121 protein-coding genes, 4 tRNA genes and 4 pseudogenes (2 of these 129 cut by a window edge) are annotated in these 110,274 nt (G+C 57.3%); 89 read left to right on the forward strand and 40 right to left on the reverse strand.

What is annotated here, in order from left to right; genetic code table 11:
* The 17 genes from J3Q04_RS08650 to J3Q04_RS08730 all read left to right on the forward strand — a co-directional run.
* Positions 1-222, forward strand: the end of a protein-coding gene (locus J3Q04_RS08650) for a class I SAM-dependent methyltransferase (RefSeq protein ID WP_434606883.1). It extends 543 nt beyond the left edge of the window; only the last 222 of its 765 coding nucleotides appear in the window; its start codon lies off the left edge, out of view; it ends in the stop codon at positions 220-222.
* A 56-nt stretch (positions 223-278) separates the two neighbouring features.
* Positions 279-1,361 (forward strand): 3-isopropylmalate dehydrogenase, encoded by a 1,083-nt coding sequence (gene leuB, locus J3Q04_RS08655; RefSeq protein WP_063320312.1) that lies wholly within the window; start codon positions 279-281, stop codon positions 1,359-1,361.
* A gap of 54 nt (positions 1,362-1,415) precedes the next feature.
* On the forward strand, positions 1,416-2,528 hold the full coding sequence (asd, locus tag J3Q04_RS08660) for an aspartate-semialdehyde dehydrogenase (RefSeq protein ID WP_420765686.1): 1,113 nt from the start codon (positions 1,416-1,418) through the stop codon (positions 2,526-2,528).
* A gap of 253 nt (positions 2,529-2,781) precedes the next feature.
* A complete protein-coding gene (locus tag J3Q04_RS08665; protein WP_434606881.1) occupies positions 2,782-3,792 on the forward strand; it encodes an aspartate-semialdehyde dehydrogenase in 1,011 nt (336 codons plus the stop codon).
* A 207-nt stretch (positions 3,793-3,999) separates the two neighbouring features.
* Positions 4,000-6,573, forward strand: a complete 2,574-nt coding sequence (locus J3Q04_RS08670) for a FimV/HubP family polar landmark protein (protein ID WP_434606878.1) — start codon at positions 4,000-4,002, stop codon at positions 6,571-6,573.
* Between the two features lie 280 nt (positions 6,574-6,853).
* On the forward strand, positions 6,854-7,678 hold the full coding sequence (truA, locus tag J3Q04_RS08675; RefSeq protein ID WP_434611635.1) for a tRNA pseudouridine(38-40) synthase TruA: 825 nt from the start codon (positions 6,854-6,856) through the stop codon (positions 7,676-7,678).
* Between the two features lie 63 nt (positions 7,679-7,741).
* Positions 7,742-8,374, forward strand: coding sequence for a phosphoribosylanthranilate isomerase (locus J3Q04_RS08680; RefSeq protein WP_420765689.1), 633 nt, complete (start codon positions 7,742-7,744; stop codon positions 8,372-8,374).
* Between the two features lie 256 nt (positions 8,375-8,630).
* Positions 8,631-9,551, forward strand: coding sequence for an acetyl-CoA carboxylase, carboxyltransferase subunit beta (gene accD / locus J3Q04_RS08685; RefSeq protein ID WP_420765690.1), 921 nt, complete (start codon positions 8,631-8,633; stop codon positions 9,549-9,551).
* On the forward strand, positions 9,548-10,855 hold the full coding sequence (gene folC / locus J3Q04_RS08690; RefSeq protein WP_434606876.1) for a bifunctional tetrahydrofolate synthase/dihydrofolate synthase: 1,308 nt from the start codon (positions 9,548-9,550) through the stop codon (positions 10,853-10,855). The genes accD and folC overlap by 4 nt, the downstream gene beginning before the upstream one ends.
* Positions 10,839-11,528, forward strand: coding sequence for an SPOR domain-containing protein (locus tag J3Q04_RS08695; protein ID WP_434559811.1), 690 nt, complete (start codon positions 10,839-10,841; stop codon positions 11,526-11,528). The genes folC and J3Q04_RS08695 overlap by 17 nt, the downstream gene beginning before the upstream one ends.
* 89 nt (positions 11,529-11,617) lie before the next feature.
* Positions 11,618-12,178: a CvpA family protein gene (locus J3Q04_RS08700; protein WP_039593931.1), complete on the forward strand. Its 561-nt coding sequence runs from the start codon at positions 11,618-11,620 to the stop codon at positions 12,176-12,178.
* Between the two features lie 41 nt (positions 12,179-12,219).
* Positions 12,220-13,725: an amidophosphoribosyltransferase gene (gene purF, locus J3Q04_RS08705; protein ID WP_305495814.1), complete on the forward strand. Its 1,506-nt coding sequence runs from the start codon at positions 12,220-12,222 to the stop codon at positions 13,723-13,725.
* 57 nt (positions 13,726-13,782) lie between these two features.
* On the forward strand, positions 13,783-14,994 hold the full coding sequence (locus J3Q04_RS08710) for an O-succinylhomoserine sulfhydrylase (protein ID WP_434606873.1): 1,212 nt from the start codon (positions 13,783-13,785) through the stop codon (positions 14,992-14,994).
* Entirely contained in the window at positions 14,991-15,764 is a 774-nt protein-coding gene (locus tag J3Q04_RS08715) for an SDR family oxidoreductase (protein WP_434606870.1), read from the forward strand. Before J3Q04_RS08710 ends, J3Q04_RS08715 begins: the two co-directional genes overlap by 4 nt.
* Positions 15,765-15,933: 169 nt before the next feature.
* Positions 15,934-16,009: transfer RNA gene (locus J3Q04_RS08720), tRNA-Val, on the forward strand.
* Between the two features lie 58 nt (positions 16,010-16,067).
* Positions 16,068-16,144, forward strand: a tRNA-Asp gene (locus tag J3Q04_RS08725).
* Between the two features lie 89 nt (positions 16,145-16,233).
* Positions 16,234-16,310: transfer RNA gene (locus tag J3Q04_RS08730), tRNA-Asp, on the forward strand.
* 188 nt (positions 16,311-16,498) lie between these two features.
* Here the strand turns inward: J3Q04_RS08730 and J3Q04_RS08735 are convergent.
* Positions 16,499-17,782, reverse strand: a complete 1,284-nt coding sequence (locus J3Q04_RS08735; RefSeq protein WP_434606868.1) for an NAD(P)/FAD-dependent oxidoreductase — start codon at positions 17,780-17,782, stop codon at positions 16,499-16,501.
* A 183-nt stretch (positions 17,783-17,965) separates the two neighbouring features.
* Between J3Q04_RS08735 and J3Q04_RS08740 the strand changes: the two genes are divergently transcribed.
* Positions 17,966-18,042 (forward strand) — tRNA-Val (locus J3Q04_RS08740).
* Positions 18,043-18,150: 108 nt separating this feature from the next.
* Here J3Q04_RS08740 and J3Q04_RS08745 read toward each other — a convergent pair.
* From J3Q04_RS08745 to J3Q04_RS08755, 3 genes are all read right to left on the reverse strand, one after another.
* Positions 18,151-19,287, reverse strand: coding sequence for a tyrosine-type recombinase/integrase (locus J3Q04_RS08745; RefSeq protein WP_434606866.1), 1,137 nt, complete (start codon positions 19,285-19,287; stop codon positions 18,151-18,153).
* Positions 19,287-19,520 (reverse strand): hypothetical protein, encoded by a 234-nt coding sequence (locus J3Q04_RS08750; protein WP_434606865.1) that lies wholly within the window; start codon positions 19,518-19,520, stop codon positions 19,287-19,289. The genes J3Q04_RS08745 and J3Q04_RS08750 overlap by 1 nt, the downstream gene beginning before the upstream one ends.
* A gap of 308 nt (positions 19,521-19,828) precedes the next feature.
* Positions 19,829-20,845: a lipase family protein gene (locus J3Q04_RS08755; RefSeq protein WP_434606863.1), complete on the reverse strand. Its 1,017-nt coding sequence runs from the start codon at positions 20,843-20,845 to the stop codon at positions 19,829-19,831.
* Positions 20,846-21,545: 700 nt separating this feature from the next.
* Between J3Q04_RS08755 and J3Q04_RS08760 the strand changes: the two genes are divergently transcribed.
* The 5 genes from J3Q04_RS08760 to J3Q04_RS08780 all read left to right on the forward strand — a co-directional run bounded on the left by J3Q04_RS08760 (position 21,546) and on the right by J3Q04_RS08780 (position 23,636).
* Positions 21,546-22,280, forward strand: a complete 735-nt coding sequence (locus J3Q04_RS08760) for a DUF5677 domain-containing protein (RefSeq protein ID WP_434606860.1) — start codon at positions 21,546-21,548, stop codon at positions 22,278-22,280.
* Between the two features lie 130 nt (positions 22,281-22,410).
* Positions 22,411-22,641 carry a hypothetical protein gene (locus J3Q04_RS08765; RefSeq protein ID WP_434606857.1) on the forward strand — a complete coding sequence of 77 codons (231 nt, stop codon included), beginning with the start codon at positions 22,411-22,413 and terminating at the stop codon, positions 22,639-22,641.
* A 41-nt stretch (positions 22,642-22,682) separates the two neighbouring features.
* Positions 22,683-22,871 (forward strand): hypothetical protein, encoded by a 189-nt coding sequence (locus tag J3Q04_RS08770; protein WP_434606855.1) that lies wholly within the window; start codon positions 22,683-22,685, stop codon positions 22,869-22,871.
* 92 nt (positions 22,872-22,963) lie between these two features.
* Positions 22,964-23,368, forward strand: coding sequence for a hypothetical protein (locus J3Q04_RS08775; RefSeq protein ID WP_434606852.1), 405 nt, complete (start codon positions 22,964-22,966; stop codon positions 23,366-23,368).
* 13 nt (positions 23,369-23,381) lie between these two features.
* Positions 23,382-23,636, forward strand: a complete 255-nt coding sequence (locus J3Q04_RS08780; RefSeq protein WP_434606850.1) for a DUF7660 family protein — start codon at positions 23,382-23,384, stop codon at positions 23,634-23,636.
* A gap of 33 nt (positions 23,637-23,669) precedes the next feature.
* On the opposite strand, the gene J3Q04_RS08785 is transcribed toward J3Q04_RS08780, so the two are convergent.
* The 8 genes from J3Q04_RS08785 to J3Q04_RS08820 all read right to left on the reverse strand — a co-directional run bounded on the left by J3Q04_RS08785 (position 23,670) and on the right by J3Q04_RS08820 (position 29,049).
* Entirely contained in the window at positions 23,670-23,912 is a 243-nt protein-coding gene (locus J3Q04_RS08785) for a hypothetical protein (RefSeq protein WP_434606847.1), read from the reverse strand.
* Between the two features lie 599 nt (positions 23,913-24,511).
* Positions 24,512-24,973, reverse strand: a complete 462-nt coding sequence (locus J3Q04_RS08790) for a hypothetical protein (protein ID WP_434606844.1) — start codon at positions 24,971-24,973, stop codon at positions 24,512-24,514.
* A gap of 246 nt (positions 24,974-25,219) precedes the next feature.
* Positions 25,220-25,783 (reverse strand): siphovirus Gp157 family protein, encoded by a 564-nt coding sequence (locus J3Q04_RS08795; protein ID WP_434606841.1) that lies wholly within the window; start codon positions 25,781-25,783, stop codon positions 25,220-25,222.
* Positions 25,780-26,514 carry a hypothetical protein gene (locus J3Q04_RS08800; RefSeq protein ID WP_198795953.1) on the reverse strand — a complete coding sequence of 245 codons (735 nt, stop codon included), beginning with the start codon at positions 26,512-26,514 and terminating at the stop codon, positions 25,780-25,782. Before J3Q04_RS08800 ends, J3Q04_RS08795 begins: the two co-directional genes overlap by 4 nt.
* A 161-nt stretch (positions 26,515-26,675) precedes the next feature.
* Positions 26,676-26,873, reverse strand: coding sequence for a hypothetical protein (locus J3Q04_RS08805; protein ID WP_434606838.1), 198 nt, complete (start codon positions 26,871-26,873; stop codon positions 26,676-26,678).
* Positions 26,870-27,061 (reverse strand): hypothetical protein, encoded by a 192-nt coding sequence (locus tag J3Q04_RS08810; RefSeq protein ID WP_165887379.1) that lies wholly within the window; start codon positions 27,059-27,061, stop codon positions 26,870-26,872. The genes J3Q04_RS08805 and J3Q04_RS08810 overlap by 4 nt, the downstream gene beginning before the upstream one ends.
* On the reverse strand, positions 27,058-27,483 hold the full coding sequence (locus tag J3Q04_RS08815) for a hypothetical protein (RefSeq protein WP_434606835.1): 426 nt from the start codon (positions 27,481-27,483) through the stop codon (positions 27,058-27,060). The genes J3Q04_RS08810 and J3Q04_RS08815 overlap by 4 nt, the downstream gene beginning before the upstream one ends.
* Positions 27,484-28,233: 750 nt before the next feature.
* Complete coding sequence (locus J3Q04_RS08820) at positions 28,234-29,049, reverse strand: LexA family transcriptional regulator (protein WP_434606832.1); 816 nt, start codon at positions 29,047-29,049, stop codon at positions 28,234-28,236.
* A 109-nt stretch (positions 29,050-29,158) separates the two neighbouring features.
* Between J3Q04_RS08820 and J3Q04_RS08825 the strand changes: the two genes are divergently transcribed.
* The 39 genes from J3Q04_RS08825 (at position 29,159) to J3Q04_RS09015 (ending at position 60,677) form a co-directional block, all read left to right on the forward strand.
* Positions 29,159-29,353, forward strand: coding sequence for a Cro/CI family transcriptional regulator (locus J3Q04_RS08825; protein WP_434606829.1), 195 nt, complete (start codon positions 29,159-29,161; stop codon positions 29,351-29,353).
* Positions 29,354-29,383: 30 nt separating this feature from the next.
* On the forward strand, positions 29,384-29,590 hold the full coding sequence (locus J3Q04_RS08830; protein WP_030141993.1) for a hypothetical protein: 207 nt from the start codon (positions 29,384-29,386) through the stop codon (positions 29,588-29,590).
* A gap of 19 nt (positions 29,591-29,609) precedes the next feature.
* Positions 29,610-29,810, forward strand: coding sequence for a hypothetical protein (locus J3Q04_RS08835; RefSeq protein WP_434606826.1), 201 nt, complete (start codon positions 29,610-29,612; stop codon positions 29,808-29,810).
* A gap of 107 nt (positions 29,811-29,917) precedes the next feature.
* Positions 29,918-30,061, forward strand: a complete 144-nt coding sequence (locus tag J3Q04_RS08840; RefSeq protein WP_434606823.1) for a hypothetical protein — start codon at positions 29,918-29,920, stop codon at positions 30,059-30,061.
* Positions 30,058-30,963 (forward strand): helix-turn-helix domain-containing protein, encoded by a 906-nt coding sequence (locus J3Q04_RS08845; RefSeq protein ID WP_434606821.1) that lies wholly within the window; start codon positions 30,058-30,060, stop codon positions 30,961-30,963. The genes J3Q04_RS08840 and J3Q04_RS08845 overlap by 4 nt, the downstream gene beginning before the upstream one ends.
* The gene (locus tag J3Q04_RS08850; RefSeq protein ID WP_434606819.1) at positions 30,950-31,750 is read left to right on the forward strand and encodes a hypothetical protein; all 801 of its coding nucleotides are present in this window, start codon (positions 30,950-30,952) and stop codon (positions 31,748-31,750) included. The genes J3Q04_RS08845 and J3Q04_RS08850 overlap by 14 nt, the downstream gene beginning before the upstream one ends.
* Positions 31,747-32,217, forward strand: a complete 471-nt coding sequence (locus J3Q04_RS08855; protein WP_434606818.1) for a hypothetical protein — start codon at positions 31,747-31,749, stop codon at positions 32,215-32,217. The genes J3Q04_RS08850 and J3Q04_RS08855 overlap by 4 nt, the downstream gene beginning before the upstream one ends.
* Positions 32,214-32,435, forward strand: a complete 222-nt coding sequence (locus J3Q04_RS08860) for a hypothetical protein (protein ID WP_434606815.1) — start codon at positions 32,214-32,216, stop codon at positions 32,433-32,435. The genes J3Q04_RS08855 and J3Q04_RS08860 overlap by 4 nt, the downstream gene beginning before the upstream one ends.
* Positions 32,432-33,007 (forward strand): recombination protein NinG, encoded by a 576-nt coding sequence (locus J3Q04_RS08865; RefSeq protein WP_434606813.1) that lies wholly within the window; start codon positions 32,432-32,434, stop codon positions 33,005-33,007. The genes J3Q04_RS08860 and J3Q04_RS08865 overlap by 4 nt, the downstream gene beginning before the upstream one ends.
* A complete protein-coding gene (locus J3Q04_RS08870) occupies positions 33,004-33,549 on the forward strand; it encodes a hypothetical protein (protein ID WP_434606810.1) in 546 nt (181 codons plus the stop codon). Before J3Q04_RS08865 ends, J3Q04_RS08870 begins: the two co-directional genes overlap by 4 nt.
* A gap of 1,958 nt (positions 33,550-35,507) precedes the next feature.
* Positions 35,508-35,840, forward strand: a complete 333-nt coding sequence (locus J3Q04_RS08875) for a phage holin, lambda family (protein ID WP_434611633.1) — start codon at positions 35,508-35,510, stop codon at positions 35,838-35,840.
* 301 nt (positions 35,841-36,141) lie between these two features.
* The gene (locus J3Q04_RS08880; RefSeq protein ID WP_434606807.1) at positions 36,142-36,765 is read left to right on the forward strand and encodes a putative metallopeptidase; all 624 of its coding nucleotides are present in this window, start codon (positions 36,142-36,144) and stop codon (positions 36,763-36,765) included.
* Positions 36,766-36,797: 32 nt separating this feature from the next.
* Positions 36,798-37,259 carry a DUF2280 domain-containing protein gene (locus tag J3Q04_RS08885; protein WP_420765718.1) on the forward strand — a complete coding sequence of 154 codons (462 nt, stop codon included), beginning with the start codon at positions 36,798-36,800 and terminating at the stop codon, positions 37,257-37,259.
* Positions 37,246-38,547: a terminase large subunit domain-containing protein gene (locus J3Q04_RS08890; RefSeq protein WP_434606804.1), complete on the forward strand. Its 1,302-nt coding sequence runs from the start codon at positions 37,246-37,248 to the stop codon at positions 38,545-38,547. The genes J3Q04_RS08885 and J3Q04_RS08890 overlap by 14 nt, the downstream gene beginning before the upstream one ends.
* Positions 38,544-39,962, forward strand: a complete 1,419-nt coding sequence (locus tag J3Q04_RS08895) for a DUF4055 domain-containing protein (RefSeq protein WP_420765720.1) — start codon at positions 38,544-38,546, stop codon at positions 39,960-39,962. The genes J3Q04_RS08890 and J3Q04_RS08895 overlap by 4 nt, the downstream gene beginning before the upstream one ends.
* Positions 39,937-41,022, forward strand: coding sequence for a minor capsid protein (locus J3Q04_RS08900; protein WP_434606802.1), 1,086 nt, complete (start codon positions 39,937-39,939; stop codon positions 41,020-41,022). The genes J3Q04_RS08895 and J3Q04_RS08900 overlap by 26 nt, the downstream gene beginning before the upstream one ends.
* Positions 41,023-41,173: 151 nt before the next feature.
* Positions 41,174-41,902 carry a hypothetical protein gene (locus tag J3Q04_RS08905; RefSeq protein WP_434606799.1) on the forward strand — a complete coding sequence of 243 codons (729 nt, stop codon included), beginning with the start codon at positions 41,174-41,176 and terminating at the stop codon, positions 41,900-41,902.
* An 11-nt stretch (positions 41,903-41,913) separates the two neighbouring features.
* Entirely contained in the window at positions 41,914-42,861 is a 948-nt protein-coding gene (locus tag J3Q04_RS08910; protein WP_434606796.1) for a major capsid protein, read from the forward strand.
* Positions 42,862-42,913: 52 nt separating this feature from the next.
* On the forward strand, positions 42,914-43,222 hold the full coding sequence (locus tag J3Q04_RS08915; RefSeq protein ID WP_420765724.1) for a hypothetical protein: 309 nt from the start codon (positions 42,914-42,916) through the stop codon (positions 43,220-43,222).
* Positions 43,223-43,226: 4 nt separating this feature from the next.
* A complete protein-coding gene (locus tag J3Q04_RS08920) occupies positions 43,227-43,730 on the forward strand; it encodes a DnaT-like ssDNA-binding protein (protein ID WP_030141970.1) in 504 nt (167 codons plus the stop codon).
* Between the two features lie 3 nt (positions 43,731-43,733).
* A complete protein-coding gene (locus J3Q04_RS08925; protein ID WP_434606794.1) occupies positions 43,734-44,099 on the forward strand; it encodes a hypothetical protein in 366 nt (121 codons plus the stop codon).
* Positions 44,096-44,518, forward strand: coding sequence for an HK97 gp10 family phage protein (locus J3Q04_RS08930; RefSeq protein ID WP_434606792.1), 423 nt, complete (start codon positions 44,096-44,098; stop codon positions 44,516-44,518). The genes J3Q04_RS08925 and J3Q04_RS08930 overlap by 4 nt, the downstream gene beginning before the upstream one ends.
* Entirely contained in the window at positions 44,515-44,931 is a 417-nt protein-coding gene (locus J3Q04_RS08935) for a phage tail terminator-like protein (protein WP_434606789.1), read from the forward strand. The genes J3Q04_RS08930 and J3Q04_RS08935 overlap by 4 nt, the downstream gene beginning before the upstream one ends.
* A gap of 394 nt (positions 44,932-45,325) precedes the next feature.
* The gene (locus J3Q04_RS08940) at positions 45,326-45,979 is read left to right on the forward strand and encodes a phage tail protein (RefSeq protein WP_434606787.1); all 654 of its coding nucleotides are present in this window, start codon (positions 45,326-45,328) and stop codon (positions 45,977-45,979) included.
* Between the two features lie 3 nt (positions 45,980-45,982).
* Positions 45,983-46,366 (forward strand): phage tail assembly chaperone, encoded by a 384-nt coding sequence (locus tag J3Q04_RS08945; protein ID WP_434606785.1) that lies wholly within the window; start codon positions 45,983-45,985, stop codon positions 46,364-46,366.
* A gap of 62 nt (positions 46,367-46,428) precedes the next feature.
* On the forward strand, positions 46,429-46,677 hold the full coding sequence (locus J3Q04_RS08950) for a DUF1799 domain-containing protein (RefSeq protein ID WP_434606783.1): 249 nt from the start codon (positions 46,429-46,431) through the stop codon (positions 46,675-46,677).
* A 10-nt stretch (positions 46,678-46,687) separates the two neighbouring features.
* Entirely contained in the window at positions 46,688-49,654 is a 2,967-nt protein-coding gene (locus J3Q04_RS08955; RefSeq protein WP_434606781.1) for a phage tail tape measure protein, read from the forward strand.
* A gap of 39 nt (positions 49,655-49,693) precedes the next feature.
* On the forward strand, positions 49,694-50,026 hold the full coding sequence (locus J3Q04_RS08960; RefSeq protein ID WP_420765731.1) for a phage tail protein: 333 nt from the start codon (positions 49,694-49,696) through the stop codon (positions 50,024-50,026).
* The gene (locus J3Q04_RS08965; protein ID WP_434606779.1) at positions 50,023-51,378 is read left to right on the forward strand and encodes a pyocin knob domain-containing protein; all 1,356 of its coding nucleotides are present in this window, start codon (positions 50,023-50,025) and stop codon (positions 51,376-51,378) included. The genes J3Q04_RS08960 and J3Q04_RS08965 overlap by 4 nt, the downstream gene beginning before the upstream one ends.
* Complete coding sequence (locus tag J3Q04_RS08970; protein WP_420765733.1) at positions 51,375-51,749, forward strand: hypothetical protein; 375 nt, start codon at positions 51,375-51,377, stop codon at positions 51,747-51,749. Before J3Q04_RS08965 ends, J3Q04_RS08970 begins: the two co-directional genes overlap by 4 nt.
* Positions 51,750-51,789: 40 nt before the next feature.
* Positions 51,790-52,473: a phage minor tail protein L gene (locus J3Q04_RS08975; RefSeq protein ID WP_420765734.1), complete on the forward strand. Its 684-nt coding sequence runs from the start codon at positions 51,790-51,792 to the stop codon at positions 52,471-52,473.
* A gap of 3 nt (positions 52,474-52,476) precedes the next feature.
* Entirely contained in the window at positions 52,477-53,262 is a 786-nt protein-coding gene (locus J3Q04_RS08980) for a C40 family peptidase (RefSeq protein ID WP_434606777.1), read from the forward strand.
* 242 nt (positions 53,263-53,504) lie between these two features.
* On the forward strand, positions 53,505-54,398 hold the full coding sequence (locus tag J3Q04_RS08985; RefSeq protein WP_434606775.1) for a hypothetical protein: 894 nt from the start codon (positions 53,505-53,507) through the stop codon (positions 54,396-54,398).
* A 461-nt stretch (positions 54,399-54,859) separates the two neighbouring features.
* Positions 54,860-55,435, forward strand: a complete 576-nt coding sequence (locus J3Q04_RS08990) for a tail assembly protein (RefSeq protein ID WP_420765737.1) — start codon at positions 54,860-54,862, stop codon at positions 55,433-55,435.
* 60 nt (positions 55,436-55,495) lie between these two features.
* Positions 55,496-58,579, forward strand: a complete 3,084-nt coding sequence (locus J3Q04_RS08995; RefSeq protein WP_434606773.1) for a host specificity protein J — start codon at positions 55,496-55,498, stop codon at positions 58,577-58,579.
* 314 nt (positions 58,580-58,893) lie between these two features.
* Positions 58,894-59,556 carry a hypothetical protein gene (locus J3Q04_RS09000; RefSeq protein WP_434606771.1) on the forward strand — a complete coding sequence of 221 codons (663 nt, stop codon included), beginning with the start codon at positions 58,894-58,896 and terminating at the stop codon, positions 59,554-59,556.
* 70 nt (positions 59,557-59,626) lie between these two features.
* A complete protein-coding gene (locus J3Q04_RS09005; RefSeq protein WP_420765740.1) occupies positions 59,627-60,052 on the forward strand; it encodes a cell wall hydrolase in 426 nt (141 codons plus the stop codon).
* Positions 60,049-60,423: a hypothetical protein gene (locus J3Q04_RS09010; RefSeq protein WP_434606769.1), complete on the forward strand. Its 375-nt coding sequence runs from the start codon at positions 60,049-60,051 to the stop codon at positions 60,421-60,423. Before J3Q04_RS09005 ends, J3Q04_RS09010 begins: the two co-directional genes overlap by 4 nt.
* Positions 60,420-60,677, forward strand: coding sequence for a hypothetical protein (locus tag J3Q04_RS09015; RefSeq protein WP_434606767.1), 258 nt, complete (start codon positions 60,420-60,422; stop codon positions 60,675-60,677). The genes J3Q04_RS09010 and J3Q04_RS09015 overlap by 4 nt, the downstream gene beginning before the upstream one ends.
* Before the next feature lie 31 nt (positions 60,678-60,708).
* Here J3Q04_RS09015 and J3Q04_RS09020 read toward each other — a convergent pair whose 3' ends face one another.
* The 6 genes from J3Q04_RS09020 to J3Q04_RS09045 form a co-directional block, all read right to left on the reverse strand.
* A complete protein-coding gene (locus J3Q04_RS09020; RefSeq protein ID WP_434606764.1) occupies positions 60,709-61,086 on the reverse strand; it encodes a hypothetical protein in 378 nt (125 codons plus the stop codon).
* Between the two features lie 470 nt (positions 61,087-61,556).
* Positions 61,557-61,772: a hypothetical protein gene (locus J3Q04_RS09025; protein ID WP_434606762.1), complete on the reverse strand. Its 216-nt coding sequence runs from the start codon at positions 61,770-61,772 to the stop codon at positions 61,557-61,559.
* Between the two features lie 1,256 nt (positions 61,773-63,028).
* Positions 63,029-63,652, reverse strand: a complete 624-nt coding sequence (locus tag J3Q04_RS09030; RefSeq protein ID WP_434606760.1) for a hypothetical protein — start codon at positions 63,650-63,652, stop codon at positions 63,029-63,031.
* A 361-nt stretch (positions 63,653-64,013) separates the two neighbouring features.
* Positions 64,014-65,258: a tyrosine--tRNA ligase gene (gene tyrS / locus J3Q04_RS09035; protein ID WP_434611631.1), complete on the reverse strand. Its 1,245-nt coding sequence runs from the start codon at positions 65,256-65,258 to the stop codon at positions 64,014-64,016.
* 94 nt (positions 65,259-65,352) lie between these two features.
* Positions 65,353-65,961 carry a TetR/AcrR family transcriptional regulator gene (locus J3Q04_RS09040; RefSeq protein WP_434606757.1) on the reverse strand — a complete coding sequence of 203 codons (609 nt, stop codon included), beginning with the start codon at positions 65,959-65,961 and terminating at the stop codon, positions 65,353-65,355.
* A gap of 12 nt (positions 65,962-65,973) precedes the next feature.
* A complete protein-coding gene (locus J3Q04_RS09045) occupies positions 65,974-67,194 on the reverse strand; it encodes a multidrug effflux MFS transporter (RefSeq protein WP_434606754.1) in 1,221 nt (406 codons plus the stop codon).
* Positions 67,195-67,626: 432 nt separating this feature from the next.
* Between J3Q04_RS09045 and J3Q04_RS09050 the strand changes: the two genes are divergently transcribed.
* Both J3Q04_RS09050 and J3Q04_RS09055 read left to right on the forward strand, forming a co-directional pair.
* Positions 67,627-67,812 carry a CHAD domain-containing protein gene (locus J3Q04_RS09050; protein WP_434635527.1) on the forward strand — a complete coding sequence of 62 codons (186 nt, stop codon included), beginning with the start codon at positions 67,627-67,629 and terminating at the stop codon, positions 67,810-67,812.
* Positions 67,813-67,825: 13 nt separating this feature from the next.
* Positions 67,826-68,260 carry a CHAD domain-containing protein gene (locus J3Q04_RS09055; protein ID WP_434606750.1) on the forward strand — a complete coding sequence of 145 codons (435 nt, stop codon included), beginning with the start codon at positions 67,826-67,828 and terminating at the stop codon, positions 68,258-68,260.
* Positions 68,261-68,584: 324 nt separating this feature from the next.
* Here the strand turns inward: J3Q04_RS09055 and J3Q04_RS09060 are convergent, their stop codons facing one another.
* The 4 genes and pseudogenes from J3Q04_RS09060 to J3Q04_RS09075 all read right to left on the reverse strand — a co-directional run bounded on the left by J3Q04_RS09060 (position 68,585) and on the right by J3Q04_RS09075 (position 72,667).
* Positions 68,585-69,352, reverse strand: a complete 768-nt coding sequence (locus J3Q04_RS09060) for a methyl-accepting chemotaxis protein (RefSeq protein WP_434635637.1) — start codon at positions 69,350-69,352, stop codon at positions 68,585-68,587.
* A 165-nt stretch (positions 69,353-69,517) separates the two neighbouring features.
* Positions 69,518-70,207 (reverse strand): annotated as a pseudogene (locus tag J3Q04_RS09065) (methyl-accepting chemotaxis protein); the annotation flags it as partial.
* A gap of 488 nt (positions 70,208-70,695) precedes the next feature.
* The gene (locus J3Q04_RS09070) at positions 70,696-71,862 is read right to left on the reverse strand and encodes an ATP-binding protein (protein WP_434606748.1); all 1,167 of its coding nucleotides are present in this window, start codon (positions 71,860-71,862) and stop codon (positions 70,696-70,698) included.
* Positions 71,852-72,667, reverse strand: coding sequence for an alpha/beta fold hydrolase (locus J3Q04_RS09075; RefSeq protein ID WP_420765751.1), 816 nt, complete (start codon positions 72,665-72,667; stop codon positions 71,852-71,854). The genes J3Q04_RS09070 and J3Q04_RS09075 overlap by 11 nt, the downstream gene beginning before the upstream one ends.
* Before the next feature lie 892 nt (positions 72,668-73,559).
* Here J3Q04_RS09075 and J3Q04_RS09080 point away from each other — a divergent pair.
* Both J3Q04_RS09080 and J3Q04_RS09085 read left to right on the forward strand, forming a co-directional pair.
* The gene (locus J3Q04_RS09080; RefSeq protein ID WP_420765752.1) at positions 73,560-73,889 is read left to right on the forward strand and encodes a hypothetical protein; all 330 of its coding nucleotides are present in this window, start codon (positions 73,560-73,562) and stop codon (positions 73,887-73,889) included.
* Between the two features lie 53 nt (positions 73,890-73,942).
* The gene (locus J3Q04_RS09085) at positions 73,943-74,290 is read left to right on the forward strand and encodes a response regulator (protein ID WP_434627669.1); all 348 of its coding nucleotides are present in this window, start codon (positions 73,943-73,945) and stop codon (positions 74,288-74,290) included.
* A 437-nt stretch (positions 74,291-74,727) separates the two neighbouring features.
* Here J3Q04_RS09085 and J3Q04_RS09090 read toward each other — a convergent pair whose 3' ends face one another.
* Positions 74,728-74,937, reverse strand: a complete 210-nt coding sequence (locus tag J3Q04_RS09090; protein WP_434606744.1) for a hypothetical protein — start codon at positions 74,935-74,937, stop codon at positions 74,728-74,730.
* A 368-nt stretch (positions 74,938-75,305) separates the two neighbouring features.
* Between J3Q04_RS09090 and J3Q04_RS09095 the strand changes: the two genes are divergently transcribed.
* Both J3Q04_RS09095 and J3Q04_RS09100 read left to right on the forward strand, forming a co-directional pair.
* Positions 75,306-75,950 (forward strand): hypothetical protein, encoded by a 645-nt coding sequence (locus J3Q04_RS09095; protein ID WP_434606742.1) that lies wholly within the window; start codon positions 75,306-75,308, stop codon positions 75,948-75,950.
* Positions 75,951-76,150: 200 nt separating this feature from the next.
* Positions 76,151-76,375, forward strand: coding sequence for a hypothetical protein (locus J3Q04_RS09100; RefSeq protein WP_434606740.1), 225 nt, complete (start codon positions 76,151-76,153; stop codon positions 76,373-76,375).
* Positions 76,376-76,382: 7 nt separating this feature from the next.
* Here J3Q04_RS09100 and J3Q04_RS09105 read toward each other — a convergent pair whose 3' ends face one another.
* The gene (locus tag J3Q04_RS09105) at positions 76,383-77,357 is read right to left on the reverse strand and encodes a LysR family transcriptional regulator (RefSeq protein WP_434559745.1); all 975 of its coding nucleotides are present in this window, start codon (positions 77,355-77,357) and stop codon (positions 76,383-76,385) included.
* A 239-nt stretch (positions 77,358-77,596) separates the two neighbouring features.
* Here J3Q04_RS09105 and J3Q04_RS09110 point away from each other — a divergent pair, with 239 nt between their 5' ends.
* The 6 genes from J3Q04_RS09110 to J3Q04_RS09135 all read left to right on the forward strand — a co-directional run bounded on the left by J3Q04_RS09110 (position 77,597) and on the right by J3Q04_RS09135 (position 83,225).
* Positions 77,597-78,883, forward strand: coding sequence for a 3-keto-5-aminohexanoate cleavage protein (locus tag J3Q04_RS09110; RefSeq protein ID WP_434606737.1), 1,287 nt, complete (start codon positions 77,597-77,599; stop codon positions 78,881-78,883).
* Positions 78,880-80,130, forward strand: coding sequence for an MFS transporter (locus J3Q04_RS09115; RefSeq protein ID WP_420765757.1), 1,251 nt, complete (start codon positions 78,880-78,882; stop codon positions 80,128-80,130). Before J3Q04_RS09110 ends, J3Q04_RS09115 begins: the two co-directional genes overlap by 4 nt.
* A 780-nt stretch (positions 80,131-80,910) precedes the next feature.
* Complete coding sequence (locus J3Q04_RS09120; protein ID WP_434606735.1) at positions 80,911-81,201, forward strand: winged helix-turn-helix transcriptional regulator; 291 nt, start codon at positions 80,911-80,913, stop codon at positions 81,199-81,201.
* An 87-nt stretch (positions 81,202-81,288) separates the two neighbouring features.
* Positions 81,289-81,894, forward strand: coding sequence for a hypothetical protein (locus J3Q04_RS09125; protein ID WP_434606733.1), 606 nt, complete (start codon positions 81,289-81,291; stop codon positions 81,892-81,894).
* Between the two features lie 796 nt (positions 81,895-82,690).
* On the forward strand, positions 82,691-82,921 hold the full coding sequence (locus J3Q04_RS09130; RefSeq protein ID WP_420765760.1) for a hypothetical protein: 231 nt from the start codon (positions 82,691-82,693) through the stop codon (positions 82,919-82,921).
* Positions 82,922-83,021: 100 nt separating this feature from the next.
* Positions 83,022-83,225 carry a hypothetical protein gene (locus J3Q04_RS09135; protein ID WP_420765924.1) on the forward strand — a complete coding sequence of 68 codons (204 nt, stop codon included), beginning with the start codon at positions 83,022-83,024 and terminating at the stop codon, positions 83,223-83,225.
* A gap of 124 nt (positions 83,226-83,349) precedes the next feature.
* Here the strand turns inward: J3Q04_RS09135 and J3Q04_RS09140 are convergent, their stop codons facing one another.
* On the reverse strand, positions 83,350-84,234 hold the full coding sequence (locus J3Q04_RS09140; RefSeq protein ID WP_434606731.1) for a LysR substrate-binding domain-containing protein: 885 nt from the start codon (positions 84,232-84,234) through the stop codon (positions 83,350-83,352).
* A gap of 107 nt (positions 84,235-84,341) precedes the next feature.
* Here J3Q04_RS09140 and J3Q04_RS09145 point away from each other — a divergent pair.
* Positions 84,342-84,758: pseudogene (locus J3Q04_RS09145) on the forward strand (PACE efflux transporter); the annotation flags it as partial.
* Between the two features lie 1,011 nt (positions 84,759-85,769).
* On the opposite strand, the gene J3Q04_RS09150 reads toward J3Q04_RS09145, so the two are convergent.
* Positions 85,770-86,294 carry a DUF2867 domain-containing protein gene (locus J3Q04_RS09150; RefSeq protein WP_434606728.1) on the reverse strand — a complete coding sequence of 175 codons (525 nt, stop codon included), beginning with the start codon at positions 86,292-86,294 and terminating at the stop codon, positions 85,770-85,772.
* A gap of 24 nt (positions 86,295-86,318) precedes the next feature.
* Positions 86,319-86,963: a DJ-1/PfpI family protein gene (locus J3Q04_RS09155; RefSeq protein WP_434606726.1), complete on the reverse strand. Its 645-nt coding sequence runs from the start codon at positions 86,961-86,963 to the stop codon at positions 86,319-86,321.
* Positions 86,964-87,089: 126 nt separating this feature from the next.
* Between J3Q04_RS09155 and J3Q04_RS09160 the strand changes: the two genes are divergently transcribed.
* The 3 genes and pseudogenes from J3Q04_RS09160 to J3Q04_RS09170 all read left to right on the forward strand — a co-directional run.
* Positions 87,090-87,650, forward strand: coding sequence for a TetR/AcrR family transcriptional regulator (locus J3Q04_RS09160; RefSeq protein ID WP_434559731.1), 561 nt, complete (start codon positions 87,090-87,092; stop codon positions 87,648-87,650).
* Between the two features lie 391 nt (positions 87,651-88,041).
* Positions 88,042-88,653, forward strand: a complete 612-nt coding sequence (locus J3Q04_RS09165; protein WP_434606724.1) for a hypothetical protein — start codon at positions 88,042-88,044, stop codon at positions 88,651-88,653.
* 43 nt (positions 88,654-88,696) lie between these two features.
* Positions 88,697-88,825 (forward strand): annotated as a pseudogene (locus J3Q04_RS09170) (chlorhexidine efflux transporter); the annotation flags it as partial.
* A gap of 75 nt (positions 88,826-88,900) precedes the next feature.
* Here the strand turns inward: J3Q04_RS09170 and J3Q04_RS09175 are convergent.
* Positions 88,901-89,077 carry a DUF3606 domain-containing protein gene (locus J3Q04_RS09175; protein WP_434606722.1) on the reverse strand — a complete coding sequence of 59 codons (177 nt, stop codon included), beginning with the start codon at positions 89,075-89,077 and terminating at the stop codon, positions 88,901-88,903.
* Between the two features lie 161 nt (positions 89,078-89,238).
* Positions 89,239-89,667 (reverse strand): DUF2628 domain-containing protein, encoded by a 429-nt coding sequence (locus J3Q04_RS09180; RefSeq protein ID WP_420765766.1) that lies wholly within the window; start codon positions 89,665-89,667, stop codon positions 89,239-89,241.
* Between the two features lie 304 nt (positions 89,668-89,971).
* Between J3Q04_RS09180 and J3Q04_RS09185 the strand changes: the two genes are divergently transcribed.
* Both J3Q04_RS09185 and J3Q04_RS09190 read left to right on the forward strand, forming a co-directional pair.
* Complete coding sequence (locus J3Q04_RS09185; RefSeq protein WP_420765767.1) at positions 89,972-90,682, forward strand: AzlC family ABC transporter permease; 711 nt, start codon at positions 89,972-89,974, stop codon at positions 90,680-90,682.
* Positions 90,679-90,987, forward strand: a complete 309-nt coding sequence (locus J3Q04_RS09190) for an AzlD family protein (RefSeq protein WP_186707518.1) — start codon at positions 90,679-90,681, stop codon at positions 90,985-90,987. Before J3Q04_RS09185 ends, J3Q04_RS09190 begins: the two co-directional genes overlap by 4 nt.
* Before the next feature lie 48 nt (positions 90,988-91,035).
* On the opposite strand, the gene J3Q04_RS09195 is transcribed toward J3Q04_RS09190, so the two are convergent.
* Together J3Q04_RS09195 and J3Q04_RS09200 are read right to left on the reverse strand one after the other, a co-directional pair.
* A complete protein-coding gene (locus J3Q04_RS09195; protein WP_420765768.1) occupies positions 91,036-91,242 on the reverse strand; it encodes a hypothetical protein in 207 nt (68 codons plus the stop codon).
* 250 nt (positions 91,243-91,492) lie between these two features.
* Positions 91,493-92,686: an MFS transporter gene (locus J3Q04_RS09200; protein ID WP_434606719.1), complete on the reverse strand. Its 1,194-nt coding sequence runs from the start codon at positions 92,684-92,686 to the stop codon at positions 91,493-91,495.
* Between the two features lie 129 nt (positions 92,687-92,815).
* Between J3Q04_RS09200 and J3Q04_RS09205 the strand changes: the two genes are divergently transcribed.
* Positions 92,816-93,304, forward strand: coding sequence for an anti-virulence regulator CigR family protein (locus J3Q04_RS09205; protein ID WP_434606717.1), 489 nt, complete (start codon positions 92,816-92,818; stop codon positions 93,302-93,304).
* Between the two features lie 16 nt (positions 93,305-93,320).
* Here J3Q04_RS09205 and J3Q04_RS09210 read toward each other — a convergent pair.
* Together J3Q04_RS09210 and J3Q04_RS09215 are read right to left on the reverse strand one after the other, a co-directional pair.
* Positions 93,321-93,452 (reverse strand): annotated as a pseudogene (locus J3Q04_RS09210) (metal ABC transporter ATP-binding protein); the annotation flags it as partial.
* Between the two features lie 40 nt (positions 93,453-93,492).
* Positions 93,493-95,349 carry a sigma-54-dependent Fis family transcriptional regulator gene (locus J3Q04_RS09215; RefSeq protein ID WP_434606715.1) on the reverse strand — a complete coding sequence of 619 codons (1,857 nt, stop codon included), beginning with the start codon at positions 95,347-95,349 and terminating at the stop codon, positions 93,493-93,495.
* Between the two features lie 360 nt (positions 95,350-95,709).
* Here J3Q04_RS09215 and J3Q04_RS09220 point away from each other — a divergent pair, with 360 nt between their 5' ends.
* The 6 genes from J3Q04_RS09220 to J3Q04_RS09245 are packed head-to-tail and all read left to right on the forward strand — an operon-like array spanning position 95,710 to position 101,655.
* Entirely contained in the window at positions 95,710-96,804 is a 1,095-nt protein-coding gene (locus J3Q04_RS09220; protein ID WP_420765772.1) for an ABC transporter ATP-binding protein, read from the forward strand.
* Positions 96,804-97,913, forward strand: coding sequence for an ABC transporter ATP-binding protein (locus J3Q04_RS09225; protein ID WP_420765773.1), 1,110 nt, complete (start codon positions 96,804-96,806; stop codon positions 97,911-97,913). The genes J3Q04_RS09220 and J3Q04_RS09225 overlap by 1 nt, the downstream gene beginning before the upstream one ends.
* On the forward strand, positions 97,910-98,776 hold the full coding sequence (locus J3Q04_RS09230; RefSeq protein WP_420765774.1) for a carbohydrate ABC transporter permease: 867 nt from the start codon (positions 97,910-97,912) through the stop codon (positions 98,774-98,776). Before J3Q04_RS09225 ends, J3Q04_RS09230 begins: the two co-directional genes overlap by 4 nt.
* Before the next feature lie 10 nt (positions 98,777-98,786).
* Entirely contained in the window at positions 98,787-99,587 is an 801-nt protein-coding gene (locus tag J3Q04_RS09235; protein WP_420765775.1) for a carbohydrate ABC transporter permease, read from the forward strand.
* A gap of 10 nt (positions 99,588-99,597) precedes the next feature.
* Positions 99,598-99,870, forward strand: coding sequence for a DUF2160 domain-containing protein (locus J3Q04_RS09240; RefSeq protein ID WP_030142071.1), 273 nt, complete (start codon positions 99,598-99,600; stop codon positions 99,868-99,870).
* Positions 99,871-99,912: 42 nt separating this feature from the next.
* A complete protein-coding gene (locus J3Q04_RS09245) occupies positions 99,913-101,655 on the forward strand; it encodes an ABC transporter substrate-binding protein (RefSeq protein ID WP_420765776.1) in 1,743 nt (580 codons plus the stop codon).
* A gap of 91 nt (positions 101,656-101,746) precedes the next feature.
* Here J3Q04_RS09245 and J3Q04_RS09250 read toward each other — a convergent pair whose 3' ends face one another.
* Positions 101,747-102,685, reverse strand: a complete 939-nt coding sequence (locus tag J3Q04_RS09250; protein ID WP_434559717.1) for an alpha/beta hydrolase — start codon at positions 102,683-102,685, stop codon at positions 101,747-101,749.
* Between the two features lie 186 nt (positions 102,686-102,871).
* Here J3Q04_RS09250 and J3Q04_RS09255 point away from each other — a divergent pair, with 186 nt between their 5' ends.
* Together J3Q04_RS09255 and J3Q04_RS09260 are read left to right on the forward strand one after the other, a co-directional pair.
* Positions 102,872-103,099, forward strand: a complete 228-nt coding sequence (locus J3Q04_RS09255) for a hypothetical protein (RefSeq protein WP_420765782.1) — start codon at positions 102,872-102,874, stop codon at positions 103,097-103,099.
* Positions 103,100-103,193: 94 nt separating this feature from the next.
* Entirely contained in the window at positions 103,194-103,736 is a 543-nt protein-coding gene (locus tag J3Q04_RS09260; RefSeq protein ID WP_434606710.1) for a hypothetical protein, read from the forward strand.
* A 49-nt stretch (positions 103,737-103,785) separates the two neighbouring features.
* Here the strand turns inward: J3Q04_RS09260 and J3Q04_RS09265 are convergent, their stop codons facing one another.
* The 6 genes from J3Q04_RS09265 to J3Q04_RS09290 all read right to left on the reverse strand — a co-directional run.
* Positions 103,786-104,580: a ChbG/HpnK family deacetylase gene (locus tag J3Q04_RS09265; protein WP_434606708.1), complete on the reverse strand. Its 795-nt coding sequence runs from the start codon at positions 104,578-104,580 to the stop codon at positions 103,786-103,788.
* Entirely contained in the window at positions 104,552-105,727 is a 1,176-nt protein-coding gene (locus tag J3Q04_RS09270) for a GNAT family N-acetyltransferase (protein WP_434606705.1), read from the reverse strand. Before J3Q04_RS09270 ends, J3Q04_RS09265 begins: the two co-directional genes overlap by 29 nt.
* A 5-nt stretch (positions 105,728-105,732) precedes the next feature.
* The gene (locus J3Q04_RS09275; protein ID WP_420765786.1) at positions 105,733-106,422 is read right to left on the reverse strand and encodes an N-acetyltransferase; all 690 of its coding nucleotides are present in this window, start codon (positions 106,420-106,422) and stop codon (positions 105,733-105,735) included.
* The gene (locus J3Q04_RS09280; RefSeq protein WP_434606702.1) at positions 106,419-108,314 is read right to left on the reverse strand and encodes a hypothetical protein; all 1,896 of its coding nucleotides are present in this window, start codon (positions 108,312-108,314) and stop codon (positions 106,419-106,421) included. Before J3Q04_RS09280 ends, J3Q04_RS09275 begins: the two co-directional genes overlap by 4 nt.
* Positions 108,315-108,541: 227 nt before the next feature.
* Positions 108,542-109,846, reverse strand: a complete 1,305-nt coding sequence (locus J3Q04_RS09285; RefSeq protein ID WP_434606699.1) for a lipopolysaccharide biosynthesis protein — start codon at positions 109,844-109,846, stop codon at positions 108,542-108,544.
* Positions 109,843-110,274, reverse strand: partial view of a polysaccharide deacetylase family protein gene (locus J3Q04_RS09290; RefSeq protein ID WP_420765788.1) — the 3' end only. It continues 573 nt past the right edge of the window; the window shows 432 of its 1,005 coding nt (coding positions 574-1,005); the start codon falls outside the window, past its right edge; the stop codon is at positions 109,843-109,845. Before J3Q04_RS09290 ends, J3Q04_RS09285 begins: the two co-directional genes overlap by 4 nt.

Consider the following 110,274-nt stretch of genomic DNA (forward strand, 5'->3'; position numbering starts at 1 on the left):
CGCCAGATCAGCGAAGCGGGGCTGCACACTCGCAGCACGTCGCGCCAGCGCCTGCGCCTGGAGTACCAGTCCTGGGTCGAGCGCATGCGCACCCCCGAGGTGATGCGTGCGGCGATTCTTGAGCTGCAGCGTTCGATGGGCGACGAAGTGCGTGAATATTTTCAGATTGAGGCCGATGGTTCGTTCAGTACAGATGTGCTGGTGCTGTGGGCCGAGCGATAGGATTTTTACCGGTCGGCCCCAGGGGTTGTGCCGAAAACCGAACAAACGAGGAAAGCATGAGCAAACAGATTCTGATTCTCCCAGGTGACGGCATCGGCCCGGAAATCATGGCCGAGGCGGTCAAGGTCCTGGAGTTGGCGAACGACAAGTACGGCCTGGGCTTCGAACTCAGCCACGACGTCATCGGTGGCGCGGCCATCGACAAGCACGGCGTACCCCTGGCCGATGAAACCCTGGACCGTGCCCGTGCCGCCGATGCCGTGCTGCTGGGCGCCGTGGGCGGCCCGAAATGGGACAAGATCGAACGCGACATCCGCCCGGAGCGCGGCCTTCTGAAGATTCGTGCGCAACTGGGTCTGTTTGGCAACCTGCGTCCGGCGATCCTTTATCCGCAACTGGCCGACGCGTCGAGCCTGAAGCCGGAAATCGTCTCGGGCCTGGACATCCTCATCGTCCGCGAACTGACCGGCGGTATCTACTTCGGCGCCCCGCGCGGCACCCGTGAGCTGGAGAATGGCGAGCGCCAGGCCTACGACACCCTGCCATACAGCGAAAGCGAAATCCGCCGTATCGCCCGGGTCGGCTTCGACATGGCCCGCGTGCGGGGCAAGAAACTGTGCTCGGTGGACAAGGCCAACGTCCTGGCTTCCAGCCAACTGTGGCGCGAAGTGGTCGAGCAGGTGGCCAAGGATTACCCGGACATCGAACTAAGCCACATGTACGTCGACAACGCGGCGATGCAACTGGTGCGTGCGCCGAAGCAGTTCGACGTGATCGTCACCGACAACATGTTCGGCGACATCCTGTCCGACGAAGCGTCAATGCTCACCGGTTCCATCGGCATGCTGCCGTCGGCCTCCCTGGACGCCAACAACAAGGGCATGTACGAGCCGTGCCACGGTTCGGCGCCGGACATCGCCGGGCAGGGCATTGCCAACCCGTTGGCGACCATCCTGTCGGTGTCGATGATGCTGCGCTACAGCTTCAACTTGAACGATGCCGCCGACGCGATCGAAAAAGCCGTCAGCGTGGTCCTGGACCAAGGCTTGCGCACCGGTGATATCTGGTCGCAAGGCTGTACCAAAGTCGGTACGCAGCAAATGGGCGATGCAGTAGTCGCCGCGCTGCGGAATCTGTAATCTTTCGGGCCCACCGCCTCGACGGTGGCCCACTTTTGTATAGGTGTAGTTGCGATGAAACGTGTAGGTCTGATCGGTTGGCGCGGCATGGTCGGTTCCGTGCTCATGCAGCGAATGCTGGAAGAGCAGGATTTCGATCTCATTGAGCCGGTGTTCTTCACCACTTCCAACGTGGGTGGCCAGGGCCCGTCCGTGGGCAAGGACACCGGTGCGCTCAAGGATGCCTACAGCATCGACGAGCTCAAGACCCTCGACGTGATTTTGACCTGCCAGGGCGGCGACTACACCAGCGAAGTCTTCCCGAAACTGCGTGAAGCCGGCTGGCAGGGTTACTGGATCGATGCCGCTTCCAGCCTGCGCATGCAGGACGACGCGGTGATCATCCTCGACCCGGTCAACCGCAAGGTCATCGACCAGCAGCTGGATGCGGGCACCAAGAACTACATCGGCGGCAACTGCACCGTCAGCCTGATGCTGATGGGTCTGGGCGGCCTGTTCGAAGCGGGCCTGGTGGAGTGGATGAGCGCCATGACCTATCAGGCAGCCTCCGGTGGCGGCGCGCAGCACATGCGCGAGCTGATCAAGCAAATGGGCGTGACCCACGGCGCCGTGGCTGACGAGCTGGCGAACCCGGCCAGTGCCATCCTGGACATCGACCGCAAGGTCGCCGAAGCGATGCGCAGCGATGCCTACCCGACCGAGAATTTCGGCGTGCCGCTGGCCGGCAGCCTGATCCCTTGGATCGACAAGGAACTGCCGAACGGCCAGAGCCGTGAAGAATGGAAGGCCCAGGCCGAGACCAACAAGATCCTGGGCCGCTTCAAGAGCCCGATCCCGGTGGACGGCATCTGCGTGCGCATCGGCGCCATGCGTTGCCACAGCCAGGCGCTGACCATCAAGCTGAACAAAGACGTGCCGATCGCCGACATCGAAGGCTTGATCAGCCAGCACAACCCGTGGGTCAAGCTGGTGCCAAACAACCGTGAAACCAGCATGCAGGAGCTGAGCCCGACCAAGGTCAACGGCACCCTGAACGTGCCAGTGGGCCGCTTGCGCAAACTGAACATGGGCTCGCAGTTCGTCGGTGCCTTCACCGTTGGCGACCAACTGTTGTGGGGCGCGGCCGAACCGCTGCGCCGCATGCTGCGGATTTTGCTCGAGCGTTGATCGATTGTCGCTGTGAAAGAACCCGCGCCTTGTAAGAGGTGCGGGTTTTTTATTGGGGCAGTTTTTGGGTGTCTGGACCGGCCCCTTCACGAGCAGGCTCGCTTCCACAGATTTTGTGTTCACTGAAGATCCAATGTGGGAGCGAGCCTGCTCGCGAAGGGGCCAGCACAGTCACCACAAACTTCCCGCCAATTGCCTGCCCACCCACCACCCGGTAAAGTGCCGCTCCCCACGTTTTACCTGAGGTAGACCCATGAGCCAGTCCTTTGATATTGCCGTGATCGGCGCCACCGGTACTGTCGGCGAAACCCTCGTCCAGATTCTTGAAGAGCGCGACTTCCCGATCGGCAACCTGCACCTGTTGGCCAGCAGCGAGTCGGCGGGCAGCTCGGTGATGTTCCGGAGTAAAAACGTGCGGGTGCGCGAGGTCGATGAGTTCGATTTCAGCAAAGTCCAACTGGCGTTTTTCGCGGCCGGGCCGGCGGTCACCCTGAGCTTCGCTCCGCGCGCCACGGCGGCCGGCTGCGCGCTGATCGACCTGTCCGGTGCGCTGCCGGCCGAACAGGCGCCGCAGATCGTACCGGAGGCCAACCCGCACGTGCTGGCGAACCTGTCCAGGCCCGTGCAGGTCAGCAGCCCCAGCCCCTCGGCGACGGTCCTGGCCGTTGCCTTGGCACCGTTGCGCCAATGCCTGGATATCCAGCGCGTGAGCCTGACTGCCAGCCTCGCCGTATCGGCCCAAGGCCGCGTTGCGGTCACTGAATTGGCGCGCCAGACGGCGGAATTGCTCAACGCCCGTCCGCTCGAACCGACGTTCTTCGACCGGCAGATGGCGTTCAACCTGTTGGCCCAGGTGGGTAGTCCCGATGCGCAGGGCCATACCCCACTGGAAAAGCGACTGGTGAGTGAGCTGCGCCAAGTGCTGGAGCAACCTTTGTTAAAGATTTCCGCGACTTGCATTCAAGCCCCGGTGTTTTTTGGCGATAGCTTTAGCGTGACCGTGGAGTCTGCCGGTCCCGTCGACCTGGCGAAGGTCAACGCCGCCCTGGAAGCGGTCCCCGGCATCGAGCTGGTGGAGGTGGGTGATTATCCGACGCCGGTGGGTGATGCGGTGGGGCAGGATGTGGTCTATATCGGTCGCGTGCGCGGCGGCATCGATGATCCGTCGGAGCTGAATATGTGGCTGACGTCGGATAACGTGCGCAAGGGCGCGGCGCTCAACGCGGTGCAGGTGGCTGAGTTGTTGATAAAAGACCTGCTGTAAAAGATACTTGGCAACAATTTGTCGAATGGTTCTAGCTGGGCGCTATGCTTGGCCAGAGTGCTGAAGGCGAACCTCCCCCCGGGGACTGCCTCGGGCATGAGTGAAACGATCGCGCGCACCGTCGCTTGGGGCTGCGCGCAATGCCTTACGGCAGCGGCATCAACACCTTCTCGCTGGCCGAGGAATGTTCAAACAAAGGAAGAGGCTATGGTTCAAGTTCGCAAACTGGTGTTAGCAATAGCGGCCGCCTCGGCGCTGTCCTCCGGTATGGCGCAAGCGCTCGGGCTGGGGGAATTGACCCTCAAGTCGCCGCCGAACCAGCCTCTGGTGGCCGAGATCGAACTGCTCGATGTCCAGCAACTGACCGCCGCCGAGGTGGTGCCGAGCCTGGCCCCACCTGAAGAATTCGCCAAGGCGGGCATTGACCGCCAAGCTTTTCTCAATGAATTGAGCTTCACACCGGTGATCAACGCCAACGGCAAGAGTGTCCTGCGGGTGACTTCCAGCCGGCCGCTGACCGAACCGATGGTCAAATTCCTCGTGCAGGTGATGTGGCCCAACGGCCGCTTGCTGCGCGACTACAGCGTACTGCTCGATCCGTCTAAGTTCTCGCCGCAGGCCGCCGACGCCGCTCGGGCGAAGCCGTCCCAGGTGGTGTCTTCGCCGGTCACCGGGGCTACCAAGCCGTCCCAATACACCACGACGCCGCGCGATACCCTATGGGAAATCGCCGCCAAGGTGCGCAACGGTGGTTCGGTGCAGCAAACGATGCTGGCGATCCAGGCGTTGAACCCGAACGCATTCATCGACGGCAACATCAACCTGCTCAAGACCGGCCAGGTGTTGCGCCTGCCCGATCCGGTGCAAAGCACGGCATTGCCGCAGCCCCAGGCCATCGCCGAAGTGGCCGCTCAAAACGCCGCCTGGCGCCAGGGGCGTCGGAGCGGGGCGGGTAACGGACGCCAGCAGGTGGACGCCACCCGGCGTGGCGGTGGCGATAACGCACCGGCCCAGGGCGCGGCTCGCGATAACCTGAGCCTGGTTTCCGCCGAGTCGGCGAAAGCGGGTGCCAAAGGCAAAGGCGCAGCCGGTGATGCCCAGGCCCTGAGTAACCAACTTGCCGTGACTCAGGAAAGCCTCGATTCGGCTCGTCGCGACAATGAAGAACTGAAGAGCCGCATGGCCGATCTTCAGAGCCAGCTGGACAAACTGCAGCGCCTGATCGAGCTGAAGAACAATCAACTGGCGAAAATGCAGGCCGAAGGCGTCGCGGTCCCGCCCACTGGCGAAGCCACCCCGGCGATGTCGGCGGAACTGACCCCCGCGCCAGCGGCACAAGCACCGTCCGCCGCCCCGGCACCCCAGGCCACCCCGGAAGCGACCCCGCCGGTTGAACCGGCGCCGGCCGCAGCCGACGAGAAAAAATACAACGACCTGCTGACCAATCCGATCCTGCTGGGCCTGATTGGCGGCGGTGCGTTGCTCCTCTTGCTGCTGCTCCTGCTGCTCGCTCGCCGCCGCAAGGCCCAGCAGGAAGCCGAGAAACATTTGCGCATGGCCCGAGCCCTCGAGGAGGAGGCCGACTTCTCCCCGGAGCTCGATCTGCCCCCGAGCAGCTTCGAGGGCATTGAAGTACCACCACCCAGCGTAAAGCTCGAACCCAAGCCAGCCCCCGCGCCAGCCCCTAGGCCTGCCCCGGTGGTTGCGCCCGTGGTCGTCACGCCCCCCATAGCCGCACCGCTGGTAGCGCCGGCCGCGGAGCGTTCGGACGACGTGCTGCCCCAGGCTCAGTCGCACATCGATCGTGGTCGCTTGAATCAGGCCGCCGACCTGCTTGAGCAAGGCATCAAGGCCGAGCCCCAGCGCAGCGACCTGCGCTTGAAGCTGATGGAAGTCTACGGCCAGCAGGGCGACCGCGACGCCTTTGTCGCCCAGGAGCGGCAGTTGGTCGCCAATGGCGACAATTACGCCCAGGTCGAACAGCTCAAGAGCCGTTTCCCGGCCATGGCGGTCGCCGCCGGTGCAGGCCTGGCTGCGGCAGCTGTCGCCGCTGAGTTGGATGCCCAGTACGTCAAGGAGCTGTTGGAAGACAAATCGCCGACCGACGACGAGCTCGACAGCGCTTTTGATCTGAGCCTGGAGGACATGGACACCGCTCCGGTCGCGCCAGCCCCCGAGCCGCTCGCCGAACTGGATGCGTTTCCGCAAGACGATGACCTGAGTTTTGAATCGGTGCTCAAGCAACAGACCGAGGCCAACGAAAGCCTCGACGATCTGTCGGAGTTCGATCTGGACCTGGGCGCGGATGCTCCGGCACCCGCCTTGGCGGATGAAGACTTCCTGCTGGACCTGGACGACGATCTCAAGGGGTTGGACATTCCAGCGGCCGAAACGCCCGCGTTGGATGACACGCCGGCCGACGATCTTGAACTGCCGGCGGATTTCGATCTGTCCCTGGCCGACGAGATGGACGCCCACGATCAGCCTAAGGATGCCTTCGAGTCCGAGCTGGACGATGTCAACGCCGAGCTGGATCGCCTGTCCGACAGCATAGGCCAGCCAACCTTCACTGCTGAAGACGCCTTGGCGACTGCCGACGACGAGCCGGACTTCGATTTCCTCAGCGGCACCGACGAAGTGGCAACCAAGCTCGATCTGGCCCAGGCCTACATCGACATGGGCGACAATGACGGCGCCCGGGATATCCTCGGCGAAGTGCTCAGTGAAGGCGATGCCACGCAGAAGAGCGAAGCGAAGGAGATGCTGTCGCGCCTGGCGTGAGTCAGCGGTTAAACAAAAACGGCAGCCGGTGAGGCTGCCGTTTTTATTTGCAGGTTTTGTAGCGTCTGGGCTGGCGGCATCGCGAGCAGGCTCGCTCCCACAGGTGTTGTGGTCGCTGGAAACCCCTGTGGGAGCGAGCCTGCTCGCGATGGCGCCAGGCCATTCACCGCAGGACCGCCGGTTACACTGGCATCCCACCGCACCCGCTTTATAATGCCCGCCTTTGCGTACCTCAGCAGGCTGTAATTCCTTGGCAAACATAGACAACCCGGCCGCCGAAATGGCGGCCGACGGCTTTTTCCGAATCGCCTTGGGCGTTGAATACAAAGGCTCGCGCTATCGCGGCTGGCAGCGTCAGGCCTCCGGCGTATTAACGGTGCAGGAAACCCTTGAAGACGCGCTGTCCAAAGTCGCCGATTCGCCCGTGTCGCTGCATTGCGCCGGACGAACCGACGCCGGCGTGCATGCCTGCGGCCAGGTGGTGCATTTTGACACCCAAGTCGAGCGCTCGATGAAGGCTTGGGTGATGGGGGCCAATATCAACCTGCCGCACGATGTCAGCGTCAGTTGGGCAAAGGCGATGCCCGCGCATTTTCATGCGCGCTTCAAGGCCATCGCCCGGCGCTATCGCTACGTGATCTACAACGATCAGATCCGCCCAGCGCACCTGAATGAAGAAATCACCTGGAACCACCGTCCGCTGGATGTCGAGCGTATGGCCGAGGCCGCGAAATACCTGGTCGGCGTCCATGATTTCAGCGCTTTTCGCGCGGGGCAGTGCCAGGCCAAGTCGCCGATCAAGGAACTGCATCACCTGCGCGTAACCCGTCACGGCAAGATGATCGTGCTTGATATCCGCGCCAGCGCCTTTCTGCACCACATGGTGCGCAACATCGCCGGTGTGCTGATGACCATCGGCGCGGGTGAACGGCCGGTGGAATGGGTCAAGGAAGTGCTCGAAAGCCGCATTCGCCGCTCGGGAGGCGTGACCGCGCACCCGTTTGGCCTGTACCTGGTCCAGGTTGAATATCACGACGAATTCGAGTTGCCTGAGCGTTACATCGGGCCACATTTCCTCACGGGGTTCTCGGAACTCGACGGCTGACGCCCTCCGCTGCATTTGTTACCATCCGGGACTTCCACGGATTTGCCTGAGGTTTTATCCACCATGTCGGTCGTTCGCAGCAAGATATGCGGAATCACCCGAGTCGAAGACGCCTTGGCGGCGGTCGACGCCGGTGCGGACGCCATCGGGCTCGTGTTCTACGCCAAGAGCCCGCGGGCGGTGACGGTGCAGCAGGCACGAGCGATCATTCAGGCGCTGCCACCCTTCGTCACGCCGGTCGGCCTGTTCGTCAATGCGAGTCGTTGCGAGCTGGGCGAAATCCTCGATGCGGTGCCGCTGGCCTTCCTGCAGTTCCATGGCGACGAGACACCCGCCGATTGCGAGGGTTGGCATCGACCGTACATCAAGGCGTTGCGGGTCAAGGCCGGCGACGACATCGCCGCCAGTTGCAAAGCCTTTTCCGGGGCCAGCGGTATCTTGCTGGACACCTACGTGGAGGGCGTTCCGGGAGGGACCGGTGAAGCGTTCGACTGGACGTTGGTGCCGCAGGGCCTGGACAAGCCGATCATCCTCGCCGGTGGCCTGACGGCGGACAACGTGGCTGACGCCATCGCCCAGGTTCGACCCTACGCGGTGGACGTCAGTGGCGGGGTGGAGCAGGCCAGGGGCATCAAGGACCCGGCGAAGATCCGGGCATTCATGGCGGCTGTGCGCAGCAGCCAGTCGTCAATGTGACGGCTGGCAGACTGCCGCCGTCCATACCTGCACTGTTCAAAGCAGGCAGGCGCCGCCTACGGGTGGGCCGATAGCGTAGTGGCAATCGCAGTGCAGCGGTTGCCGGGATGGCGGGGGATGGTTGGGCTGGGCGCAGGTCATGTTTCGCACTGACCGCGACGATCCTCGTTCCTCGCCGCACAATGAATTTGAGCTCAAGGGCATACGCGGGGCCGCGAACCAGAGCGTTCGGGCCGCCGGTACTGGAGAAAGAAGCATGAGCAACTGGTTGGTAGACAAACTGATCCCTTCGATCATGCGTTCCGAGGTGAAGAAAAGCTCGGTGCCTGAAGGTCTGTGGCACAAATGTCCATCCTGCGAAGCGGTGCTGTACCGTCCCGAGCTGGAAAAGACCCTGGACGTTTGCCCCAAGTGCAACCACCACATGCGCATCGGCGCGCGTGCCCGTATCGATATCTTCCTGGACGCCGAAGGCCGTGTTGAGCTGGGTGCCGACCTGGAGCCCGTGGACCGCCTTAAATTCCGCGACGGCAAGAAATACAAGGATCGCCTGACCGCTGCCCAGAAGCAGACCGGTGAAAAAGACGCCCTGGTTTCCATGAGCGGCACCCTGTTGGGCATGCCGGTGGTGGTGTCGGCCTTTGAATTCTCGTTCATGGGCGGTTCCATGGGCGCCATCGTCGGCGAGCGCTTCGTTCGCGCCGCCAACTACGCTCTGGAAAACCGGTGCCCGATGATCTGCTTCGCCGCCTCCGGTGGCGCGCGGATGCAGGAGGCCCTGATCTCGCTGATGCAAATGGCCAAGACCTCCGCGGTACTGGCGCGCTTGCGTGAAGAAGGCATTCCGTTCATCTCGGTGCTGACCGATCCGGTCTACGGCGGTGTTTCCGCCAGTCTGGCGATGCTGGGCGACGTCATCGTCGGCGAGCCGAAAGCCCTGATCGGCTTCGCCGGTCCGCGTGTGATCGAGCAGACCGTGCGTGAAAAGCTGCCGGAAGGTTTCCAGCGCAGCGAATTCCTGCTGGAACATGGCGCGATCGACATGATCATTCACCGCCAGGAGCTGCGTCCGCGCCTGGGTAATCTGCTGGCGCAACTGATGGGCCTGCCGACGCCGACCTTCGTCGCCACGCCAATCGAGCCGATCGTGGTTCCGCCGGCGCCTGCTGGCCTATGACCGAACGTACCCTGGGCGACTGGCTTGCCTACCTCGAGCAGTTGCATCCATCGGCCATCGACATGGGGCTGGAGCGCTCGCAAGCGGTAGCGTCCCGCATGGGACTGGCCAAGCCGGCGCCTCGGGTCATTACGGTTACCGGCACCAACGGCAAGGGGTCGACCTGCGCCTTTCTGGCCTCGCTGCTGCGGGCCCAGGGATTAAGTGTCGGCGTCTACAGTTCGCCGCACCTGCTGCGCTACAACGAGCGGGTGCAGGTCAACGGTGTCGAAGCTTCCGACGCCGATCTGTGTGAAGCCTTCGCGGCGGTGGAAGCCGGGCGGGGCGAGACTTCCCTGACCTATTTCGAGATGGGCACGCTCGCGGCGTTCTGGCTGTTCGCCCGTGCCGGCCTGGATGCGGTCGTGCTGGAAGTCGGCCTGGGTGGTCGCCTGGATACCGTCAATCTCGTGGACGCGGACATCGCGCTGGTCACCAGTATTGGCGTGGATCACGCCGATTACCTGGGCGATACCCGCGAGTCCGTGGCTTTCGAGAAGGCCGGCATTTTTCGCCAGGGCGCGCCGGCACTCTGCGGCGACCTCGATCCGCCGCAGCCGTTGCTGGATAAAGTGCGCGAGCTGGGCTGCCCGTTCTTCCTGCGTGGGCGGGACTTCGACCTGGCCATGACGGAGCGGCACTGGCAATGGCGTGGCAGCGATGCTCGGGGCAACCCGGTCGAGCTGCGTGACCTGCCGCAGCTGGACTTGCCAATGGAGAACGCCGCGCTGGCACTGCAGGCCTACCTGCTGCTCGGGCTGCCGTGGGACACCGGACGGATTATCCAGGCACTGCAGGCGACTCGCGTTGTCGGTCGTCTTGATCGCCGCTCGATCGATTGGCAAGGCAAGCGCCTCGACGTGCTCTTGGATGTCGGTCACAACCCCCACGCGGCGCAGTACCTGGCTGAACGCCTGGCGCGTCGACCCGTGGCGGGCAAGCGGCTGGCGGTGTTTGGCCTGCTGTCGGACAAGGACCTGGATGGCGTTGTCGATGCGTTGGATGCTAGTGTCCAGCACTGGGCCGTGACGCCACTGGATTCGCCGCGTTCGCGTCCGGCCAGCGAGTTGCAGGCGGTGTTGCAGCATCGTGGCGCTTCGGTGGAAGCTTATGGCAGCGTGGCCGACGCGCTGGAAGGGCAGTGCGCCCTGGCGACGGCAGACGACGAGATTCTGTTGTTCGGATCATTTTATTGCGTTGCCGAGGCCCTTCAATGGTTGGCCCGGCGCTCCACGGAGGAAGCTGCAGATGGCATTGCTGGATAAGGCTTACAAGCAGCGCATGGTCGGGGCCCTGGTGTTGGTGGCCCTGGCGGTGATTTTCCTGCCGATGCTGTTTTCCCGGCAGGACGAGCAGCGCCAGGTCACGGTTGATGCGCCGGCCGCGCCCCAAGCGCCTGCAGTGCCACCCGTGCAAGTCGAGCCCGTGCCAGTGCCCGAGCCGCAGGCACTGCCCCAGGAGCCGGTGCCGAGCGACGCGGAATTGGCTGAACAATCCGCCGCGCCTACCGCGCCGGTCGGGTCCACGCCCACAGCGCCCGCATCTGCCGCTGCCGCGCCTGCCCCGGCGGCACCCGCCAAGCCTGCTGTAGCGCCAACGCCCATCCCGGCGACGCCGGCGATCAAACCGGCGCCAAGCCAGCCGATCACCGCTGCCCCCAAGCCAGACACCACCCAGAGCCGCGTCGATGCCAACGGCCTGTCGGTGAGCTGGTCGGTGCAACTGGCCAGCCTGACCAGTCGCGAAAGCGCGGAAAAACTGCAGAAAAGCCTGCGCAGCCAAGGCTACAACGCCTATATCCGTTCCGCCGATGGCAAGAATCGGGTTTTTGTCGGTCCGTTGATCGAGCGTGCCGAGGCCGACCGTCTGCGCGACTTGCTCAATCGCCAGCAGAACCTCAAGGGTTTTGTGGTTCGCTTCCAGCCAGAGCGCGGTTGACAGCCATTTAGCCGATTTGAATCACGCAGCTTACCGACAGCCCTGCGCTCTGCTAAAATGCGCCGCCTTATCCGTCTGTAGGCTGCACCGTGCCATTTACCTGGGTTGACTGGGCGATCGTTGCGATCGTCGCCATCTCCGCATTGATCAGTCTGAGTCGCGGCTTCGTCAAGGAAGCGCTCTCGCTGCTGACCTGGATCATCGCGGGAGTCGTGGCCTGGATGTTTGGTGGCTCGCTGTCCCAGTACCTCGCCGGATACATCGAAACACCCTCGGCCCGCGTGATCGCGGGCTGTGCCATCTTGTTTATCGCCACCTTGCTGGTGGGCGCAATGATCAATTATCTGATCGGCGAACTGATTCGCGTCACCGGGCTTTCCGGGACGGACCGGTTCCTGGGCATGGCTTTCGGCGCGGCGCGTGGCGCCTTGCTGGTGGTCGTGGCCGTCGGGCTGTTGAGCCTGGGGCCGGTACAGCAGGATACGTGGTGGCAGGAGTCCCGGCTCGTGCCACAATTTCTATTGGTCGCAGACTGGTCCAAGAACCTGATCCTGGGTTGGAGCAGTCAGTGGCTTGCCAGCGGTATCAGCGTACCCGCTGAAATACCGTTCAAGGAACAGCTCTTGCCGATGGCCAAAACGCCGCAGTGAGTGTTGTTCAGTTCAGATCCATTAAGTAGGGGTTGCGTCGCATGTGTGGCATCGTCGGTATCGTCGGTAAGTCGAACGTCAATCAGGCGCTGTATGACGCGCTAACCGTGCTCCAGCACCGCGGCCAGGACGCTGCCGGTATCGTGACCAGCCATGACGGCCGGTTATTCCTGCGCAAGGACAATGGCCTGGTGCGCGACGTGTTCCATCAGCGTCACATGCAGCGCCTCGTCGGGCATATGGGCATCGGCCACGTGCGTTACCCGACAGCGGGTAGCTCGACTTCGGCCGAAGCCCAGCCGTTCTATGTCAACTCGCCGTACGGCATCACGTTGGCGCACAACGGCAACCTGACCAATGTCGAGCAACTGGCCAAGGAGATCTACGAATCTGACTTGCGCCACGTCAACACCAGTTCCGACTCGGAAGTGATGCTCAACGTCTTCGCTCACGAGCTGGCCCAGCGCGGCAAGCTGCAGCCGACCGAAGAAGACGTGTTCGCCGCCGTGACCGACGTGCACAACCGTTGCGTGGGTGGCTACTCGGTGGTGGCGATGATCACCGGCTACGGCATCGTCGGTTTCCGCGACCCGCACGGTATTCGTCCGATCGTGTTCGGCCAGCGTCACACCGACGAAGGCGTCGAGTACATGATCGCCTCCGAGAGCGTGTCCCTGGACGTGCTTGGTTTCACCCTGATTCGCGACCTGGCCCCGGGCGAAGCGGTCTACATCACTGAAGACGGCAAGTTGTTCACCCGCCAGTGCGCGACCAACCCGAGCCTGACGCCGTGTATCTTCGAGCACGTCTACCTGGCCCGTCCGGACTCGATCATTGACGGTATCTCAGTCTACAAGGCGCGCCTGCGCATGGGCGAGAAGCTGGCCGACAAGATCCTGCGCGAGCGTCCGGACCATGACATCGACGTGGTCATCCCGATCCCGGACACCAGCCGCACCGCGGCCCTGGAGCTGGCGAACCATTTGGGCGTGAAGTTCCGCGAAGGCTTCGTGAAGAACCGCTACATTGGCCGCACCTTCATCATGCCGGGCCAGGCTGCACGGAAAAAATCCGTACGCCAGAAGCTCAACGCCATTGAATTGGAATTCCGCGGCAAGAACGTGATGCTGGTGGACGATTCCATCGTGCGCGGTACCACCTGCAAGCAGATCATCCAGATGGCCCGCGAAGCCGGCGCCAAGAATGTCTACTTCTGCTCGGCGGCCCCGGCCGTGCGCTACCCGAACGTCTACGGCATCGATATGCCGAGTGCCCATGAGCTGATCGCTCATAACCGCACGACCCAGGAAGTGGCCGACCTGATCGGCGCCGACTGGCTGATCTACCAGGACTTGCCGGACCTCATCGAAGCGGTGGGTGGCGGCAAGATCAAGATCGAGCAGTTCGATTGTGCGGTATTCGACGGCAAGTACGTCACCGGCGACATCGACGAGGCCTACCTGAATCGGATCGAGAACGCGCGTAACGATGCGTCAAAGGCCAAGACGCAGGCGGTCAGCGCGATCATCGATCTGTACAACAACTGAGTCACGAACCGGCCCCGAGGGGCCGGTTTGCGTTTAACCGATTACAGGAGTGGCAGCATGAGTCAGGATTGGGATGCCGGTCGGCTGGACAGCGACCTTGAAGGCGTAGCGTTCGATACCCTGGCGGTTCGCGCGGGCCAGCACCGTACACCGGAAGCCGAACATGGCGATCCGATGTTCTTCACCTCCAGCTACGTGTTCCGCACGGCCGCCGATGCCGCGGCGCGCTTTGCCGGGGAAGTGCCGGGCAACGTCTACTCGCGTTACACCAACCCGACCGTGCGGGCTTTCGAGGAGCGTATCGCCGCCCTGGAAGGCGCCGAGCAGGCCGTGGCAACTGCCACCGGTATGGCCGCGATCATGGCGGTGGTGATGAGCCTGTGCAGCGCCGGCGATCATGTGCTGGTGTCGCGCAGCGTCTTCGGCTCGACCATCAGCCTGTTCGAAAAGTACTTCAAGCGTTTCGGCGTGGAAGTCGATTACGTGCCCCTGGCGGACCTGTCCGGTTGGGATGCCGCGATCAAGGCCAATACCAAGCTGCTTTTCGTCGAGTCGCCGTCCAATCCGCTTGCTGAGCTGGTGGACATCGCCGCGCTGGCGGAAATTGCCCATGCCAAGGGCGCCATGCTGGTGGTCGACAACTGCTTCTGCACACCGGCGCTGCAACAGCCGCTCAAGCTGGGCGCGGACGTGGTGGTGCATTCGGCCACCAAGTTCATCGACGGCCAAGGTCGTTGCATGGGCGGTGTCGTTGCTGGTCGTGGCGAGCAAATGAAAGAGGTCGTGGGCTTCTTGCGCACCGCTGGGCCGACCCTCAGCCCGTTCAATGCCTGGATCTTCCTCAAAGGCCTGGAAACCCTCGGCCTACGGATGAAGGCTCATTGCGCCAATGCCCAGGCCCTGGCCGAGTGGCTGGAGCAGCAGGACGGTATCGAGAAAGTGCATTACGCCGGCCTCAAGAGCCATCCGCAACACGAACTGGCCTTGCGTCAGCAGCGCGGTTTCGGCGCGGTGGTGAGCTTCGAGGTCAAGGGCGGCAAGGAGGGCGCCTGGCGTTTCATTGACACGACCCGGTTGATCTCCATCACTGCCAACCTCGGTGACAGCAAAACCACCATTACCCACCCGAGCACCACCTCCCACGGTCGCCTGTCGCCCCAGGAGCGTGAATCGGCGGGTATCCGTGACAGCCTGATCCGCGTGGCGGTCGGCCTGGAAGACGTGGCGGACCTGCAAGCCGACCTGGCCCGCGGGTTGGCGGCCTTGTGATCGAGCTGGCTACGCCGCCGAGCGGTACTCATGGCCGGGTAGCTCTGGTGACGGGCGCCGCGCGGGGTATCGGCCTTGGGATTGCCGCCTGGCTGATCTGTGAAGGTTGGCAGGTGGTTCTCACCGACCTGGACCGCGAGCGCGGTTCCAAGGTGGCGAAAACCTTGGGTTACAATGCCTGGTTCATCGCCATGGATGTGTCGGACGAGGCCCAGGTTGCCACCGCTATCGCTGAAGTGCTCGGCCAGTTCGGGCGGCTCGACGCGCTGGTGTGCAACGCCGCCATCGCCGACCCGCACAACATCACCCTGGAAAGCCTGGACCTGGCGCATTGGAACCGGGTCTTGGCGGTGAACCTGGGTGGGCCGATGCTGCTGGCCAAGCACTGCGCGCCTTACCTGCGTGCCCACAACGGGGCCATCGTCAACCTGGCCTCGACCCGCGCCGCGCAGTCGGAACCGGACACCGAGGCCTATGCGGCCAGCAAAGGAGGCTTGCTGGCCCTGACTCATGCCCTGGCGATCAGTCTAGGGCCGGAGATTCGGGTCAACGCCGTCAGCCCTGGTTGGATCGACGCGCGAGACCCATCGCAACGTCGAGCGCAGCCGCTCACCGATGCCGATCACGCCCAGCATCCGGCGGGCAGGGTGGGTACGGTGGAGGACGTGGCGGCGATGGTGGCATGGCTGCTTTCGCGCAACGCCGGTTTTGTCACGGGGCAGGAGTTCGTGGTGGATGGCGGCATGACCAAGAAAATGATTTATGAGTAAGGAGCAGCTGCAAGCGGCAAGTTCAAGCTGCAAGCAGCGTGGTGCGGGTCCGGTGCTTTTTACTTGTAGCTTGGCGCTTGTCGCTTGAAACTGTTTCTGAAAAAAATCCAACCCTGCTATTGACTTAGCTTCGGTACCTGCGTAAATTTCGCGGCCTCAACGCAGCAAAGGGTGATTAGCTCAGCCGGGAGAGCGTCTGCCTTACAAGCAGAATGTCGGCGGTTCGATCCCGTCATCACCCACCATGTTTCTTGAGAGTCTTGCGAAAGCAAGATGGAAGCTGTCAAAAGCATCCACCGACGCGCAGCGGTAGTTCAGTCGGTTAGAATACCGGCCTGTCACGCCGGGGGTCGCGGGTTCGAGTCCCGTCCGCTGCGCCATATTTTCCGAAGCAGGTTCGCCTGGTTCGAGATCCAAGCCCGCGGGTTTGGATCAGACGAGTTAAATGGACGCAAGTCCACAGCGATACGCAGCGGTAGTTCAGTCGGTTAGAATACCGGCCTGTCACGCCGGGGGTCGCGGGTTCGAGTCCCGTCCGCTGCGCCATATCTGCTTCGAGGCCCACTGAACGCCTTGAAGCTAAGAAGAAAGCTGAAGAGCTTCTTCCAATCGATAGCAAAGACCCTGGTCGAAAGACCGGGGTTTTTTGTGTCTGGCTGAACAGTATTGGGCCTACAGCCGTGGCGAGGGAGCTTGCTCCCGCTGGGCTGCAAAGCAGCCCTGTGTCGGCCGCTTCAGAACCCCAACCGATCCCGCAACCCGTAATACCAAGCCCCCATCGCCGCAAATGGCGTGCGCAGCAATTGACCGCCGGGGAAGGGGTAGTGCGGCAGGTCCGCAAACGCGTCAAAACGCTCTGCTTGCCCTCGCAATGCCTCTGCCAGTACCTTGCCCGCCAAATGCGTATACGTCACGCCATGACCACTGCAGCCTTGGGAATAATAAATGTTATCCCCCAGCCGCCCTACTTGCGGAAGACGCGACAGAGTCAGTAGGAAATTTCCGGTCCAGGCGTAATCGATCTTCACATCCTTGAGCTGCGGGAACGCTTTGAGCATCTTCGGCCGAATGATCGCTTCAATGTTGGCCGGATCCCTTGCGCCATACACCACGCCACCACCGAAAATCAGGCGCTTGTCACCCGTCAGCCGGTAGTAGTCGAGCAGGTAGTTGCAATCTTCGACGCAGTAATCCTGAGGCAGCAGGCGATGGGCCAACTCGTCCCCCAGCGGCTCAGTGGCGATCACCTGCGTACCACAAGGCATCGACTTGGCCGCCAACTCCGGCACCAGATTGCCCAGGTAAGCATTGCCCGCCACGATAATGAATTTGGCCCTGACCTTGCCCTGCGGCGTATGCACGACCGGACTGGCACCGCGCTCGATGCGCACCGCCGGCGACTGCTCGTAGATCACACCACCCAGTGACTCCACCGCCGCCGCTTCGCCCAGCGCCAGATTGAGCGGGTGGATATGCCCGCCGCTCATATCCAACATGCCGCCGACATACTCCTCGCAAGCCACCACCTCGCGAATACGCCGCTGATCCAGCAACTCCAGCTGTGTATGACCGAAACGCTCCCATAAACGCTTCTGCGACTCCAGGTGCCCCATCTGTTTAGTGGTGAGGGCCGCGAATACACCGCCTTCCTTCAGATCGCACTGGATCTGATACTTAGCCACCCGCTCACGGATGATCCGCCCACCCTCGAACGCCATGTTGCCGAGCAACTGCGCTTGCTGTGGACCGACGCTGCGCTCGATCACATCGATGTCGCGGCTGTAGCTGTTGACGATCTGCCCACCGTTGCGACCCGAAGCGCCGAAGCCGACCTTCGCCGCCTCGACGATCGTCACTTTAAAACCGTGCTCCAGCAGAAACAGCGCGGAAGACAACCCCGTGTATCCCGCACCGATCACGCAGACATCGGTTTCGACATCATCCTGCAGGGCAGGGCGCGACGGCGTCGCATTGGCCGATGCGGCGTAATAGGACGCTGGGTAGGATGTGTTCGCCATTCTGGAACCTCTGTTTTATATTTTTTACGAATGCAGCGATCCTACCCGAGATAAAAATCCGCCGCCAGCCACCACAAAATCCTTGTCGCTTCGGCGCAATTAAATATTTTGCATATTCATAGGCTTAGGTGAAAAAAAGGTGTTGACACCCCTTTGGAATTCCGTAGAATGCCGCCTCACAGCAGGCACGTAGCTCAGTTGGTTAGAGCACCACCTTGACATGGTGGGGGTCGTTGGTTCGAGTCCAATCGCGCCTACCAAACAAAATCCGCTCTGCTGGGCGGTCTAGAAGGGCTCACCGAAAGGTGGGCCCTTTTTTGTTGGCTGCGATTTTCAAAACTTTTTCAAAACTTTTGCAAAACCCCACCTCACAACGCCAATTCGGCACCCACCTCGACGTAGTCAATCGTCTGCTCGCAGTGTCCCTTCTGGTAGTGCTTCGTCATCTTTTCGTCTGCATGACCAAGCAGCGCCTGGATGTAATCCTGGGGGAAATTCTGCTGCTCATAGAGCCATGCACCTAGCGCGCGAATCTCATGAAAAGTGGGGCGCTCTCCGGCTGGCATATAGTCGTAGGCGTGCGCCTCGTCCCTAGCCTTGCTGAATTCCTTGGTCAGATAGTCCGGCGTCACCGAGGTCCAGTGATCCTTCGCATTGATCTGCTCTCTGCGCCTCGCCTTGGGCTTGTAATGGATCAGGTAGGGGGAAGCTACGGGTGAGCGTAGGCACTCTCCTACAACCTCGCGTAGGGCGGCCCCCATCTTGATTTTGAGGTGAACCGGATTGCTGTAGCCCTGAGTTTTTCCGGGAGAAACGGTCAGCGTGTTTTCATCCATGTTGGCGGCTGATTTCTGCCACGTCACGATGTCCTCGCGCCGCTGGAGGCTTGTTAGCGCTAGGCGGATTGCGCGTTTTAGCCAGGGGGGCGTCGTCGCGGCGTTAATGATTGAATTCAGTCCTTCGAGGGTGTGACGCTGACGCTTCTTCTCCGCCTCCTTTTTCACCAAGGTCAGCTCTGCGACATTTCGCTCTGCCAGGCCTTTAGCCACGGCGAAAGCAAATATCTGAACCCACAAGCCGCGGTGCTTCGTGTAGGCATTGTTGCTGAACTGGTCCAGGTATTCAGCCATGGCAAGCACGTCCATTTGCCCAATCAGACGCTCGCCTAGGTCTCGCTGGTACCGCTGAAGCTTGAACTTGATTTCCTCCAGTGTGCGAGTTGCGTAGCCTTTGTCCTTAAGCCACTCGTCTTGGAAACGCTGCAACAGGATGTTGATCGTGGGCAGGCGCTCGCCAGTCAATACTGTGAGTAGCGCGCCGTCGTCTACAACCAGCGCCGACAGCTTCAGATTTGCCGCCCGCGCTAGTTTTATTGCTTCCTCCAGAGGGCGGTTGATGCTTGTTACCAGGCCGGTGATGGGATTGCGGTACCGCCAATATTTTCCGTTGGGGTAGAGGTTCGGCGGCAACTTTCTGTTTTTCAATATGCGTGGCCGAGCAGCCATCAACCGATCTCCGTCATCTGTGCCAGCAGAGGGTCGCTTGCTCCCATGACTGCTGCTTGTAGATCAACAAAATACATCCCGCCCTTTATCTCTCCGATCACTTCCCCTTCCTCAATCCACCTTTTGAGTTGCTGCACGCTGGGTTTGCCGCCTGCGTACCGTAGTTTTCTGTACTCGCTCACCTCCATGAGGCGAGGGAGCTTTACTGTCATTTGGGCAATTATTTTTGCCATGATGATGCTCCATGCCGCACACAGCGGCGGAAGGTTGTAATGGGTTGCGTGTTGTCTGTGCAAGCTGAGTGCTATCAAATTTTTGATACGGAGCCGCTCGGTTATGAATTGTCCGCCGCTAAATCACTCAGGTGCAACCTGGCTGCGGCAGCAGGTTCGAATAAATAAGTTAGATATGAGATGAGTGTTTAGTTAATTCTGAGCGTAATAGCTGGCGCAAAGACTGAAGCTATATAGCATTCATTGTCGGAGTAACAGTTTATGCTGTCTATATACCTGATCGGGTGGCTTGGGTTTATAGATTGGTTCTAGGGCGCGGGCTGTTCATTTTCAATGTCTTCGCTGCAGAGCGATGACTGTTTTGAAAGTGTATAAAACATTGGGATTTGTTTGGAGGTTAGCAGCTTTATTAGCAGTCGGCCGTAGCTTTTCATTCGGTGTCCATTGATCATTTCTTTTCTAGAGGTTGCGTTGATTAACTCTAAGCGTAATTGGTGCGAGAAGTCGCGCTCTATATCTACCCGCTCTGAGTAGTCAAAGTATGGGAGCTGCATTAGCAGTATTACGTTGCCGTTTGCTTCGTAGTTGTCATTTGACCATCCAACTATGTTTGGTGGGGGCATGAATGGGATGGCATCATCGCACCTAACAACTCGGTAGGTAACAATATTTAAGATCTGATACCTTCTTGCGCCCTCGTTGTTAGTGAATCGAGGTGCACCAAAGGTACCTACGAATTCTATTGTCGCCCCAGCTTCATGAAGATACATTGAAACTATCGAGGCTACAGCACCGCCAAGTGAGTGTCCGTAAAGTCTGATCATGTAGCCTTGGTCGATTTTTTCTCCGTATTGTTCTTTCACAGATTTATATACAAATCCAGCTATGAGCTTGAAACCGCTATGAAATGAAGTTCCTGTGTTGTCGTCAAGTTTTTTGGAAGTCTGGATGTCTACATACGCGTCATCTATATTTGCAGTGCCTCTAATTGCTATGTCTATGGTTTTGTTCTTGTCATCTGATCTGGATATGTAAACTGTTGAGGTTTCTTTAGATCCTATGCTGGGTCTAGGTAATACTGTTCTGGTCCAGCCCTCCAGGCTTTCGTCGCTGTAGGCTAGATCGGATGCGATTAGAGCAGTCAGTAAATAATCATTAACTTTAGCCAGTTCCTTGCTTCGAAATTGTTGCTGTGGGGGTGGGAGTCCAGAATATGTAGGATTTAGCAACTTTGGAGTATTTTTGTCTCTAGTGCCGAAATTTTTACAGCCAGAGAGTGAGGCTAGGAGTATGAGCATTGCCGTTAGGAGGGCTACAGTTCGCATCCGGTACCGCCTTTCAGTGCTCGAGTAATTGATGGGATCATAGCTGCGCTTTTCGTGCCTAACGGGAAAAGCCCAGGCATTTTGTAAAAAATTCCAGATCCAGCGTAAGGTGATATTTATTTATGGGGTCCCTCCACGTGGCTAATAGGACCGTTTTGGCATTGCTAAAACGCTACGGATTATCGCCACCACCGATCGATGAGCGTTGGGCCCCTCAATGCTGGCGGAGATTGGGTGAAAGTTAAACCCAGTCGGCATGCTTTTCGTTGGCGTGATTCGAGTTTGTGGGCTATTGGTTGATTGCCCGGCATGAGGCCGGATTGAGGAGCGGCTATGAAATGCTCGGTGCACGGTTCAGCGGCGAATCAAAACCCTACGAGCGGCGATTACCTGGAAATCGATTGCCCGGATTGTGGGGTGTTTCGAATTTCTCGAAGCCTGATTGCGGTTATCTACAACAGAGTATTTGACATTGAGAAGACTCGATACTTCTTAGCCAACATTCCCAGGGCGTGCAACATTCCGGCTCTGAGTACACTTGATGAGGAGTGCCTTCGCGTCCCTTGAATTGCTTGTAGCAGTTCCGCCGCCCTCCGTGATCGTGGTGGCAGTTTGGTTTGGGTTGGGGTATTTGTGTTCGGCCCGGCAGCGATTGAGCTTAGGCCTCAGAACGAATTCTATTTTTGAGGGTGTTAAACAAGTGGATCAAGCCGAACTGGATGAAGCCCTGAATCTCAAAGGGTTCCTGTCTCCCTCGATGGACTTGGTTCGAGAGAGCCTAAAGTCGAACTTTAACAGTTCCTTTGCTGCCGCCGAGTCTGCATCTGGCGCTGCACAGCGTTCGATGATGGAGGCAGGTGTCGATTGGAAAGAGCCGCACATGTTGGCTGCATTGGTTTTTCTGCACCGGACAATCAGGAGTTGTCAGGCCGCAATAATTTTGTGCGAGCGAGGGCTCGTCGTTGATGCTCAAACCATCACGCGTTCCGCGGCGGAAGCCTTGTTTCATGGTATGGCCTTGATCAAAGATCCATCCGTGTTTCCCAGAATGTCTCGTCAATGTGACATCGATGAGAAAAAGCAAGCCAAGGCGATGATCGACTCCCTATCTGACAAGGGTTTGACCAAACAAAACATAGCTGATTTAACAGAGGTAGTTCTTCGAGGGGAAGGTAACGCGCCAGGTTTTTCAACGCATGACGCGGCACGCGTTGCCGGACTTATGCCTATCTACGACACCCTCTACCGAGGCCTATCAGTTGCAGCAAGTCACGCTACATTCAGGTCGATGGATTCGTCCTTTCAGATGACAGACGAACAAGTTGGCTTGCTCACGGGTCCAACCGATCATAATCTGGAGTTTACCCTAGGCCTTGTGCAGAGCTGCCTAGACATCGCTCGTAAAGCTCTCGATGAGAATTTCATTGTCCGATGATTCACCCTTCGGCAATTAGATCGCCGGCACGTCGACTTCGTCGTCAGGCTCTGGCGGATCATCGGTGAGCGACTTCCTCCCGGTAGCCTGAATAATGCGCGACACCTTTTCGCTACCAAAATAAGGTGTCGTGACACAACGCAGCATTGACCTGCGTCTCGAAGTCCGCCGCGATCAGATTCATCAGCAGCCACTGGTGAACTTCCTGTTGGTTGTCGATGCCGTGGGCGTTTTGACCCGCTTCAGGTCCGATACGAACACTCAGGCCATTTCACTGCGCACTTCTGGATTCCACGTTGTAGCCTTCGCTGCGATTGGCGCGATTGGCGCGATTGGCGCGATTGGCGCGATTCGGAGATAAGAGCTATCACTTATCCGAACTCACACTGGCCGGAGGCCGACATGAGACTGCAAAACGATGTAGATGCGCTCGCGGCAATCGAGGAGGATGCAAGGGCGATGCTAAAATGGATCGGATTGCCTGACGATGCTCAGAAACTGGCGGTAGTAGTCTTCCTCCGCGAGATCATTGATCTGGCGACCTACACCGAATCTATGATTCTCTTACCCAAGGCGTTTGATCCCGACTGATCCAGGGCGCTGCGTGAAGATGGCGCTATGATGGCATTTTTACAATGGGTGGGGTTGAATAGCCGATTCAAGAATGGAATACGGGACGGTTTATGCAGTTCAAGCGCGGCTTCAGCATCCTCGGTTTCGCTATGATTATCGCTATGGCGTCTGGGTGTAAGTCCTACACTGAGAAAGCAGCAGAGGGGTTACCAAATTCCCAAACCGCAGGTATTCGGTCGATAGAGAAGACGCTCACTATTGCCAGCGTAGATGGTGCAGACACCTTGTATGCGTTGTACACGCAGCGTACCGAATATCGCTTGTCGCCGGGAAAACACCGTCTGGAAGTGAAGAAGTGGACAGGAACACGAGCGACGAGGCCAATTTTTCGGGACGTTTACCTAAAAGCCGGGCGGGAGTACGGTCTCAAGTCGATGCCAAGTGAAGACTGGTGGGACTTTAAGCTCGAGGATATGGAATCTGGTGAGCGGATAGATAAGCCGATCACCCCTTAAGGATGAAGCGACGATGGACCCCTACGACCTCCTAGAAGAAGTCAACGACGACCAATCTTTTCTTAGATTTGCCCATGCTCTGATGGCAGACAGAGCGGCAGCCACAGCAGATAGCACTGATTGGGAAAACGATACAATAGATGGTTTTTTGGAATCTGCCGTTGCGTGGGCGGAAACCAGCGACTTCGGAATCAGGGAGGGGCTTGATCCGTCTAACCCTTGGCGTCAGTTTGCGGTTTTTCTGTACTGCGGAAAGATCTATGAATGACCCGTGCGTTTGAGGGCCGTTGGAAAAAAGCTCCTATTTAGCGTTAAGTGCCAAATCTCTAAGCCTTCTCTCCGTCGCGTGGTCGAACCGGTCCAGAATTAGGTCGGCTTGATCCTCGGTGATGGATCCCGCGCAGGTTAGGCCGATCACAAATCCGTGAGCTTTTGCGCCGCTTTTGACGGCCAGGATCATCGATCCAGCGGTCTCGATGTCTTTTAGTATCTTCTCAGCAGCGCGCATCGCCCCGGCTGGTAGGTTGAAAGGTTCGTTAAACATTTGGTACTCCGCACACGCAAGTTTGCCCTTCGCCGGGCTGGGGCGTCGTCGCCCTCTGATGCCATCGACCAATTCGACGAAGCAGGGTTTCAGAAATCCTTAACATTTGGTGCCTGACGGGGTCGCGCTTCCGATAGGCTGCCCATCTGCCAGCTGGCACGACAAACGGCTCGCCAGCGACCTCATCCTAGGAGGAACCCAACCCGTTTGCCTAGAATCCAATTGGGAAACGGGAGGTGGAAGTGGAATGAAGTGCAGTTGCTGGATTTGTTGGGGCGACGCGTATCGCAAGGGCCTATACGGTGATTGGTGATTGGGATGATGTCACTTGCCTTGAGTGTGGACATTACATAATTAGTCGCCGTTTGTTGAAGGATTACCTAGGTAGTAAATTTGACGTAGAGCGCATGCGAGACTCTTTCGCTTTCGTTAGCGCTCAGGGTTGCATTCCGCTGGTGCACAGGTACAGCGCCGTATTTGCCCACAAAATGCCGCCACTGAAGCCTTCTGGGAAATTGATCGGCTGGCCTATCACCTTAAACAAGCTGACAGTACAGCGGGGTGAATAGATGATCTGTCATGGCGAGCCCAAATAGGTATCAAGCGGCTAATCTGACCTGATTCCAGGCGCCGACGGCAGAGAATAGCTTCGCGGCTTGCCCCTCTCCCAGACACACATCGTCGGGTATCGCAATCCAGCCAGACGCCACCAGATGGTTCGGATTGCAGCTGTTGCGGAGCTCCAGATAGTAATGCTCGATAGCATCCGTAAGACTTTCCACCCTGTAGACGCCTTCCGGCGATATCTCCACTGACTTGATGTACTCGGCTCCGCGGTCGTCTCGGCACATGCCGGCGATATAGATTGTCCAGTGGTAGGCGAAATCGAAGATTGCGTTTGCGATTTCAAGCGTTCGGATCTGGCGGCGACTTTTCCAGTTCATCATGACCTGCGTGCCGCTCGGGTCAATGTTTACCACTGCGACATGGTTGGTCCTGAGCAATGCCCGGCATTTTCGTTCGGCGCGGGCGATGTTGTTATTCGCTTTACGTTTGCTCATGGCGTGTCCACCGCTTTGCGTCTCGTCCTCCGCTTGGCGTGAGGCTGCGATTTTCGTTTCCGCTTCAGGATTGTTTCTAGGTCTATACGGGTGGAGCGGGGCGGTCGTATCGGATTGAAAGGCGGTGCCTCCAATTGAACGACTCGTCCGCCCTCCTGGAGATATTTGATGATCTGATCATCGATCGATTCTGTATTCCGCCGCTGCAGCTCGATCAGGCTGAGGTGATTGCTAATCATCTTTGCCTCACTTAATTCGGATGGAGCTATCTCCACGTTCCAGGTGCGCCCAGGACGGTTCGGGCAGAAGTTCATGCTCGACGTCTTCACCAGCTTCGATCCGCTTCCGGACGGCGTCGTTGTGATCGCGGATTTCTTTGAGCTTGGCAGCGATAGCGTTCTTATCGGGCGCAATGCTGGTTTTCACGGCAATGAGCTCATCCGGCACGGCGTCTTCGTTGTCCACGATCACCTTCTCTTTGCCGAGGGCCAGGGTAATTGTGAAGAGGGGACGCTTAATGGTTTTGAGATTGGCCGCTTCCATGTTCCGGCGAAGGTAGTCGGTGATCTCGGCCACGCTGTTGTTCTTGATGCGCTTGAGCTCGGTGAGACGCTCAATCTCGTTTTCAATCGCGGCCACATCACTTTCAATGTTCCGGCGCAGCATGGCGACATTGTCGGCCTTCACTTCGAACTCGCCTTGGATCTCTTCCAGGGCGTGCTGTAGGGCTTCTTTAAGTCCCTCATCATCGACGTCGGCCATCGCTTGGATCTCGGCGAGCTTGCCGGAGAGTGCGTATAGCTGGGTCATGCAGCTGACTCCTCTTCGAATTTCGCAGAAAGGTCTTTCAGTTCTTTGGCGATGCGCCGGACCGCCGTATCGTCTTTACGCGCGGTCAGGCGTCGAACTGCGTGGTCATGGATCTTTTTGAGCTCTTGCAGCGACTGGGCACCTTGCATCGTCTCGACAACCGACCTGATGTAATCCAGCCGTTCTTGCTTCTGGCGTTCCTCTTCCGCGACCTTGTCTTCAGCTTTGATCATCGCTACCTCATCGCGCACCGCATCGACATAGGCGGCGTCCTCAAAGAGGCCCATGTGGATGTCGGCTGCAAACCCGAGGGGTTGGAGGCACTTGCCGATAGCATCGGTCAGCGACTTTTTCGCGGCCTCCCAATCAGTGACGATCTTCCCCTGTTGGAGATGGACGAAAGGGGTGTGGCCGTAATGCTCGACGGTGCATTTCTGACCATCTTTGCCCACGTACCAGAGCTGAATTTTCAACGTGTGCAGCTTGGCGTTAATGCGTGGAGCGTCCGGCCATTCCTTGGTGGGAGCCTGAAGAGGGCCGCCTTCGTCGAAGCGATCCTCAAGGACTGTCCAACCCCAACCCTCGCCGCACGGGCCGAATACTTCCGTGGCCTTGCGCATCAGGTAGGTGGGTTTAATGGCGGTGCCTTTAAAACCGCCCATGCCAGTGAAATTCTTCGTTGCGCTGGGATCGGTTACGTTGACCTGATCCCAGATGCGGGTATTGGACATAACTATTCTCCGCGCCACCGACGAGGGGCGCTGCGTACAGAGCTGAAGTTATTGGGTGACGCGATCAGCCAGAGCGCTGAGCAACATCAAGAAGAAGCAGAAGGCGATGGTTGAGAAGGATCCACGCCAGATGAGAAGGCGCCGGGCGCGCTGATGGCTGGTCATTTTGGCCGAACCCTTACAGCGATTCGCCGGCCCTGCATGGTTGCTGTGAGGCGCCGTGGGAGATCTGCGACGCGCTCGTCACGACTCCGTCCGATCACCTCATTGAACGGCATGCCATAGCCGATGATGGCTATCCTGCGCTGGATGTCATCCAACTGTTCATCGATCAGTGTTTTTACCGGTGCGGTGCTCATTGCGCCTCCTTGCGCTTCCGACTGATCTTCAGCAGGCGTGCGCTGTAGTGATGGAATTCTTCGGGTGTGATCCCGCCTGACGTGAAGTGGCGGACAATCAGGCCCTCGGCGAGCGTGTCGTCTAAATCTTTGCTTTCAGACTCTTCGAGCGCTGCTAGGGCTTGGTCGATTGCGATGTGAGGACTCACAGTTCGTTGTCCTCTGCTTGAGCAATCAATGCGTCATCAGCCAGGGGCTCAAGTAGCGTTTGAGCGATCTCGCCGCGCTTGCCCAACGGGTGATCGCTCGGGCCAAGGAGCTCAGCGATCGCGTTCTTGTCGGGTCTGCCATTGTCCAAAGAGAGCATCAACCAACCCAGCGCCGGAGAATGCACCTCGCAGTCTGCGAGCCGGTTGTTCACGTGCTCATCGATAGCCAGAGCGAGCTGAGCCCTGGTTACCGTCCGAGGCCGGCGCATACGGCGATGGACTTTAACGTCCACTCCAGCCAGCAGACTTTCGACGGCGTTGTACAGCCACTCGGCTCGTGCATTTTCCCAGGTGTCCTCGCTAATCATCGAAGGCGACTGGACGATTTTTAATGGTTGGCTGATTTTCAATGCAGCGGTCATAGAGGCCTCCGTCTGGCGAGGTGTTGAACTGAAACCTGGCTGCGGGTAGGCAGCGCGAGGAGTAGCTAGGAGCGCGCTGTAGAGGGCGCGCCGGATGACTTTTCAGTTGTTTTCCCAATGCACCCGGAGGTCCAGGTGCATCAGTGAAAAAGCTGTATCGCTCGCGCCTCCTACCGGGTCATTCGCCAGTTCGGTCAGCACCTCGTCCGCCGTCGCAGTTCTGCGCGTTGGTAGCCGTTCGGGGCTATCGGATCGCCGGTCGCCAGTAGTCGCGGCGCGATTTTGTTCACCTGACTTCCTCTCGCCCCACAGGTGTGGCCGGGGCTGACCTCCCAGCGTTGGCTGGGTAATCGTTTATGGCGCGCGTTATTAAAGAGCGGCGGGTCTCTTCAGGCCCTGGCGAGTCGTTCACGTCTCGCCGAAGTAAAATTACCGCCGGTAATGTGGGTAGTCAATACCTCCGGTAATGTTTTTTTGATTTCCACTTGGCTCCCTACTGAAGCGCAGTCGAAGGGTGGGATGTCTGTAGAAGGGTCGGCTCGCTCCAGCGTGATTACCGTGTGTTTTATGGGCGTCCGGAAATTCGACTCGAATGATTCGGGCCACCAGGAGGATTGCGAGCGAGAAACTGTTTGGGTAGGGGAGCTGCCAGACACGAAAAAGCCCGCCGAGGCGGGCTTGTTTCCGATGCATCAATTTCGATATTCGTTATTGAGCTATCGGCGTCACTACCACTGGTTGCCGGTCGGACTAAAGATCTCCGCCTCGCCAGATGACCTTGCCGATGATTCGATGTTCGTACGCATCACTGCCGGTGAACACCCGATCAGGGTGGTCAACCTTGTTCTGATTGTCACTTCGGATGATCCAGTCGCCACCAGGCGATTTCACAAGACGTTTCACGATTGCCTTTTCGCCGTGCGCCAAGACAAAAACCTGGCCGTGGATTGGTTCGACTATGGACAGGTCTACCAACAACACATCTCGGTGATTAATCGTCGGCCACATGCTTTGACCGTCAGCGTAAATCACGATCAATTGCTCGGGCTTCAGGCGCTTAGCTTTTAGCCATTTTCGCTTGAAGGCAAGAGTGGATCTGATTTCTACGTGCGGGTTCTCGCTTCCCAAACCGGCCGCAGCTTTCGCATCGTATTGCGGGATGAAGGCATAGTGATCGTTTCCAATATCACCCTCAGCGGGAAGAGGGGAATTGCTACTAGGTGGAGACTTCACATTCGGCGGCGTGTCTGTACTGAGACGGCTATTGTTCACCGTCGTCGGATCCGACGTCATTGACTCGAGCTGTTTTGCTAGCTCGGGGCTGAATTCAGAAACAGGTACCTGGAGCATCCTGGCGAAAACCACCGCCGCCTTAAGGCTCAGGGCGGTACGGCGGTTCATGAAATGACTGACTGCTCCTTGTGTTACGCCATCGCCTAGTTCGGCTGCGATCTTTTCCTGAGTCAGTTTCAGGGACGAGCGCTTGCGCTGAAAGATCTCCTTCAGGCGGTCACTATCTTCCAATTGCCACTCGGCAAGAGGGAGTCTTCGAGAGTCTTTAGTCATTCCCAAATCATATTACCTGCGGTATTCAAGCGACCAATATCGCCGGTATTGACCGAAAACAATACCGGCGGTCATACTATCCCCCTATACCCAACTTGAGGGCGCATCCATGCGTCATTTGACCCTTGCTGAATTCGCTGAAAAACACGGGCACACCAAGGCTGCCGAGCTTCTTGGCCTCACGCAGGGTGGGCTTAGTAAGGCCATCCGTGCTGGTAGGCACGTCACCGTAGCGTGTCATGACGACGGCACTTATTCCGCTATTGAGCGGCGCCCATTTCCTTCACAGAAATCAGCAGCCTAATCCTCCCCACAACTAAGGAGTTTTGCACCGATGGGATTTAAAGACCCCCTCAACCAACGCAGAGACATCGCTCGCAAGATTCGTCTCTATCCGCTCTTGGATCGGCAACTGCAACGTGCCGCCGACAAGAGCCGCCGCGAGTACGCAACCTACCTATTCGAGATGCTTGAGTGGGCCGCCGTAAACGGCGCCATCGAAGCACTGATGCCGGAGGATCTGAAGGATATCGCGGGCTAGAGGCCCTCAGGAGGGCACGATGCAATTTACTGAAGAGAACGTGCCGCCAGAGATCCGAGCCAAGGTTCATCGACTCATGGAAGCAAGAGGGTGGACGTTCGAAGAGGCGGTGAACGAGATCCTGCTTGAGGCAATCGCCTCAGGCGCAACGGCCTTCGTTGGAAGGCGTAAAGCACCGATTTTGACTCTGGTGGGACTGAAGAGGCCCTCAACTGGATAGTTTGAGGCCCTCACTTAGGGCCTGAAGAGGGACTCACTTTCCTCCAGACGTAAAAAAACCACCGGACAGGGTGGTTTTTCACAGCGGTACAACAAGAAGCAGAGCAAATGATGCGCTATCCAAATCACTCGATCAATACCCCGGCCAATGTCGCGACACATATTGGCGGTGACGAAAAGGTGTCGCGTAGAAACCTGAACAGTGGCTTGCGTCCGGTTACCCAACGCCGGGCATTGCGAGGTGCAGCGTGAGCATGGGACTTATGGTTGCCGCGATGAAGATTCGTGTTGGCAATCCGTTGCGCAAACTGGTGCTTATCAAACTGGCCGACAACGCCAGTGACCTGGGGGAGTGCTGGCCTTCGTACCAGCATATTGCTGATCAGTGCGAGATCAGCAAGCGCTCTGTCATGAACCACATAGCCGCGCTCTGTGCTTGTGGTTTGCTGCGCAAGGAAGTCAGAAAGGGTGGCCCAAAGGGTAACTCTTCAAACGTCTACTACCTCACCATAGGTGGTGAACCTCCTGCACCAGGGGTAGTGCAAGAAATTCACCAGGGTAGTGCAGCAGATGCACCCCCTAGTGAATCTGCTGCACCAGGGGGTAGTGCAGGAGCTGCACCCAGAACCAGTCACTCTTTTGAACCAGTCAATGAACCGGTCATTGAACCAATTGCGACCCAGGCTGCGGCCAAGGTCGCGAAGGGCCAAATCGTTCCGTTCACTCCCCAGCGACCGCGGTGCGAGATTCCCGCCGACATGCCAGGGCCAAAAGACCAGTCCTGCAAAACCTTCAAGGCTTGGGCGAACTACGCCATGGCCTACCGCAAGCGGTACGACGCATGGCCGGTGTGGAACGCCAAAGTCGCAGGGCAGGTCGGCAAGCTGGTTGACCGCCTTGGGGCCGATGTCGCTCATCACGTCGCCGCGTACTTCCTGACCATCGACGACTCGCGGCTGATCAACGGCTGCCACGGCATCGGTGACCTGCTCACCAAGGCAGAGGCCTATCACACCCAGTGGATGACCAACCGCCGGATGAACCTGACCACGGCTCAGCAGATCGAGCGCAAGCAGGCCAACCTCGCCGCCGGCCAGGACGCTGCCCGCCGGATCATGGATCGCGAAAGGAGGAAAGCCAATGAGTTCATGTGAGCGCATGACCTCCGACCAGATCGCGCAGCTGGCCCTGGCAATCACCGCCACTGCCGAAGTGCTTGGTCAGGCCCTGACCGCAGACGCGGCTGAAATGATGGCTGACGATCTTTCGGAATACCCCGTCCCGGTGGTCGCCAGTGCTCTGAAATCCTGCCGACGTGAGCTGAGCGGAAAGCTGACCTTGGCCGCCATTCTCCAGCGCGTCCAGGCTGCCGACGGTCGTCCTGGCAAGGACGAAGCCTGGGCCATCGCGATAGCCACCAGTGATGAGTTTGAGACCGTGGTGCTTACCGATGAGATCCAGCTCGCCCTGGCCGCTGCGAAGCCTGTCCTCGACGCCGGGGACAAGATCGGTGCCCGGATGGCGTTCATCAGCGCTTACGAGCGTTTGGTAAGCCAGGCCCGTGAAGAGGCCAAGCCGGTTAACTGGCATGTCTCTGTGGGATTTGACGCGAGCCGTCGAATCCAGGCAATCACCAAGGCGATGCAGATGCAGCGCATACCGCAGGAACGGGGACAGAGGTATCTCGCTGACCTGAGCGTTGAACCGATTACCGAGGACGGACGCGCCTTGGCCGGGTTGATCACTGGAGCAGTAGCCCGACCGGCGCCGAAGCTGCGCGAAAAGCTAGGAATGGTGAAGAAGTCGATGTTGAAAATGCGGGCGGCAAACGCCGAGAAGCAGGATGAAATGCGGATTGAGGCAGCAAGTGAGTTGGCGGATCGCCGGGCATTGTTGATGCAGCAAGTCCAGGAGTTGGAAGCGAGGAGGGCGGCTCAATGACCGACAGAATCAGCGTAAATTGCCAATCCAAACTCACCGAGGCAATCACCAGCCTGACCACTATGTACCGTGAGAAGAAGTATGTGGTCGTGTCCCTCCGCCCAGGAAAGGACCGGACGTTGGACCAGAACGCCCTTTGGTTCGCGATGTACAAGCGGATTGCAGAAATGACCGAGATCGGCGATGCGGCAGACGCTCGTCGTTACTGCAAGCTGCATTTTGGCGTGCAAATCCTGCTCAACGAAGACGCCGGCTTTCAAGCGGCGTGGTGCCGGGTTGTGCGTCACCTGCCTTACGAGGAAAAGCTCGCAATGATGGGCGACCACAAGTTGTTCGGTCCTGACGGCTTTCCAGTGACCAGCCTGTTCAACCGTGCCCAGGGCATCGCCTACACGGATCGCATCGCCACGTATTTCACGCGCCAAGGCGTGGTGTTCTCCGATTTGCTGAGCGAGGAGGCGGCATGACGACTTTCGAGGAAATCAGCCGGTGCCCAGCTGCCAACCACCGATTCTGGTCGGAAAGGGCTCGTTTCAATCTTGCCTGCTATCGATACAACGGAGCGAGCTTGGCAGATCGCCGATTGGAGCGCGCCGGGCTCCTCAGGAATATGGCTCATCGCCGGGCGCAGACATACCTGATGCGGATGGAGGCGCCGATGGACCAATTCGAGGTGGCTGCATGATTGCAAAGCAGCCCAAGCCGAAGAAGTGCAAGAACCCTGCATGCGGCGTCAGCTTTCCGCCAAGACGTTTAGGCCAGGTGGTATGCAGCCCGGCATGTGCAGTCGCTTTGGTCCAGGTCAAACGGGAGCAAGAACGCAAGTCACTGGCCCAGCTAGAGCGCCGAGCAATCAAAGCCGCCAAGGAGCGAATCAAGTCACGCTCTCAGCACATGAAGGAAGCGCAGGTTGCGTTCAATGCCTGGGTTCGACTGCGCGATGCAGGCCTTCCCTGTGTGAGCTGTGGCCGGCACCACAACGGGCAATGGCATGCAGGTCATTACCGCACAGTTGGAGGCAGCCCCGAGCTTCGCTTTGAGCCGCTGAACGTCTGGCGTCAGTGTGCGCCGTGCAACAACCACCAGTCCGGCAACATCGTGAACTATCGAATCGAGCTGGTGAAACGGATTGGCGAAGAAAAGGTGGCTTGGTTAGAAGGGCCTCATCAGCCCCGCAAGTACACCATCGAAGAGTTGAAGACCATCAAGGCCGAGTATCGAGCAAAGGCCAGAGAACTGAAGAGGGCCGCAGCATGACCTATCGCAACGTTATTTCCGCAGTCGTCCGGGCGCTGGCCGCCGAAACCATCAGCTCAGCAGGGGGATGCGACTTTGAACCTAAGGTGCAAAACGGCAAGCATGTCGGCGAGATGGTGGGGAGGGACGCTGCGTTTCTCACGGACTGTTGGGTATTCGGGCGGCTGCATGGATCTCTTTCTTCCGCGCATTGGCGTGTGTTAGTGGCGAAGTTCTCGACTCACACCGAGCGCAAACACACCGCCATCGCTGAGCTGACAAAGACTGTGCGCTCACCAGCACCTGAGCGATTTAGACATTGTGCGATCGTTACTTGGGCGTTACCCAAGCCAGCTGGAGTCAGTGGCAAACGTTCGACAACCGTGCTGCCAGCAGCGTGGTACGAGATGGATAATTGGTCCGAAGAGCCTCATCCGATCAAGACGCAGGAGCGGTGGCGGAGGGATATACGTAAGGCGCTGGAGCGCGAAGTTGATGAGGCTTTAGTTGCTGCCCAAACGCTGTTGGATGCAGAGGGACTTATTGAAACAAAAGCCGCTTGACTTGATTTGAGCCAATGAGCCATTATTTACCCATCCTGCCGGTCCTGCGTACTGATAGGGGTAATAGGAAGAGCCCAGCCACAGTGTTGGGCTTTTTCGTTTCTGGCAGGTGGCGCCTAGCGGTGGGCAACCCGATTTGAAACCGGAGCTGCTAGAAGCGGAAGGGGTTCGACTCGCCTTTCGCCAACTTGCGCTGACTGAGATCGCGCTGGACGCGCACGAATCTTGAAACCGGCCAAGCGCCATTCTTATGCGCCAAGATTACCCAAATTTTCAGATTCACTGACTTGTCACGCTGGTCAGGACTTTGATGGCCTAAACCGATGGTTGGCCCAACATTTGTCAGGCGGTTCCCCAAGCCGCGGCGGAGACGCATTAAAGAAAAGCAGCCCGACGCCGATACTATGGTTCGTCCGAAACACAGCCGGTTAGCGGGAGAAAATGAGAGAAGAGTTTGAAGCTGTACGTAAGCCCCATGAGCTCGCTAGATCCAAGCATGGCTATCTAGATGCAGCAACTGAGCGTGAGTGGGTCCTCTGGCAAAGGGCTTGGCATGCAGCAATGTCAGTTAGATGCCCAATACTCTCGCAGAAACCAGATACTGCGAATTTGACTGAAGAAGAAATCGATTTCGTCAAAAAGCTATTTGAATAGTTTACTGAACCTCCTCTGTAAAGCAGGTCGAGCACTATCGAGGATCTCTGCATCCGCAGAGGCCTTTTCGTTTCCGGCTCCACCACACCCATTGCCCTGATGGGAGTACCGTTGGGGCTGACTTACACAGAGTCCCCATCACTTTTGCTTCGGCAATGCGCAAATTACGGGGACTCGTTCGTACCTGTATCCCGCTGGCCGTCTCCAAACGGCTTGTATATTTTTGGAGTAACCCTGGACTCAGTCGAGCTCGCCATAGGCCCAGCCACTTGGTTGATCGGTGCGGGGAACCTGGTACTCGGTAGTTCCCTATGGTTAAGCTTGGCGCCTGCAGAACTTGTATCGAGGTCAGTTACGCTACGCGGCTGAAATAGACAGCGGTCTGAAACCGCCGCGGGAGTTGTACTGGCCGGCTGATCAAGAGACGTTCTCGCATCAGCTTCGGAACGTTCACTAGAGGTCGGGGCACCAGCCGTGTAATTCTCGTCTAGCCACGCTACCAACTGCACCGCGCGATAGGGTGGTCGCCCTGGAGCCGCTTCCAACCGTAGCGCAATGCGTTCCCTGTTCATGTCGTTGACTTGGAATCCACGCAGAACAAGATATTGATCAATAAAGTCTTCGACATCCCACGCCTCGGTGATCGAGGCGAAGATGCCCTCGATCTTTCCCGAGTAGCGCTTTTTATCTGAACGTTCCCAAGGCATGATCTAGACCCTTAATATCAGAATGATACTGTGGTGGCGTGCGGTGTGCTTGGCAATATTTCATTCTCGCGAGCGATTACTGGCCAATGACGGCTGAAGGAAGATCACCTGTCCTCGCCATGCCCTGCGCAGCTAATGTGTTGGGTTTTGCGTACCGAGGGGAAAGATTCCAGCGGACATTTGAGACTCCATGGCTCCGTGCTACTGTTCTAACAGCTGACAAGAGTTGAGCGTGCAACATCACGCTGAAAGATACGCCACATGCTATCGCTGCGAGTGTCCAGGCATCGCCATCACTCATCTGGCCTGCAGTGTGAAGCGTGACCCTTTTTACGCCGCCGAACACATAGTGGATCTCGTAAGTGTTAAGAGTTTGCACCTCAGCTGGCTCCTATTCGGCAGTCGCTAGCCATGCTTAAGTTTCTGACCTATTAGGGTTTTTACCGCTCGACCGCTTAGGGGCCGACGCGCTCAGAAATAGATTGCGCAAACCAAAAAAAATTCAGTGCGGCCGCCTTTCCGCATAATCACTAGTCCCTGATCAGCTCGGCCTTCGCCGAGTTTCGTATATATCCCCCCGAAAGGGAGGAAGCTGAGATACCGAAGATGCCAGACAAACCAGACACTTGGGCGATAGCGCTTGCGTGGTTGAGCCAGCATTCGCCAATCCTCTATGCGGCTGCGTTGTCCTGCGCTATGGCCGTCCTGCGAATCACGTACGGTGGTGGCACAAGGCGCCAGATGATCGTAGAGGGCGCCATCTGTGGCTGCCTGGCCCTGACGATCATCAGCGGGCTTGAATTTTTCTCGCTGCCCCAGAGCATGGCGACATTCGTCGGTGGCTGGGTTGGTTTCCTTGGGGTGGAGAAGATCCGCTCCATTGCTGACCGGGTGACTGATTTCAAGCTTCCTGGCCGCAAGGCCGAGTAGCGCGCTACACGTTTCGCGCATCAGCAAATTGTGTCGCGACATGGGTCAAAACCACTACCAACTGGTGTATTGATCATGAAGCTGCTTGAGAGCGCCCTGATATAAGGAGGCATTGAGTTTAGACCTGAGCCTTCGCATGACGTCCTGAGCGGTAGAGCATACCTTCTCGGTGTTTCTCCCGGTTCGCTCCGCCCATGCAGATGCTGCCTTCAATACAGCTTTTTCATCAATGCATTGGGTCACCTGTTCATTTCCTTTTTGAACACAGCTGATCTTAGTTGAACGGGCGGGATGGGAAGAAATGAATCGACCAATGCCGCCAGCAGCTTTACTCGACCTGTCCGATCTTCCCGGCCTAGGAATGCGCCTGGTCCCTGCGCCAGGAGTGTGGGAATGGCTCCAGGCAGAGATCCTTGCCGACACCGGTAGCATTTACACTTTAGACCATGCCCACCTATTGGATGCAGACGTCCGGGTTATGTGGGCGTCGTCGAGCTTCAACAAGCAGGGCCGCACAGTCCTGGGCCAGGCCGAGCTAGTGGCGTTCCGTGCCGGTGGCTGGCAGAAGGCCCGGATGGAGCAGCAGATGCGTGATTGGTTCGGCGATGTGCCGAGCTTCATCATCACCTTGGCCGCCGATTACTGCGCCCAATGCAGCGATCTAGAGTTCTGCGCACTCATTGAACACGAGCTGTATCACCTAGCTCACGCGACCGACAAATACTGTCAACCAGCATTCACTCAAGACGGGAAGCCGAAGATCAAGCTTCGAGGCCACGACGTGGAAGAGTTCGTTGGTGTGGTCCGCCGCTACGGCGCTACGCCTGACGTTCAAGCTCTGGTGGATGCTGCAAACAACCCTGCCGAGGTGGGGAAACTGAACATAGCGAGGGCCTGCGGAACCTGTCTCCTCAAGTCGGCCTGACACTTGACCAGACTTTGACGGAATAAACCCATATGGCAGCCCTGAAAGATGAGGTAAAGCGCTTCATTGTGCAGTCCCTCGCCTGTTTCGATACGCCAAGCCAAGTGGCGCAAGCAGTCAAGGACACCTTCGGACTCGAGGTAAGCCGGCAGCAATGCGAGTTCTACGACCCCACGAAATACGCAGGGCGCGACTTAGCGCTGAAGTGGCGGACGGTGTTTGAGGACACTCGCAAGCGCTTCAGAGAAGAAACGGCAGAGATCCCCATCGCCAACCGAGCGTTTCGCCTTCGCGCCTTGAACCGCTTCGTGGAAAAGGCCGAGAGCATGAAGAACATCAGCCTCGCGATGCAGATCCTGGAGCAGGCGGCGAAAGAGACGGGCGATATGTACGTCAACCGCTCGCGCAAGGAAGAGCCGGACGACGAGCCGGCGGTTCCCACTCGTATCCAGGTGGACGTAGTGGATGCGAGGAAGCCGAATGCCGAGCCTTAACGTTCCCCAGGCTCAGTTCCTCACGTTGCCCAACAAGTTTCGCGCTTTCGTTGCTGGGTTCGGTTCTGGCAAGACCTGGGTGGGTTGCTCAGCACTGAGCAAGCACTTTATGGAATGGCCGAGCGTAAACGCTGGCTACTTCGCACCGACGTATCCCCAGATCCGAGACATCTTCTATCCGACCATGGATGAGGTGGCCTATGACTGGGGACTGAAGACCAAGATCAACCAGGCGAACCATGAGGTTCACATCTACAGCGGTCGGCAGTACCGGGGAACGGTGATTTGCCGGTCGATGGAGAAGCCTCAAACCATCGTGGGCTTCAAAATCGGCCATGCGCTAGTGGATGAGCTGGATGTGCTGTCGTCCGTTAAGGCGCAGCAAGCTTGGCGAAAGATCATCGCGCGGATGCGGTATAGCGTTCCTGGGCTGAAGAACGGAGTAGACGTCACCACGACGCCTGAGGGCTTCAAATTCGTCTATCAGCAATTCGTAAAGCAGCTTCGCGAGAAACCAGCGCTAAGCGGCATGTACGGCTTGGTCCAGGCGAGCACATTCGACAATGAGTTGAATCTGCCAGACGACTACATCCCGTCGCTGATGGAGTCGTATCCCGAGCAACTGATCAGGGCCTACCTGAACGGCCAGTTCGTAAACCTGACATCCGGCTCGGTGTACCACGCTTACGACCGGAAGCTGAACCAATGCTTCGACACCGTACAGCCTGGAGAGCCTCTGTTCATCGGTATGGACTTCAACGTCGGCAAGATGGCGGCGGTTACCCACGTCAAACGCGACCAGGGCCTGCCCAGAGCAGTCGATGAGCTGATAGATGGCTACGACACGCCGGACATGATCCGCCGCATCAAGGAGCGGTACTGGGAGCACAACGGTAACGACTTCAGGAAGACCTGCGAGATCCGAATCTACCCGGACGCCTCCGGAGATTCTCGCAAGTCGGTCAATGCCAGCATGACGGATATCGCCATGCTCAAGCAGGCCGGCTTCACGGTCATTGCTCCCGCAGCTAATCCACCAGTGAAAGACCGGATCAACGCTATGAACGCCATGTTCTGCAACGCCCAAGGCGAGCGGAGGTACTTGGTTAATCCGGTCAAATGCCCGACCTATGCCGACGGACTGGAACAACAGGTTTGGGCAGCCAATGGTGAGCCTGACAAAACACAAGGAAACGACCACGCCAACGACGGCGGCGGTTACTTCATTCACCGCGAATACCCGATCGTTAAACCGGTCACTTCAATGAAAATGGGATACGCCCGATGAGCAACGACGTCTCCTTCAAACGTGCGGATTATCTGGAGGCTTTGGACCGCTGGGCGACCGTACGCGACGTCTGTGCCGGCCAGCACCGAGTAGTGGATCGTTTGCCGTATATCAACGCTCACGACAAGTCGCCGGAGAACGTGGACCGAAACAAGGCTTATCGCGAGAGAGCCGTGTTCAAGAACGCGACCGGGCACACGCGCAATGGGCTACTCGGTTTGGCGTTCCACAAAGACCCGACACTGACCGTTGCGCAGAAGCTTGAGTACCTTCAGGACAATGCCAACGGCTCCGGCGTCAGCATCTATCAGCACTCCCAAGGCACGCTAGAAAAGGTGCTTGAGGCTGGCCGGCATGGTCTGTACGTCGATTACCACCCCGATGATGGTATCGGCGGTCGGGCGGTCATTCTCTCGTACTGCGCCGAGGACATCATCAACTGGCGTACCGGCATGGTGAACGGTCGCAGTGTGCTCACCTTGGTTGTGCTGCGGGAGTGGCCCGAAATCGAAGATGGTTTCGGCTTCAAAGTGATCGAGCAATATCGAGAACTGGTCCTTGAGGCGGACGGTTTCGTCTGTCGTGTATGGCGAAGATCCGGGCCAAAGGGAGGCGGGCCGCTGGTTGTGATTGAGGAGTTCAAGCCTGCGGGCGGTAACGGACGCCTGAAGGAAATCCCGTTCACCTTTGTTGGTGCGCAGAACAACGACCCTAGCATTGACGAGTCGCCCCTGTACGACATCGCCATGATCAACCTCGGCCACTATCGGAACAGCGCTGACTACGAGGACAGCGTCTTCTGGTGTGGACAAGCTCAGCCCTGGATTTCCGGCCTGGATGAGCAGTGGCGCGATTGGATGGAGACGAGCGGCGTCTATGTCGGTTCCCGCGCTCCGATGATGCTGCCAGTTGGTGGTGCCTTCGGCTATGCGCAGCCACAGCCGAACACGCTGGTGAAAGAGGCGATGGCCGACAAGAACCAAATGATGATCGAGCTCGGTGCTCGCATGGTTGTGGCGTCGCTCACAGCCAAAACAGCGACTGAATCCCGGGGCGACCAGTCTGCATCGACGTCGGTCCTAGCCGGTTGCGTGGCAAACGTCAGCGAAGCCTATACCCAGGCGATTATGTGGTGTTGCCAGTACATGGGGGTAAGTGATGCGAAGGTCAGCTATCAGATCAACCAAGAGTTCGTCGAGCTGACGGCTGATCCTCAGATGATCACCGCGCTGGTTGGTCTATGGCAGAACGGCGGCTTCGCCAAATCCGACCTACGAGCCTATCTCCGCAAATTGGGCCTTATCGCACCTGAGCGCACCGATCAGCAGATTGACGGGGAGCTGCTGGAGCAGGCCGATGGCCTTGGCCTGGATGACGAGGAACAAATAAATGGCGGCAAACCAAGCGATCCTTGATGCCACGGTCCGTCACGCAGTCTTTCTCGAAAAGCTAAAGGCAGGGGAAGTCGGCAAGTTTGCTCCGTTCCTCCAGGAGATTGACCGATCGATCCGCGACCGGCTCACGCGTAGTGACCTGTCCGAGTACAACGTCAGGCGTCTGGAAGCCCTGCTCAAGGAGGTCGATAGCCTGTTGCTGGGCATATTCGATCGCTTCAGCAATCAGCTGAACCTCGACTTAGTGGATATCGCCAATTACGAAGCCGAGTTCGAGGTGACAAGCCTTGCCAGATCGGCACCGGTCGGCGTGGCGTTAGACGTGGTTGCTCCGACAGCGGCTGCGATTCGTACAGCAGTGCTGACAAACCCTCTCAGCGTGCGCGGCACGGGTGGCGGAAAGCTGTTGAAAGCCTTTATCAAGGGTTGGACTGCGGCTGAGCGAGAGCGCGTCACTGGCGCGATACGCCAGGGCTTCTTCGAAGGGCTTACGAACTTCCAGATCATCCGCAACATTCGCGGTACCAAGGCGACGGACAACAAAGACGGCATTCTCGCAATCACCAATCGAAACGCGAGCACAGTGGTGCGCACAGCGATCCAGCATGTCTCGTCGCAGGCGCGCATGGAGGTGGCACGGGCCAATACGGACGTCGTGACGGAAGTCGAAATGGTTGCCACTCTGGATAGCAAGACAAGTCAGCAATGCCGATCCATGGATAAGCGGCGTTTCCCGGTCGATTCTGGGCCGCGTCCGCCGTTCCACCCGAACTGCCGAACCACATTCATTCTGCTGACCAAGCTCAGTGAAACCTTCGGTAAGGGCGCTACACGGGCCGCTGTGGGTGCGGACGGAGCAGGGCAGGTCAGTGCAAGCCTCGACTATTACCATTGGCTCCAACAGCAGCCTGCTTCGTTTCAGGACGTGGCGTTAGGACCGGCGCGAGGCAAGCTCTTTCGTGAGGGCGGTCTGACCATCAAGCGTTTTGCGGAGTTGCAGCTAGATCGCAACTTCGCGCCTATGACGCTGGCCCGCATGAAAGAGGTGGAGCCGCTGGCGTTTGAAATGGCAGGTCTTTGAGGTAAGGAGGCGACGTCCTTGTTCGCCTGCCTTCATCTCGCCAAGTGACGGCAGTCGGATCTCACTGCCCAAAAATAATCAACACGACCCGCTCTAGCGGGTTTTTTTACGCCTGCGAAGCGGGCTATACGAACCCAAGGGGTGCCTCAACGTGGCAGAAGAAAACGAAATCGACCTGGAAAATCCGGCAATCAAGGCCGCTATCGCGACTGCCGTGGAAGCCTCTGTGACCGGGTTGAAAACCAAGAACACCGAGTTACTGGGCAAGCTGAAGGAAACCACCAAAAAACTCAGCCAGTTCGAAACTCAGTTCGAAGGCCTGGACATCAACGCGGTGAAGGGGCTGTTAACCAAAGCCGGCGCGGATGAAGAAACGAAACTCCTCACCGAAGGCAAGATTGACGAAGTCTTTTCCAGGCGCACGGAGCGCTTGCGTGGCGACTTCGAAAAGCAACTAAAGGCGGAAAAGGAACGTGCTGACAAAGCCGAATCCTTCGCGAGCAAGTTCCGGGACAAGGTCTTGGGCGACTCCATCCGTTCTGCGGCCATCAAGGCTGGAGCGCTTCCTGAGGCAGCGGAGGATCTGATTCTGCGTGCCAAAGGGCAGTTCACGCTCAATGAAGAGGGCGAAGCAGTTGCGATCGATAAGGAAGGCCAGGTCATCCTTGGCAAAGACGGCAAGACCCCTCTGACGCCGCTCGAATGGGCGGAATCCTTGCGCGAAAGCGCACCTCATCTGTGGCCTAGGGCTTCAGGAACCAATGCCCCGGGCGGGGGTAGCGGTAATGCCGCGCTGAAACGCTCCGAAATGACGCCTTCGGCCAAGCGTGAGTTCATCACGAAGCACGGCCAGGACGCCTACCTGAAATTGCCTAAATAATGGAGTAACCCATGCCGACTACCGTCAACACGGACATGATCGTTTACAACGATCTTGCTCAGACCGCCTACCTGGAGCGCATCCAGGATGTGATCGATGTGTTCAACGCGTCTTCCAATGGCGCTCTGGTGCTGGATAACGAGCTGATCGAAGGTGACTTGCGCAAGCGTGCTTTCTACAAGCTCGGCGGCTCCATCGCACACCGTGACGTCAATTCGACTGCAACGGTGGCCGGCCAGAAGATCGGCTCTGGTGAGATGGTCGGTGTGAAGGTGCCGTTCAAGTACGGTCCTTACGAAACCACTGAAGAGGCGTTTAAGCGCCGAGCGCGTTCCCCGGAGGAGTTTTCCGAACTGCTGGGGATTGACTACGCCGATGCGGTTCTCGAAGGATACATCCAGTACGCGATGGCAGCCCTGAAGGCTGCTATCGGTGCAAATCCGAACATGGTTGCCACTGCCAGCTTCGCCACCGATGGCAAGAAGGCGCTGACCAAAGGCATGCGCAAGTTTGGCGACCGCTTCGGTCGTATTGCGTTGTGGACCATGGACTCGGCGACCTACTTCGACATGGTCGATCAGGCCATTACCGAAAAGGTCTACGAAGAGGCGGGTGTGGTCATCTACGGCGGCCAACCTGGAACCATGGGCAAGCCCGTTCTGGTCTCGGACACGATTCCAACGGAAACCATCTTCGGCCTGCAAGCCGGCGCGATCAAAATCACCGAGTCTCAAGCTCCGGGCTTCCGTTCGTACCCGATCAACACCCAGGAAAACTTGGCGATGGGCTTCCGCGCCGAAGGGACATTCAACCTGGACCTTCTGGGTTACAGCTGGAATGACTCTACCGGTGGTGTGAACCCTAACCTGGCTGCTATCGGAACCGGAGCTAACTGGACCAAGTACGCCACCAGCGACAAGGTTACCGCAGGCGTCTTGATCGACCTGTCCGCGCCTTAAAGGCGTTCACCTTTAGCCAGCGGCCTGTAACGGGCCGCTTTTGGAGAGCGACATGGAACTTACTTATTCGGCACAAACCAGGGACTTCGATCCGGACAAGCGTTATCGCACCCCCGTTTATTTCGAGAAGCCGGAGTCGGGCGTAACGAAGGTCACAGTGATCGGCGATTGGCCGGTCGTCGTCGATGCCTACAGGACCGCCAAGGTTCAAGTGGAAGTTGTCGAAGCCGGTGGCGCAGTGGAAACAGATCCGGCCAAAATGGGAGTGGCGGATCTGAGGAATTGGCTCACTGCCCAGGGCATTGAGTTCGATCCGAAGGCGCCGAAGGCTGAAATCGTAAAACTCATTCCTGCGAGCTGATTCCATGACACTCATCATCGAGGACGGCACTGGTAAGCCTGATGCCGAAAGCTATTCGAGCGCTGAGGATTTAGTCCGTTACGCCGCGAAATTCGGCGTCGCCATCCCTGCGGATACCCCCGCGCAAGAAGCGCTGCTTCGCCGGGCCGCCTTGGCGATGAATGGCATGGCCTGGAAAGGGCAGAAGATGTCTAGCGATCAGGCCCTGGCGTGGCCGCGCCGGGGTATTCAACTGGATTGTGAGATCAAGCCGAACGACTACCTTCCGGCGCGCATTCCTTACGGCCAAATGGCTCTCGCAGCGGAGATTCATCGCGACGACATCGATCCTATCGAGACGCGCAAGGGCGCGGTTATTCGGGAGCGGGTCGAAGGCGCCGTCGAGACTGAGTACGCGACGATTTCTAATACCAGCGGCAGGCTGCTTCCGGCTGCTCCGGATAGGCCAAGCCGCACGCAATTTGCGGACTACCTTCTCAAACGTGGGTTGTTCGCCGTAAGGGCTTAGCCGATGAGCGAGTTTTACGACCGGATGGCAGCAACGGCCTTACGGCTGATCACACAGTACGGCCAAGCAGTTACGCTGCGCGATGTTCAGCCTGGCGAATACGATCCTGACAATCCGGAAGGCGCGGAGGTCGTCCTCGAGCAAGTATCCCAGGGCATCCTGCTCGATTTCACCGGCTTCGAGTTTCAAGCCGACACCCTGATAGTGCGTGGCGACAAGAAGCTGAAGATTGCGGCGGTGGGCTTGGATTGGAAGCCGAAGCCAATGATCACAGCCGAGATCCAGGGGAATACCTGGACGGTGATCAACGTTAAGGAGGTCAACCCAGCCGGCACGCCGCTGATATACGAATTGCAGGTCCGTTCATGAACACTTACGCAGGCCGGCGAGGCAGCTTTTCGCTCCAACTGGCCGAGTTTGCCAAACAGGCCCAAGAGGCGGTGGACGCTAGCCTTCGCGAGATCATCATTGAAATCGGTAACTCGCTGATTCGAATGTCTCCGGTAGATACCGGGCGATTCCGTGGTAATTGGCAGATGTCCATCGATGCGCCATCGGAAGGGACGCTAGGAGCGCTTGATCCGACCGGAGCGACAGCTACGGCACGCATCGCAGAAGGATCGATTTTCTTCCGGGCAGGAACCACCGCGTTCATCGTGAACAATTTGCCTTATGCGATACCGCTAGAGTACGGCCATTCCGACCAAGCTCCGGGGGGAATGGTGCGAATCACTCAGGCGCGTTTCCAGCAAATTGTCCTGGAGGCCATCAGGAACCATAAAGTATGAGCCACAACATCATCGCTGCAGCGTTCGAGTCGCGCCTGCTTGCCTGGGCCAAGGCTAGAGCCAAGCCACTGAAGGTCGTGGTTGAGAACGAGGCATATACGCCAGGCGCCGCCGAGACGTATCTCCGAGCCTTCACGCTGCCGTCAGTCACGGCCAGCAATACGCTAAGCGGCGATCACCGCCTCTATACCGGCGTGTTTCAGGTGAATATCGTGACGCCGTCCGGGAAGTATCGGACCGAGGCAAGCGGCATCGTGGATGAGTTGGCGGCTTTGTTCCCCTTGAATCTGCGCGTTGCTCGCACCGGATTGATCGTGTCAGTGATGACGCCGGTTGCGCCCGGCCCAGGAATTCCAGACGGCAACAGTTTCACGGTATCTGCTTCGTTCCAATATCGGTCCGACACCAACTGAGCAACGTCGCGCTAGAATCATCTCTGAATAGACGTAATCGGGACTCCTCCATGGATGATGCAACGAAGGCGCGCCTACAGTGGCTGGATGAGTCAGCCGACGATCATGGTTGGAACAACCGTGAGGAGATCAACGCTAGCGAAAAATGCATTTGCAGCGCCTGCGGCCAATGGTCGAAACTGGACCAAATCACGAAGTGGCACAACGAGAAACACGCCTGTTGTCCTCATTGTGGGCTGACCGGTGTTGTCGTTGGCTCCGCATCAGGACTGCCCCTTGAGGAATACGAGAGCTGTCGAATTCCTGAGTAGCAGTCCATCCAAAATTCGCCCGTTGGGCAAACCCTGAACCCGCCATTGAGCGGGTTTTGTCATTTCTAAACAGAGGGAAATACATGAGCGCCATTCTCCCCAACGGCTCCATCCTTGAAATTGCTGCCACATTCAGCCCACCGACTCCAGTGACTGCCATCAGTAACGCTAACCCTGCGGTGGCAAATGCCGCTGCGCACGGCCTGTCGAATGGCGACATTCTGGTGGTTACTTCGGGTTGGACTCGCCTGAACGACAAGGTTGTTCGTATCGCCGGTTCTGATGCAGGCTCGTTCGAACTGGAAGGCATCAACACCACCAACACCACGGTCTATACCGCTGGAGCGGGCGCAGGATCTGTGCGTGCTGCGAGTGGTTGGGCTCAAATCAGCCAAGTCACCGACAGCAACAGCTCTGGCGGCGAACAGCAGTTCACCACCTTCGGCTTCCTTGAAGAGTCGGACGACCGTCAACTGCCGACAACGAAGTCTCCGATCAGCATGGCTATCACCGTTGCTGATGACCCATCGCTTCCTTACGTTGCGGTTTGTGAGGCGGCTGATGAAGATCGCGAGCCCCGCGTTGTGAGGCTGACTTTGCCCAATGGCTCCGTCATCTACTACCACGCATACGTGTCGATCACGTCTACTCCGACGTTGTCCCGGAACAGCATCATGACCCGGACTGTAACGCTGTCTCTGGCCGCTCGCCCAACCCGATACGCTGCGGCGGTGTAAGTCATGGCAAAGATCAAGATTGCTCAAAACCCGACCTTCAAAACGAAGGTCGCCATCCCGCGCGTGGGCGCTGATCCGGTCAGCGTTGAGTTCGAATTTAAGTATCTGGATCGCCTTGCCCTGGCTGCTCACTTCGACAAGTGGAACGCCGTCCGTGAGGATCATGCGAAGAAGCTCCAGGAGGACGGTCTCTCTTGGCATGAGGCCACGGTGGCAGAAATAGACATCCAGGTCGGCCAGCTCAAGGACATCATTGCCAATTGGGCCTTTGACGAGAAGCTGTCGGATGAGTCGCTGACAGCGCTTGTCACCACCTGCGTTGGCGCGCCGCAGGCGGTGCTTTCTGCCTACCAAAACGCCTATCAGTCGGCCCGCCTGGGAAACTAACCGGCGCCGCTCGCGTCATGTACGAACCAGGGCCATCCGAGGCAGCCCTAGCAGCCTTCGGCATGACGTTAGACGACATTCCCGAGAATGAATACGAGGTCTGGCCGGACAACTGGCGGGCTTTCCTGCTGTTCGAGGCAATGTCGACTCAGTGGCGAACGGGAATGGGCGGAGCCTCTGGCTTGGACTACAGCGCACTCCCGCCAGTGGCAAGCATGTTGGGCATAACGCGGCGCGAATTATCAGAAGCCTTCCACGACATCCGTGTCATGGAAGCAGAAGCCTTGCTCGTGATGAGCGAATCGAAATAACGGAGCCTGAATGACTTCTATTGCTGAACTCGGCATCAAGGTTGATTCGACTGATGCTGCGCAAGCGAGCTCCGATCTCGACAGGCTCACCGCTGCGGGTGTCCGCGCAGAAAAAGCCGCTGAGGGTGTTGCCAAGGGCGCGGACAAGGCATCGGAATCGATCAAGAAGCAGAAGGATGAGCTGAGCGAGCTCCTCGGCGAGATTGATCCGACGGTGAAGGCCCTAGGACGGCTGGACGAGCTTGAAAGCAGGCTAGCGAAGCAGAAGAAGCTCGGCGCGCTCGATGCAGCCACCTTTAGCGAGTACCAGGCCAAGATTGAGCAGTCTCGGGCGAGCCTCGGGGGCTTCGACGAAACGCTCACTCGCACCGGTAACACGGCTAAGCAGACGGCTGCTGCGTTGCGTGGAGTCCCTGCTCAATTCACTGATATCGTCGTGTCGCTCCAGGGCGGTCAGTCTCCGATGACTGTCCTGCTCCAGCAAGGCGGCCAACTCAAGGATATGTTCGGCGGCATTGGTCCCGCCGCGCGAGCCCTAGGCGGATACATCCTTGGCCTTGTTAATCCCTTCACGGTTGCCGCTGCGGCTGTTGCTACCCTCGGATATGCCTTCGTTTCAGGCAGTGAAGAGGCGGTCGAGTTTCAGAAATCGATCATCCTTACCGGAAACGCTGCGGGCACTTCGGCTGACACTCTGTCCAACATGGCGCAACAGGTGGCCGCAACCGTCGGCACAACTGGCGCAGCGTCGGAGGTACTGGCAAAGCTTGCTAGCAGCGGCAAGATTGCGAGCAGCAGTTTTGAAGGGGTTGCGACCGCGGCGCTGGAAATGGAAAAGGCCACTGGCCGGGCCGTGGAGGAAACGATCGCCGAGTTCGTGAAGATCGGAAAAGACCCAGTCGCAGCCGCGAAAGAGCTCAACGATCAATACAACTTCCTGACGGCAACGACGTATGCGCAAATCGTCGCGCTGAAAGAGCAGGGCGACACTATCGGCGCGGCCAAACTGCTGACCGACACCTATGTCGATACCATCAAGAGTCGTAGCAGTGAGGTCACGGAAAACCTCTCAATCTGGGAGCGTGGATGGAAAAGCCTAAAGGGAGAAATCTCGGCCACGGCTGATGCCATAAAAAACATCGGACGTGATCAGACCCTGGCTAGCCAGATCACCGAGGCGCAGCAACGTGTGGCAGCGGCCCAGAGTGCCCTAAATGGCATGCCGGACGACACCGATGCCCAGGCCAAGCTGACCAATTCAAAGCTGGAACTGGAGTTTCTCATCCAGCAGAAGAACACCCAGGACGCCATCGCCAAAGCTCAGGGGTTGAGCGCACAGAGACAGCGTGAAGGCATCGACGCGAGAATCCGCGTGAAGGCTATCAGTGACTCCAGCCTTTCCAGCGAGGAGAAGCGCAACGACCTTATCAAGGAGTACAAGCGGGAGGTCGAGGCGCTGCGCAGGGCAAACCCCGACGACCCGCTGGTTCAGGAAGCCGTCGTAGCGAAGACAATCCAGAATATTCGGGACCGGAACAAAGACCCGAAAACCGCGACGTCGTCCATCAACCTCACCGACTTCAACGACTCGAAAAATCAGCTAACGCTGATCCTCAGCGAATACAAGAGCGCTCAGAGGGAGCTGGAAGCAGCGCAGAAAGCCGGCCTGCTCACACAGGAAGACTATCTGCTCAAGCGTAAAGCCCTTATCGGCAATGAGCGGGATGAGGTAACCGCAGCTTACCAGGCGGAGATCGCAGCTCTCGAGGCATCGAAGAGCCAAGCCAGCACTACAGCCGCCCAGCGCATTCAGTTGGACCAAAAAATTGCCGATGCCAAAGCCAGCATGATCAAGGCGCAAAAGGAGGCTGACAGCGAGCTTGAGGTGATCGCGACGAATGAGCAGGGGAGGCTTGCGAAGCAGGCCCAGGCCATCAAATCCTATACCGACGCGTTGGATCAGCAGAACGCCGCCCTGCGCCGTGCTGGAAGCCGTGCCGCAGACGGAGTCGGGCTTGGCGACCGCCAGAATGCGATCAATAGCGAGCTGAACGGCATCGCTGATCGTGCGAATCAGCAACGCTTAGATCTGGCTCGAGATAAGGCCGACCAGGCGCGAAACATGAGCGCTGAGGAATACAGAGCCAAGCTGGACGCGATCAATCGAAGCGAACGGGAGATGAGCGAAACCGTGCTCAGCAACTACGAGCAGTTGTCTGAAGCTCAGGGAAACTGGAGAAACGGGGCAACGTCTGCGTTCAGCAACTATCTGGACAGCGCGCGTGATGTGGCTGGACAAACCAAAAGCCTATTCACCAATGCTTTTAGCTCCATGGAAGATGCTTTGGTCAGCTTCGCCATGACTGGGAAGCTGTCGTTCTCGGACTTCGCAAAATCGGTATTGGCTGACATGGCTCGTATGGCTGCCAGAGCGGCTACGTCCTCTGCGCTCAGTTCGTTGTTTGGCATCGCTGCATCCGCTGTTGGCTCCTATTTCGGCAGCCCTGCTTCTGCCGGCTCGACGCAGGCTGGTTACTCCGGCGATTTGTCGGGCTTCACTCCGGGGAGCATTCAGGCCAAGGGCGGTGCGTGGGCTGGCGGCGTGCAGATGTTTGCCGACGGTGGGGCTTTCACCAATTCGGTAGTCAGCAAGCCGACCGCCTTCGGTATGGCTGGCGGAGAGACCGGAATCATGGGTGAAGCCGGGCCGGAGGCAATCATGCCGCTGACTAGGACAGCAGGTGGCAAGCTCGCCGTAATGGCGGTAGGTCGCGGCCAGAGTTCCAGCACCAACCAAGTGGTAATTCAGCAAAACATCGCCGTGCCGGATGGGCAGGGTGCTGGAGGCGCTGATGAGACCACCAGTCAGGCCGTTGCCCAAGCTTACGCCCGGGCGGCCAAGCAGGGCGCTCAAGAGCAAATTGCTCGCGACTTGAGGCCTGGCGGCCAAATCTGGCAAGCCATCAACAAACGGTAATCCCCGCTTCGACGGGGTTGTGTTTTAGGAACATACAGCATGGAAACTTTCACCTGGGCTCCGGATAAAGAGCCTTCCGGTACGGTGAGTTTTCGCCGCAAGTCAGCAAAATTTGGCGACGGATACGAGCAGGTCGCTGAGGACGGGATGAACAATAAAACCCAGTCTTGGCCGCTGACATTCACTGGACCAAAGTTACGGATCGCTGAGATCAAGGCATTCCTGGATGCGCATAAAGGCGCTATGGCTTTTAGCTGGACGGAGCCTTTCGGGGAATCATTGCTGGTCCGGTGCAGCGAGTATCAACCTCGGCATGCAGGCGGTGGTGTTTACCGGTTGGCCGCAACTTTTGAACAGGCATTTCACCCATGAGCATTGTCCCGATCAACATCGGTGGAGGCGCTAACGACGGGGCAGGTCAGAGTCTCCGCTCGGGTGGGGAGACCATCAAGTCCAATTTTGCAGAACTCGATGTTCGGACAACTGCCGCACAGCTGGCCGCTGATAAAGCAGGTGAGACAGCCTCGCTCGCTGGGGAAGCAGCAACGGACGCCAGAGCCAGAGCTGACGCAGCCCAGGCGAAGGCTGACGCAGTCGCTGCCGAAAAAGGACAACCCAATGGGATTGCCACTTTGGATGACAGCGGCACCGTCCCTGCCAGTCAGTTGCCCAGTTACGTCGATGATGTACTCGAGTTCGAAAGCGAGTCCGCTTTTCCAGCTACAGGCGAAACAGGGAAAATCTATGTCGCCGCTGACTCCAATGATCAGTACCGCTGGAGCGGCACCCAATACATTCTCCTCTCCGCATCGCCCGGCTCGACTGATGCAGTCCCGGAGGGTAGCGTCAATAAATATTGGACCAATGCCAGAACCGTTGCGAGCGTGCTCACCGGACTCCTCACGACAAACCCGGCTGTGGTGGCTGCAACAGACACTATCCTTGCGGCCATAGGAAAGCTGCAACGGCAAATCAGCGATGCAGTAGCCTCGCTCGGGAATAAGGCCGCGAAAGGGGCCAATAGCGATATCACCTCGTTATCAGGACTAACCACGGCGCTTTCGATTGCCCAGGGCGGTACCGGGGCGACTACGCTCGCAGCCGCTCAAGCTGCACTTGGGATCAACTCAGCGATCAACCTTCCTACCGGGACGAACCTTAACAATATTCAGGCCACAGGCTTCTACATGCAGCAGGCGAACGCTAACGCGACGTTGGCCCTGAATTACCCTGTCGCAGCCGCAGGATCACTTATCAGCGTGCAGCTCGGAAGCAGCATCACCACTCAGACGTACACCGTGTACAACACAGGTGAGCAATACGTGCGATCCAGGTATGTAGCTGCCTGGAGCGATTGGAGATTGACCATCACTGACGCGACTGTGGGATTTGCCTATGCCTACCCGAACGGCGGAACAGAAGCAGCTCCCGCAACGGTGACGATCAACAGCCGTTACACGGTAGCCAACCCGTTCCCTGGGCACGAGGTGATTGTACAGGCGGAGATCCTGATCGGAGGCAAGTGGGGCGATGCTGGTTGGTTCTACAGCTCTGGCGGCTACGGCACCAAGGGCTCACAACTGGACTTGAACACCTTGGTCGTTCAGACGGGGGCGAGCCGAGTTAGCTACACATCCAACGCCAGTGGCGACCCCTTTGGACAAACAGCCACAGGACTGACGTCCGCAACTTGTCGCTTAAAAGTCTGGAGAGTCCATGCATGACCTTGTGCGTTTACGCTGAGATTGGCAGCAATTTTCAACAGGTGGGTGGGGACTGCCCTAATGGTTGGATTCAAATGAATGGTCAGCGTCCCGATGATGAGAAGACCCTGCTTTACACCGCATCGGAGAAAGGCGAGTGGGTAATCTCCGATAGAACGTTGCTGGAGATCCAGATGAAAAGGGAAGCGGATTGGGCATCCTCTGAGATGGTCGTCGTGGCCGAACAGCTCGTGATGCTTGAAGACTCTGACCCTGCCGCCTTGCCTGGGACAGATCGGCAATGGCGGGACTATCGAATCGCGCTCAGAGCCTGGAAGGAAGGGCACCCTGATTTCCCAGACGAAGCAAAGCGCCCAAAACGGCCCATCTGATCTCCACTCGCCTGATTTTAATTTTTTCTGAGGACACTCCATGCCGATTACGGCTGATATCCAGACGCTGGAGCCTGGCGCTTGGGTGGAGCTTTTTGAGCTCGATGCAACGATGCTGGGCGCCGAGCTGTACCGCTTCCATGGTTACCCACAGCAATCCTCAATATTTTGGCAGGGCAAAGAGTATTCGCCTTGGCCGATTAAAGCTGAAGGCTTCGAGATGACGGGGCAGGGGACGCAACCGACGCCGACTCTTTCCGTGGGCAACGTTGACGGCTTTATCACTGCGCTGGTTTTGTATTTCGAAGATCTCGTCGGCGCGAAACTGATTCGCCATCGAACCCTGGGCAAGTATCTCGATGGGCAGCCCGAAGCGGACCCAGAGGAAGAACTTCCACCAGATATTTGGTATGTCGAGCGCAAGGCTGCCGAGGACAACGAAGTTGTCCAGTTCGAACTGGCGACGGCCCTGGATTTCGCTGGAGTCCAACTACCTCGGAGACAGATCGTAGCCAACGTGTGCTGGTGGCTTTCCTGTGGCGGCTACCGAGGTCCGTATTGCGGCTACAACGGGTCACCCGTTGCCGACGAGAACGATGTCATCGTCACTGACGCAGCCAAGGATAAGTGCGGCGGTCGCTTGACTAGCTGCAAGCTACGTTTCGGCGAAAATAACCCCCTCCCATATGGCTCTTTCCCCGCTGCGGGGCTGCTCCGGACATGATCTATGAACAAAGCAAACAGAGCGGCAATCGAGGCACACGCCATCGACGAGTATCCGCGCGAGGCGTGTGGGCTGTTGGTGAGGGTAGGTCGGAAAGAGATCTACGTTCCATGCCGCAACATCGCCTCGACGCCGAACGAGCATTTCCGCTTGGCGCCTGAGGATTACGCAGCCGCTGAAGACAGGGGCGACATTTTCGCGGTGGTACACAGCCATCCCGATTATCCTGCCACACCGAGTGAGGCTGATCGCGTCTCCTGCGAAGCGTCGGGCTTGCCCTGGCACATTCTCGAAGTGCGAAAAGGCGATGACGGTGTAGTGCGAGCTGGGAATTTGATGAGCTTCGCGCCGGTTGGGTATCAGGCACCTCTGATTGGCCGCAAGTTTGTGCACGGTGTGCATGATTGTCTCAGCATCATCCTGGATTTTTACCGTCGTGAGATGGGTATCGATCTTGGCAGCTATGAGCGGGAAGACGGTTGGTGGGATAAGGGCGGCAATCTCTACCTCGAAAATTTGCCCGCGGCGGGCTTCGAAAAAATACCCGTACCGCAACATGGCGACATCGTGTTGATGCAGATCCGTTCACCGGTGCCCAACCATGCGGGGATATACCTGGCCGACGGTGTGCTGAGGAGTGAGCCAGAGCACTACCCGGCGCCCGGATCGATTCTTCATCACCTCTACAACCGCGACAGCAAGCGGGATGTGTACGGCGGGTACTGGTCTGAAGTCACCGTTGGTTACTGGCGTCACCGGGACGCAAAACCTTTGCTAAAACAGCACTGAAATCCTAACGAGGTCATCGTTTATGGTGGGCCATGGCAGGACATGGTTAAAGGTCATCGACCCACCTGCCCGGGTTGATTGCAAATTTTTCGTGAGCTGTCAAATAGCTTGGCATTTCGCTTCATCTTCCAATCATGTGAGCGAAGCATCGCGTTACTACATCGCGATTCGTTGCGGTGCTGGGATTCGTACACCGGCCAACCGGTGATATCTTGGTGCCATCTTTCACAGGAGTGGCATTGATGAACAGAGGCGCAACGTTGCTGTCGGTTATTTTGGGGTTGGGGTCGATGATTGCATCTCTTGCCCATGCGGAATGGATGAAGTCAGAAATCAAAGACGAAATGCGCGGCACAAGCACTATAGTCTTCAGCCAAACATCATCCCCTCTGGCTGGCGACGGACCTAGCGTTACTTTAATGGTTTTAGATGATAAAGATGGAAAGCCGGGTGTAGTGTTTAACTTGAATAGTGGTCGAACTGAGGGGTGCCCCGCCGCCGACAACTCCTTTTGTAACGTGAATGTCAAATTTGACGAGGGAAAAATCACCGAGGAGCTTTTCGCGACGACAGATGGCAAACAACTGATCCCATCACAGGTAGTGGCGTTCGCCGGGTCAGTTTCGATCGCAAAAAAATTGTTTATAGAAGTGGAGTTGCAGGGAGTTGGGACTCGTCAATACAAATTCATTGTCGGCGATCTTGATATCCCCGTAGATCGAACTCCTTCGGTAAAGCTGCTAGGGTACGAGTTGGGCCGCAAATATTCTGACGTTCCATCGCCGCTGAAAAAAGTTAAGGCGAACGGTCTAGACGTATGCTACGAAGGAGAGGGCCTTACTGGCTTATTCAGCGCGGAACCGGTAAATAAGGCAACCCTCTGTTTCTTTAATGGCGTTTTCTACAGTGCGGTCATCATTCCCGGAACTAAGGCTAGTTATGTTTCTGGAGAAAAATATCTGACCAAAATTTTCGGAAAACCTGACCCTGAGGCCCTCTATCCTTCTTGGCCTAACAAAGGTGACAATCTCTTAAATAAAAATACTAAGCGTGCAGCTTATTTCACGTTCAGTCCGAATTCCTATTACGACCCTCTAGTAATCACCGATGAGATTGTTTCTCCGCTCGTGCCATAGTGCTAGGGCGTGTCTTTCTATGAAGGAGAAATGAAATTAGCCTTAATGCTCCGTTAGGTCGTCTTGTCTGCCTGCGCTAGCAGGCAGACTCCGATCAACCGAAGCCGATCCGGTGCCGCCGTCTAAGCTTTTTCGCATTTCAGGACGCCCTTTGGTGGTAAATCTGTGTTGGTAGTGACGCACGGTGAGGGCTGCGTTAGCACTGGCTGTAAGACTCCTGTGAACATCAACGGACGCCGAGCTGCAGAAACCGGCTCAGGCGAGACCGCGTAATTCCGTGTGGCTCTAGGTGACCATATATTGTCTCGGCATCGTCCTGCGGAAGCGGCCTGAATGAACTTGACTCCACCATAAGGAGCGGCAGTTCAGGATATTCAAAGACTAAATGATGAGCATGGATGTATCACTCACCACGCAATAATAAAAGCCGCCTTGGGCTGTTTTTTTCGTTCGGAGGAAAAATGTCGCAGTTGCTTGAGAAGATGCAAACGGTGATTGTGTCCAAGCAGTTAGCTGAAATCACTGGCAAGCGCGAGCACCGTATTACGACCGGAGCAGGCTGGCGCGACATCATCGGTTATTTCAAGCAGTTTGCTGGTTTCGAAAAATTTATGCTTGAGAGCAAGGATAAGGGCCTTCGTTTTGCCATTTTTAATGGCAATAGGAACATTGGAGAGGACGACCTCGGAAAGCCTACGGGGAGGGATGTCATCCGAATCGTTCCAGTTATTGAGGGTTCAAAGCGTGCCGGGGCACTACAAACCATAATCGGTGCCGTACTTATCGTGGTTGGCCTCGTCTACAGCCCGCTTCTGCCGGTCGGCATTGCCATGGTTGCCGGTGGGGTGATGCAAATGCTCAGTCCCCAGGCAAAAGGTCTGGGCACCCAAGACAGCCCAAACAACCGACCCAGTTATAGCTTCAACGGCCCGGTTAATACCAGCGTCCAAGGCAACCCTGTCCCGCTGCTGTATGGCCGCATGATCGTCGGCAGCGCCGTGATCAGCGCGGGTATTTACTCCGAAGACCAGATGTAACCGAAGCATCCATCACGAGGCCCGCCATTGAGCGGGCTTTTTTTCGCCCAAAGGAAAGTCATGACCCAGCTAGCCATAGCCGGACGCAAGGGTGGTGAGTCGAAGCCGCGTCCTTCCGTTGAGGCTCCGGACAACCTGCAAAGCACCGCTTTCGCGCGAATTCTCGACCTGGTGAGTGAAGGTGAGATTCGAGGCTTGGCGAACGGCATGCAGTCCATTTTTCTTGATGAAACACCGCTGGCAAACCCGGATGGAACGCTGAACTTCAGCGGCGTCAGCCAAGAGGTGCGAACCGGCAGTCAAGATCAACTACACATCTCGGGCTTCCCCGCGGTGGAGAGCGAAATTGCCGTCGGTGTTGAGCTCCGCTCCGACCAGCCTTGGGTGCGCGCGGTAACCAATCTTCAACTCTCGGCAGTCCGGATCAGACTTTCCACTCCACGTCTTGCACGGACAAACACCACAAATGGCGACACCAACGGATACACGGTCCGATACAGGATTGAGCTGTCCACCGACGGCGGTCCCTTTGTGTCCGTGCTAGACGCGGCTTTCAGCGGAAAGACGTCGACAAAATACGAACGATCACACCGCGTCGATCTTCCTAGCGCGACCACCGGCTGGACCGTGCGCGTGATCCGTCTGACGGCCAATGCCACCAGCTCCGCGATATCAGACACCACCAACGTTGAGGCAATTACAGAGATCATCGACGCGAAGCTGAGATACCCAGGTTCGGCCATCGTCGGCCTGCAATTCGATGCGTCGCAGTTTCAATCGATTCCGACTCGCTCGTTCGATTTGTATGGCCGCATCATCAAGGTTCCAAGCAACTATGACCCAGAGACGCGCACCTACACGGGAGTCTGGGATGGCACCTTTAAAAGCGCCTGGACAGATAATCCTGCCTGGATTTTTTACGACTTACTGCTGCATTTCCGCTATGGGCTCGGCCATCTGCTGAACGCGGGGCAGGTGGATAAATGGGAGCTGTATCGGATCGGTCAGTATTGCGATCAGCCAGTCCCCGACGGGAAGGGCGGCACCGAGCCGCGTTTCACCTGCAATCTGTACCTTTCGGTTCGCGCTGATGCGCTGCGCGTGCTCCAGGATCTGGCGACAGCGTTCCGTGGGATGGCGTACTGGGCTGCTGGTTCCGTCATGGCCGTGGCCGATATACCAGAGGATCCTGTTTATACCTACTCGAATGCCAACGTCATCGACGGGAAATTCAACTACACCGGATCTGCCAAGAAGACGCGCTATACCGTTGCCCTGGTGAGCTGGAACGATCCTTCGGATTTTTATCGGCAGAAGGTTGAGTACGTAGACGACCAGCCCGGAATCGCTCGTTACGGCATCCAGCAAACCGAAATCACAGCTACCGGATGCACGTCTCAGGCTCAGGCGCAGCGCGTTGGTAAATGGGCATTGCTTACTAACCGCCTGGAGACGGAGAGCGTCAGCTTTTCCGTTGGCTTGGATGGCACCTTGGCGCGGCCTGGTCAGATCATCCGCATCGCGGATAACGACAGGGCTGGACGCCGAATCGGTGGCCGGCTACGTTCTTCAACGCTCGACACTCTCGTGCTCGACGCGGATGTAACCGCCTTTCCGGGCGACACCATCACCCTGATTATGCCCAACGGTAAGGCTGTCTCTCGAGCCATCAAGTCCGTTGGCTATCCCCTGACTTGGGACAGCTCCGGCATCACGTGGGACAACGGTAACATCACTTTTGATACCACGGGTTTTCCGGCTGAGGTACAGCAAGTCGTGCTGTCGGAAAGCCTCGAGGCGCTGCCGCCGCTTCACTCCATGTGGGCAATCGACTCACCTGCCTTGGCGGTGCAACAGTTTCGCGTGATGTCCGTAACGGAAGATTTTTCGGACACGGAAATCAAGTTCACCATCAATGCTGTACGGCACAACTCGAGCAAATACGGTGCAATCGACAACGGCAGCCGTATCGAGCGTCCGCCAATCAGCGTCGTTCCCCCGAGCGTTCAGAAGCCGCCAACGAACGTGACACTCACTAACGACCATTTCGTCGATCAGGGTAGCGCGATCAGCGTCATGACAATTACTTGGGGGAGGCCAGAAGCGGCAATCGCTTACGAGGTGTATTGGCGCAAGGACGAAGGTGATTGGATCTTTGCAGGCCGTACCGGGACGACATCAATTGACGTCAGTGGGATCTACGCCGGCAGGTACACGGCGAAGGTGCGAGCGATCAACGCGCTCGATATCGGCTCTGTTTTCGCAACCTCTGCGGAGACGGTGCTGAACGGAAAGACTACGCCGCCACCAGAAGTCTCCTCGTTCATTGCCGAGTCGATCGTGTTCGGTATCAAACTGAAGTGGGAGATTCCTCAGGGCGTAAACACTGCGGATCTGCAACGGACGGAGATTTGGTATAGCGAAACCAACCAGATCGTGGATGCCACCAAATTCGGTGACTACACCTACCCACAGACTGACTTGACCATCATGGGACTCGCTCCCGGAAAAACCTATTTCTTCTGGGCACGCCTGGTTGATCGAATTGGAAATATGGGCGCTTTCTTCGGCCCAGTCTTTGGACAGTCGTCGGCTGATGCCGGGCCAATCCTGGACTACCTGAACGATAAGATCACGGAAACCCAGCTCAGTAAGCACTTGCTTGAGAAAATCGATTCCGGCGGCGCCCAGGTAGAGATTGAGGCTCTCAAGAGCGAGCTTGCCGCGATGTACAGCATCAAGACCCAGCTTACTGTTGATGGGAAACCCTACCTTGCCGGGATCGGGGTTGGAGTAGAAAACGACGAAGGGATCATCACCAGCCAAGTCCTCATCGCAGCCAGCCGCTTTGCGATAGTCGATCCCAACGCTTCGGAGGTCTTTTATCCGTTCGTGGTGCAGAACAACACCGCTTACATCAAGGCGGCGTTTATCCAGGACGGATCGATCACCAATGCGAAGATCGGCGATACCATCCAATCAACCAACTATGTCCCTGGGGTGTCGGGTTGGAGGCTCAGCAAGACGGGGGGAATTGAGTTCAATGGAGCGGTCTCGGGTGGAGGCAAGCTCACGATCAATAACCAAGTTGTTCAGGTCTTCGATCAGGCAGGGCAGCTTCGAGTGCGTCTGGGGATCTGGTGATGCCAGCGGGATTAGAGGTTTACAACGCTGACGGCTCGGTGTCCTTCACAACCGACACGATCACGGGGCGATACCTAGGATCGTTTTTCACCGGAACGGTAAATGGTTCTGTTTTTGTGCCTGGATTTGCAGGGGGAAGCCCATGGTTTTTCTCTGCAAAAGGGGTAGGTGGGGGCGATACCACGGTTGTTTGCGTGCCGTTCATCACCATCAATGGGACCACCATTTCGTGGAGCTTTTCCGACTTCCGGGGGCAGGGCACCACTGCGAATGCCCCTAGGGTCGGGTGCCAGGTTTTCTATGGAGTTAGGTAGATGCCAATAGGGCTTCAGGTATTCAGGGACACCAACACCCTTCAGATCGATTCAGATGTCCTGACGGTTTCGTTTTTGGGCAAATTCACTATCTCTGGTTGGACACGTGGCTCGACCATTTATAGGGCTGCTTTAAGCCTGCCCAAGGCAACCAAGTTTGTCCTCTTCGGTGAGACGGCGGCTTCATCGTCCATTGCAGTTAGGAGCGTTGTTCTTACTGCCAGCACTGCTGATTACGAGTTCTGGTCGAATACTACCAATAGCGTCGTTTGCTACTGCTTTGGCGATGCTCCTGTTGTCCCGTCACGTTGTGGCTTGCAGCTTTTTGACTCGGCGGGAAACCTCACCTTCGACTCGAACAACAAAATCCTCAGGATTTCCGCAGTGTATGAAACCAGTTCGGACACGCAGTCGTTCTCACTGCCGGTCGCGATTGGCCGTACCTACGCCTGTGGAATCAGCAACTATGACACGCGATATCGCCAGAATCAGGTAGGACAAAATCTCGCGTTCATGGTGATGATTCGGTCGGTCAGGGTGTCAGGTGGAACTGTCACGTCGGGGCTTCTAGCGAATCAAGGGCCGCCGACAACCAGCCCGCCTGCCAATTCACCGATTGGGCCAATGCCCGTGATTATGGTCGCAGACGTTACCGGCTTCTAACTCGTTCATCTCGCCCAACCCAATTCCAAGCCCGCCCAGAGCGGGATTTTTTTTGCCTGGAGAAATGTAAATGACTACAACAGAAAAGGATCGCGACATCCTCGCGCGCACGCTGTGGGCCGAAGCCCGCGGGGAGGGGCTGGCCGGCCAGGTTGCCGTGGGCTGCGTAATCCGCAATCGCGTGAATGATCGCAAGGACCGCTCCTGGTGGGGAGAGGGCTATGCAGGGGTTTGCCTTAAACCCTACCAGTTCAGTTGCTGGAACAAGAACGACCCGAACTATCCCTATTTGAGCGGAGCCAAGCCAATCCCGCCGAAGCAGTTCGCCCAGGCACAGCGGGCGGCGGATCTGGTGATCTCCGGCGCGGAGCCTGATATCACCAATGGCGCGACCCACTATTACGCGACCACGTTGCCGAATCCTCCGATCTGGGCCAAGGACGCCACCCAGACTTTCCGCCTCCGGCACCACATCTTTTTCAAGGATGTGCCATGAGTCCCGCCACGCTGAAGTTGTTGGTCCTGGGCGCGCTGGCGTTGCTGCTGTTCTCCGTAGGAGCGGGGTTCGGTGGGTGGCTGGCTGCTGCCCACTATAGGCCACTGCTGGACGCATCCAACAAAGACCTATCCCGGGCCACTCTGGCCCGTGACAACCTAGAATCGTTGGCCGGCGAGCAAGGCCGGAAGCTGGGTGAGCTTGTTCTGGCGGCTGAGTTGCGGGAGCGGAATGCCGCATTGGCGCAGGATAAGGCCAGGGAAGAGGCCCAGCCAGACTACGCGGTAGCCAATCGCCTCCTGCAGGAGCGAACCGGCGGCGCCCAGTGCACCGCGGCTGAATCCATCATCGATCGGGAGCTTGGCTTATGAAGGCGATGCTGCTGATTGGTGTGCTGGCGCTGGCGGGATGCGCCGGTCGTGAGCCTGAGATTCGAACGGTCCGGGTGGAGATTCCCGTGCAGGTGCCATGCAAGACCGAGGAGGTGGCGGCACCGCTCTGGGCAGCTGATGGGCTTAAGAAGTCCGACTCGCTCGAGGTGAAAGTCCGGGCGCTGCTGGCTGAGCGCCGGCAGCGCATGGGCTATGAGCGGGAGCTTGTCGCAGCAGTTTTAGCGTGTCGGTAACGGGTTAATATCACTGACGACTAGGTGGGACCTATTCGGCAGGTAGGTTTGTTAAGTGTTCCTCCGTCATAGGTGAGCTTCTGCACAGCACCGCGTGTACTTTGTGGGCAAGCATTCCCTCGATAAAGCGGCTGTGAAGGTCGTACTTAGCAGCTTGAGCACCTACAACGCTGCTGTGGTATCCCATTTGGCGTACGTACCTAGTAGTGCAGTCGATCTCGATCATGGTGTAGGAGGTAAAGTAAGAGCCTACGCGGCGAATAACTGCCTGGACGGTAGGCCCGGTCTCAATAGAGGAAATGATGGAGTACTCTGAATCATCATCATACGACCATTTGTAATCCAGCTGCATACCTGCAGCTGAAGGGAACGTTAGGCAAGAAGTTAAAAAAAAAGTGGCGATTCTCATTTTGATCTTCCTTGAAATAGGCTGCAGGCCATCAGGCCTTTTGTAGCGTAGTCGCTGCTAGAGCCAAGGTTGATCGATTGGGTGTTATGGCGACGAGTGTCAGATGGGTAAACCGGCGACAGGGCGAGCTAGCTCGGCCCCCTTGGTTGCGCGCGTTGCCGATAACGTGGCTAACCTTGAGCCACTCGAAGGCTTCGGCCGGTTCGCCCTTGTGCAGCACAATCTGCTCCGCGCCCTCCTGCGGCGTAGCTGAGTCAAGCCACCACGGGCGGTTTCTGCGGGATCACGACGGGGTGCCGGTCATGAATGTCGACATGCCGCGGCGCCGTCGGCAGGATTCATGGAGGAACAAGAGCCCAACTTGACCGAGCGCATGCTCAACGAATTATCTCCATTACCGACGATGGAGACGGAGCAATAATGAAGCTTGCTGCTTGCCAGGCATATTTGAAAGAGCTTACGCAATATGATCAATGACGTAGAGAATTATCCAGTGCCATTTTGGCATCAGCCGTGATTGCATCTGCCTCGCGCTGACTGATGATGTCGCAGTGAACGTAACCGTTGAGCATCATGATCAACTGGTGATAGTGGAACAGCGCGGATCCGTGACCGATCAAAATGCTGTGGATTTCCGCCTCCGCATATCGCAGGACTTTTTGTTGCAAACGCTGTTCAGTCTTCAAGGTTATCTCCTTTTAGGTCCCCCTCGATGGACCGGTAATGGGATCCACGCTTTGGTTACCGACGGACGGTAGCCTACAGCTTGCTGCCCTACCGGAGCTAAGGCCGAATTCCCATAGCCTATCCCATAAATTGGAACGTTGCCGTGATGCTAGGCTCAACAACGTGATGATGTTTGGGAGGTAAGGACGATGGCTGAGCTGGATAAGGAGCAGGCGTTGAGTGCATGGAGAGAGCTCCTCAGGCGGCCGGATAGCCGTCCCGATGCTGAAAAACAGTACCATCTTCTCCTCCGAATTGCTGAACGAATATAGGCAGAAGGGGATAATCGATAACGCAGAATGGCGCAGGCTTGTTGAGAAAGTTCTAGCGTTGTACGCCCGGTCCATCAAGGATGAATCGAACGAGTGTTAGCAACCAAAAACAGAAACCCGCCTAGTGGCGGGCTTTGTATTGCGGTGGGGTGGTGATGCTCAATTGATTGCCAATATTTCCCAGTGGTTGTGCTCTGTGGGTTTTCAAGCCCTGTCGGGCTAGCTGAATGTCCCCAAAGATATGCGTAGCGAGGTTTTTCAATCCGGCTTCCCCTCGATAGTCACTTCTCACCAGACCCACCACTGCAAATGATTCTCCGGTTTCACCTGTTACCGTAAGAGAGGCAGTACCGTCACCCCATAAAACACATTTGACCATGCTACCTGGTAGCAAGCGTCCCAAGGCATCCTCTATTTCAGCCCTACTTAGTCTATCCATGGCGCAGCCTCGGGTTCGTAGGGTCCAGAGGATAAGCCAGAAAAACAGTTAGTAATATGGTGGCGCCGTGCCTCTCTGGGGTCAGCCGGTGCCGCCGGGAATCCGCCCGATCATCGGCCAGCGGTCGTGTATGAATGCATATTCCGGAGGAGGGGAAGTGGTGACTATGTACACGCGCCGAGCATCGCCTTCACCTAATATTAGGCATTCAAGCCCAAAGCCCTCGTTCATATCGAACCAGTGCGACACGCGATCCGCATCTTTCTCCATGTATCGCTGCACAAGTCCCAGCGCTCGCTGCGGGTGATACTTTTCCCATCCCCCTCGTTCCACCGTCTCTAGTTTTGCCCACCCACCTGATGGGCCTGTGCCTTTCTCCTCTCGACGGCGCCCCCATCGCACCCAGCCAAGATCCGTCCCGTCCTGCAGTACCACGGGAATTGCTGCCTTGGGGTTCGGGAAATACACCCTGACCCGTTCATACGCTCTGTTTTTGTCCGCTGCCTCAACTCCGCCGCACATCTTGCACCCCGGGTTCGCTGGTTATTTCCAGTGGACCTCGACGCTCCAAGGGAAGTTTACCTGGGCATTTCAGTCTTTCGACGAACCCTAAGCCGTTGCAAGATAGGCAATCGTCGCGCTCGCCAAACCGATCCAAGCACGATGAACACAGGACGAACCTTGCCAGTTCCGCAAACGGCCTAAGCTGTTCCATTAGCACTAAATTTCGATTTTCGCGCGCGGTTTGCAGGGCATCGACAAGCCACCGGTAGACGTCTGGATCTTCAACGGGCGTATAGACAACTCCTAAGATCATTCTGGCTGTCTCAACCAAGTCAAACTGGCGACCATGATCCAAGGTAAGGAAAAACCTCTCAATCACGCCCGTGGTTGGCGCCGCGCTGTAAATCAGCTTCAACTCTCCAGCTTGGCGATACACATTTCCGTCGTAGGGGCGGATGCAGCCGCCCTCGCTTTTTTCCGAAAAGGTTGATTGATGAATCGTGCCAAGGTTCGAGGAGCCGTCTCGCGCGACGACGTCGTATTGAGACGCGCCGTGATACAGGACCGTCGTCGATTGCAGCTCTTCAACTGCGAGCCAGTATGCGGAGTTCGCTAGTTCATCCATGCCAAACTGTTCGTCTCGATCAATCAACCGCTCCTCGGCCAGCCTTGCGCTTGCAAAAAGCAGGCTGGACCGATACGCCTCGGGGTTCTGTGACCAGAAGTCGTGATCGCCGAGCGTATCGCGCCATTGCTTGATTCTCAGCGCTTTGGCTTGTTCAAAATTCGTGGGAGGTCGCTTGCCTGGTTCTGTATGTGCACAGCATCCAAGGCAAGGCAATACTTACGAGGGCTAGGCGACGAGCTGCGTCGACGGCAGCTTTCGGCCAAGAGCGGACGTTCGGTGTGCGTTTATCAACGCAACGATCATCTACCAAACGCTTCAAAAAAGGCGTCGTTGTAGACCGTCGCCTATCGCAACGTAATTAGTCCGTTACTTCTAGATAAACGTGCCGTTTCTTACCGAGACTGACATGCCACCGCGATTGGGTGGCGTCCAAAACCTCATCGCCAGACTGGAGTGCTTTTCCTTCCAGCCTCAGACCTCCGCCTTTAGCCAAACGCCTTACGGCGCTCAGCGAAGGCGCCAAACCACACTGCGCTAGCGCTGTGGCTATAGTAAGGCCTTGACTCAGCTTCGACCGCTCAATAGTGAATACAGGCAGGTCAGTTGCCTGCTTGCCACCTGCGAATAGGGACTGAGCGGCGGCATTGGCTTGTGCAGCAGCCTCTACGCCGTGGGCAAGCCCGGTAACGTGGTTTGCCAGAACAATCTTTGCTGCGTTGAGCGCGGCGCCTTCGACGCTGGAAAGGCGATCTACCTCGTCGAGCGGCAATTCCGTAAAGAGGGCAAGAAAACGGCGGACATCGCGGTCGTCGCAGTTGCGCCAGAACTGCCAGAAGTCAAAAGGCGACAGACGATTGCCATCAAGCCAAACGGCACCGTTCAACGATTTACCCATTTTCTTGCCGTCGGCTGTCGCGAGCAGCGGCATGGTCAATCCGAAAAGCTCACGCCCGTCACGACGGCGGCTTAGCTCTACACCGTTGATGATATTGGCCCACTGATCAGCGCCGCCCAACTGTACGGTGCAGTCGTAACGCTTGGCCAGTTCAGTGAAGTCATGCGCTTGGAGCAGTGTGTAACCGAACTCTAGAAAGGACAGCGAATTTTCGCGATCCAGTCGCTGACGCACGGCGTCAAAGGTCAACAAACGGTTGATCGAAAAGTAGCGTCCGACGTCATTCAAGAACTTCAAATAGCCGATTTTATCCAGCCATTCGGCGTTGTCCACGACCTCACCTGCTGACTCTCCCAAAGTGAGGTAGCGCCCAAATGTACGGGTGATGCCGGCAATATTTTCATCGATTTGCTCGTTCGTGAGCACGGGCCGGCTTTCATCCCGAAAGCTTGGGTCGCCGATACGTGTGGTGGCACCACCAATCAGCAGGATCGGGCGGTGCCCTGCCTTTTGCAGCCAGCGCATGAGCATCAGACCCTGGAGATGGCCAACGTGCAGGCTGTCTGCCGTAGCATCGAAGCCCAGATAAACTGTGCGCGAGCCGGTGGCCAAGTGCGCGCGAAGTCCTTCGAGGTCGGTGGACTGATGGATGAATCCCCGGCTGGAGAGTGTCGCGATGAGATCAGTATTAGGAGTCATCATGTGTATCCGAAACAAGCGCAATGCCCATTAAGCACTGCGCGTGAAAAAGTCATAAAGCCAAACACGCACGCCACCAGGCGCAGCGCCGTTCAACTTAAGCCTACGCAGGCGCAACGCCCTGAACCAACGGTATGCCAGTGAGGCTGATCAGTTGCCGTAACGCATCGAGACGGCGTGAATAGGCCGCATCGTTCCCATAAATAAGCTCGACGTGAAGACTGTCGATCAACGCCAGGTAGGCCTCGGCAAGCAAATCGGCATACTGAGACGTGATCGCCGGAGACGTCAGTTCAAGGGAGGCCTGAAAACGCTCTCGAACGGCCACAAGGTAATGTTCGAAACCTGATTTCACGTCCCGCTCAATTGGTGCAGGAGGGTAAAAAGCCGCCCGCAACAAAAAGCGCAATGCGCTGCTTTCGGCGTATCTGAGTTGAAGGTTAATGACGTAACGCTCACCGGGCATTCGGCCGGCTTGCTCTGCTGAGAACTGGGCCTCGACATAGTCTCGTTCGCTTTGCAGCGCGAGATTGAGCACAGCGGTGTACAGCTCATCCTTGCCTGTGAAGTGTGCGTACAGCGAGGCCTTCTTGATGCCGGCGCTGCCGGCAATATCGTTCAGTGACGCCGCGTCGTAACCGCGATCTGCAAAGTGCAGCAAGGCAAGCTGAACGATTCGCTCAGCCGCCGGAGTTAGGTTTCTCGTAGTCATCAGTTGCTTCCTTCAATGGCTAGCTAGGCTGAATGTTGCGTCGCCGTTCTTAGGAAGGCTCACCCACGTCAGCAAGCAAACCAGCAGCGCGCTGAGAGTCAGTAGCGCTGTCCAGGCGATGACCCCGTGATCTAGCACTATTGCTGAAATTGGCGTAGCGCTCGAGGAAACAGACAGTTGGAAGGCCCCCAGCAGCGCAGCCGTTGAACCCAATGCACGCTCTTGAGAGGCCATGACGAGCGACATCAATGTCGACTCTGCAATGCCCAACCCGAACAACGCTACTGCCATACCTGCCGCAATCCCGGGTAGCCCGACCTGCGTTGTTGTGGCCACTAATGTAGCGAACGCGCCTAGTACTATGCAGCCCACGCCGATCCACGTCAGGCGGTTGAGGCCCAATGTTGTGATGAGTCTACCGGCGATCATCGCGCCACCCAGAATGGCAAACCCTGTTACACCAAACATGATGCCGAAGGCTTGCGGCGTTAATCCGTAAAACTTTTGGTACACCAACGTTGCCCCACCAATGTAGGCGAAAAGGAAAAAAAACACCGCAGCGACTGCCAGCGTTGGTAGCAAAAAGCGACGGTCGCTGCCGATCGTTAGGTAAGTACGGCACGCAGCACCCAGGCGCAGAGGCTCACGGTTGTTAACTGCCAATGTCTCCGGGAGATTCAGCCAGCTGCTGATCAGCACTGCAACGCCTAAGATTGCGAGCGTGAGCATCACTGCCCTCCAGCCAAAGTATGAGTCAATAAACCCACCCAATGCCGGTGCCAGAATTGGGGCCAGGCCTTCAATGGTCATTAACAGAGCGAACAGCTTAGTGGCCGTCGCTCCTCGGCTAACATCCCGGACAGTACTCATGATCACGACAAGCGTCATTGCGCTTCCCAAGCCTTGCACGAAGCGGAAACCGATCAATGCTGACAGGGTCGGCGCCCACGCTGAGCCCAAGGAACACAAGATAAACACCACCAAACCAATCAAGAGCGGTTGGCGGCGCCCATATGCGTCCACGAGCGGCCCGAACAATAGCTGCCCTGCACCCATGGCTAGCAGGAAAAACGTCAAGGTGAGTTGAACGCTTGCGAAGCTGGTGTCGTAATCTCGGGCGATTTCAGGAAGGCTTGAAAGGTACATGTCGACTGCGGATGGGCCCAAGGCTCCGATCACGCCTAACCCGATAGCCAACTTCACGGGGACTCGTTCTTGCTGCAGGGCGTCCATCTCTCAACCTCTCCGAATTTGCTGCCTACCGGTCGGTAGGAATGTGACATTCTAGGTATTGTCTAGGCGCGGGTCAACTTTGTTGATGAGCTTCAGACGTAAGTAGCAGGCGACTGGCATACGGCGGGCAGACTGGGCGTGCCGCTAGAGAAATTCCCTGGCGCAGAGCTACGCAAAGCCAAACTGAGCAAATTTATTCTCTATTCTGAACGACCGCACCTGGCCGTGAGCGACCGCTTACGAACGTCCGCTTTTGGTCGACTGCTGCCTCTTGAGGGGCAGGAAACGACCCAAAGAAGCTATTCCCACATCACCTTGTGATTGGTGGCTTTCCCCTGGTGGATGCGCGTAATTTCTTCGGAGTTCAGTCAGAAATTGACGGTCCACACTTCTGCTATGGTCGTGACCATACCGTTTCAAAGAGATGACCGAATGTCATTCGTAGACAGGTTTGTCGCTGAAATATTGTCTCTACAGATTGCGCTGTACTACTCGCGTGCTCGATTGGAAGCAGGGACTGATAGCGAGGCGTTGCACGACCTTAGGATAGCCGTGAGGCGAATCCGAAGCTTGCTCCGGCCGATGCGCTCTCTGAGCGAAGTCGCGGCGACTGAATAATGCTGCAGCGGACGTGGGGAGGCTTACCACACCCGCTCGCGATCTTGAGGTAATGATTGAAGAATTGGAGGAAAGAAGCTTTCTTGATCAGGCTCAGCTCAGAAAAGCACGCTTGGCAACAGGCTACTCCAATATATTGGGGAGCCCAGCCCTCAAGAATCTATATACTCAATTGGATGAATGGCCTTTCGCCTTCCGCTCAGTTGAAGTTAAAGGCGGCTTAAAACACCTACAGCCCCAAATTGAAAAATCGCTTAAAAAGCAGATTGACCGTTTGCATGCTGCGCTGGACGACCCTGGACTTGATCGCCGCGAGTTGCGCATTCTGGTAAAGAGGACTCGCTATCTCACAGAAGCGTTTCCCAAACTGTCACCGCTCTCGCGTAAAGCGGCGAGTTCTCTGAAGGCCCTGCAGTTGGCTTTGGGTGCCTGGCATGACCATTTTTAATGGTACCAGAAAGTCTTGACGGAATCTGACCTGCGGCCACTTGAAAAGGTTTGGCAGCACTACGCAGTTACAGCGCTTGAAAAAGCGGAGACCCAATTATTGGACCTGGCGCAGTTGCTGCCACAATTACCTGGCAAAAAAACTGCCCCAAGTGGCACCCAAAAAAAGCATACGTTTAGTAGATTAAGTATCACCGCCGGAAGGCTACACAGATGCTGAGAATCTTTGGTCAGAGCATCTGCCCCGTATAAGGCTCTGACTAAATACGGGGCTCGGTCTTCCAACATGGCAGCTCTGAAGCCGATCTAATCACTAACGGTCCGGCTAAGCACTCAGACGTGCCGTCACTTCATTCAACTGCCCTGATAACTCGTGAAGGTTCCGGCTTGCCGCTTCGGTGCGCTGCATGTTGTTCAGGTTGGTACTGGCAATCGTGGTGATTTCAGTGAGGTTGCGCGAGATGTCTTCCGCCACCGAGGTTTGCTCTTCGGCAGCGGTGGCAATTTGGCGGTTCATGTCGCGAATGGCTTCAACAGCATGGGTGATGCGCTCCAGCATCGCTCCGGCCTCATTCACTTGCGCGACACTTTCTTCACTGCGCGACTGGCCACTTTCAATGGCCTGAGCCGCGTCCACCGCGCCGGTTTGCACCGTTTGGATGATTTGGTTGATTTCGATGATCGACGCCGCCGTACGCTGGGCTAGGTTTCGCACTTCGTCGGCCACGACCGCAAAACCGCGTCCGGCTTCACCGGCACGGGCCGCTTCGATCGCCGCGTTAAGCGCCAGCAAATTAGTCTGCTCGGCGATGCCGCGAATCACTTCCAGCACCTTGCCTATGCGGCCACTATCGGTTTCCAGGCGACGGATGACCGTGGCTGTGTTGGCGATCTCGCCACGCATTTGGGTGATGGTGTGAATGGTGCCCCGCATGACTTTTTCGCCCTGCTGCGCGGATTGGTCGGCATCATTGGCGGCGCGTGCGGCATCGGCTGCGTGACGAGCCACTTCCTGGGCGGTGGCGGACATTTCGTTCATCGCCGTAGCCACCTGATCGGTACGGTTGAACTGCTCGTTAGTGCCGCTGGCCATGAGACCGGCGATGGCGTTTAACTCGCCACTTGCGCCGTCCAGATCCTTGGCGCTGCGCTGCAAGCGGTTGAAGGTTTCGGCGAGAAAGTCGCGCAAAGTGTTGGCGGCTATGGCTAGTTTGCCCAACTCGTCTTCACGGCTGCTGGCCACGCGTTCGGCAAATTTCCCTTGGCTCAGTTGCGCCACGTAGTCGATCAGCTTGCGGATGGGGTCAACCAAGTTGTGGTTGATCAGCCAAAGGCTCAACAGGCCGATCAACAGACCCGAGGCGAGCATCACGATAATCCCGAGCATCACCGTGCGATTTGCAGCGGCGCTGATCAGTGTAGATTGCTCGGTGCCCTGCTTGCGCAGTTCGCCAACAAGTTCGCTCATCTGATCGCTGGTGGTACGGTCAACGCCTTTGACGGCGGCGTCGCCTGCAGCGGGGTCTGCACCCGCGGCGATATAGGCATCGCGACCTTTCTGGTAAGCGCTGCCCAACTGACGGTGTTCGTCACGCAGGCGTTCGATGCGGGTCTTGAGTTGGCCATCCAGTCCTTTCTGGTTAGCCAGTTCACCAAGAATCCCCTGTACGTCGCGCTGACGGTCTTCGAATTGCTTCCAATATTTATCCAGGTCTGCCGGCTGCTTGCCCCGTAGTAATACGTTTTTCCATTCCTGAACCTGCACCTTGAATTGCAGGTTGGCCTCGTCGATCAATTGCGAAGTGTGTAGCGGACCTTCGATCAAGTTGGCGTAGTTTTGCACGCCGTTGGACAGGAAATGAAAGCATGCTAAAGCAATCAGCAACATCGCCAACAGGCTGCCGCTCAGCAGCGCGAGGATTTGAGTTCTCAGGGATTTTTGCAGCATCGGATGATACTCATGACAGGAATGAAGTACGCCTGGTTAGGCGTAAAAGACGTCCAAACATCCCTGTCTGCGGTTCCGGTTCGTGGCCGGAGCCGCGCAAACTAACATCTGCGTCATCGGCGTGCCAGAGCGGTTCTTGAGGGGAGTCTGACCGCTGGTGCCTTGTAAATTCTCGGTTATCGTCCTCCCTATGATTTCCGTTGGTTTGGAGATCAGATGAATGACAGCTTTTGGCCGGGAGCTGCCTGTCGCCTCCGCGATCAATGAGCGACTCTGTAGGGGCAGGGCTGCGTCCTTGAACTTAACGATACAATCCCTTCCAACCAGACAAGTCTGTTCCTGTATTACTTTCGGGAAAGCAGCCAATGCCATGGCACCATTGTCCTATCGTCCTTGAACGTGGACAGCTAAGCTGCAGTACAGCAGGACAGCGCGGAGATAAACCGAGCGGGGCTAGGAGGCGCGGTCAAGTTGCGGGAGGGTGCAGCTTAATTGAGCGGAAAGGCGACAGTGAATGAAGTGCCGTCCTTCTCATCGGAGCTGATCGATACCCGGCCGCCATGTGCCTTGGCGATTTCCCGGACTATAAACAACCCAAGACCGACGCTGCGTACGCCATCTTCGGGGTCCGCGCCTCGGATCATCGGCTCGAATAATCGGGTCATCAGTGATGGCGCAATTGGAACACCATAGTTTTTGACCGATACATGGGCAGTGTCATCATCCACAGTTGAAGTAATCGTGATCGGCCGCTCCAGGTCACCATAGGTCACGCTGTTCCCAATAAGGTTACCGAGGAGTTGGTGTACTCGGTCCGCGTCAAGCTGCGCAGAGCCTGTCCCATTTGCGTGGTGAACAAGTTTGGCGTTGGGAAACGCAACGCGCAGTTCCTCGACACATCGGCGGATAAGATCATGAAAATCCACGGCACGAGGAGAGACGATGATTCCTTGTCCGACCCGGGCCAGGGCCAAATCCAACAGGTCCGCGATTAAGCGTTCTGCACGGTTAGCTGACTGCGTTATGTAGCCGAGTATCTTGATTTTCTTAGGGAGGCTCTCGCCGCGTGCGAGCGCGTCTGTGCCCATTTTGATTGCTGTCAGTGGATTTTTCAGGTCGTGGCTTACTATTGCGACCATTTGCTCGGCAAATGATGCACGTTGCTGGGCTTTCTCGAAAGCCCTGCTCAGTTCCGCTTGAGCCAGACGGAGCTCCGTTTCGGCAGCCGTTTTCTGCTGCAGTAGCTCTTCGGCGAGCTTCCGGGCTTTAATTAACTCCCTTTCGTACTTGTCTCGATCATATAATGTGAAGAGCGCAAGTTCGTGCTCTACACCGTTGGTCCCGTCGCGCCTGATCCCGTTCACGAGCATCGTGACTTTGCTCCGATCACGATGCAGCAGGTCGAGTTTCACCTCGGCGACAGAGCCTTGCAACTTCATCAGTGGCGCCCAGTGCGTCTGATGAAAGATGCGCCCGCCCATTGTGAGCAGATCTTGAAAGCGCTTGTTCCGAAGCTCTTGTGCGCTGAAACCGATACAGTGCCTGAACGTAAGGTTGGAGCGCAGTATGGCCCCGTCCTCTGTCGTCACTACCAGCCCGCATGGCGCCTCTTCATAGAGTCTTAGCGGGTCGAGCAGTGGAGGCTTACCGTGCATTTAACCCTTTCCAAGGCTGTACAAAGCTACCCATGGCATCAGCGCAGGCGCCCGGCGCGCTCATGTGAGGGCAATGACCCACATTATCCACTAGGACGAGCGTGCTGTTGGGCATGCTGTCGCGTAAATAATCGCCGACGACAACGGGAGCGATCAGGTCGTCGGTAGACTGAAGGATCAGGGTCGGCGTAGCCAAGCCAGCAACGTCTCCTCTGTTGTCCGACATGAAGGTCACTCTTGCGAAGTGCTTGGCGATCTCAGGGTCGGTACGGCAGAAGCTATTAGTTAGCTCAGCGCCCAACTCGGGCTGCCCAGGCGCACCCATGATGACCGGTGCCATATTGCTAGACCAGCCGAGGTAGTTGTCATCTAGAGTGTCGAGGAGTGATTGGATGTCTTCGAGCGTGAACCCACCCACATAATTGTCGGAGTCGATATAGCATGGAGATGGGCCCACCATGATATGAGCAGCGATGCGACCGGGTACTTGCCGGTCAGCTAAGACGTCAATCATCGCGCTTACTGAATGGCCTACCAGAATCACTGGCCCGATGGCGAACTGGTCAATGATTTCGTTAAGGTCTAAGGCGTATCCGTCCAGCGAGTTGTACTTTGTCCGGTCATACGCGCTGATGTCTGACCGGCCGGCGCCGACGAGGTCGTACACGACGATCCTGAAATGGTCCACGAAATGGCCTATGAGATAACGCCACATGGTTTGGTCGCAGCCGAAACCATGGGAAAAAATCAGCGTGGCTGGACCTTCGCCCATCACGTTCAGGTTGTTGCGATGTTTAAGATCCATGTGCATTTCCAGACAAGGTAATGACCAAGTCCCTCGGAGTGTATATAGGCAGGCTCGATAGGTCATTTATTAAGTTCATCGAGCACTCGTCCGCGAAGGGCTATTGATATAGACGCTGGCCTTTGTGGTACGGGTTTGGCCACGGGGTCGGGTGTAGATTATCGCGGCGGCTGTACGTACCCCAGCGACCTGGGTAATTTTCTACCGCACCGATAGCTTGTTCCTCCAACACGATCAAAGGCGCTGGCAGATAACCTGTTTGGGCGGTTGTACCAGCAGGACGCTCGCACCGTAGCCCGATAGCGTCAGATTCGCTCGCGGGAGTGGCCCAGACCAAGGATGTTTAGCTTGTAGGGGCGCCCCGGAAACCAGCGTATGAAACCGATACCAGGAATGAATAGTCAACACGACTCACTCCTATTGTTTCCCTGCGACCAGTCTCCTACTAAAATCTAGAATGAGACCAGCAGCTCGCAGGCTGGGGATCCGGAGCACACCATGTGTGACTAGGCGTCAACGTTGATAACTTGCTTGAAGAGCTGATGTCATGCGCTTTCGGTTTCCAAGAGTTTCCCGAAGCGCTCAGGAGTACGACATGCTAATCTTGATGAGCACACGCTCGATACGTTTCCTCGCGCCGTCTATTCGTGCGACAGCGACGGCTGGATCCTCAGATACATCACGGAGGTGCCTCGGCTGTGGCGCAGTGTGCTCGGACTCAGGCGTAATGGAGATCGTGCCCGCGGCTCGTATAGCTGCTCTTGCCGGAAGGGGCGCCGGTCCCGGCTGACGAAGACCCGGTGGCAACGGTGCTCTAAACTGCGTTGAATCTAGGCATGTTGGCAGTAAATTTATAGGTCCAGACGACACGCGGCTGGTGGCTATGGTTAATATGCGCGCATTCGAAGATAGGCATGGCAAAATACAAGAAGTGATCGATTATTTGCAGGACGCCTCCGCGCTTCATGCCGTGACGGAGGAGCTGGTGTGTAAAGACACCGATTCGAAAGATTCCTTCAACAACGGTACGGTATGCCTGCACGGCGTCAGCTGTGACGGTGTAATTCTGGGTGAAGTTTTTGAATTAACGCGGCATGGATTGGGGTTGCGTTTGATGACGCGCTGTATAGAGCGTCGTCAGGACAAAAGGATTGAGCTCCCGTTTCTTGCTGCAGGGATGGTTAGCCGCATCTCATTCCCTATCGGAGCGAACTACCTGTGAACGCTTTAAATGGAATCAGGGTGCTCGTTGTCGAGGACGAGGGCGCAGTCGCCATGTTGATCGAGGATATGTTGGAGGACTTCGGATGCGTGGTCGTTGCGTCCGTTGCCCAACTCGGGAAGGCGTGCGACGTCGCTCGCTCGATTGAGGTGGATTTGGCGATGCTGGATGTAAACCTGGCCGGCCAGTTAGTCTTCCCTGTCGCCGAGATTTTACGCGACCGCGAAATTCCCTTCCTCTTTAGTTCGGGATACGGTCGCGCCGCACTCCAGGGCGAGTTTGCCTTGCGGCCCGTATTGCAAAAGCCGTTTTCGCAAGAAGAACTGAAGGAAAGAATTGCTGTTGCGCTGGCATTGACACAGGGAAAATCTATGAGAGCTAGTTGCGCTGAGCCTCGATAGTCCAATACTTCTGCTTTTCCTCAATGCTGCCTGTTTCATGAAGCTGGCCGCAGAGCAAACGCTTGACAAAAAAACCAGCTCTGGCGCATATCTTCGTTGAATCAATGCTGTTCCTCAGCTGCTTATGGCTGAAAGCGCATTGCCTTGAGCCAGGAATTCTGCTCATAGGTCTGAAGGCGTGCAGGCGATATCTGGTAGCCGCTAGCGAGCGCAATGTGACAGAGGACAATCTTCGTGCGGAACGGCCTCGATTGGCCGATTGTGTTGAAAAAGTCGCCTATGGTTTGCGCATCAGGAAAGTACGCTTCCGAGATTGATTTTTTATTTTTGGCAGATGCTCCAGGACTCGGATTTCACGCAGCAGCGAAAAAAGGCTTTTTTCCCCTAAGCAGCAGTTTGGGCAGACCGACTATTCCAACAAAATCGGCCGAAAGCGATCATTCAGGCGTCATTAGAACCGCGAGCGCCATTTTGATGAACTCCTCGTTCATTTCGATCGTGTCCAGAGCTCCCCGTACGTTGTCGGCAACTTCAACTGAGCCGCGCGCCTCCACCCAGTTGGACAGTTCAAGAATGGCTGCCTCCAGGGCAAGCTGATTTTCATTTATTTTGTGTAGCAGCGAAGGGATTAGGTCGTGATTTGGCATCGGCAGCTCCTGGCTCATGGGTCAGTTTAGCAGCGCGTGGGGATGGGGGCCAGTTGGACCATGGGAGGAAAATACTGTAGGAATATACAACGCTAACTTATTGATTTTAAAGGGGTCTATAGCTGTTTTTGGCTGTGCATTAGACAAAGGTTTTTCTTTTTAAATCAATAGGTTGGTATGGAAGTACGGTCACCTTGACATGGTGGGGGTCGTTGGTTCGAGTCCAATCGCGCCTACCAAACAAAATCCGCTCTGCTGGGCGGTCTAGAAGGGCTCACCGAAAGGTGGGCCCTTTTTTGTTGCCGCTCTTTACGGCTGGGTTTGTTCCCTTTCCAATCAGCGAACTTCGAATACATAGGGATATGGTCATGCGAGTTGTCACTCTCGTAACGCTTTTTGGTGTCGTACTTGCGGGTTGTTCTGGAATTCCTTCAGTTCCATACGAAGAGCCTGCTCAATCCGAGGCAATTGCGCGTGTTCGTGTCATCACCAACTCCGATGTGTACGGCGATAGCATCGTTGGCAGTTGTGCTCCTGCTACACGGCACAAGATGGCTCAGGCCGGACGTTTCGGGCGTGACGGGACGGCGAACATCAACTATCCGCAGTACCCTCTTAATTCGGCAAGCATTGGCATGCCGAAACGAGTTTCGCCTACTCTTGCCCAGTACATCCCTGCCATTCGGATGGGCGAAGGGGCATACAAAGAGGTCGTAGCCGAGTATCGCGTCAGGACTGACCTTCCATTTCAACTTGCGACCCTGGGCGCGACCATAGGTGGCAATGGCAGCACTTACTGGTCCTGCGGTGGCCAGGCACTCGTTTATAAGCTGGAGCCAGGGAAGGATTACGAGGCTTTGGTTGGGGTGGGCACCAGGCCAAACAAAGATGGCGAGCAAGCGCTTCTCTGCGTGTTAGCGGTTCTCGAAGTTACCACTTTGCCTGGTACTTCAATTGTGATTCCCCGAAAGTTGGAGCCTGCAGCGCCTCCGCAGGTGGTTTGCAAAAACTGACGAGCTCAGCCGGCTGCCGAAATCCCCCAGAACGGCTCACCGCCAAACGTATCGACAAGAAAATCGATGAATGCCGGCGCTCGCGCGGTTGAGATCAATGCTGGAGTCTTTAATCTAATTAGGCTGAGGTTTAGCACTGGCAAGTCGACGAGAGACGCTGAGGGTTCTTGGATGGGCGAGCATCATTTCTCGAGTCAGGTTTGACCTATGAACTCGTTTTTGGCACCTCTGATGGCGCTCGCCCTGGTGGGCCGGCAGCTGAAGCTACCAAAGAGCCGCTTCAGGCTCAAAACGGCTCTTCAGGGACGGTAGCTTTTGCCTGGGCAATCATTTCGCATATAGGCTTGGTGCTGACACAGCTAATGACCTGTGGATCAGCTTTTCGTTTTTATGGCGCGATGATTGATCTTATAAATGGCGTATAGGAATTGGCTAGCTTAGTGAAGTGTACGAGGTGCCGGGGCTCGCTACGGTAAATCTGGAATCATTTGTCATGCTACTTAGATTGTCCCATAAGATCTCAGCATTCGCGCCAAGCTTTTCTTTGCGACGATAAATATTAATTTCTAACGCTATATCAAAATCGGCAGTGCCCGCCCGAACCAAATCTTTCCTTTCCAGATCGTTCCGAACGATCTCCAAAGGAAGCCATGCAACGCCTAATCCGGTTATCGCCATAGAACGAAGACCATCGGCCAGAGAGCTATCATGAATTTTACGAAGTGCTGGTAAGTTTGGAGCGACTTTTAACATTTTTTCAAGCGCCCAACTTAAAGAGCAATCCTGGCGGTAATGAAGATATGAGATTTCACCTCTAGGTGAACCAATGCTATTTAGAGGTTCTCCTAGCAAATTCGGTGCACTCACAGGAACTAGCCACTCGCGGCCAATTTTCAAGCATTCGAGTTCCCCTAGTGGTAATGTTTTATTAAGATGTTCGTTAATGCCATTATGTTTGTCATCAAAAGCGACGACAAAATCCACTGAGCGATTGGTTAGTTGCTTGAAACATTCAGGAAGATTGGCGAAGTCTATGGAAAAACGAGTGGCCTCTAACTGCTTGCTCGCCCTCGGCAACCAAGCCGGAAAAAACGCTCTCGACATGATATGTGGCGCAACAATAGAAATTTGCCGCCTGAACTTCTCTTGGGTACGGATAACCGAGTTTCTCGTTTTTTCTAACAGCTCTACAATTTCGACAGCAGCGATATGGAACTCGGCACCCGCATCGGTAAGCTCTAGCTGGTGACGTGCACGATCAAACAACGAAGCACCTAACCATTCCTCTAAAGCGGTGATCCTACGGCTCAAGCCAGAGGTCGTTACATTGCAATGTATCGAGGCTTGGGAAAAGCTTCGAACGCGGGCCAGCACAATAAAATCCTTTAAGGTCCGAAAATCCGTCATGTTGCTGATCTCGCAATTTTTTGGTGGTCGTATCATGACATGCGCAACCCAGGGTCTGAAAGTCAAAAAAACCCCTCTGGCATGAGGTTTTATCAAAGAACCTTGCTTAATCCGCAACGTGCGAAAGTGGCAAACTGATAAAACGTCAAGGCCCAGCCGACGCCGATACTGACAAGGTACTAGTCAGCCTACCGGCACAGTCGATTAGAGGGTATCTGGCCATTTGACAGGGAAGTAATATGAATAATCCACAGAACACTCTTATCTTAGGGTGCGCATCCACGGGCGCAAAATTTACGCCTCGCAACCATTATCTTACTGGGGATCAGCTTCTCGACTCTATTTGTACAGGCATGACTATTAAGGGAGGCCAAGACGCCATCGTTAACGAAGCAATCGAACTTTATGATCTCGGGTGCCGTTACTATCACTATCATGCTCGAAACCCGATCACGCAGGAGCAAACCACCGATAATGATATCTATCAGGCGGTGAGCCGAAATGTACAGCGCTCCTGCAAAGACATTCTATTGAGCTTCGGGGCTAGTCGCAACGGTAAAGAGGTTCAAGAAAACATCAGGGCTTTTGGGGAATGGGAACGGGTTAGCCAATGTGCTTTGCCTTTACATTTCGGCGGAGCTCATTTCGTCACCATCCAAGCCGCGATAGAACTGCAGATCATATGTGAGTTGGAAAAGAAAACGCAAAAACTCGACTTTGAATATATGTACAGCTCTGCTTTTCTTGACGATATAAAAAAATACGTGCCGTCTGCCCGTGTTGTACAGGCGACCATGGAAACAAACTCCACGAGTAAGGGGGCTGACTACGGTAGTACTTCACCGTCAATACAATTCCAAGTATATAAAAATGCGATTTCGGCTCGCCGGCAACTAGGGCTGTTCCATGAAGTCGAATGGGTACAACTTGCTCGGAGCTACGGCATGACTCGGTTTGCCATTGAACACCCATCTCTTCAGCTGGGCAGTTCTGGTCAGCTAAATATAATTCTGTTATTTGGTTTTTCCAGCCGCCTTCCGTTTCCGTCATCATATGAAGAGTTTTGCAACATAATAGAGGTGGCCAAGAGTCTGGAGTCTGATATTTCCAATCCGGATATTAAGAAGCGTAAGATAACTATCACCGTCGGCGCTGCGATTATTCCCCAGCAAGCTCATTTGCATTACCAAGAGATGGATATTGGCCTGCGGAAAGGAACCAAGATGTGCGCTTTAAGACGGCTTGCCACGTACGCCTGCCAACCCGGAAGTGGCGTAGATATCTTGCGTGTAGGCATGGAAGATACACCCTATGGTGTAGGCACGGAGGGAGAGGTGCATATGTGTGATAACCGACAGCTTATGGAGTATGTGCTTGAAGAGATGAGCTATAATGGTGTGGCGCCAGAGCTTAATCCAGAAGTTATCATCAACCGTATGGGGCTCGATATTGTCAGGGATGAACATCTCACAGCACAACGTCAAAGGCCTCTCGGCGTACCAGAAAATGCCGGAGCTTTTCAATGACTGATGTAAACGGTGTGCACCCAAAAGCCAGTTATCGCTGGGTTATTCTTCTGATCGCCACGGTGGCCCAAGCGAGCGCCTGTTTCTTTGTACAAGGTATCGGTGCTATTGCTATTTTCATCCAGCAGGATTGGAACCTGTCCACGATGCAAATAGGATTATTGGTCTCAGCTGCACAGTTAGTCCCCATTCTCGGCTTGCTAGTTGCTGGGGAGTTGTTGGACAGATTTGAAGAGCGCAAAGTTGTAGGTGTGGGAACGTTAATCGTTGCGGTTGCACTTTGCGCATCAACGCTTGCTAGCAGTTACCTGTCATTGCTTATGTTTTTGATTGTGGTCGGTGCTGGCTACAGCACCGCGCAACCTGGCGGCAGCAAATCCGTTTCTAGCTGGTTTCCAAAAAGCCAGTTAGGATTTGCTATGGGTATCCGCCAGGCTGGCTTGCCTTTGGGTGGTGCGCTTTCAGCGGCGATACTCCCCTACATTGCCACCCATTGGGGGTGGCAGTACTCCTTTTTAGCGGGGGGACTTGTTGCGCTGTTTGGAGCTCTGACTTTTTTAAGTTTTTATCGGTCTGCCAATGCTAACAAGCCCCCGCCGGTGAAAGCTGAAGGAAAGCAATTAAAAGCAGTTTTGGCTTCGAGATTATCCATGCTAAACGATCCTGCGATGAAGAATATTATGTTCTCGGGGGTTAGCCTTATTTCGGTCCAGTATGGGATTTTGATATTCACCGCACTTTATCTTTATGATTTACTCGATTTGAGCATCACTGCCGCTGCCACATTGCTGTTGATTGCCCAGGGAGCGGGCATAGCGGGGCGTATCATCTTGGCTGCATGGAGTGATCGCTGTAGATCGGGCCGCTATTTCCCTGTGTTGATCTGTATGCTCGCAGTTATTTTTGGCTTGATCATTCTCGCTTGGGCTCCTATGCGTTCTTTCTGGATGTTGAGCGTATTAGTCGGCTGGCTCGGATTCTTCGGTTTTGGCTGGTATGGTCCTTGGGTAGCCTACGTTGCTGATTCTGCACCACCGGATAAGACTGGATTCGCATTAGGTTTAGCCATGGCGATAAATCAAGTTGCGATTGTCATAATGCCACCCGCATTGGGTTTCCTGAAGGACTTGTCTCATAGTTATCTGCCAGGGTGGAGCGTATTAATAATCATGACTCTAACCGCACTGGTTTGCACAGCCTGGAGCACATTTGGCCTCTCGAAATCACCGTCGCTGAGTAATAAGTAGCCGTTGGCTTTTTGAACCATTGCTAGGAAAGGGTCGAGCTTGAATACTCTCAAATATCTAAGTCATTCAGAGCTTTATGCATTAGCAGAACGCTCCCATTCCGTTCGTGATGTCTGCATTTGCACGAAAAAGGCACTGGTAGGGTGGGAAAGTCCTCTGATTTCCCTGCCGGAGACGTTATTAGTCGATATTGGTACGCTCATGTATGACGTCGAGGAAGAAATGACACTCATCGAGTATCATCCGAGCAATACTAATTACTGGTCGTTGGATGCTCCGATTGCACCGCTCTACTTTCCCTACAATCTATGCAAGATTTCTGAGTGCTCTATTTGCGGTCGCTGTTTCTTACGCTACACCGAGAGGGGGGCCTACCATATCGAGAACAGGATTCGTAGCCTGGACCCCTCCTTAATCATTAGTGCTCCTCTACCTCAGGTAGTTGAGGCTTCTTCATCATCTATGACATGAGCCTTGATGGCGCGAATGGCCGCCATGTAACCGCTGGTTCCGATGCCGACCTGACCCCAATATCCACATTCATAGCGATATCCCAGCTTCCAGCACCGTTCTTTGCCAAGCCGATCATCATCAGTCCAAGCCACTCCAGCGACTGGGCCACTTGCAAGCCACCGACATCCAACGGACGCAGGCCGAGGCTCGTGAGAAGGGCTGAAACGAGCGCCTTGGGGTTCGCATCGTCCGTCGCGATAAACGCGTCCAGACGTTCATTCTTCGCAAGGACGTGGCCGAACAGGGTATTGAACGCCTTGACGACATGTGAGTTGGCCGGGGATCATCCGCGACATCGTCTTCACTGGGAAAAAGACCTACGGCCAATTCCTAAAATCGGAGGAGGGAATCGCGACCAATGTCCTGGCTTCTCGCCTTGCCTTCCTCAAGGAGGAGGGAATTCTCTCGAAGGCGCCCAATCCCGATGACCGACGCAAGGACTTTTATGAATTGACCGAGAAGGGCATCGACCCTTATTCCAATCCTGCTCAACATCGTCATGTGGAGCGCCAAGCACTATTCGCAATCGTACGTGCGCCCGGGCTCCAGGCTTTTTGAACAGTTGAGCCTAAATCCCGTACAGGCGATCGAAGAGGTGAAGACGCTATTGCGTAGGGGTGGATGTATTTTTCCGGCGACTAACGAATGAGCAGACGGCAAATAGCCATATTCCGCAGGATAGTGATCCCCGCCGCTTGGGTGTCCGGGCTTACGACGATAGGACTCTTGTGGGGCATGATACGGTTTTCGCCCGATAAGCTTACAGTCGAAGGCCGTCAGCTCTTGCTGGCTTCTTTTTCTATTTTTTTCCTCGCCACAGGGTATCTGATACGGCGCAAGAGACGAGCAAAAGCACTTGTAGCATCCATCAATTTAAAAGAAGGCTTGAGCCTGGACGATACTCAGCTGCTCGGCTATCCCAGCCCCCTGTTTTTCGTCTTTGACGTCTCTAACAAAAAACTCGCTCAATGCCAAAGCGCCGCCGGCGATTATCAAATTCGAGACTTCATGTGGGTGACGGGCTGGCATTTTGAGTGGCAACGGATCGACAGCAGGGTGACAGGCGGAGTTCTTCAAATAGTCGATGGGGCAGGCATGAGCGTTCCAGCCGACGAAATTCGGCGCAGATACATAAAGTTCTCGCTAATCCTGACGGTTGCCGATACGAGTCATCCTCTCTTGCGTTTTCCAATGAACCGGAGCGCAGCTGAAGGGTGGTGTAGCCGGTGTAATGTATTTTTCACGTGCTGAATACGGGAACGTGGGCCGATTTATTTAGCTGCGCTGAAGCCGTTTTTGGCTAGTTCAAGGAAGAGTATGAATACGCCCCAGCGGAAACAGGCTCCCTCGCCACGGGGATGGGTTGTCCTTGGCGGATACTGAGCCCGGTCAAGGCATCATAGAGCGTTTATTAGGACAGCAGGCAGGGCTGCGGCGTAATGCCGCTTGCCTCAACAGTCTCCTATATCGAGCCTTCCCCTTTTCCGAACGACCTCTTGCAGGATGCGGGCCCAAGGCATGCCGCTTGGCGAGCAACAGAAAGAAGTTGAGCGGAGGTGTCCTGGCCTGATCGCTCATCCGCTCGTCGCAGACATAGCACTTCCTGCCCAAGCAAGCCCTCTCAAATGTATGCGCAGAACTGCGCTGCAGACAGGAGAGAGATTATGGTGATTGACAATAACGGTCCGGAAGCGCCATACCCAGGGCCAAGTGAGGAAGCGCCTGATACAGGCAAAGGACATGGATCTGGTCTTGATCAGGCTGAGTCTGAGCCAAAGCAGGGCACTGGCGAGAGGCCAGAGGATTGGAATCCCCCGCCTGGGAACCCCGGATCCGACCAGGATGCCCAGACGAATCGTGGCAACGGCGGTGCGAAGTAAGCTACAGCGGATGCTGATGATTCCATGGAACCCGGCCACAGAGCCGGGTTTTTATCATCTGACAGGTGGACGATTGATTTGGCGTAGTCACTGAGCGAAGGTCAGCCAGTTGAAACTTCCGCCATTACGAGACGATCTCCTAAACATCAATGAACAGGAGATCAGTCATGAAGTGCTATCTGTGCGCGATGGAAGCGAAGCGGTCCGAAGCGGATCAAAGTGGAGAGCTTGTCGACTGCGGTGACTGCGGCACCTACAAAATTTCAAGTCTTGTGCTCAAAGAGTTGGAGAACAAGAAGTTCGATTATTCTAAAATGCGCGATGACCTTCACCGTCAGCGGCAGTTTAATGCTACTTCTGTCGCCGAGATCAACACAGAGACGGCCATCTGGGCTTGAGTGGCGCGCTCTTCGATGCTTATGCGCGCTTTCGGCTAGCAGGTGGTATAGGCCGCAACGCAAAAGGCCTCGAACCACCCTGAAAGAAGCGTCCATGAACATGCCAAAGAAACAGCCAGATAACAAAACGACAGCAAGCGCTGCCGAAATCGAGCGATCTATCCAGGCGCTCAACAAGATGGCTGAGCGCTTGTGGGGAGATGGCCGGGAAGCTGAAGCACAGGCGCTGTTAAAGGCTCTGGATGCGTTAAACCGCGCCCTTGATCGTATAAGAATCGGGGAAAGCCGTAGAGTGCTCCATTGAAGGCCTGATGTGATGCCGGGCTATTTTGTTTTATCGTCAGGCGTGAGTCGCTCGTTCAAACACCTCGTCCGCCCATTGGTTCAGGCTTTACCCGCCAATAGCTCCTTTCTTCGTGCGTTCCGACTCAATCAACATCCTGCCCCAACACCCACTCACTGAAAGCCCTCACCTCAACCTGCCGCTCCCGCCCCGGTACGCACACCACCGTATATCGCGCACCCGCCAAGCGAATCTCAGGCTGATAACCAACCAGTTGCCCGCGTGCAACCGCTTCCGCAACCAGCACATTACTGGCAAGCACCAGCCCATGCCCGGCGACCGCTGCCTGCAGAGCGTGCTGTTCCTCGTCATAGCGGCGCAGGCGCGCGTTTTGCAGCCAACCCAGGGTGCCGGACTTGGCGCACCATGCCGCCCAGTCCACCGTGACCTTTGTGCTGCTCAGCCAGGGGACGTCAATCAGTTCGATGGGCGAGCCCGCTGCGGGTGGTTGCCAGTCGGGGTGGCAATACACGCCGAAATATTCTTCCAGTAGAGTTTGCTCGAGCAGTTGAGGATCCGAGGTGAAGAGGGCGCGGATCGCCAGGTCGATGCTGGCGTCACGTCGCAGGTCGATCACGTCGTTGCTGCTGTGCAGCCTGAGGTCGATCTCAGGATGTCTTCGATGAAAATCTCCGAGCCGAGGTATCAGCCACAGGCTGGCGAACGCTGGCGTTGTGCTCACCACCAGCGATTGTGCGGTACATGATGGCGATAGCGTTTGCAGGCCATGTTGGATATCGAGCAGCGCGCGGTGCATGTAGGGCTGGAGGCGTTCGCCGTCCGCGCTCAGGCGCACATTTTGACTGGAGCGCTCGAACAGTCGCACGCCGAGAAACGCTTCAAGGCTTTTGACCTGATGGGAGATCGCCGCCGGGCTGACGTTCAGTTCCTGGGCCGCCGCCTTGAAGCTGCCCAGCCGTGCGGCGGATTCGAAGCCGCGCAAGGCGGTAAGGGGCAGTTTGGCGAACATGGGCGGGGAAGTTACTCAGGTTGAGCGAGGCTCAATTTAGCTCAATTGTGGGCCGGCGCTCAACTTGCCAGGCTGTGGTTCCCTTCCGCCATTCGTGGAGACAATCGATGCAAGGCGCCTCTCGCAAAATTCTTCAGGCCGTGCTCTACGAGGCCGGTGGTGTGCTTTTCGTCGCGCCATCCCTCGCGCTTATCTATGAGCAGGGAATGGGCTATTCAACCCTGCTGTCCTTGGTGATTTCCGGCGTTGCGCTGGGCTGGAACATGCTTTTCAACGGCCTGTTCGAATGGTGGGAGCGTCGTCAACCCAACCGCCATCGCAACTGGCGGCGCCGACTGCTTCATTCCCTTGGGTTCGAGGGCGGCTTGACCCTGATTCTGACGCCGGTAATTGGAGCCTGGTTGGGTATTGGCCTGTGGTTGGCGCTGGTGACGAATCTTGGATTATTTGTGTTTTTCTTTTTTTATTCGCTGGGTTTTCAGTTGATATTTGATCGAGTGTTCGATGTGCCACTTTCGGCGCAGTCAGATCAGGGATCTACGGCGCAGTCCGCTCAGCACATGGCCGGAACACCCCAGCACTGTCGCGCATCTACCGAAAAACGCACAATCGGAGTGCTCGGCAGTGGATGTGTACAGGATCGAGTTCGAGAACGACCGTTGGACACTTTATAAATCCCATGGCTACAAACCGATCCGCCAAGCGGACAGCCAAGGCGAGTTGATCGATCATGTTCTTGCCTTGACGCGGGGAGAGGGTGTCGTGGTTCGGTTCATTGCAGACGGCGGTATACGCGAGGTGAGATTGGGGGATGTGCAGGGGGACGAACCGCGTTCTGATTGAAGTGCCAGCGCCATGGTCTGCCCAACCCCATATCAATGAGCGAGAGGGCGCACCAATGGCCGACGAGGAAGGGAAAAGGGGACGGATTTTTTGCCGCTGCTGTAAAACTGCGATGTAGGAGATTTCTGAAAATGTCCTCAAGGGCGCTAATCAGGCCCCCCTGGCGACCCGCAACACACAGCGTCTGATCGATCAAGTCGGATAGTGGTTATTCGAGTCGAAATCCATCCTGAATTGCGGGCTGATATCGAGTTGGCACTCGCAGCCCATCCTTTTGCACTAAGACCGGATAATTAAAGTTTTTACCGTCTGCATGGTTAGCAAAGGTCAGACACTTCCCAGTTACATGGGGTGTGATCAGCCATATCACGAGCCGGCAGCGGCTCGATCCGGCCAACTTCGCCATATTCATATCGCTCTACCACCCCAAAAGTTCAGGGCTTCCGATCGGCAAGCCTAAAGAAAATGCGACATAAAGCGGCCGCAGTTGGATGCCGCTTTAGTCTACGTACAGGGCGAGCTTTACGAAGACCGATACATGATCCTGGCATTCGCGCCGTATGAATCCCCTTTGCCAATTTCTTAGCTCAAAACCCTGGTCTGTTCCTAGTCTTTCGCCGTCCCTTTTTGGGGGCGGCTTCGCCACTTAGCGGGAGCAAGCTCCCTCGCCACGGGGTTTGTGGTGTCGCGGCTCAGGCAGCCAAAGGCCAACCAATGCGCGCTGCGCGGCGCAGGCTCGCCTTAACAACCAAGCGATGAAATGGCGCAATCACGAAGATATAGGCCCGGCCCAGACGGTTGTGACACTGGACCACGGTTGAGAAAACCAGTTGGCGACTACCTTCCTGCTCTACCTCTCCAGAGCACAGGATCGATATCCGGAAGTCGAGGTGCTTGTCGTCCTCTCCCAGCACGATTTCAGTCTGGTCGGTGCTGTAGACCTTGAAGATTTGAATCCGATGAGCAAGTGTTGCCAAATGCCTCGCTGTCTTGAGCCCAAAACGGGCAACGACAGTGTCTCGGACTTTCATGAGCCATCCGATCCAGGATGGCTGGTGGGAAAGGATGAATCGGGCGAGCACCTCTGGATCGCTGGATGTGCCCGCAGGGAGGCGAATCGCAAAAGCGTCCGCCAGGTTCGTCGACTTGTAAAGGTGGGTGACGCCTGACCTCGAGGGGACGGGCACGGACATAATGAGCTCAAATTTTCGGGGCATCGGAGATCTCTTCCTGAGTGCTAACTACCAATTAGATGACATGCCTTGTCGCGTTTCTTGTTGGGAGGCGGCCACTTCTCCTTGTCGGATACTGAGCCCGATCAGCGCATCATACAGCGCCTGCTGCCCGGCGGGCAGGACAGGGAGCAGCGTCGCGCGGCGCTTGTCGGCATCGAACCAGGACTCAACCAACCATCCCACCAGATAGAGCGCCGAAAGGCATCCGCCAGCGGTTGCGACGTTGCCCTGGCATACAAGAGGCTGGTCCACGGGCTCAAGCCCAAGGGCTTGCAAGCCCGATCGTGCATCCGGGTGTGTCGTTGCTCGGCCGCTGAGCAGCCCAAGCCGTTGGAGAATGAAAGCGCCGGCGCAGATGGAGCCGATTCGCTGGCGTTTCGGGTCAAGTTCAAACGACGGTAGGAAATCCGGGGAGGCCAGTGCGGCGGGTATTCCTTCCTTGCCGCTGGCGAACAATACCGCGTCGGCACTATTGGCCTCGGAAAGCGGACCGTGCACCGAAACAGGCAGGCCATGCGCCGATCGTACGACAGGGCTGGAACCCAATATTCGGACGTGCCAGTCCTCGGTGTTGCGGCCTAAGATGTCCCACATCAGGAATAGGTCGATATCGGTGAATTGGTCGAAAGCAACCAGGACGATTTTCTTCAAGGCGAGCTCCATGAAAAGTGCTGGCGTGCAAAACGCAACGGCCATCTTTGCTGGTGTTCGCAGGGTATCTATCGGTTGCGCGCCATACACAGTCTGTATGGTGCTAAATAGGGAGTGAAATAACGAATGGAAAAACTAACGCGTCACCATTGGATCGCGGCAGGTTTCGAGGCCCTCGATCAGACAGGGCATATTGGCGTGTCAGCCGAGAGTCTATCGCGCCGCTTGAATGTGACCCGCGGATCGTTCTATCACCATTTCCGCAATCGCGATGATTTTGTCCGCACCTTGCTGGCCGCTTGGGAAGAAGACTACACGGAGCGCATGCTCGCTTTTGCGGCCCAGGGTCGTAGCGCGGGCGAAATCTTGAAACGCTATTTGAATATTGCCGCTGAGAAACAACCTGGGCGGGAAGTCTCCATCCGAGCCTGGTCGCTGCACGATCCGTTGGTGGCCGAGTTTCAGCAGCGTGTAGACACACGACGATTGGACTTCGCGATACGGACGTGTCGTCGCTTGGCCCATAGGCCAGGCGAAGCAGAAGTGATGGGGCAGGTGGCCCACCTGTGCCTGATTGGGGGGCAACAGGCGGGGCTGCGGCGTGATGCCGCTCGTTTCAACCGTTTCGTGCATCGAGCTTTTTCACTTTTCGAAGGGGCTCTCCCACCGTGGCGATCCAGGTCGTGAGAAGCATAAACAAGGGACGTCCGTGATCTGATAGCGTCGTGTAAAAGGGCCATGAATGGGCCGTTTGAATGGGCAAGCCATGTGTTCCGATGTCTATTCGGAATGAGGACCGTTAATGCCGTACAACTACACGAATGGCCGCTACCTGGTCTTTGGGATCCCAGCTCCGACTCGATGCACCACCGGGCCCTCTCGATACTCAGCATGACGATCTCCATGAATGCTGAAGCGACGTTATCAAATGCATGGGGAGAACATTTGATCGTTCTTGCGGTTTCTGCTTTCTACGCCAGCGCGTATGAAAAAAGCCTTCAATAGCGGCGGTCGCTGTCTATTTCCGATAATCTTTCACGCCGGAACCCGGATCACCCACGCAACTCAAGGAAGAGACATGAACAGGACGCTCTGTACCGCACTGAGTCTTTCGATTATTGCGTCATCTGCCGGGTGCGCCTCACAACCTGTAAAGGAACCGTTTAAAGCGCCCCAGATTTACGGTTATACCTTGGGTCAGCCGCTTTCCAGCGATGAGTTCAAGGCGCTTTCCGCTACCGGAGGCGAGTCGCTCACGGGCTCCAAGATTTACAAGCGCGTCGATGAGCAAGGCGATACCTACGAGGTCTTCCTCGATCATCAGATTCGCCCAGATCTCATTACGAAGGCGAGTCGTGCTTTTGTCAGTCAGCCTGAATGTGAGGCTGAATTTGAGGTACAGGTCGCACAGTTGAAGCAGCTCCTTGCCAGTCACGAAGACCGTACGCCAGTGATGGGTGATCGTTATGTCAGCTTGAGCACCACGCAATGCAATGTTGACCGGTATGATCAATCCCAAACCTATCGTTATGCCCTGATCGTGTCCGTGGACACCGTCGCCGCTCCCTTGAAACGAAGCCTGGGCGATAAGATCCACGATGCCTACGGGGCCGTCGGGATGACTGTGTTCGTCATCGCCCTGTTGCCGTTTGCGTTGGTTGCTTTGGCCGTTGATAAGGCCACCGATTGAGTTTCGTTCGGTCTCGGTTTTCTGTAGGAGAGGTAGTCCGGAGTGGGAGCGCCGCCAACCCAGCCGCCATCGCAACTGGCAGCGGCGGTTGCTGCATTCCCTTGGATTTGAAGGCGGCTTGACGCTGATCCTCACGCCGGTGATTGGCGCATGGTTGGGCATCAGCCTGTGGTTTAAAGTGACTCGTGTTAACCAGACTCAATATGTAGCCAACGCATGCCCTACGGAGCACCGTAGGGCCAATGCATCATTTTTTAAGTTGTTCGCGAACATCGGCCACCATCGGCCCAGCAGCCTTCACCGCTGCCTTGAGTACTTCTTCAGTCACCCCGAACTCATTCGCCCAGTACTTCAACTCCCAAGCTTCGGTAATGTTGATGCGGTTCCTGTCCTGCGGCCCGCGGTTGCTCAGGTCATCTGCCATTGTCGAGTTCCCTATGTAAGGCCTGGTATCGCCAGGCGACATGGGGTAGACAATTGGGAGGCGCTATCTGCGCAATAAAATTGCCCAAATTTCCACGACTCGGAAACAAAGAGCCCGCACACTCATAACGAGGTGCGGGCTCTTGAGACCCAAGCCTGCATTCAGAGACGCATGCCTTTGAACGGGTTCCAGCCTTGCTCGCCTTTCACTTCCTTGAGGTAGTACGCGTAGTTGGTCATCAGCGCATACATCATCGACATGGCGATGCTCAGACCCGTGCTCAACGGCCGCGGAAACTCCATCCCAATGATGGCGAAAATGACGCTCAAGGCGATGTTGATCGCCAGGAAAATACCCAGCAGGGCCAGGTTCTTCTTCCAGAGGCCCAGGACGAACAGGTAGATAGGGCCGAAGAAAAATGCGATCACGTTTGCATTGATCAGTATTTTTTTCTTGAAGCCAGGCAGCGCCTTGAAGGCTTCCTTGTAGCGCGGGTCGCTTGGCGCACCGTAGGTGTTAAAGAAGTCGAAGCGTTCCTGCCACTTGGTGCTGTATTTACCAGTGCTTTGTACTTGTTCAGTCGTGCTCATTTTCAAGGTTCCTGTTTTCCATAATTAAATTTTCTTTCTTCCAAGAAATCCTGTGCTCTGGTTTAGAACATTGGCTGCTTTGGTCTATTTGTCGAAAACGCACGTGAATCTTCAGAGGCGCCCATTTTGCCGCTTTAAGGCTGGAGGTGTGGAACATTCCGCACTGGCCGCTTGTGCGGTCGCCTGGTCTGTGACGGGCTTCACTCTATTGATTTGCTGGATTGCCCGCTAAAAAGTTCTCGGCATAGAGAATCAGCCTCATACTCCCAGTTTTACACCGTGGAAAACCAGAAGAGGCGATGTTTTGTCGAACGATCAATCCCATCTATATGAGCTGACGCTGAAGCAAGTTTACGACGGTTTCAAGCAACTGATCCCCATCTCTCTTTTTGTCGTCGTGTTCGGTGTTGCTTTCGGCCTGGCGGCTGCACAAACGGGCCTGAGTGACACGTCAGCCGTGCTCATGAGCACGCTGGTTTTTGCCGGCGCTTCTCAATTTGCCGCGCTGGATCTGTGGGGCCAGCAGGTGCCGGTCGTTCCGCTGATGATCACTGTCTTCGCCATCAACGCCCGGCATTTGTTGATGGGCGCGACGCTTTATCCGTGGTTACGGGAGCTACCCGTTGCCAAACGATACGGTGTCATGTTGGTTGTTTCGGACGCCAACTGGGCCATGGCGATGCAGGCGTTCAACCGGGGCAAGCCGGGACTGGGGATTTTATTCGGTGGCGGCATTGCACTCTGGATCACTTGGATCCTGGGAAGTTGGCTGGGACTTCATTTTGGCAGCGTCATCGAGAACCCGGTCAGTTTCGGGCTCGATATGGTGATGGGCTGTTTCTTGTTGGCGATGGTCGTGGGTGGGAAGAAGAACCTGCGCATGTTCATCATCTGGACCGTGGCGGCATGCTCATCGCTATTGGCCTACTGGTATTTGCCGGCTAACAGCCATGTCGTGGTGGGTGCTCTGGCGGGGGGCGTTCTGGGCGCAGTGTGGATGGAGAAACAACAATGAACATTGAAACGGCGGGTTATGGCACCTTGCTTGTCATCTTGATCATGGCCGCAGTAACCTTGGCCACTCGGTGGGGCGGTGTTTTCGTGATGTCGTTCGTGCCGATCAACTATCGGGTGCAGCAGTTCATCACGGCCATGTCCGGCTCGGTGTTGGTGGCCGTGCTGGCTCCGCTGGCGGTTAAAGGTGACAACGGCGCACGCCTGGCTTTGCTGGCCACCGCAATCGTCATGCTGACGCTGAAAAAACCGCTGCCGGCAATTGCGGCCGGCATACTTGCAGCGGCTTTAGCCAGACAGTTTTGAACGGCCGAGTCGCCCGCTTACAAACGGGTGACGGCGCCCTGTCAACAGTCAAAAACTCAGCGCAGCCGCCTCCCCGAACGAGTGATCCTGTATACCCGTCATGAAGTGCAGCGACATCTCCTGTGGCGCCTCGATGGGCGGAATTTCAAAACTTCCCACCACCTGTCCCTGAAGCGCACTCAACCGCATCGACTCCTCTTCCTTTAACTTTGCCATTCTCGCGTGGTTCGCTGCGATTTCGTTGAGAGTTGACACGGTACATCTCCGTTTGCTGACCAAGCATTGATAAATGTGCTGCCGCGTCAGAATCATGTCGTTCTTGGCTGCTGAGACAGGCCAGTGCAAACCCTGAGCCAGACATGGCCGCCTGTAGATTCCAACATTTAACAGGTGACGAATGGTGGGTAGACGCGCATCGACGCTGGCAACGATGCAACCATGCCTCAAGAATAAGTCACTGATAATACAAGCCGAGGCTCCGGCGGGGTTAATCTGAATCGGTGCGCTAGACGCTTGTCCCCTGTGCTGATTGCCTGTTCATCACGACCACACCGACGCCGATCAGGCTGGTGACCACCGCCAGCAGCACAATCACCTCCTGCGTCCCAACCGGTGCCGCCAACACCGCGACGAGCAAGCCCGCGAACGGTTGCGACAGGTTGTTGAGCAGCGTAATCACGCCGACGGTCTTGCCAAAGTCCTGTGGGGGAATGACCTGCTGACGGATGCTGCGCATGTACACGTTGAACATCTTGTCGAAACCGACGATCAGCAGGAAACCGACGACGTAGCCCCAGATGTTCGGGCTGAGCGCGGTGATGAAAGCGCCGAGGGCAATCAGCGTGTAGGAGAGGGCGCCGAGAAGTTTCAAAGGCAAGGTGACCCGGGCCAGGAGAAACAGGATGACGATGGTGGTCACGGCACCGGCCGCCTGCAGCCCGGCGTAATCATCTTTTCCGGCGCCATAGTGGCCGATGACCATGGCCGCCGACGTGGCGAGGGTGACGCCGATGATCAGGTTGACGCCCACCGCCAGGCTGATGACTTTTTTCAGTTCCGCCAAGTTGCGGATGTGACCCAGGGCAATGCGCAACGGGTTCAACCAGAGGTCGTGGTGTTGCTCGAAGGACTCAAGGGTGACCGAGCTGGTGCGTTGCCAGTACAACATGGCCAGGTCTGCCAGCAGGAACAGTCCGGCGATCGCCAGCAGCACCCAGTGCCACGCCCACACTTCAAGCAGCAGCGCTGCGACCAGCGGGCCCAGTACCAAGCCGGTCTGGTCGGCGATTTGCGAATAGGACAGCGTCTTGGTGTAGGTGTAGTGCTTGAAGATGTAAGGCATGACCACTTCGCGGGCCATGATGCCTTGGGTAGTCAACACGCCACAGAGGGCCGACAGGGCCACGATCCAATAGACACCGCCAAAGACGCCATAGAGCAAGACTGCGACGCCGCAGGCTGCGGCGCGATAGACCTGGCTGATGTGCAGGATGCGAATCGGCGGAAACTTGTCGCACAGCGCGCCGCAGATCGGGAACGCCAGGTAGCGTGGCAAGGATTCGACAAAGAACGCCAGGCCCGCCCAGGAGACGCTGTTGGTGGTCTGGAAGACAATCAGCGGGACGATGAACAGCAAGATCTGATCGGCCAACCGCGAGAGGAACATCGAGACGAAAAAAGCCAGGTAATCCTTGCGCATGAAGCTCCTTGATTGCGGTGTTCAGGGGTTGTCCGGTCCAGGCAAGCGACGCGCAGCGTGATATGGAACTAATATCACCGTCAGTCTCTATATCTTTACAGGGGATGTCCCTTCTTCGAGAGAACTGCCATGTTCAAATCGCGCTCGTTGATTGCCGCAGTGACCTGTTTCGCCCTGGCGGCCAGCCCTGGCATTGTTGTCGCGGACCCGGGAAACGGCAAGGGAAACGCTCAATTTGATCAAGGTCCCGGTCAAGGGCAAGGAGGCAAGGGCGGGCAAGGCAACAAGGGGCGGCAAGGGAATCCTGGGAACAAGGGCAACCAAGGTGGTGGCGATTGGCATAACGGCCCCAGCATCGATCGTGGCGGCATCCTGGGTGTGATTGGCGGTTATCGCGATTATTGGAGCCCCGGCCCGGCATTGCCGCCGGGCATTCAGAAAAACCTGGCCCGAGGCAAGCCGTTGCCCCCCGGCATTGCGAAGAAGCTCGATGGCCGGCTGTTGGGACGCTTGCCGCACTATGACGGTTATGAATGGCAGCAGGTCGGCTCGGACCTGATCCTGGTGGCGATTGCCACTGGCATCATTTATGAAGTGCTCAACGGTGCGTTCGACTGAGCCGGTGCTTCCAGTTAGGAAATGAAACCTGTGGGAGCGAGCCTGCTCGCGAAAGCGGTGTGTCATTCAGCATTGAGGTTGGCTGACCCGACGCCTTCGCGAGCAGGCTCGCTTCCACATTTTTTCCAGGTGTTCTCGGGTAGCGCATTTCCCCCTGCGGGAGTGAGCTTGCTCCCACAGGATTTGTATCAGCTTTCCAGCTGCCGCAGGCGTTTGTACAAGGTATTGCGGCTGACTCCCAGCCGTCTCGCCAGATGCGAAATATTCCCGCCCACGGCCTGCAACTGGCGGTTCAAGTCTTCAGCATCGTTGAGGTCCACCGTAAGTGGTTCGGGCGTTTCCACCGGCTCCATGTCCAGGTCGACAAAAAAATCGTCGGGCAGGTGCTCTGGGCGGATCGGTTGTTCCTCGGCCATCGCCAAGGCGACTTGCAGCACGCTGCTGACTTGCCGCAGGTTGCCGGGCCAAGGATGCCGCTCGAATAAATCCGTCACTTCACGGCTCAGGCCGGCCCATTGGGTCGGTTCGCGGTGATGTTCCCAAAGGCGTTTGAACAGCGCCTGCTTGTCGCTGCGTTCGCGCAGGGGCGGCAGTTCGAGGGTCAGGCCGCCGATGCGGTAGTACAGGTCCTCACGAAAACGCCCCAGTTGCACCTGTTCACGCAACGAACGGTTGGTGGCGGAGATGATGCGAATGTCCACCGGGAACAGCTCGGCGCTGCCCACCGGTTGCACGCAACGTTCCTGCAGGACCCGCAACAGCCTGGCCTGGGTCGGCAGGGGCATGTCACCGATCTCGTCGAGGAACAACGTGCCGCGATCCGCTTTGCGGATCAGGCCGATGCTGCCTTTTTGGTTGGCGCCGGTGAAGGCGCCTTTTTCATACCCGAACAGTTCCGATTCCACCAGCTCCGCTGGAATGGCCGCGCAGTTGACCGCAATGAACGGCTGTTGGCAGCGCGAGCTGGCCTGGTGCAGAGCCTTGACGAACACTTCCTTGCCGACACCGGTCTCGCCGTGGATCAGCAGCGGAATATCTTTTTCCAGCAAACGCTCGGCCTGCCGCACGGCTTTTTCCACGCGGCTGTCGCCGAAGTGCAGCGAGTTGAGGCTGATGCCGGTATTGGCCGGTGCTGGCGTGGGCGTGGGCGAGGGCGTCGGTTCGGCGAAGATGCGCGGCTTGACCGAAACCTGTTTCGGTCGCCTGAGCACGCACTGGAACCGATTGCGTCCGGAGGCCTGCAAGGCGAACGGCAGGCCGTCGGGCTGGTTCAGCAATTCCATCAGCGAGACCTTGAACAGGCTTTCAATACTCACCCGCGACAGGCTTAGGCCCAACAGGTTGTCGGCGCGGCGGTTGGCCGAGAGCACTTGGCCGCTTTCATCGAAGATCAGCAGCCCGGCCCATTGGCTGTCGAGGTTGTTCAGGCCGGTGTTGAACGTCAGCTGGAAATGTTCACCGCGAAACAGGTTGAGGATCAGCCGATTTTCCACGGTCTGGCTCATCATCTTGACCATGCCCAGGGTATGGGAGGGCGGCAGGTAGCTGTCGCTGGAGACGTCCAGCACGGCGATGACCTTGCGCTCGGCATCGAAGATCGGGGCGGCGGAGCCGGTCATGAACCGGTTGGCCTTGAGGAAGTGTTCATCGTGTTCAATGTGAACGGCCTGCTCGCAGGCCAATGCTGTGCCGATCGCGTTGGTCCCGGTGCAGCGCTCCATCCAGCTCGCCCCGGCGCTGAAGCCATGGGCCAGTTTCGGTTCGATGAAGCGCTGGGTGCCCCAGGACGTCAGGACCTGTCCTTGATTATCGGCCAGCATGATCAGGCAATTGGAGTTGCTCAGGATGTTCTCGTAGTACGGCAGCACTTCCTGGTGAGTGGTCTGCACCAGTGAATGCTGGCTCTCCAACAACTGGGCAATACCTTCGGCCGGCAGTTGGTCGAACGCGGGCACGCTCTGGTGGTTCAGGCCAAAGGCACGGCAACGGGACCAGGAAGCCTGGATGATGGCCTCGTGGGACAAGGCAGGAGCAGGTGCGGCCATGGGGCACTCTCGCAGGTGCTGTTTTTATTGTTGTGGCAAGTCTCGCACAGAGTCCTTGTGCTGGGGCAGGCCCAAAACACCACATAGGTGTTCGGCCCTTGTGGGAGCGAGCAAGCTCGCTCCCACAAGGGCATGGCAGGCTAGCCGAAAGCGTTCATTGAGTGTTGTTCAAAATTGTTCATTGTCAACCGACTGGTTGTTCAGTTGTTCATTCATGGTTGTTCACTTGTGTTCATCAGTGAACGTCTTTTTTCAGTGGATCAAACGAAATACCAGCTTTATCAGTGATTTATGATTTCTGGCACGGCTTTCGCTTTCTTACTTGGGTCGCTTGACTCCAAATAATAAAAAGGCCGAGCCATGTCATTAAAGCTTGAGCACATCTGTCGCACCGTCGAAGGCCAGACCTGGATCGACGATGCCAATCTGAATTTCGAACCCGGATCCTTCAACGTTTTGCTGGGCCGCACGCTGTCCGGCAAGACCAGCCTCATGCGCTTGATGGCCGGGCTGGACAAGCCCGACAGCGGCCGCATCCTGATGAACGGCGTTGACGTCACCCAGCGCCCGGTGCGGTTGCGCAACGTGTCGATGGTCTACCAGCAGTTCATCAATTACCCGACCATGACCGTTTTCGAAAATATCGCCTCGCCGTTGCGCCAGGCAGGCGTGGCCGAGGAGATCATCCAGGGCAAGGTCCTGGAAACCGCGAAAATGCTGCGGATCGAGAAATTCCTCAAGCGCCATCCTCTGGAATTGTCCGGAGGCCAGCAGCAGCGCACGGCCATGGCGCGGGCCCTGGTCAAGGACGCCGAGTTGATCCTGTTCGACGAGCCGCTGGTGAACCTGGACTACAAGTTGCGCGAAGAGCTGCGCCAGGAAATGCGCGAGCTGTTCGAGGCCCGTCATACCATCGCCGTCTACGCCACCACCGAGCCTAACGAAGCGCTGGCCTTGGGCGGCACCACCACCATTCTTCACGAAGGCCGGGTGATCCAGAGCGGCAAGTCTTCTTCGGTCTATCACCAGCCACAAACCGTGCTGGCCGCCGAACTGTTTTCCGAACCACCGATCAACCTCATGCCGGGGCGTATCGCCGGCAATGAGGTCAGCTTCGCCAATTTCGTGCATTTCCCGCTGAACGTCGACCTGCGCCCGGTGGGCGAGGGCGAGTTCCGTTTCGGCGTGCGCCCCAGCCATATTTCCCTGGTGCCGAGCAACGACGATGACCTTGAACTGGCGGTGACCGTCGAGGTGGCCGAGATCAGCGGCTCGGAGACATTCCTGCACGTGCGCAACGAACATTTCCTGCTGGTGCTGCATTTGCCGGGGGTGCATGAATACGACGTGGACGCGCCGATCCGCATCTACATTCCGACCCACAAACTGTTTGTCTTCGACGCCGAGGGCAAGCTGGTCCAAGCCCCGGGTCAGCGTATTGCGAGGGTTGCCTGATGGCCGAAATTCGTTTGCAGAACCTCGCCCACAGCTACACCAGCACCCCGGCGAGCCCCGAGGACTACGCGATCCGCGAGATGAACCACATCTGGGAGCAGGGCGGTGCCTATGCGCTGCTCGGGCCTTCGGGCTGCGGCAAGTCCACCTTGCTCAACATCATTTCCGGCTTGCTCAGCCCTTCCGAAGGGCAAGTGATGTTCGACAGCAAAGTCGTCAACGAACTGTCCCCGGAGCGGCGCAACATCGCCCAGGTGTTCCAGTTCCCGGTGGTCTACGACACCATGACGGTGTTCGACAACCTGGCATTCCCGCTGCGCAACCAGGGCATGGCCGAGGCGCGGATCCACACCAAGGTGCAGGAAATCGCCGAGGTCCTGGACCTGCAGAATCTACTGGATAAAAAGGCCCGCAACCTCACCGCCGACGAGAAACAGAAAGTCTCCATGGGCCGTGGGTTGGTGCGCGACGATGTGTCGGCGATTCTGTTCGACGAGCCGTTGACGGTGATCGACCCGCACCTGAAATGGAAACTTCGGCGCAAGCTCAAGCAGATCCACGAGCAGTTCAACATCACTATGGTCTACGTCACCCACGATCAGTTGGAGGCCTCGACGTTTGCCGACAAGATCGCCGTAATGTACGGCGGGCAGATCGTGCAGTTCGGCACACCCCGGGACTTGTTCGAGCGCCCGAGCCACACCTTCGTCGGCTACTTCATCGGCAGCCCGGGAATGAACCTGATAGAGGTCACGGCGCAGCCCGGTGGCGTTGGCTTCGGGTCGACCCATTTGCCCCTGTCGCAAACCTTGCAACGGCGTGTCGCCGAAGCCGAGGGCAAAAGCCTGAAGGTCGGCATCCGTCCGGAGTTCGTCCACGTTTGGGATGGCCCTTACGACGACGCGATGCGCGCTGACGTGGTCCACGTCGAAGACCTGGGCACCTACAAGATCCTGACCCTCAACCTCGATGGCGCTCCGCTGAAAGTGCGCCTGGCCGAAGACAAGCCGGTGCCGGAAGGCACGGCGTACATCAGTTTTCCGGGCCAATGGCTGATGGTCTATGCCGATGAATATTTGCTTGAACCGGTGGGCGAGGTGCAGCCATGAACAAGGTGCAGAACAACAAGGCCTGGTGGCTGGTGTTGCCGGTGTTCCTGCTGGTGGCCTTCAGTGCCGTGATCCCGATGATGACCGTGGTCAACTATTCGGTGCAGGACATCTTCGACCAGTCCAGCCGATATTTCGTCGGCGCCGACTGGTACAAGCAGGTGCTGCTCGATCCACGGCTGCACGATTCGCTGTTGCGCCAGTTCATCTACTCGGCGTGCGTGCTGCTGATTGAAATTCCCCTGGGTATCGCCATTGCCCTGACCATGCCGACCAAAGGCAAGTGGTCGTCCCTGGTGCTGATCATCCTGGCGATTCCGCTGCTGATTCCGTGGAACGTGGTCGGCACCATCTGGCAGATTTTCGGCCGCGCCGACATCGGCTTGCTGGGCTCCACGCTCAATGGGCTGGGCATTAACTATAACTACGCGGCCAACACCATGGATGCCTGGGTCACCGTGTTGGTGATGGACGTCTGGCACTGGACGTCGCTGGTGGCGCTGCTGTGCTATTCGGGGCTACGGGCAATTCCCGACGTCTATTATCAGGCGGCACGGATCGACCGGGCGTCCAACTGGGCGGTGTTCCGGCACATCCAGCTGCCGAAGATGAAAAGCGTGCTGCTGATCGCCGTGATGCTGCGCTTCATGGACAGCTTCATGATCTACACCGAGCCGTTCGTCCTCACCGGCGGCGGGCCGGGCAACGCTACCACGTTCCTCAGCCAGACCCTGACGCAGATGGCCATCGGTCAATTCGACCTGGGCCCGGCGGCGGCGTTTTCCCTGGTGTACTTCCTGATCATTCTGTTGGTGTCCTGGCTGTTCTATACCGCCATGACGCACGCCGACGCCAACCGTTGAGGCCCGCAAAATGAGCAAGAGAAAGCTGATTCCACTGCTGATCTACATCCTGTTCCTGCTGGTGCCCATCTACTGGCTGCTGAACATGTCGTTCAAGAGCAACACCGAGATCCTCGGCGGCCTGTCCCTGTGGCCGCAGGATTTCACCTTCCAGAACTACAAGGTGATCTTCACCGATCCGAGCTGGTACACCGGTTACCTCAACTCGCTGTACTACGTGAGCCTGAACACGGTGATTTCCCTGGGCGTTGCGTTGCCGGCGGCCTATGCGTTTTCCCGCTATCGGTTCCTGGGGGACAAGCACCTGTTCTTCTGGCTGCTGACCAACCGCATGGCGCCACCGGCGGTGTTCCTGTTGCCGTTCTTCCAGCTGTATTCGTCCATCGGCCTGTTCGACACCCACATCGCCGTTGCCCTGGCTCACTGCTTGTTCAACGTGCCGCTGGCGGTGTGGATCCTCGAAGGGTTCATGTCCGGGGTGCCAAAAGAAATTGACGAGACCGCCTACATTGACGGCTACAGTTTCCCCAAGTTCTTCGTCAAGATCTTCATCCCGTTGATCGGCTCCGGCATCGGTGTCACGGCGTTTTTCTGCTTCATGTTTTCCTGGGTCGAACTGTTGCTCGCGCGCACGCTCACCTCGGTCAATGCCAAGCCGATCGCGGCGGTCATGACGCGCACGGTGTCGGCGTCGGGTATCGACTGGGGCGTGCTGGCGGCGGCGGGGGTGTTGACCATCCTGCCGGGCATGCTGGTGATCTGGTTCGTTCGCAACCACGTGGCCAAGGGCTTTGCCCTGGGCCGGGTCTGAGGAGTCGATGATGGAATGGATGAACTGGACCGTCCCGACGGCGGCGTTTTTTGGTGTCATCGCCTTGTTGTTGATAGGCATGACCACTTGGGAACTGCGTTCGCCGAGTATCCCTCGGCGTGGTTTCCTGCCGATTGCCACCACCCGTGGTGATCGGTTGTTTATCGGTCTTCTCGGTAGCGCCTACCTGCATCTGCTGGTGATCGGCGCCACTGACTGGAGCATCTGGATAGCGTTCGCGTTGTCTTTGGTGTGGCTGTTGGCAGTGATGCGGTGGGGCTAGTCGCTCGACGATCAGGCTCTTAAACCCAAACAGGAGGTCTCTATGTTCGATAAAAACAATAAGCTGCGACATAGCGTTTCATTGGCAGCCGCGCTGGCACTCAGCGGGCTGAGCGCTACGGCCTGGGCCGACGCCTATGAAGACGCCGCTAAAAAATGGATCGGCAGTGAATTCAAGCCGTCGACGCTGACAGCCGAGCAGCAGCTCGAAGAGTTGAAGTGGTTCATCAAGGCGGCCGAGCCGTTTCGCGGGATGAAAATCAACGTGGTGTCGGAAACCATCGCCACCCACGAGTATGAATCCAAGGTGCTGGCCAAGGCCTTCAACGAAATCACCGGGATCCAGCTGACCCACGACCTGCTGCAGGAAGGCGACGTGGTGGAGAAGCTGCAGACCCAGATGCAGTCGGACAAGAATATCTATGACGGCTGGGTCAACGACTCGGACCTGATCGGTACGCACTTTCGCTACGGCAAGACCGAGTCGATCACCGACCTGATGGCCAACGAAGGCAAGAATTTCACTTCGCCAACCTTGGACCTGAAGGACTTCATCGGCATTTCCTTCACCACCGCGCCGGACGGCAAGGTCTATCAACTGCCGGACCAGCAGTTCGCCAACCTGTACTGGTTCCGCGCCGACTGGTTCGAGCGTGCGGACCTGAAGGCCAAGTTCAAGGAAAAGTACGGCTACGAGCTGGGTGTGCCAGTGAACTGGTCGGCTTATGAAGACATCGCCAAGTTCTTCTCCGAGGACGTCAAGGAGATCGACGGCAAGCGCGTCTACGGCCACATGGACTACGGCAAGAAAGACCCGTCCCTGGGCTGGCGCTTCACCGATGCCTGGTTCTCCATGGCCGGCGGCGGCGACAAGGGCCTGCCCAACGGTTTGCCAGTGGACGAGTGGGGTATCCGCGTCGAGGACTGCCATCCAGTGGGCTCCAGCGTGACCCGTGGCGGGGACACCAACGGCCCCGCGGCCGTGTTCGCCACCACCAAGTACGTGGACTGGATGAAGAAGTACGCGCCACCGGAAGCGGCGGGCATGACCTTCTCCGAATCCGGCCCGGTGCCGTCCCAGGGCAACATCGCCCAGCAGATTTTCTGGTACACCGCTTTCACCGCCGACATGACCAAGCCGGGTCTGCCGGTGGTGAACGCCGACGGCACGCCGAAATGGCGCATGGCGCCTTCGCCACGCGGTCCGTATTGGGAAGAGGGCATGAAGCTGGGCTATCAGGACGTGGGTTCCTGGACGTTCATGAAGTCCACGCCTGAGAAACAGCGCCTCGCGGCCTGGCTCTACGCACAGTTCGTAACCTCCAAGACCGTGTCGCTGAAAAAGACGATCGTTGGCCTGACGCCGATTCGCGAATCGGACATCAACTCCCAAGCGATGACCGACCTGGCGCCGAAGCTCGGTGGCCTGGTGGAGTTCTACCGCAGCCCGGCCCGCGTGCAATGGTCGCCGACCGGGACCAACGTGCCGGACTACCCACGCCTGGCGCAGTTGTGGTGGAGCCACATCGCCGAAGCGGCCAGCGGCGAGAAAACTCCGCAACAAGCCCTCGATGGCTTGGCCAAGGACCAGGACGCCATCATGACGCGTCTGGAACGCTCCAAGGCTCAAGCCACCTGCGCACCTAAGATGAACCCTGAGCGCGACGCGCAATACTGGTTCGATCAGCCGGGCGCACCGAAGCCGAAACTGGCGAACGAGAAGCCTAAAGGTGAAACCGTGAGCTACACCGAGCTGCTGAAATCGTGGGAAGCGGCGCGTAAATAACGTTGCACGGCAATGAAAAAACGGCACCGAAAGGTGCCGTTTTTTTTTCGCGAGTTTGAACTCAAAACCAATCCCCCGTGGGATTTGCGCATCAACCCGCCTTGGCGGCGCTTGCTTGAGCGTGTTTGGCCACCGGTGTTGGCTGGGGTTTCATCAACGCATCCAGCGCTTGGCGATACGTGCGGCCCGCCAGGCTCATGCTGTTGTTGTGCGTGGCTCCTGGCACCAACAGCAAACGCTTGGGTTCACGGGCGGCGTTGAACAACTGCTCGCTGAAACGCGGCGGTACGTAGCGGTCGGCGGCACCGTGGACAATCAGCAGCGGCATGTTGATCTGGCCGATCTTGTCGATGGAATCGAACTTCTGCGACAGCAACCAGCGCACCGGCAAGGATGTGTCCGCCATCGCAGTGGCGACATCACCCAACGACGTAAACGTGGATTCGATCACCAGGCCCCTGGCCGGTACGGCGCTGCCACTGCTCGCGGCTTTCTGAGCCAGATCCGCAGCGAGATCAACCGCGACGGCACCGCCCAGTGAATGACCGTAGATCAGCCGCAAGGCCGGGTCCGGTTGCAGCGTTTCGAGGCGCTCCCAGGCGATTCGCGCGTCCTCGTAGACACTGGATTCCGATGGCAGGTCGCCCTGGCTTTTGCCGAAGCCACGGTAATCGATCGCCAGCACCGAATAGCCCAAGGCCCTCAGCTGCTGGATGCGAAACAACTGGCCCGTCAGGTTCCAGCGCACGCCGTGCAGGTACAGGATGGCCGGCGCGTCCTTGCGTTCGGCCGGCCACCACCAGCCGTGAATGTTTTCCCCGGCCCTGAGCTGCTTGGGCTTGAGATCGAATTCCTGCACACCGCTGGGAAGGCCACTGAACCAGCTCGCCGTCCCCGGCTCGATGCGAAACACCAGCTCGCGCTCCTTGTGTTGCAACACTGCACAGCCCACCGGCAGACCGGCCACTATCGCGACCATGAACGACCAGGCCAGCCAGCGCTGTTTGAGACGAGAGAATAAAGAAGGCATCGATGCGATTCGCTACGGGTAACAGAAGTTGCCTTTTAGCAGATTCGCGCAGGGGCGCGCAGGAGTTTCGGACAACTTGCCACTGGATGCCTCGCTCTGTCTTGGGAGGGCGAGTGCAAGCCGATCGAACTCTCGCCGTTTCGTCCCACTCGAAACTCAATATCCATCCTTACCGAGGACGACGCCATGACGAACGAACATTCCAAAGGACAAACCCAAGCCGACAATCATGCACCCGCCAAGGATGCCACCGGCGCCCCGGTGCCAGTGGTGGAGCGCGACGTTCACCACCCCGATCCGGCGACCGACAAGGTGGATAAGACCATCACGCCCAAGTCGATCAAAAGCCACGAGCAGGATGCCGAAAAACTGCAGGACGAGGTGGCTCAAGTGGAGAAAAAGCTCGACCGCTAGGCAAGCCTGTCATTCGTCCGGAGGGCGCTTTGCGCAACTGGAAATTACTCCACCCGTGTGCCTTACTGCCTGTTCCTTAGGGGAGGGCGACGGGATGCGACGTAGAAGCGCACAGTATTGGCTTTGGGTGAACAGTCGGCTGCCGGGCCGCAACCATGAAGAAATCCTCGACGACGGCACCCATGTCGAGGTCCAGGCGAGGATCAATCACCAGTCCGTCACGCAGGTCTTCGTCTGTGTCTATCGTCCGAACGGCGCCGTTTGGGTCGAACAATTCCATGACCGGAGCATGCGCGAGCCGCTGTGCCAGGCGTTGGAGTGGGGCTTGGGCCGGGCGCGGGAAATCGTCGCCGGTACGGCAGGTTTCAAGGCACCGCACAAGATCCAGACGACCCTGGGCCCCTTGATCAAGGACGAATGCGCTTTGGCCCTGCGGCGCATGGACATGAGCGATGAAGAACGACTCCGGCTCAAGGCTCGGGATGCATGGGCTGAATACGTCAACGCCAAGCAAGCGATGCTCGCATTGATGCGTTCGGCCCGGGTCGACGCCGACGTATGGGAGGAGCAAAAACGTCGACTGCGCGAAGCCATCGATCGCCGCGCCTCGCTGGCGCGGGCAAGCCTGCACCACTGACACACGCCCCTCCGTGGCGAGGGAGCAAACTCCCTCGCCACGTGCCCCTTCAGTGCACATCCCCAAATTCAACCAGCGCCAACCTGCGGCCATTCCCGCCATACCCGACCTTTGGCACCCCCGCCAGGCGCCGCTGAAGCACTTGGGTCAATGAATTGCCAGGCGCCAGGCTGGCATCGCCAAAATCCCCGTCCAGTTCCAGTGGATGGACAATCACTTCCAGCGAGCCATGGACCGGCGGTGCGGCGTGGTGCAGGTCCGCCGGGGTGCAGACGTAATCGGCGGTTGCGCCGCAGAGCTGGCGCAGACGATGGTTGAGCAGCGTCTTGAAGATGCGCTTGGGCACGCTCAGGTTGGGGCCGAGGTTGCGTGCTAGGCGCATAGGCACGCCTTGTCGCGCTGCGAAGCGTGCCACCAGTTCTCCGACGGGCCAGATGTTATGCACGTGTTGATGCGAGTCCAGGTGGCTGGGGCGCAGGCCGCGGTCCAGGCAATGCTGCCATTGCGCCTGAAGTTCTGCTTGCACTGCTGCCAGATCGGCCGCTCCCAAGTGCAGGCAGTAGCGTGACAGGTTGAGGTCGAATTCGCCGTTGGCATTGCAAAACCTCCGTCGCGCCCTGATTGCCTGGCTTAGTGGCGGTCCGTAGCTGAGATTGAAATGCAACCCGATGCGTCCTTCAAGCAACGGGTGCCGGGACAGTTCACAGGCCTGGTCGAAGGCCGGCATGTTGGCCATGGCGGTGGCGGAGCTGATGACGCCTGCTTCGAACGCCCGCAGGATCAGTTCGTTTTCACTGAGGCTGAGTCCGAAATCGTCAGCGTTGATGATCACTTGGCGAGGCATGTGTGTTTTCCTGGCGCTTGGAAGAGGACGAGGCCGTCGTCGCGGTCGGTCTGGCCCGGCGCTTGCCTAGCCAAGGCTTCAGGCTTTTCCATAGCCGCAAGGCGAATCCCATGAGCAGGCCATCGGGCTGCCAGGAATAGAAACTCCAACGCCAATGTTCCAGTTGTCCGGTCATGCGTTCGTGCAGTTGATGGCTCGAATTTTCCAGGCTGACCCGTGAAGCGTCGATCCACCGCCAGTTGTCGTCCAGCCCCCAGCGAATCCATTCCTCGAGTAATACGCGGCCGCTGCCCAGGTCGGCGTGCTGTGGCAGGAACGCCAGGTTGTAGTCATATAGTCGCCCTTGATCCAACAGGCCCAGGCGATAGCTGATGCATTCGCCGTTCAGCTCCAGCGTCACCACCCGCACCAGGCCTTGGGCGGCGAGGGCGGTGAAGGCATGGTTCATCCATTGCCGACGCCTGGGGTCGGCGAAGATGCCGACGCCTTCCTCGCCTTTCCAGCTGGCGGCCTCCACCTCGGCAAGGGTCCGCAGCAGCGGCCCCATGCCGATGGCGTCCGGCGTGATGCGGCGAATCTGTGCACCACACGCGGCGATTCGCTTGCGCGCCCGGCGCAACTTGTAGCGTGGGTCGCCGGAAATTTCCTGGTGATCGCTGGCACTGATCAAGTGCACCGGAACCCGGCAACTGAGCCGCCGCTCCCCGGTGGAGCTCATCGCCATCCATGCACTGAGCACGCTTTGCTCGCCCACCGGCTCGACCACTTCGTTCAATTGCAGCAGCGCATGCGGTAAATACTGGCGGATCTGCGTCAGCGCCTGGCCCATGCCGTCGGCGTCCAGGCGCGCCAGTAAGGCGATACGGTCGGCCAAGGGGTAACCCAGGTGATGCAAGACCCGGAACCGCAGGCCGCCGACACGCTCCTGTCCGCTGATCAATGGCAGGCACAGCAGCAGGTCCTGGTCCTGCCAGCCCAGCAGAACATGCAACTGCTGGTCGGGCAACAGCGCGAACTCCGATGCTTGCAGCCAGGCCAAGGTGTTGAACGGCGTTGCGTCGGTCACCTGTGCGCGCAGCTGTTCAAAAGCCGTTACAGGGAAATCCGCCGCGCTCAGAGAGCCATACCATTGGAACCGGATCGCCATGAGCATCAAGCCGTCGCAGTCGATGCAACCGGCCGAGCCGGTTTACGGAAGGCGTCCAGTACCGAGCCGGTGTAGAACGTATCGCGGAAAAACCGAAAGCGTCCAAACAGGCAGTACACATGGGTGATCTGCCCACGCTCCACGAACTCCATGCGTATATGCATCTTGATCGCCGGGGTGTTTTCCAGGTCGCAGACATCGACCATCTTGTTGCAACCCTGGTCAGCCATGACTTTCCAAACGTCGGCCTGGACATCCGCCGACAGCTGCGAACCCCAGTAGGCACGGGTCATCTCGCCACCGAACTGAAAGTATTCACCGGGCTTGACCGGAAACCAGCAGCGATAGAAATGGCGATCGAAATAGTCTCGCGTGCTCGCCCAGGCAAACCCCACGGTGTTGCCCTTGTCATCCAGGTACATGAACCCTGTATAGCCTTCGGCTGCCAACTCGCGCATGGTTTCGACACGGTCGCCGAAATGCGTGGCGAAGGCATCGGCATTGCTGACGGTGATGAACTCGCGGCGCACCGGTGGGTAGGGCCGCAGGTTATGCGGTTTGAGCGGGATCCTTACATCGTGTTCGAGCCATACCAGTCGCGAATGGAAGAACACGAAGCGGCGTACCAGCAGTTTGATAACCGAGCGCAAGCCTTTTTTCTGAATGCGGTCGCGCAATTTTTGCAGAGCTTTCATGGTGCCTCCTGACGGGTGGCGGGTTGAGGAAAAACAGAGGCCGTCCAGCTCAGGGCGAAGACGGTTTCACCTGGCAAAAGGAAACCGAGTTGGCCGGCTTTGCATTCGAATGGAACGTTGCGGCTGATGTTGTCCGGGCCGAAATAAACCAGGGCAGCGCCGGGCTGCGGACAGGTCATGCCGTCGAGGCTGACTTGATGGGCCCGGACGCTTTTGTTCACGCCAAGCAGGCTGCGCTCCAGGCCGTTGGCCATGGCCAGTGCATCGACCTCAAACGCATCGTTGTCCATGCGCAGCACCTGGCCGAGCCAATGCTGTTGGATGAATTGCTGGACCAACCCCACCGGCTTGAGCTCGAAGCGTTGGTTGTCCAGTATCCGCACCATGCCCTTGGGGTACTCCGGTTCGTCGGCGGACATGAACCAGTTGAGCATGTCCAGCCAGCCGTCGGCCGAGGCGTTGATGGCCACCGACGTCCACCACAGGGCGGCGTAATGGGTTTCCTGGTCGTAAGGGCTGAGGCTTGATCCGCTGGACATATTGGTCTGGTCCAGCAGCAAGGCTTTGCGCGGCCGGCCCTGGTTGTCCAGTCCCACCAGGTTGGCGGCCCGACGAACACTGTTGCGATAGACGCGGGTCGCCAGCAGGTCGCGGATCATCCATTCATGCCAGGCCAGGGCGTCGATCTGGGCGCTCGATGTTTCCAGCAGCCGTCGTGCCCAGTCGATGCCACGTTTGTCTGCGGCGTTCTCGGCCAATGGACCGTTGGTGAACCGCGAACTGGCCGGTATGGCGATGCGGACGCCGGCGCGGCTGTTGGCAGGGTTGGCGCGGACCTGGGCGGACAGGCTTTGGAACACCTGCTGGAAACTGTCGAAGTCGGGATAGTTGAGGTTCGGCTCATCGGCAAAGCTGAGATAGTGGATGCCTTTGCCGCCCAGGGCGCGGGTCGATTCGAGCCAGGCTTGCAGGCCGTTGCCGCTGGTCCGGTCGGCTTGCAGATCGGCCCTGCGCTGGCTGCCAGCGAGCAGAGTGATGTCTTGGGTGATGCCAAAGCGATCCTGGTACAGACGTCGAAACGCGTCCTCATGATCGGCCTTGGCCGCCGTGACATCGACGAGGCTGTAATAGCTGGCCGCCCGGGGGTTGAGCGCATCGAGCACGGCGTAGCTGGAGGGCGGAGGCAGTACGTAGGGCAGGGACATCCCCAGCTTTGGAGTCGTGCCGAGTACATCGGCGTGAAGCGTCAGGTGGGTTCGCCCCGGATCCTGGCGCAGCGGCTGCAGTTGCGCCGGGTCCTGGGCGAACAGGTTGGCGGTGCCGTCCAGCCAGAACGCTGCCTTGCCGTTGCCTTGCAGATGCAGGCGCCAGACCTGGTCCGCGTCCGCCACCGGCAGGGCCACTGTGTCGAATTGCCAATAGGCCCGGTAGGGCTTGAGGTTCAGTTGCACCTGCTTGCCATCGGCAACGCGCCGGGCTTGCAGCGCACGCACGCCGCCGTGGAATTTGCCGGCCAGCACAGCCTGTTCACCGGCTGCGACTTTGAAATAAAGCTCATCACCATCGTGTGTTTCCGAGCTGAAGTGCACTTTGGCCGGGGCGAACAGCGCGCGGGTGCGGGCATCGTGTTCGACCGTATAGCGCCGGAAACTGTAGCCGGGGATCTCCAACCGATAGCTGGCCGCCCCGGGCAACAGCGGCCATTGCTGCTCGCCGCGCACTTGGGCAGCCTTGACCAGGCGCTCACCCACTAACCGGCCTTGGCCGTTGAGCAGATACAGGTGTTCGGTATTGGCCTCGGCCTGCCAGGCCGGAACCCAGCGGACGGTCACTTGGTCCGGGCGATCGGTTTGCAGATACAGGCTGCCGTCGCGGATGTTGGTCCAGTGCATGGACGCGCCATGGGCCGAGGTGGCCAATACCAGAAGACATAGACCCGCGGCCATTTTCCTCTGTGGGAGCCAGCCTTCTCGCGAAGAGGCGGTTAGCTTCATCATCACAGCAAGCTGACCCACCGCCATCGCGAGCAAGCTCGCTCCCACAGGGGAACTCGGCTGGACGCAACCGGCGCCTGTGGGAGCGAGCTTGCTCGCGATGGCGGTCTGGCGGGCGACGATATTCACGCGGATTTCCCCAACAACATCTGGCGCATCGGCAGCAAATCGCTGGGCAGGATGATCAGTGTCTGCCACAGCGCCACACCGCTGAGACGGCAGTACATCGTCAGCAGCGCCAGGGTCACGCCCAGGTAAGCGATCGAGGAAGCGGCGGCAGCGCCGACGATGCCGTAGCGCGGGATCAGGATCAGGTTCAGGGCCAGATTCAGCAGCGCGCCCACGCCCATCAGCAGTGAAACGGTGCCGGGACGGTTCTTGCCCAGCAGGTCCAGGCGCAAGATGCTGGCGTAGCACAGGCCGAACAATCCCGGCAGCAACGCCAACAGCGCCGGGTACGCCGGTTGATAGGCGGTGCCGAACAGGGTGATGATCAGCCATTCGCCAATCAGCGCCATGCCCAGGCAGGCACCAAGCATCACCGTAGCAGTCAGGCGCAAGGCCAGCGGGGTCAGGCGCTGCATGTCGGTGTCTTGCTGGAGCAGGCGTTTCATCAGCGGCGTGGTGACCGCTTCGGGCACGATCAGCAGCAGTTCGGCCGCGGCGCTGGCCATGGCGTAGTGACCCAGCGCCGTGCTGCCCAGCAATGCGCCAATGAACAAAAAATCCGAGCGCAGCATCACTTGTTGGAACAACAGGTCCGGATGACTACGGGCGCCATAACGCAACAGTTCGTTCTGGCCGGTGCGATCCCAGCGCAGGGTGACCACATGATCGCGCCGCAACCACATCCAGCCGGCCAGCACCACCAGGCTCAGGCCCGCCAGCCAACTGATCAGCGCCGCCTCCAGCGCCGTGTCTTGCCACATCCAGAACAGCGCTACAAACAGCAGCAACGGCGCCAGGGATTCCATCAGTCGCAGCGCATTGAACGCGCCTACGCCGCCGGAAGCATTGTGCAATGTCAGCAGGCCGCTCTTGAGCACCGTCAGGGGGACGGCCAGCAACAGCAGCCAAGCCAGCAATCCCAGCTGCGCGGTGATGTCCAGCTCAGCGCCGAACTCACGCGCCAGCGCCACCACCAACAGTGTCAGCAACCCGGCCAGCAGACACCCGAAAACCAACACCTGGCAAAGCAACAGACCCATGGAGCGCTGCTGCGCCGCCTGGTAACCCACCGCGGAATTGAGGCCTCCACTGGTGGCGGCGCTGATCAAGTCGGGCAGGGTGCTGAGCAGCGCGAACAGTCCGCGTTCGCTGGGCCCCAGGATTCGTGCCAGCAACACATTGCGCAACAGCCGCAGGCCGATCATCGCCAGGCGCGTGCCCATGCTTAGCGCCAAATGCTTGAGATAGTGTGCACGGCTCATGGACGGGCTCCTCGGCGAATGCGCCAGGCGAGCAATTCAGGGTGATGGGCGTTGCGCTGGCTGACGCCGAAACGCGGCAGGTTCAACGGGTCGCCGTCGTGGCGATACAGCCCGGCCTCGGTGCCCAGGGCGAACGGAAAACCGTGGGCCGCCACCTGCTCGCGCACGCGCACATCATTGTCACCGTTGGGGTAGCAATACACCGGCAGCGGCTGGGCGCAGCCATTTTCCAGCGCGGTCCAACTGCGGGTCAGTTCTTCATGCAGGCGCTGATCGTCCAGCCCGGTCAGAATCGCGTGGCTGGCGCCATGGGGGCCGAAACGAATCAGCCCGGAATCTTCGAGCATACGCACCTGGGGCCAATCCAGCGCCTGGGGTTGCGAGCCTTGCGGGCAGGCTTCGGTGAGATCGCTCAACGTGCTTGGTTC

Origin of the sequence: Pseudomonas sp. D4-21 (genome assembly GCF_051132125.1) — a bacterium.
In the GTDB taxonomy this organism is placed as follows: domain Bacteria; phylum Pseudomonadota; class Gammaproteobacteria; order Pseudomonadales; family Pseudomonadaceae; genus Aquipseudomonas.

What these genes read in the sequence shown, in the direction of transcription:
- leuB (WP_063320312.1), top strand. Translation starts at nt 279, where the DNA reads ATGAGCAAACAGATTCTGATTCTCCCAGGTGACGGCATCGGCCCGGAA.
- asd (WP_420765686.1), top strand. Translation starts at nt 1,416, where the DNA reads ATGAAACGTGTAGGTCTGATCGGTTGGCGCGGCATGGTCGGTTCCGTG.
- J3Q04_RS08665 (WP_434606881.1), top strand. Translation starts at nt 2,782, where the DNA reads ATGAGCCAGTCCTTTGATATTGCCGTGATCGGCGCCACCGGTACTGTC.
- J3Q04_RS08670 (WP_434606878.1), top strand. Translation starts at nt 4,000, where the DNA reads ATGGTTCAAGTTCGCAAACTGGTGTTAGCAATAGCGGCCGCCTCGGCG.
- truA (WP_434611635.1), top strand. Translation starts at nt 6,854, where the DNA reads ATGGCGGCCGACGGCTTTTTCCGAATCGCCTTGGGCGTTGAATACAAA.
- J3Q04_RS08680 (WP_420765689.1), top strand. Translation starts at nt 7,742, where the DNA reads ATGTCGGTCGTTCGCAGCAAGATATGCGGAATCACCCGAGTCGAAGAC.
- accD (WP_420765690.1), top strand. Translation starts at nt 8,631, where the DNA reads ATGAGCAACTGGTTGGTAGACAAACTGATCCCTTCGATCATGCGTTCC.
- folC (WP_434606876.1), top strand. Translation starts at nt 9,548, where the DNA reads ATGACCGAACGTACCCTGGGCGACTGGCTTGCCTACCTCGAGCAGTTG.
- J3Q04_RS08695 (WP_434559811.1), top strand. Translation starts at nt 10,839, where the DNA reads ATGGCATTGCTGGATAAGGCTTACAAGCAGCGCATGGTCGGGGCCCTG.
- purF (WP_305495814.1), top strand. Translation starts at nt 12,220, where the DNA reads ATGTGTGGCATCGTCGGTATCGTCGGTAAGTCGAACGTCAATCAGGCG.
- J3Q04_RS08710 (WP_434606873.1), top strand. Translation starts at nt 13,783, where the DNA reads ATGAGTCAGGATTGGGATGCCGGTCGGCTGGACAGCGACCTTGAAGGC.
- J3Q04_RS08735 (WP_434606868.1), bottom strand. Translation starts at nt 17,782, where the DNA reads ATGGCGAACACATCCTACCCAGCGTCCTATTACGCCGCATCGGCCAAT.
- J3Q04_RS08745 (WP_434606866.1), bottom strand. Translation starts at nt 19,287, where the DNA reads ATGGCTGCTCGGCCACGCATATTGAAAAACAGAAAGTTGCCGCCGAAC.
- J3Q04_RS08750 (WP_434606865.1), bottom strand. Translation starts at nt 19,520, where the DNA reads ATGGCAAAAATAATTGCCCAAATGACAGTAAAGCTCCCTCGCCTCATG.
- J3Q04_RS08755 (WP_434606863.1), bottom strand. Translation starts at nt 20,845, where the DNA reads ATGCGAACTGTAGCCCTCCTAACGGCAATGCTCATACTCCTAGCCTCA.
- J3Q04_RS08770 (WP_434606855.1), top strand. Translation starts at nt 22,683, where the DNA reads ATGAGACTGCAAAACGATGTAGATGCGCTCGCGGCAATCGAGGAGGAT.
- J3Q04_RS08775 (WP_434606852.1), top strand. Translation starts at nt 22,964, where the DNA reads ATGCAGTTCAAGCGCGGCTTCAGCATCCTCGGTTTCGCTATGATTATC.
- J3Q04_RS08780 (WP_434606850.1), top strand. Translation starts at nt 23,382, where the DNA reads ATGGACCCCTACGACCTCCTAGAAGAAGTCAACGACGACCAATCTTTT.
- J3Q04_RS08785 (WP_434606847.1), bottom strand. Translation starts at nt 23,912, where the DNA reads ATGTTTAACGAACCTTTCAACCTACCAGCCGGGGCGATGCGCGCTGCT.
- J3Q04_RS08790 (WP_434606844.1), bottom strand. Translation starts at nt 24,973, where the DNA reads ATGAGCAAACGTAAAGCGAATAACAACATCGCCCGCGCCGAACGAAAA.
- J3Q04_RS08795 (WP_434606841.1), bottom strand. Translation starts at nt 25,783, where the DNA reads ATGACCCAGCTATACGCACTCTCCGGCAAGCTCGCCGAGATCCAAGCG.
- J3Q04_RS08800 (WP_198795953.1), bottom strand. Translation starts at nt 26,514, where the DNA reads ATGTCCAATACCCGCATCTGGGATCAGGTCAACGTAACCGATCCCAGC.
- J3Q04_RS08805 (WP_434606838.1), bottom strand. Translation starts at nt 26,873, where the DNA reads ATGAGCACCGCACCGGTAAAAACACTGATCGATGAACAGTTGGATGAC.
- J3Q04_RS08815 (WP_434606835.1), bottom strand. Translation starts at nt 27,483, where the DNA reads ATGACCGCTGCATTGAAAATCAGCCAACCATTAAAAATCGTCCAGTCG.
- J3Q04_RS08820 (WP_434606832.1), bottom strand. Translation starts at nt 29,049, where the DNA reads ATGACTAAAGACTCTCGAAGACTCCCTCTTGCCGAGTGGCAATTGGAA.
- J3Q04_RS08825 (WP_434606829.1), top strand. Translation starts at nt 29,159, where the DNA reads ATGCGTCATTTGACCCTTGCTGAATTCGCTGAAAAACACGGGCACACC.
- J3Q04_RS08830 (WP_030141993.1), top strand. Translation starts at nt 29,384, where the DNA reads ATGGGATTTAAAGACCCCCTCAACCAACGCAGAGACATCGCTCGCAAG.
- J3Q04_RS08835 (WP_434606826.1), top strand. Translation starts at nt 29,610, where the DNA reads ATGCAATTTACTGAAGAGAACGTGCCGCCAGAGATCCGAGCCAAGGTT.
- J3Q04_RS08840 (WP_434606823.1), top strand. Translation starts at nt 29,918, where the DNA reads ATGATGCGCTATCCAAATCACTCGATCAATACCCCGGCCAATGTCGCG.
- J3Q04_RS08850 (WP_434606819.1), top strand. Translation starts at nt 30,950, where the DNA reads ATGAGTTCATGTGAGCGCATGACCTCCGACCAGATCGCGCAGCTGGCC.
- J3Q04_RS08855 (WP_434606818.1), top strand. Translation starts at nt 31,747, where the DNA reads ATGACCGACAGAATCAGCGTAAATTGCCAATCCAAACTCACCGAGGCA.
- J3Q04_RS08860 (WP_434606815.1), top strand. Translation starts at nt 32,214, where the DNA reads ATGACGACTTTCGAGGAAATCAGCCGGTGCCCAGCTGCCAACCACCGA.
- J3Q04_RS08865 (WP_434606813.1), top strand. Translation starts at nt 32,432, where the DNA reads ATGATTGCAAAGCAGCCCAAGCCGAAGAAGTGCAAGAACCCTGCATGC.
- J3Q04_RS08870 (WP_434606810.1), top strand. Translation starts at nt 33,004, where the DNA reads ATGACCTATCGCAACGTTATTTCCGCAGTCGTCCGGGCGCTGGCCGCC.
- J3Q04_RS08880 (WP_434606807.1), top strand. Translation starts at nt 36,142, where the DNA reads ATGAATCGACCAATGCCGCCAGCAGCTTTACTCGACCTGTCCGATCTT.
- J3Q04_RS08885 (WP_420765718.1), top strand. Translation starts at nt 36,798, where the DNA reads ATGGCAGCCCTGAAAGATGAGGTAAAGCGCTTCATTGTGCAGTCCCTC.
- J3Q04_RS08890 (WP_434606804.1), top strand. Translation starts at nt 37,246, where the DNA reads ATGCCGAGCCTTAACGTTCCCCAGGCTCAGTTCCTCACGTTGCCCAAC.
- J3Q04_RS08895 (WP_420765720.1), top strand. Translation starts at nt 38,544, where the DNA reads ATGAGCAACGACGTCTCCTTCAAACGTGCGGATTATCTGGAGGCTTTG.
- J3Q04_RS08900 (WP_434606802.1), top strand. Translation starts at nt 39,937, where the DNA reads ATGGCGGCAAACCAAGCGATCCTTGATGCCACGGTCCGTCACGCAGTC.
- J3Q04_RS08910 (WP_434606796.1), top strand. Translation starts at nt 41,914, where the DNA reads ATGCCGACTACCGTCAACACGGACATGATCGTTTACAACGATCTTGCT.
- J3Q04_RS08915 (WP_420765724.1), top strand. Translation starts at nt 42,914, where the DNA reads ATGGAACTTACTTATTCGGCACAAACCAGGGACTTCGATCCGGACAAG.
- J3Q04_RS08920 (WP_030141970.1), top strand. Translation starts at nt 43,227, where the DNA reads ATGACACTCATCATCGAGGACGGCACTGGTAAGCCTGATGCCGAAAGC.
- J3Q04_RS08925 (WP_434606794.1), top strand. Translation starts at nt 43,734, where the DNA reads ATGAGCGAGTTTTACGACCGGATGGCAGCAACGGCCTTACGGCTGATC.
- J3Q04_RS08930 (WP_434606792.1), top strand. Translation starts at nt 44,096, where the DNA reads ATGAACACTTACGCAGGCCGGCGAGGCAGCTTTTCGCTCCAACTGGCC.
- J3Q04_RS08935 (WP_434606789.1), top strand. Translation starts at nt 44,515, where the DNA reads ATGAGCCACAACATCATCGCTGCAGCGTTCGAGTCGCGCCTGCTTGCC.
- J3Q04_RS08940 (WP_434606787.1), top strand. Translation starts at nt 45,326, where the DNA reads ATGAGCGCCATTCTCCCCAACGGCTCCATCCTTGAAATTGCTGCCACA.
- J3Q04_RS08945 (WP_434606785.1), top strand. Translation starts at nt 45,983, where the DNA reads ATGGCAAAGATCAAGATTGCTCAAAACCCGACCTTCAAAACGAAGGTC.
- J3Q04_RS08950 (WP_434606783.1), top strand. Translation starts at nt 46,429, where the DNA reads ATGACGTTAGACGACATTCCCGAGAATGAATACGAGGTCTGGCCGGAC.
- J3Q04_RS08955 (WP_434606781.1), top strand. Translation starts at nt 46,688, where the DNA reads ATGACTTCTATTGCTGAACTCGGCATCAAGGTTGATTCGACTGATGCT.
- J3Q04_RS08960 (WP_420765731.1), top strand. Translation starts at nt 49,694, where the DNA reads ATGGAAACTTTCACCTGGGCTCCGGATAAAGAGCCTTCCGGTACGGTG.
- J3Q04_RS08965 (WP_434606779.1), top strand. Translation starts at nt 50,023, where the DNA reads ATGAGCATTGTCCCGATCAACATCGGTGGAGGCGCTAACGACGGGGCA.
- J3Q04_RS08970 (WP_420765733.1), top strand. Translation starts at nt 51,375, where the DNA reads ATGACCTTGTGCGTTTACGCTGAGATTGGCAGCAATTTTCAACAGGTG.
- J3Q04_RS08975 (WP_420765734.1), top strand. Translation starts at nt 51,790, where the DNA reads ATGCCGATTACGGCTGATATCCAGACGCTGGAGCCTGGCGCTTGGGTG.
- J3Q04_RS08980 (WP_434606777.1), top strand. Translation starts at nt 52,477, where the DNA reads ATGAACAAAGCAAACAGAGCGGCAATCGAGGCACACGCCATCGACGAG.
- J3Q04_RS08985 (WP_434606775.1), top strand. Translation starts at nt 53,505, where the DNA reads ATGAACAGAGGCGCAACGTTGCTGTCGGTTATTTTGGGGTTGGGGTCG.
- J3Q04_RS08990 (WP_420765737.1), top strand. Translation starts at nt 54,860, where the DNA reads ATGTCGCAGTTGCTTGAGAAGATGCAAACGGTGATTGTGTCCAAGCAG.
- J3Q04_RS08995 (WP_434606773.1), top strand. Translation starts at nt 55,496, where the DNA reads ATGACCCAGCTAGCCATAGCCGGACGCAAGGGTGGTGAGTCGAAGCCG.
- J3Q04_RS09000 (WP_434606771.1), top strand. Translation starts at nt 58,894, where the DNA reads ATGCCAATAGGGCTTCAGGTATTCAGGGACACCAACACCCTTCAGATC.
- J3Q04_RS09005 (WP_420765740.1), top strand. Translation starts at nt 59,627, where the DNA reads ATGACTACAACAGAAAAGGATCGCGACATCCTCGCGCGCACGCTGTGG.
- J3Q04_RS09010 (WP_434606769.1), top strand. Translation starts at nt 60,049, where the DNA reads ATGAGTCCCGCCACGCTGAAGTTGTTGGTCCTGGGCGCGCTGGCGTTG.
- J3Q04_RS09015 (WP_434606767.1), top strand. Translation starts at nt 60,420, where the DNA reads ATGAAGGCGATGCTGCTGATTGGTGTGCTGGCGCTGGCGGGATGCGCC.
- J3Q04_RS09020 (WP_434606764.1), bottom strand. Translation starts at nt 61,086, where the DNA reads ATGAGAATCGCCACTTTTTTTTTAACTTCTTGCCTAACGTTCCCTTCA.
- J3Q04_RS09030 (WP_434606760.1), bottom strand. Translation starts at nt 63,652, where the DNA reads ATGGATGAACTAGCGAACTCCGCATACTGGCTCGCAGTTGAAGAGCTG.
- J3Q04_RS09040 (WP_434606757.1), bottom strand. Translation starts at nt 65,961, where the DNA reads ATGACTACGAGAAACCTAACTCCGGCGGCTGAGCGAATCGTTCAGCTT.
- J3Q04_RS09045 (WP_434606754.1), bottom strand. Translation starts at nt 67,194, where the DNA reads ATGGACGCCCTGCAGCAAGAACGAGTCCCCGTGAAGTTGGCTATCGGG.
- J3Q04_RS09050 (WP_434635527.1), top strand. Translation starts at nt 67,627, where the DNA reads ATGTCATTCGTAGACAGGTTTGTCGCTGAAATATTGTCTCTACAGATT.
- J3Q04_RS09060 (WP_434635637.1), bottom strand. Translation starts at nt 69,352, where the DNA reads ATGGCCAGCGGCACTAACGAGCAGTTCAACCGTACCGATCAGGTGGCT.
- J3Q04_RS09070 (WP_434606748.1), bottom strand. Translation starts at nt 71,862, where the DNA reads ATGCACGGTAAGCCTCCACTGCTCGACCCGCTAAGACTCTATGAAGAG.
- J3Q04_RS09075 (WP_420765751.1), bottom strand. Translation starts at nt 72,667, where the DNA reads ATGGATCTTAAACATCGCAACAACCTGAACGTGATGGGCGAAGGTCCA.
- J3Q04_RS09080 (WP_420765752.1), top strand. Translation starts at nt 73,560, where the DNA reads ATGCGCGCATTCGAAGATAGGCATGGCAAAATACAAGAAGTGATCGAT.
- J3Q04_RS09085 (WP_434627669.1), top strand. Translation starts at nt 73,943, where the DNA reads ATGTTGATCGAGGATATGTTGGAGGACTTCGGATGCGTGGTCGTTGCG.
- J3Q04_RS09090 (WP_434606744.1), bottom strand. Translation starts at nt 74,937, where the DNA reads ATGCCAAATCACGACCTAATCCCTTCGCTGCTACACAAAATAAATGAA.
- J3Q04_RS09095 (WP_434606742.1), top strand. Translation starts at nt 75,306, where the DNA reads ATGCGAGTTGTCACTCTCGTAACGCTTTTTGGTGTCGTACTTGCGGGT.
- J3Q04_RS09105 (WP_434559745.1), bottom strand. Translation starts at nt 77,357, where the DNA reads ATGACGGATTTTCGGACCTTAAAGGATTTTATTGTGCTGGCCCGCGTT.
- J3Q04_RS09110 (WP_434606737.1), top strand. Translation starts at nt 77,597, where the DNA reads ATGAATAATCCACAGAACACTCTTATCTTAGGGTGCGCATCCACGGGC.
- J3Q04_RS09115 (WP_420765757.1), top strand. Translation starts at nt 78,880, where the DNA reads ATGACTGATGTAAACGGTGTGCACCCAAAAGCCAGTTATCGCTGGGTT.
- J3Q04_RS09125 (WP_434606733.1), top strand. Translation starts at nt 81,289, where the DNA reads ATGAGCAGACGGCAAATAGCCATATTCCGCAGGATAGTGATCCCCGCC.
- J3Q04_RS09130 (WP_420765760.1), top strand. Translation starts at nt 82,691, where the DNA reads ATGAAGTGCTATCTGTGCGCGATGGAAGCGAAGCGGTCCGAAGCGGAT.
- J3Q04_RS09135 (WP_420765924.1), top strand. Translation starts at nt 83,022, where the DNA reads ATGCCAAAGAAACAGCCAGATAACAAAACGACAGCAAGCGCTGCCGAA.
- J3Q04_RS09140 (WP_434606731.1), bottom strand. Translation starts at nt 84,234, where the DNA reads ATGTTCGCCAAACTGCCCCTTACCGCCTTGCGCGGCTTCGAATCCGCC.
- J3Q04_RS09150 (WP_434606728.1), bottom strand. Translation starts at nt 86,294, where the DNA reads ATGCCCCGAAAATTTGAGCTCATTATGTCCGTGCCCGTCCCCTCGAGG.
- J3Q04_RS09160 (WP_434559731.1), top strand. Translation starts at nt 87,090, where the DNA reads ATGGAAAAACTAACGCGTCACCATTGGATCGCGGCAGGTTTCGAGGCC.
- J3Q04_RS09165 (WP_434606724.1), top strand. Translation starts at nt 88,042, where the DNA reads ATGAACAGGACGCTCTGTACCGCACTGAGTCTTTCGATTATTGCGTCA.
- J3Q04_RS09175 (WP_434606722.1), bottom strand. Translation starts at nt 89,077, where the DNA reads ATGGCAGATGACCTGAGCAACCGCGGGCCGCAGGACAGGAACCGCATC.
- J3Q04_RS09180 (WP_420765766.1), bottom strand. Translation starts at nt 89,667, where the DNA reads ATGAGCACGACTGAACAAGTACAAAGCACTGGTAAATACAGCACCAAG.
- J3Q04_RS09190 (WP_186707518.1), top strand. Translation starts at nt 90,679, where the DNA reads ATGAACATTGAAACGGCGGGTTATGGCACCTTGCTTGTCATCTTGATC.
- J3Q04_RS09200 (WP_434606719.1), bottom strand. Translation starts at nt 92,686, where the DNA reads ATGCGCAAGGATTACCTGGCTTTTTTCGTCTCGATGTTCCTCTCGCGG.
- J3Q04_RS09205 (WP_434606717.1), top strand. Translation starts at nt 92,816, where the DNA reads ATGTTCAAATCGCGCTCGTTGATTGCCGCAGTGACCTGTTTCGCCCTG.
- J3Q04_RS09215 (WP_434606715.1), bottom strand. Translation starts at nt 95,349, where the DNA reads ATGGCCGCACCTGCTCCTGCCTTGTCCCACGAGGCCATCATCCAGGCT.
- J3Q04_RS09220 (WP_420765772.1), top strand. Translation starts at nt 95,710, where the DNA reads ATGTCATTAAAGCTTGAGCACATCTGTCGCACCGTCGAAGGCCAGACC.
- J3Q04_RS09225 (WP_420765773.1), top strand. Translation starts at nt 96,804, where the DNA reads ATGGCCGAAATTCGTTTGCAGAACCTCGCCCACAGCTACACCAGCACC.
- J3Q04_RS09230 (WP_420765774.1), top strand. Translation starts at nt 97,910, where the DNA reads ATGAACAAGGTGCAGAACAACAAGGCCTGGTGGCTGGTGTTGCCGGTG.
- J3Q04_RS09235 (WP_420765775.1), top strand. Translation starts at nt 98,787, where the DNA reads ATGAGCAAGAGAAAGCTGATTCCACTGCTGATCTACATCCTGTTCCTG.
- J3Q04_RS09240 (WP_030142071.1), top strand. Translation starts at nt 99,598, where the DNA reads ATGGAATGGATGAACTGGACCGTCCCGACGGCGGCGTTTTTTGGTGTC.
- J3Q04_RS09245 (WP_420765776.1), top strand. Translation starts at nt 99,913, where the DNA reads ATGTTCGATAAAAACAATAAGCTGCGACATAGCGTTTCATTGGCAGCC.
- J3Q04_RS09250 (WP_434559717.1), bottom strand. Translation starts at nt 102,685, where the DNA reads ATGCCTTCTTTATTCTCTCGTCTCAAACAGCGCTGGCTGGCCTGGTCG.
- J3Q04_RS09255 (WP_420765782.1), top strand. Translation starts at nt 102,872, where the DNA reads ATGACGAACGAACATTCCAAAGGACAAACCCAAGCCGACAATCATGCA.
- J3Q04_RS09260 (WP_434606710.1), top strand. Translation starts at nt 103,194, where the DNA reads ATGCGACGTAGAAGCGCACAGTATTGGCTTTGGGTGAACAGTCGGCTG.
- J3Q04_RS09265 (WP_434606708.1), bottom strand. Translation starts at nt 104,580, where the DNA reads ATGCCTCGCCAAGTGATCATCAACGCTGACGATTTCGGACTCAGCCTC.
- J3Q04_RS09270 (WP_434606705.1), bottom strand. Translation starts at nt 105,727, where the DNA reads ATGGCGATCCGGTTCCAATGGTATGGCTCTCTGAGCGCGGCGGATTTC.
- J3Q04_RS09275 (WP_420765786.1), bottom strand. Translation starts at nt 106,422, where the DNA reads ATGAAAGCTCTGCAAAAATTGCGCGACCGCATTCAGAAAAAAGGCTTG.
- J3Q04_RS09280 (WP_434606702.1), bottom strand. Translation starts at nt 108,314, where the DNA reads ATGCACTGGACCAACATCCGCGACGGCAGCCTGTATCTGCAAACCGAT.
- J3Q04_RS09285 (WP_434606699.1), bottom strand. Translation starts at nt 109,846, where the DNA reads ATGAGCCGTGCACACTATCTCAAGCATTTGGCGCTAAGCATGGGCACG.